The 112,474-nt window shown below is 59.2% G+C and carries 112 protein-coding genes and 7 pseudogenes (1 of these 119 cut by a window edge); 57 read left to right on the plus strand and 62 right to left on the minus strand.

What is annotated here, in order from left to right:
* Window positions 1–466: 466 nt before the first annotated feature.
* From ASD63_RS36585 to ASD63_RS10630, 10 genes are all read right to left on the minus strand, one after another.
* A complete protein-coding gene (locus tag ASD63_RS36585; protein ID WP_256385320.1) occupies window positions 467–598 on the minus strand; it encodes a hypothetical protein in 132 nt (43 codons plus the stop codon).
* Between the two features lie 411 nt (window positions 599–1,009).
* Window positions 1,010–1,594, minus strand: a complete 585-nt coding sequence (locus tag ASD63_RS10595) for a dual specificity protein phosphatase family protein (protein ID WP_034800416.1) — start codon at window positions 1,592–1,594, stop codon at window positions 1,010–1,012.
* On the minus strand, window positions 1,567–1,935 hold the full coding sequence (locus ASD63_RS10600; RefSeq protein WP_060529246.1) for an SIS domain-containing protein: 369 nt from the start codon (window positions 1,933–1,935) through the stop codon (window positions 1,567–1,569). Before ASD63_RS10600 ends, ASD63_RS10595 begins: the two co-directional genes overlap by 28 nt.
* A 210-nt stretch (window positions 1,936–2,145) precedes the next feature.
* The gene (locus tag ASD63_RS36720) at window positions 2,146–2,496 is read right to left on the minus strand and encodes a helix-turn-helix transcriptional regulator (RefSeq protein WP_320410583.1); all 351 of its coding nucleotides are present in this window, start codon (window positions 2,494–2,496) and stop codon (window positions 2,146–2,148) included.
* Window positions 2,497–2,537: 41 nt separating this feature from the next.
* The gene (locus ASD63_RS10605; RefSeq protein WP_060520183.1) at window positions 2,538–3,320 is read right to left on the minus strand and encodes an ABC transporter permease; all 783 of its coding nucleotides are present in this window, start codon (window positions 3,318–3,320) and stop codon (window positions 2,538–2,540) included.
* Between the two features lie 2 nt (window positions 3,321–3,322).
* Complete coding sequence (locus tag ASD63_RS10610) at window positions 3,323–4,501, minus strand: ABC transporter permease (protein ID WP_034800410.1); 1,179 nt, start codon at window positions 4,499–4,501, stop codon at window positions 3,323–3,325.
* The gene (locus ASD63_RS10615; RefSeq protein ID WP_200953475.1) at window positions 4,498–5,565 is read right to left on the minus strand and encodes an ABC transporter ATP-binding protein; all 1,068 of its coding nucleotides are present in this window, start codon (window positions 5,563–5,565) and stop codon (window positions 4,498–4,500) included. Before ASD63_RS10615 ends, ASD63_RS10610 begins: the two co-directional genes overlap by 4 nt.
* A 102-nt stretch (window positions 5,566–5,667) precedes the next feature.
* A complete protein-coding gene (locus ASD63_RS10620; protein ID WP_082566398.1) occupies window positions 5,668–6,720 on the minus strand; it encodes an ABC transporter substrate-binding protein in 1,053 nt (350 codons plus the stop codon).
* A 197-nt stretch (window positions 6,721–6,917) separates the two neighbouring features.
* Window positions 6,918–7,658: an SDR family oxidoreductase gene (locus tag ASD63_RS10625; RefSeq protein ID WP_034800406.1), complete on the minus strand. Its 741-nt coding sequence runs from the start codon at window positions 7,656–7,658 to the stop codon at window positions 6,918–6,920.
* Between the two features lie 76 nt (window positions 7,659–7,734).
* On the minus strand, window positions 7,735–8,415 hold the full coding sequence (locus tag ASD63_RS10630) for a GntR family transcriptional regulator (protein WP_034800404.1): 681 nt from the start codon (window positions 8,413–8,415) through the stop codon (window positions 7,735–7,737).
* 181 nt (window positions 8,416–8,596) lie between these two features.
* Between ASD63_RS10630 and ASD63_RS10635 the strand changes: the two genes are divergently transcribed.
* Both ASD63_RS10635 and ASD63_RS10640 read left to right on the plus strand, forming a co-directional pair.
* Window positions 8,597–9,646, plus strand: coding sequence for a phosphotransferase enzyme family protein (locus tag ASD63_RS10635; protein ID WP_060529248.1), 1,050 nt, complete (start codon window positions 8,597–8,599; stop codon window positions 9,644–9,646).
* A gap of 2 nt (window positions 9,647–9,648) precedes the next feature.
* Window positions 9,649–10,965 (plus strand): aspartate aminotransferase family protein, encoded by a 1,317-nt coding sequence (locus tag ASD63_RS10640; protein WP_034800399.1) that lies wholly within the window; start codon window positions 9,649–9,651, stop codon window positions 10,963–10,965.
* Window positions 10,966–11,777: 812 nt separating this feature from the next.
* On the opposite strand, the gene ASD63_RS10645 is transcribed toward ASD63_RS10640, so the two are convergent.
* From ASD63_RS10645 to ASD63_RS10655, 3 genes are read right to left on the minus strand one after another with little or no spacing between them, the layout of a single operon-like run.
* On the minus strand, window positions 11,778–15,044 hold the full coding sequence (locus ASD63_RS10645) for an error-prone DNA polymerase (protein ID WP_060529249.1): 3,267 nt from the start codon (window positions 15,042–15,044) through the stop codon (window positions 11,778–11,780).
* Window positions 15,041–16,564: a DNA polymerase Y family protein gene (locus ASD63_RS10650; RefSeq protein WP_060529250.1), complete on the minus strand. Its 1,524-nt coding sequence runs from the start codon at window positions 16,562–16,564 to the stop codon at window positions 15,041–15,043. The genes ASD63_RS10645 and ASD63_RS10650 overlap by 4 nt, the downstream gene beginning before the upstream one ends.
* Window positions 16,479–17,240, minus strand: coding sequence for an ImuA family protein (locus ASD63_RS10655; RefSeq protein ID WP_060529251.1), 762 nt, complete (start codon window positions 17,238–17,240; stop codon window positions 16,479–16,481). The genes ASD63_RS10650 and ASD63_RS10655 overlap by 86 nt, the downstream gene beginning before the upstream one ends.
* Window positions 17,241–17,472: 232 nt before the next feature.
* Between ASD63_RS10655 and ASD63_RS10660 the strand changes: the two genes are divergently transcribed.
* The 4 genes from ASD63_RS10660 to ASD63_RS10675 all read left to right on the plus strand — a co-directional run bounded on the left by ASD63_RS10660 (window position 17,473) and on the right by ASD63_RS10675 (window position 20,230).
* Window positions 17,473–18,144 (plus strand): SOS response-associated peptidase, encoded by a 672-nt coding sequence (locus ASD63_RS10660; RefSeq protein ID WP_060520190.1) that lies wholly within the window; start codon window positions 17,473–17,475, stop codon window positions 18,142–18,144.
* Between the two features lie 26 nt (window positions 18,145–18,170).
* On the plus strand, window positions 18,171–19,253 hold the full coding sequence (gene dinB / locus ASD63_RS10665; protein WP_034800385.1) for a DNA polymerase IV: 1,083 nt from the start codon (window positions 18,171–18,173) through the stop codon (window positions 19,251–19,253).
* A 476-nt stretch (window positions 19,254–19,729) separates the two neighbouring features.
* Window positions 19,730–20,008 carry a hypothetical protein gene (locus tag ASD63_RS10670; RefSeq protein WP_034800382.1) on the plus strand — a complete coding sequence of 93 codons (279 nt, stop codon included), beginning with the start codon at window positions 19,730–19,732 and terminating at the stop codon, window positions 20,006–20,008.
* 30 nt (window positions 20,009–20,038) lie between these two features.
* Window positions 20,039–20,230: a hypothetical protein gene (locus tag ASD63_RS10675; protein ID WP_034800379.1), complete on the plus strand. Its 192-nt coding sequence runs from the start codon at window positions 20,039–20,041 to the stop codon at window positions 20,228–20,230.
* 78 nt (window positions 20,231–20,308) lie between these two features.
* On the opposite strand, the gene ASD63_RS10680 is transcribed toward ASD63_RS10675, so the two are convergent.
* The 3 genes from ASD63_RS10680 to ASD63_RS10685 all read right to left on the minus strand — a co-directional run bounded on the left by ASD63_RS10680 (window position 20,309) and on the right by ASD63_RS10685 (window position 21,259).
* Entirely contained in the window at window positions 20,309–20,605 is a 297-nt protein-coding gene (locus tag ASD63_RS10680; RefSeq protein WP_034800376.1) for an antibiotic biosynthesis monooxygenase, read from the minus strand.
* A gap of 202 nt (window positions 20,606–20,807) precedes the next feature.
* Entirely contained in the window at window positions 20,808–20,963 is a 156-nt protein-coding gene (locus ASD63_RS36725) for a hypothetical protein (RefSeq protein WP_348272611.1), read from the minus strand.
* Complete coding sequence (locus ASD63_RS10685) at window positions 20,960–21,259, minus strand: aspartate 1-decarboxylase (RefSeq protein WP_348272612.1); 300 nt, start codon at window positions 21,257–21,259, stop codon at window positions 20,960–20,962. Before ASD63_RS10685 ends, ASD63_RS36725 begins: the two co-directional genes overlap by 4 nt.
* A gap of 881 nt (window positions 21,260–22,140) precedes the next feature.
* Here ASD63_RS10685 and ASD63_RS10690 point away from each other — a divergent pair.
* On the plus strand, window positions 22,141–22,470 hold the full coding sequence (locus ASD63_RS10690) for a hypothetical protein (RefSeq protein ID WP_034800375.1): 330 nt from the start codon (window positions 22,141–22,143) through the stop codon (window positions 22,468–22,470).
* On the opposite strand, the gene ligD is transcribed toward ASD63_RS10690, so the two are convergent.
* Window positions 22,467–23,441 (minus strand): non-homologous end-joining DNA ligase, encoded by a 975-nt coding sequence (gene ligD / locus ASD63_RS10695; RefSeq protein WP_034800373.1) that lies wholly within the window; start codon window positions 23,439–23,441, stop codon window positions 22,467–22,469. The genes ASD63_RS10690 and ligD overlap by 4 nt on opposite strands.
* 1,645 nt (window positions 23,442–25,086) lie before the next feature.
* Here ligD and ASD63_RS10700 point away from each other — a divergent pair.
* From ASD63_RS10700 to ASD63_RS36735, 14 genes are all read left to right on the plus strand, one after another.
* The gene (locus ASD63_RS10700) at window positions 25,087–25,323 is read left to right on the plus strand and encodes a hypothetical protein (RefSeq protein ID WP_034800369.1); all 237 of its coding nucleotides are present in this window, start codon (window positions 25,087–25,089) and stop codon (window positions 25,321–25,323) included.
* A 1,423-nt stretch (window positions 25,324–26,746) separates the two neighbouring features.
* Window positions 26,747–26,980, plus strand: coding sequence for a hypothetical protein (locus ASD63_RS36730; protein ID WP_060529252.1), 234 nt, complete (start codon window positions 26,747–26,749; stop codon window positions 26,978–26,980).
* A gap of 514 nt (window positions 26,981–27,494) precedes the next feature.
* Window positions 27,495–27,872: a hypothetical protein gene (locus ASD63_RS10710; RefSeq protein WP_060529253.1), complete on the plus strand. Its 378-nt coding sequence runs from the start codon at window positions 27,495–27,497 to the stop codon at window positions 27,870–27,872.
* Window positions 27,873–28,478: 606 nt separating this feature from the next.
* Window positions 28,479–28,604 carry a hypothetical protein gene (locus tag ASD63_RS36590; protein WP_256386711.1) on the plus strand — a complete coding sequence of 42 codons (126 nt, stop codon included), beginning with the start codon at window positions 28,479–28,481 and terminating at the stop codon, window positions 28,602–28,604.
* 384 nt (window positions 28,605–28,988) lie between these two features.
* Window positions 28,989–29,174 carry a hypothetical protein gene (locus tag ASD63_RS36055; protein WP_082566399.1) on the plus strand — a complete coding sequence of 62 codons (186 nt, stop codon included), beginning with the start codon at window positions 28,989–28,991 and terminating at the stop codon, window positions 29,172–29,174.
* Window positions 29,175–29,241: 67 nt separating this feature from the next.
* The gene (locus ASD63_RS36595; protein WP_255381441.1) at window positions 29,242–29,373 is read left to right on the plus strand and encodes a hypothetical protein; all 132 of its coding nucleotides are present in this window, start codon (window positions 29,242–29,244) and stop codon (window positions 29,371–29,373) included.
* A gap of 513 nt (window positions 29,374–29,886) precedes the next feature.
* On the plus strand, window positions 29,887–30,012 hold the full coding sequence (locus ASD63_RS36600) for a hypothetical protein (protein WP_255381443.1): 126 nt from the start codon (window positions 29,887–29,889) through the stop codon (window positions 30,010–30,012).
* A gap of 396 nt (window positions 30,013–30,408) precedes the next feature.
* Window positions 30,409–30,594: a DUF3606 domain-containing protein gene (locus ASD63_RS10725; protein WP_034800360.1), complete on the plus strand. Its 186-nt coding sequence runs from the start codon at window positions 30,409–30,411 to the stop codon at window positions 30,592–30,594.
* Window positions 30,595–30,629: 35 nt separating this feature from the next.
* Window positions 30,630–30,890 carry an acyl carrier protein gene (locus ASD63_RS10730; protein ID WP_060529254.1) on the plus strand — a complete coding sequence of 87 codons (261 nt, stop codon included), beginning with the start codon at window positions 30,630–30,632 and terminating at the stop codon, window positions 30,888–30,890.
* A gap of 1,252 nt (window positions 30,891–32,142) precedes the next feature.
* A complete protein-coding gene (locus ASD63_RS10735; protein ID WP_034800356.1) occupies window positions 32,143–32,391 on the plus strand; it encodes a DUF982 domain-containing protein in 249 nt (82 codons plus the stop codon).
* Between the two features lie 86 nt (window positions 32,392–32,477).
* Window positions 32,478–32,669 (plus strand): hypothetical protein, encoded by a 192-nt coding sequence (locus tag ASD63_RS10740; RefSeq protein ID WP_034800353.1) that lies wholly within the window; start codon window positions 32,478–32,480, stop codon window positions 32,667–32,669.
* Window positions 32,670–32,747: 78 nt separating this feature from the next.
* Window positions 32,748–32,981: a DUF982 domain-containing protein gene (locus ASD63_RS10745; RefSeq protein WP_034800350.1), complete on the plus strand. Its 234-nt coding sequence runs from the start codon at window positions 32,748–32,750 to the stop codon at window positions 32,979–32,981.
* Between the two features lie 156 nt (window positions 32,982–33,137).
* A complete protein-coding gene (locus ASD63_RS34985; protein ID WP_156624135.1) occupies window positions 33,138–33,482 on the plus strand; it encodes a hypothetical protein in 345 nt (114 codons plus the stop codon).
* 50 nt (window positions 33,483–33,532) lie between these two features.
* Entirely contained in the window at window positions 33,533–33,760 is a 228-nt protein-coding gene (locus tag ASD63_RS36735; protein WP_320410587.1) for a hypothetical protein, read from the plus strand.
* A gap of 2 nt (window positions 33,761–33,762) precedes the next feature.
* Here the strand turns inward: ASD63_RS36735 and ASD63_RS34995 are convergent, their stop codons facing one another.
* Window positions 33,763–34,653 (minus strand): hypothetical protein, encoded by an 891-nt coding sequence (locus ASD63_RS34995; protein ID WP_034800348.1) that lies wholly within the window; start codon window positions 34,651–34,653, stop codon window positions 33,763–33,765.
* A 178-nt stretch (window positions 34,654–34,831) separates the two neighbouring features.
* The gene (locus ASD63_RS36065) at window positions 34,832–35,269 is read right to left on the minus strand and encodes a PAS domain-containing protein (protein ID WP_348272613.1); all 438 of its coding nucleotides are present in this window, start codon (window positions 35,267–35,269) and stop codon (window positions 34,832–34,834) included.
* Window positions 35,270–35,322: 53 nt separating this feature from the next.
* On the opposite strand from ASD63_RS36065, the gene ASD63_RS35000 reads away from it, so the two are divergent.
* From ASD63_RS35000 to ASD63_RS10780, 4 genes are all read left to right on the plus strand, one after another.
* Complete coding sequence (locus tag ASD63_RS35000; RefSeq protein ID WP_156400723.1) at window positions 35,323–35,493, plus strand: hypothetical protein; 171 nt, start codon at window positions 35,323–35,325, stop codon at window positions 35,491–35,493.
* Between the two features lie 857 nt (window positions 35,494–36,350).
* Complete coding sequence (locus tag ASD63_RS10770) at window positions 36,351–36,839, plus strand: GNAT family N-acetyltransferase (RefSeq protein ID WP_034800331.1); 489 nt, start codon at window positions 36,351–36,353, stop codon at window positions 36,837–36,839.
* An 800-nt stretch (window positions 36,840–37,639) separates the two neighbouring features.
* A complete protein-coding gene (locus tag ASD63_RS10775) occupies window positions 37,640–38,206 on the plus strand; it encodes a TetR/AcrR family transcriptional regulator (protein WP_034800425.1) in 567 nt (188 codons plus the stop codon).
* A gap of 54 nt (window positions 38,207–38,260) precedes the next feature.
* Entirely contained in the window at window positions 38,261–39,238 is a 978-nt protein-coding gene (locus ASD63_RS10780) for a quinone oxidoreductase (protein ID WP_060529256.1), read from the plus strand.
* 798 nt (window positions 39,239–40,036) lie between these two features.
* Here the strand turns inward: ASD63_RS10780 and ASD63_RS10785 are convergent.
* From ASD63_RS10785 to ASD63_RS35005, 9 genes are all read right to left on the minus strand, one after another.
* Complete coding sequence (locus ASD63_RS10785) at window positions 40,037–41,371, minus strand: sorbosone dehydrogenase family protein (protein WP_034800423.1); 1,335 nt, start codon at window positions 41,369–41,371, stop codon at window positions 40,037–40,039.
* 48 nt (window positions 41,372–41,419) lie between these two features.
* Window positions 41,420–42,487, minus strand: coding sequence for a c-type cytochrome (locus ASD63_RS10790; protein WP_244497226.1), 1,068 nt, complete (start codon window positions 42,485–42,487; stop codon window positions 41,420–41,422).
* A complete protein-coding gene (locus tag ASD63_RS10795; protein ID WP_034800324.1) occupies window positions 42,487–43,116 on the minus strand; it encodes a cytochrome c oxidase assembly protein in 630 nt (209 codons plus the stop codon). The genes ASD63_RS10790 and ASD63_RS10795 overlap by 1 nt, the downstream gene beginning before the upstream one ends.
* The gene (locus ASD63_RS10800; RefSeq protein WP_060529257.1) at window positions 43,113–43,493 is read right to left on the minus strand and encodes a hypothetical protein; all 381 of its coding nucleotides are present in this window, start codon (window positions 43,491–43,493) and stop codon (window positions 43,113–43,115) included. The genes ASD63_RS10795 and ASD63_RS10800 overlap by 4 nt, the downstream gene beginning before the upstream one ends.
* A complete protein-coding gene (gene ctaD / locus ASD63_RS10805; RefSeq protein WP_060529258.1) occupies window positions 43,493–46,009 on the minus strand; it encodes a cytochrome c oxidase subunit I in 2,517 nt (838 codons plus the stop codon). Before ctaD ends, ASD63_RS10800 begins: the two co-directional genes overlap by 1 nt.
* Complete coding sequence (coxB, locus tag ASD63_RS10810; RefSeq protein ID WP_234798837.1) at window positions 46,006–46,878, minus strand: cytochrome c oxidase subunit II; 873 nt, start codon at window positions 46,876–46,878, stop codon at window positions 46,006–46,008. The genes ctaD and coxB overlap by 4 nt, the downstream gene beginning before the upstream one ends.
* Before the next feature lie 585 nt (window positions 46,879–47,463).
* The gene (locus tag ASD63_RS10815) at window positions 47,464–48,399 is read right to left on the minus strand and encodes a DUF3618 domain-containing protein (RefSeq protein WP_034800319.1); all 936 of its coding nucleotides are present in this window, start codon (window positions 48,397–48,399) and stop codon (window positions 47,464–47,466) included.
* A complete protein-coding gene (locus ASD63_RS10820; RefSeq protein WP_034800315.1) occupies window positions 48,396–48,815 on the minus strand; it encodes a phage holin family protein in 420 nt (139 codons plus the stop codon). The genes ASD63_RS10815 and ASD63_RS10820 overlap by 4 nt, the downstream gene beginning before the upstream one ends.
* A complete protein-coding gene (locus ASD63_RS35005) occupies window positions 48,808–49,350 on the minus strand; it encodes a nutrient deprivation-induced protein (RefSeq protein ID WP_143106284.1) in 543 nt (180 codons plus the stop codon). The genes ASD63_RS10820 and ASD63_RS35005 overlap by 8 nt, the downstream gene beginning before the upstream one ends.
* Window positions 49,351–50,020: 670 nt before the next feature.
* Between ASD63_RS35005 and ASD63_RS10830 the strand changes: the two genes are divergently transcribed.
* The 5 genes from ASD63_RS10830 to ASD63_RS10850 all read left to right on the plus strand — a co-directional run bounded on the left by ASD63_RS10830 (window position 50,021) and on the right by ASD63_RS10850 (window position 53,661).
* Window positions 50,021–50,398 (plus strand): hypothetical protein, encoded by a 378-nt coding sequence (locus ASD63_RS10830; RefSeq protein WP_034800313.1) that lies wholly within the window; start codon window positions 50,021–50,023, stop codon window positions 50,396–50,398.
* A 368-nt stretch (window positions 50,399–50,766) separates the two neighbouring features.
* Entirely contained in the window at window positions 50,767–51,087 is a 321-nt protein-coding gene (locus ASD63_RS10835) for a PepSY domain-containing protein (protein ID WP_029742951.1), read from the plus strand.
* 22 nt (window positions 51,088–51,109) lie between these two features.
* The gene (locus ASD63_RS10840; protein WP_029742952.1) at window positions 51,110–51,715 is read left to right on the plus strand and encodes a general stress protein; all 606 of its coding nucleotides are present in this window, start codon (window positions 51,110–51,112) and stop codon (window positions 51,713–51,715) included.
* A 225-nt stretch (window positions 51,716–51,940) separates the two neighbouring features.
* Window positions 51,941–52,834, plus strand: a complete 894-nt coding sequence (locus tag ASD63_RS10845) for a Ku protein (protein ID WP_060529259.1) — start codon at window positions 51,941–51,943, stop codon at window positions 52,832–52,834.
* A gap of 14 nt (window positions 52,835–52,848) precedes the next feature.
* The gene (locus ASD63_RS10850) at window positions 52,849–53,661 is read left to right on the plus strand and encodes a Ku protein (RefSeq protein ID WP_034804412.1); all 813 of its coding nucleotides are present in this window, start codon (window positions 52,849–52,851) and stop codon (window positions 53,659–53,661) included.
* Window positions 53,662–53,707: 46 nt separating this feature from the next.
* Here ASD63_RS10850 and ASD63_RS10855 read toward each other — a convergent pair whose 3' ends face one another.
* Both ASD63_RS10855 and ASD63_RS10865 read right to left on the minus strand, forming a co-directional pair.
* Window positions 53,708–54,265, minus strand: coding sequence for a DUF4334 domain-containing protein (locus tag ASD63_RS10855; RefSeq protein WP_060529260.1), 558 nt, complete (start codon window positions 54,263–54,265; stop codon window positions 53,708–53,710).
* Between the two features lie 489 nt (window positions 54,266–54,754).
* Window positions 54,755–55,648: an SDR family oxidoreductase gene (locus ASD63_RS10865; protein WP_034800441.1), complete on the minus strand. Its 894-nt coding sequence runs from the start codon at window positions 55,646–55,648 to the stop codon at window positions 54,755–54,757.
* A 147-nt stretch (window positions 55,649–55,795) separates the two neighbouring features.
* Between ASD63_RS10865 and ASD63_RS10870 the strand changes: the two genes are divergently transcribed.
* Window positions 55,796–56,266, plus strand: coding sequence for an NUDIX hydrolase (locus ASD63_RS10870; protein ID WP_034800443.1), 471 nt, complete (start codon window positions 55,796–55,798; stop codon window positions 56,264–56,266).
* A 594-nt stretch (window positions 56,267–56,860) separates the two neighbouring features.
* Here ASD63_RS10870 and ASD63_RS10880 read toward each other — a convergent pair.
* Window positions 56,861–57,088, minus strand: coding sequence for a hypothetical protein (locus ASD63_RS10880; protein WP_034800447.1), 228 nt, complete (start codon window positions 57,086–57,088; stop codon window positions 56,861–56,863).
* Between the two features lie 232 nt (window positions 57,089–57,320).
* On the opposite strand from ASD63_RS10880, the gene ASD63_RS10885 reads away from it, so the two are divergent.
* The 3 genes from ASD63_RS10885 (at window position 57,321) to ASD63_RS10895 (ending at window position 60,938) form a co-directional block, all read left to right on the plus strand.
* On the plus strand, window positions 57,321–58,628 hold the full coding sequence (locus tag ASD63_RS10885) for a hypothetical protein (RefSeq protein ID WP_060529262.1): 1,308 nt from the start codon (window positions 57,321–57,323) through the stop codon (window positions 58,626–58,628).
* Window positions 58,615–59,394, plus strand: coding sequence for an ATP-dependent Clp protease proteolytic subunit (locus tag ASD63_RS10890; RefSeq protein WP_029742847.1), 780 nt, complete (start codon window positions 58,615–58,617; stop codon window positions 59,392–59,394). The genes ASD63_RS10885 and ASD63_RS10890 overlap by 14 nt, the downstream gene beginning before the upstream one ends.
* A 449-nt stretch (window positions 59,395–59,843) precedes the next feature.
* Complete coding sequence (locus ASD63_RS10895; RefSeq protein ID WP_034800451.1) at window positions 59,844–60,938, plus strand: PHB depolymerase family esterase; 1,095 nt, start codon at window positions 59,844–59,846, stop codon at window positions 60,936–60,938.
* Window positions 60,939–61,185: 247 nt separating this feature from the next.
* Here ASD63_RS10895 and ASD63_RS10900 read toward each other — a convergent pair whose 3' ends face one another.
* Together ASD63_RS10900 and ASD63_RS36740 are read right to left on the minus strand one after the other, a co-directional pair.
* Entirely contained in the window at window positions 61,186–61,953 is a 768-nt protein-coding gene (locus ASD63_RS10900) for a hypothetical protein (protein WP_134888037.1), read from the minus strand.
* Window positions 61,954–62,315: 362 nt separating this feature from the next.
* Window positions 62,316–63,224, minus strand: a complete 909-nt coding sequence (locus ASD63_RS36740; RefSeq protein WP_082572844.1) for a response regulator — start codon at window positions 63,222–63,224, stop codon at window positions 62,316–62,318.
* A gap of 47 nt (window positions 63,225–63,271) precedes the next feature.
* Here ASD63_RS36740 and ASD63_RS10905 point away from each other — a divergent pair, with 47 nt between their 5' ends.
* Both ASD63_RS10905 and ASD63_RS10910 read left to right on the plus strand, forming a co-directional pair.
* Entirely contained in the window at window positions 63,272–63,526 is a 255-nt protein-coding gene (locus tag ASD63_RS10905) for a type II toxin-antitoxin system HicA family toxin (RefSeq protein ID WP_034800515.1), read from the plus strand.
* Window positions 63,523–63,879, plus strand: coding sequence for a type II toxin-antitoxin system HicB family antitoxin (locus ASD63_RS10910; protein WP_034800455.1), 357 nt, complete (start codon window positions 63,523–63,525; stop codon window positions 63,877–63,879). The genes ASD63_RS10905 and ASD63_RS10910 overlap by 4 nt, the downstream gene beginning before the upstream one ends.
* 247 nt (window positions 63,880–64,126) lie before the next feature.
* On the opposite strand, the gene ASD63_RS10915 is transcribed toward ASD63_RS10910, so the two are convergent.
* Window positions 64,127–64,780, minus strand: a complete 654-nt coding sequence (locus ASD63_RS10915; protein ID WP_034800457.1) for a hypothetical protein — start codon at window positions 64,778–64,780, stop codon at window positions 64,127–64,129.
* Window positions 64,781–65,021: 241 nt separating this feature from the next.
* Here ASD63_RS10915 and ASD63_RS36075 point away from each other — a divergent pair.
* A pseudogene (locus tag ASD63_RS36075) lies at window positions 65,022–65,138 on the plus strand (C factor); the annotation flags it as partial.
* A 44-nt stretch (window positions 65,139–65,182) separates the two neighbouring features.
* On the opposite strand, the pseudogene ASD63_RS36745 reads toward ASD63_RS36075, so the two are convergent.
* Window positions 65,183–65,401, minus strand: a pseudogene (locus ASD63_RS36745) (ACT domain-containing protein); the annotation flags it as partial.
* Between the two features lie 826 nt (window positions 65,402–66,227).
* Between ASD63_RS36745 and ASD63_RS10930 the strand changes: the two are divergent.
* The gene (locus ASD63_RS10930; protein WP_051659551.1) at window positions 66,228–66,764 is read left to right on the plus strand and encodes a YidB family protein; all 537 of its coding nucleotides are present in this window, start codon (window positions 66,228–66,230) and stop codon (window positions 66,762–66,764) included.
* A 229-nt stretch (window positions 66,765–66,993) separates the two neighbouring features.
* Here ASD63_RS10930 and ASD63_RS10935 read toward each other — a convergent pair whose 3' ends face one another.
* Window positions 66,994–67,914 carry an adenylate/guanylate cyclase domain-containing protein gene (locus ASD63_RS10935; RefSeq protein ID WP_060529290.1) on the minus strand — a complete coding sequence of 307 codons (921 nt, stop codon included), beginning with the start codon at window positions 67,912–67,914 and terminating at the stop codon, window positions 66,994–66,996.
* A 243-nt stretch (window positions 67,915–68,157) separates the two neighbouring features.
* Window positions 68,158–68,460, minus strand: a complete 303-nt coding sequence (locus ASD63_RS34075) for a DUF982 domain-containing protein (RefSeq protein ID WP_156624136.1) — start codon at window positions 68,458–68,460, stop codon at window positions 68,158–68,160.
* 905 nt (window positions 68,461–69,365) lie between these two features.
* Here ASD63_RS34075 and ASD63_RS10945 point away from each other — a divergent pair.
* On the plus strand, window positions 69,366–69,569 hold the full coding sequence (locus ASD63_RS10945; protein ID WP_029742764.1) for a CsbD family protein: 204 nt from the start codon (window positions 69,366–69,368) through the stop codon (window positions 69,567–69,569).
* A gap of 113 nt (window positions 69,570–69,682) precedes the next feature.
* Here ASD63_RS10945 and ASD63_RS36605 read toward each other — a convergent pair.
* Window positions 69,683–70,155 (minus strand): annotated as a pseudogene (locus ASD63_RS36605) (TOBE-like domain-containing protein); the annotation flags it as partial.
* Between the two features lie 1,181 nt (window positions 70,156–71,336).
* Here ASD63_RS36605 and ASD63_RS10950 point away from each other — a divergent pair.
* From ASD63_RS10950 to ASD63_RS36750, 4 genes are all read left to right on the plus strand, one after another.
* Entirely contained in the window at window positions 71,337–71,519 is a 183-nt protein-coding gene (locus ASD63_RS10950) for a hypothetical protein (RefSeq protein WP_060529264.1), read from the plus strand.
* A 393-nt stretch (window positions 71,520–71,912) separates the two neighbouring features.
* Window positions 71,913–72,155 (plus strand): hypothetical protein, encoded by a 243-nt coding sequence (locus ASD63_RS10960; protein ID WP_034800474.1) that lies wholly within the window; start codon window positions 71,913–71,915, stop codon window positions 72,153–72,155.
* A 791-nt stretch (window positions 72,156–72,946) separates the two neighbouring features.
* Window positions 72,947–73,201, plus strand: a complete 255-nt coding sequence (locus ASD63_RS10965; RefSeq protein WP_034800476.1) for a hypothetical protein — start codon at window positions 72,947–72,949, stop codon at window positions 73,199–73,201.
* A 184-nt stretch (window positions 73,202–73,385) separates the two neighbouring features.
* Window positions 73,386–73,592: a DUF6766 family protein gene (locus tag ASD63_RS36750; RefSeq protein WP_320410589.1), complete on the plus strand. Its 207-nt coding sequence runs from the start codon at window positions 73,386–73,388 to the stop codon at window positions 73,590–73,592.
* Between the two features lie 225 nt (window positions 73,593–73,817).
* Here the strand turns inward: ASD63_RS36750 and ASD63_RS36085 are convergent.
* Window positions 73,818–74,006: pseudogene (locus ASD63_RS36085) on the minus strand (hypothetical protein); the annotation flags it as partial.
* A 386-nt stretch (window positions 74,007–74,392) separates the two neighbouring features.
* On the opposite strand from ASD63_RS36085, the gene ASD63_RS10975 reads away from it, so the two are divergent.
* The 3 genes from ASD63_RS10975 to ASD63_RS10985 all read left to right on the plus strand — a co-directional run bounded on the left by ASD63_RS10975 (window position 74,393) and on the right by ASD63_RS10985 (window position 76,007).
* Entirely contained in the window at window positions 74,393–74,587 is a 195-nt protein-coding gene (locus ASD63_RS10975; protein WP_029742771.1) for a hypothetical protein, read from the plus strand.
* Window positions 74,588–74,954: 367 nt separating this feature from the next.
* Window positions 74,955–75,344: a hypothetical protein gene (locus ASD63_RS10980; protein ID WP_060529266.1), complete on the plus strand. Its 390-nt coding sequence runs from the start codon at window positions 74,955–74,957 to the stop codon at window positions 75,342–75,344.
* Window positions 75,345–75,479: 135 nt separating this feature from the next.
* A complete protein-coding gene (locus ASD63_RS10985) occupies window positions 75,480–76,007 on the plus strand; it encodes a DUF4142 domain-containing protein (RefSeq protein WP_060529267.1) in 528 nt (175 codons plus the stop codon).
* A gap of 935 nt (window positions 76,008–76,942) precedes the next feature.
* On the opposite strand, the gene ASD63_RS10995 is transcribed toward ASD63_RS10985, so the two are convergent.
* From ASD63_RS10995 to ASD63_RS11005, 3 genes are all read right to left on the minus strand, one after another.
* Window positions 76,943–77,560: a flavodoxin family protein gene (locus ASD63_RS10995; RefSeq protein ID WP_060529268.1), complete on the minus strand. Its 618-nt coding sequence runs from the start codon at window positions 77,558–77,560 to the stop codon at window positions 76,943–76,945.
* 75 nt (window positions 77,561–77,635) lie between these two features.
* Window positions 77,636–78,232 (minus strand): cysteine hydrolase, encoded by a 597-nt coding sequence (locus tag ASD63_RS11000; protein WP_034800483.1) that lies wholly within the window; start codon window positions 78,230–78,232, stop codon window positions 77,636–77,638.
* Between the two features lie 493 nt (window positions 78,233–78,725).
* Window positions 78,726–79,628, minus strand: a complete 903-nt coding sequence (locus ASD63_RS11005) for a LysR family transcriptional regulator (RefSeq protein ID WP_060520219.1) — start codon at window positions 79,626–79,628, stop codon at window positions 78,726–78,728.
* A 96-nt stretch (window positions 79,629–79,724) separates the two neighbouring features.
* On the opposite strand from ASD63_RS11005, the gene ASD63_RS11010 reads away from it, so the two are divergent.
* The 4 genes and pseudogenes from ASD63_RS11010 (at window position 79,725) to ASD63_RS11025 (ending at window position 82,648) form a co-directional block, all read left to right on the plus strand.
* Complete coding sequence (locus tag ASD63_RS11010; RefSeq protein ID WP_060520220.1) at window positions 79,725–80,912, plus strand: MFS transporter; 1,188 nt, start codon at window positions 79,725–79,727, stop codon at window positions 80,910–80,912.
* Between the two features lie 30 nt (window positions 80,913–80,942).
* A pseudogene (locus tag ASD63_RS11015) lies at window positions 80,943–81,688 on the plus strand (SDR family oxidoreductase).
* Between the two features lie 13 nt (window positions 81,689–81,701).
* Window positions 81,702–82,172 carry a cyclophilin-like fold protein gene (locus tag ASD63_RS11020; protein ID WP_060520222.1) on the plus strand — a complete coding sequence of 157 codons (471 nt, stop codon included), beginning with the start codon at window positions 81,702–81,704 and terminating at the stop codon, window positions 82,170–82,172.
* A gap of 35 nt (window positions 82,173–82,207) precedes the next feature.
* On the plus strand, window positions 82,208–82,648 hold the full coding sequence (locus ASD63_RS11025; RefSeq protein WP_060520223.1) for a lipocalin-like domain-containing protein: 441 nt from the start codon (window positions 82,208–82,210) through the stop codon (window positions 82,646–82,648).
* A 311-nt stretch (window positions 82,649–82,959) separates the two neighbouring features.
* Here ASD63_RS11025 and ASD63_RS11030 read toward each other — a convergent pair whose 3' ends face one another.
* From ASD63_RS11030 to ASD63_RS11050, 6 genes are all read right to left on the minus strand, one after another.
* Window positions 82,960–84,537, minus strand: coding sequence for an IS66 family transposase (locus tag ASD63_RS11030; RefSeq protein ID WP_060529269.1), 1,578 nt, complete (start codon window positions 84,535–84,537; stop codon window positions 82,960–82,962).
* 69 nt (window positions 84,538–84,606) lie between these two features.
* Window positions 84,607–84,960 (minus strand): IS66 family insertion sequence element accessory protein TnpB, encoded by a 354-nt coding sequence (gene tnpB, locus ASD63_RS11035; RefSeq protein WP_060529270.1) that lies wholly within the window; start codon window positions 84,958–84,960, stop codon window positions 84,607–84,609.
* Complete coding sequence (locus ASD63_RS11040; protein ID WP_244497228.1) at window positions 84,957–85,334, minus strand: transposase; 378 nt, start codon at window positions 85,332–85,334, stop codon at window positions 84,957–84,959. The genes tnpB and ASD63_RS11040 overlap by 4 nt, the downstream gene beginning before the upstream one ends.
* A 463-nt stretch (window positions 85,335–85,797) precedes the next feature.
* Window positions 85,798–86,805: an HWE histidine kinase domain-containing protein gene (locus ASD63_RS34080; RefSeq protein WP_244497231.1), complete on the minus strand. Its 1,008-nt coding sequence runs from the start codon at window positions 86,803–86,805 to the stop codon at window positions 85,798–85,800.
* On the minus strand, window positions 86,693–90,127 hold the full coding sequence (locus ASD63_RS36090) for a chemotaxis protein CheB (RefSeq protein ID WP_060529272.1): 3,435 nt from the start codon (window positions 90,125–90,127) through the stop codon (window positions 86,693–86,695). Before ASD63_RS36090 ends, ASD63_RS34080 begins: the two co-directional genes overlap by 113 nt.
* A gap of 632 nt (window positions 90,128–90,759) precedes the next feature.
* The gene (locus ASD63_RS11050) at window positions 90,760–91,002 is read right to left on the minus strand and encodes a hypothetical protein (RefSeq protein ID WP_060529273.1); all 243 of its coding nucleotides are present in this window, start codon (window positions 91,000–91,002) and stop codon (window positions 90,760–90,762) included.
* A gap of 583 nt (window positions 91,003–91,585) precedes the next feature.
* Between ASD63_RS11050 and ASD63_RS35445 the strand changes: the two are divergent.
* Window positions 91,586–91,984: pseudogene (locus tag ASD63_RS35445) on the plus strand (DUF892 family protein); the annotation flags it as partial.
* Between the two features lie 307 nt (window positions 91,985–92,291).
* Window positions 92,292–92,591 carry a hypothetical protein gene (locus ASD63_RS35450; protein WP_089046020.1) on the plus strand — a complete coding sequence of 100 codons (300 nt, stop codon included), beginning with the start codon at window positions 92,292–92,294 and terminating at the stop codon, window positions 92,589–92,591.
* A 176-nt stretch (window positions 92,592–92,767) separates the two neighbouring features.
* Here ASD63_RS35450 and ASD63_RS11060 read toward each other — a convergent pair whose 3' ends face one another.
* Window positions 92,768–93,874 (minus strand): AI-2E family transporter, encoded by a 1,107-nt coding sequence (locus tag ASD63_RS11060; protein ID WP_060529274.1) that lies wholly within the window; start codon window positions 93,872–93,874, stop codon window positions 92,768–92,770.
* A gap of 904 nt (window positions 93,875–94,778) precedes the next feature.
* Between ASD63_RS11060 and ASD63_RS11065 the strand changes: the two genes are divergently transcribed.
* Complete coding sequence (locus ASD63_RS11065) at window positions 94,779–95,516, plus strand: NYN domain-containing protein (protein ID WP_060529275.1); 738 nt, start codon at window positions 94,779–94,781, stop codon at window positions 95,514–95,516.
* Window positions 95,517–95,750: 234 nt separating this feature from the next.
* Here ASD63_RS11065 and ASD63_RS34095 read toward each other — a convergent pair whose 3' ends face one another.
* Window positions 95,751–96,011 carry a hypothetical protein gene (locus ASD63_RS34095; protein ID WP_060520234.1) on the minus strand — a complete coding sequence of 87 codons (261 nt, stop codon included), beginning with the start codon at window positions 96,009–96,011 and terminating at the stop codon, window positions 95,751–95,753.
* An 831-nt stretch (window positions 96,012–96,842) separates the two neighbouring features.
* Between ASD63_RS34095 and ASD63_RS11070 the strand changes: the two genes are divergently transcribed.
* The 3 genes from ASD63_RS11070 to ASD63_RS11075 all read left to right on the plus strand — a co-directional run bounded on the left by ASD63_RS11070 (window position 96,843) and on the right by ASD63_RS11075 (window position 99,301).
* Window positions 96,843–97,184: a hypothetical protein gene (locus tag ASD63_RS11070; RefSeq protein ID WP_029742644.1), complete on the plus strand. Its 342-nt coding sequence runs from the start codon at window positions 96,843–96,845 to the stop codon at window positions 97,182–97,184.
* Window positions 97,185–97,235: 51 nt separating this feature from the next.
* Entirely contained in the window at window positions 97,236–97,358 is a 123-nt protein-coding gene (locus ASD63_RS36610) for a hypothetical protein (protein WP_029742645.1), read from the plus strand.
* 164 nt (window positions 97,359–97,522) lie between these two features.
* Window positions 97,523–99,301, plus strand: coding sequence for an SLC13 family permease (locus tag ASD63_RS11075; protein WP_060520235.1), 1,779 nt, complete (start codon window positions 97,523–97,525; stop codon window positions 99,299–99,301).
* A 286-nt stretch (window positions 99,302–99,587) separates the two neighbouring features.
* Here ASD63_RS11075 and ASD63_RS36095 read toward each other — a convergent pair.
* The 12 genes and pseudogenes from ASD63_RS36095 to ASD63_RS11125 all read right to left on the minus strand — a co-directional run.
* Window positions 99,588–99,765, minus strand: a pseudogene (locus ASD63_RS36095) (Na+/H+ antiporter NhaA); the annotation flags it as partial.
* 147 nt (window positions 99,766–99,912) lie between these two features.
* Entirely contained in the window at window positions 99,913–100,074 is a 162-nt protein-coding gene (locus tag ASD63_RS36755; protein ID WP_089046019.1) for a Thivi_2564 family membrane protein, read from the minus strand.
* A 406-nt stretch (window positions 100,075–100,480) separates the two neighbouring features.
* Window positions 100,481–102,259: a cation:proton antiporter gene (locus ASD63_RS11080; protein WP_060529276.1), complete on the minus strand. Its 1,779-nt coding sequence runs from the start codon at window positions 102,257–102,259 to the stop codon at window positions 100,481–100,483.
* A gap of 178 nt (window positions 102,260–102,437) precedes the next feature.
* On the minus strand, window positions 102,438–102,947 hold the full coding sequence (locus tag ASD63_RS11085) for a PTS sugar transporter subunit IIA (RefSeq protein WP_060529277.1): 510 nt from the start codon (window positions 102,945–102,947) through the stop codon (window positions 102,438–102,440).
* Window positions 102,948–103,328: 381 nt separating this feature from the next.
* On the minus strand, window positions 103,329–103,937 hold the full coding sequence (locus ASD63_RS11090; RefSeq protein WP_244495192.1) for a ferric reductase-like transmembrane domain-containing protein: 609 nt from the start codon (window positions 103,935–103,937) through the stop codon (window positions 103,329–103,331).
* Between the two features lie 10 nt (window positions 103,938–103,947).
* Window positions 103,948–104,436 carry a hypothetical protein gene (locus ASD63_RS11095; protein WP_060529278.1) on the minus strand — a complete coding sequence of 163 codons (489 nt, stop codon included), beginning with the start codon at window positions 104,434–104,436 and terminating at the stop codon, window positions 103,948–103,950.
* A 123-nt stretch (window positions 104,437–104,559) separates the two neighbouring features.
* Window positions 104,560–105,468, minus strand: a complete 909-nt coding sequence (locus ASD63_RS11100) for a hypothetical protein (protein WP_060529279.1) — start codon at window positions 105,466–105,468, stop codon at window positions 104,560–104,562.
* 132 nt (window positions 105,469–105,600) lie between these two features.
* The gene (locus tag ASD63_RS11105) at window positions 105,601–106,668 is read right to left on the minus strand and encodes a DUF2218 domain-containing protein (RefSeq protein ID WP_060520241.1); all 1,068 of its coding nucleotides are present in this window, start codon (window positions 106,666–106,668) and stop codon (window positions 105,601–105,603) included.
* Window positions 106,665–107,504 carry an ABC transporter ATP-binding protein gene (locus ASD63_RS11110; protein WP_060520242.1) on the minus strand — a complete coding sequence of 280 codons (840 nt, stop codon included), beginning with the start codon at window positions 107,502–107,504 and terminating at the stop codon, window positions 106,665–106,667. The genes ASD63_RS11105 and ASD63_RS11110 overlap by 4 nt, the downstream gene beginning before the upstream one ends.
* On the minus strand, window positions 107,501–108,541 hold the full coding sequence (locus ASD63_RS11115; RefSeq protein ID WP_060520243.1) for an iron ABC transporter permease: 1,041 nt from the start codon (window positions 108,539–108,541) through the stop codon (window positions 107,501–107,503). Before ASD63_RS11115 ends, ASD63_RS11110 begins: the two co-directional genes overlap by 4 nt.
* Window positions 108,538–109,584, minus strand: a complete 1,047-nt coding sequence (locus ASD63_RS11120) for an iron ABC transporter permease (protein ID WP_060520244.1) — start codon at window positions 109,582–109,584, stop codon at window positions 108,538–108,540. The genes ASD63_RS11115 and ASD63_RS11120 overlap by 4 nt, the downstream gene beginning before the upstream one ends.
* Window positions 109,581–110,576 (minus strand): iron-siderophore ABC transporter substrate-binding protein, encoded by a 996-nt coding sequence (locus ASD63_RS11125; RefSeq protein ID WP_060520245.1) that lies wholly within the window; start codon window positions 110,574–110,576, stop codon window positions 109,581–109,583. The genes ASD63_RS11120 and ASD63_RS11125 overlap by 4 nt, the downstream gene beginning before the upstream one ends.
* A 304-nt stretch (window positions 110,577–110,880) precedes the next feature.
* Between ASD63_RS11125 and ASD63_RS11130 the strand changes: the two genes are divergently transcribed.
* On the plus strand, window positions 110,881–112,474 hold the 5' portion of the coding sequence (locus ASD63_RS11130; RefSeq protein WP_060529280.1) for a TonB-dependent siderophore receptor. The gene runs 548 nt beyond the window's last position; 1,594 of the gene's 2,142 nt are visible here — the first part of the coding sequence; it begins with the start codon at window positions 110,881–110,883; its stop codon lies off the right edge, out of view.

The following is a 112,474-nucleotide window of genomic DNA, read 5'->3' on the forward strand; positions in this document are numbered from 1 at the left end:
CCGTCAAACCGTTCCCACAAAGCCCAGAACTCTCGTTCCGAACCCCTCAATCAGCACCAAGCCAATCAGGAAACTCTAGAGCGAAGGTCGTCGTCGCCAGCAGCGCCGCCGCCCTCGTCAGTGATCGGGCTTATAGACCCCACACATCCGACACGTCAACAGAGATTTTCATGGGCCCGACATAAATCTCACAACCAATTGAACTTAAACGGTATTTCTATCCACAGACAGCAGCAGCCACTTTCCGCCCGCTTAAACGGGCGGAAATCGATCGACCCAGGAGGTTCGGCAGGCGCCGGCGATTATTCAGCAACCGGGCCCACGCCCCCGGCAAGCAGCTCCGCTCAAATACGGGGTACTGATCCTGGTGGTGAGCCGCCTCCCATTTGCCTGCCTCTCCAGCAGGCGGCCGATGTGTATGTTGCCGATAGCATGGGTCTCGAGCATCTCTGAGAAAATGGGCTCGCTACAGGCCGAGGTTCTGGCAGGAGAAGGTGATCATCTTCTGCGAGCGACGTTGCTCGATCTCGCCTCGAAGGGCTGATGGCACGGCGGCCGACGTTCCGAAGAAGGTCGATTTCGCTGAGGAGTCGCGCAAAAGAAGCGGTCACCGCGTCAGAGACGATAAACTGCATCAAACGATGCGACCATCCCAACCGCAAGCCGCCCGCTTCACCATGACGTTATACACGCGGGCGAAAGTGTGGGCGGCGCTGACGATGTGGGAGCCGTGCTCCCCCACCCAATGGTGGCTCCCGAAAAGAGCCCCTTCCCTTTCTAAACGCGCCCTCTCGTCAGCGTCGATTGCTCGCCTGATCTGATCGAGAACATGCGACTAGTCGATGCCTGGATATGTGGCGGCGTCAGCGAGACGCCTAGGCCCGCTCGGTGCGCGACGCAGCTGAGGTCGCGGCCGCAGAGGGCGGGGCCGCCTTCAAGCTCGGGGATCGCATGATCATCGAACGGCCACGAAAGATCCTTCAAAAGGTCTACGAGCCAGCGGTCGACGTCAGCCGAGCATGGCCATCTTCAACTCCGCCTCGCGACCGAGGGAGGTCATCCATTCGGTGAACTCGGGGCGGCTTTTGATCTGTCGTCCGTAATGGCGGCGCAGCGCCGTGGTGAGGTCGCTTCCGCGGCCGAGCTGTTCATCGGCAAAGCCGATCATCTGCGAGTTCGGCCAGGCCTGCGGACGAATGGCGACAAGACGGGCAAACAGGCTCTCGCCCGGCTCGTCCGGGTTTGCCTGCGCCATCAGGGCCAGCATCGCGGCGGTCGATCGCGACACGCCCATATGGCAATGCACCAGAACGTGGCTCGACGCCTGCTTATCTGCGCGCTCCAGGAAGTCGTTGCCGAAGCGAAGGATCGCCTCGACATGGTCGGGGCGCGGCATCACCCGGTTAGGTACGGCTGCAATGATGTCGTGGAAGCGCAAGGTCGTGCGGTGATGGGCGCCGTAACCGCCAAACGCCTCAAGTTCCGGCAGCTCCGGATCGACGATCGACAGGACGTGGGTCACCTTCCTGTCGCTCTGGCCCGGTAGTTCGTCGATCCCGCAAACGGTCAGCACTGGCGAAAAGGTCGTTTCCATGTCGATTGTCCTTGCATCCGGTTCATAGCGTGTCTGCCTCGCACTTGCGCGAGCAGGGCAAAAAGCACGTCGAGCATCACATACATCGGGGCGCGGCCGGTCGGCACGATGAGGGGATGGGTCGAGGCGCGGTAGGCGTTGAGATTGATGCTTCCATCGGCGAGGGAGGCGACGATGGAGCCGCCCGGAGAGATGGAAACTATACGTGCGCCGGCCTTCTTGGCAATCTCGATGTTCGAAATAAGATAGCTCGTTCGGCCCGAGAAGGAGAGCACGAAAAGCACGTCTTCTCCCGTCAGGCGCGGTGCGGAAACCATCTGCAAGGTTGGATCGGAATTCATGTCAGTGAAGATGGGTAGGACGGCGAAGCTGTGACAGCATTGCAAACGAGCCGGGGATGAAGCGTATCAGAGCTTTCAGCATAGCGCCGCGCTGTGGGGGAAAGTAGGAATTCGCGTCACGGGAAGCGCGGAAAAAGGGCCGTGGCAGGACCTTCAACATCCGAAAGGGGATGGGACCGGATGCCCCGTACTTAGCGTTCCGCTTGAGCATCAATTTAATCCGGCGAATGTGAAGGTTGTGAACGTGGGTGAGCCCCACTTTGATTTAGACGAGATTTCACTTTTAATCGGACGGAATTCAAACCGTGTATTCCGAGGATAGCAGACTAGGGTCCGGCTCTGGCTTCGCCACGAAGCCAACGACCAAGCCCCCCGGCCGACTTTCTCCAGTGTCTCCAACCTTGGGTTCGCACCGCCAACTTCTATTTCCGCGATCTGCCGACGAGTGAGGCCGACGATCTCGGCAAACTCCTGCTGGCTGAGACCTATGCCTCTGCGGAGGTCACGTACTGCGTCCGGGAAATGCAAGCCGCCGCACCGCAATCCTGCAGAGTTCGACACCGTCTGCGGTGAGATGCTGGGAGCGCTGTGCTTCCCGTCTCCTAGCGCCGCTTCGCAATCAAGGACCGCGACACAACCACAACGAGCCCGATCAAAACCGTCCCCGCGATGAAGAGGAAGGCCGCCGCAGCGATCGCAGGGCTGATGTTTTCACGGATGCTGGAAAACATCTGCCGCGCCAACGTCCGCTGGTTCGGGCCTGCGACGAAGAGCGTGAGGACGACTTCGTCCAACGACGTCGCAAAGGCGAGCACCGCGCCAGAGAGTACGCCCGGCATGGCGAGCGGCAGGGTGACCCGGCGGAACACCGTCGTTGGCGAAGCACCGAGGCTCTGGGCCGCAAGCTCGACGCGCTGGTCGATGCCGGCAAGCGCGCCGGTGACGCTCACGACCACAAAGGGCACCGCAACGACCGTGTGGGCGATGATCACGCCCATGTAACTGTTGGTAAGGCCAAAACCCGCCAGCAGCACTTGCATGCCGACCCCCAGCACGACGGCCGGCACCACCATGGGCAGCAGGAAAAGTGTGCGCATCGAACCGCGAAAGAGAAGAAGGCGGTTGCGCAGGCCGAGCGACGCGGCCGTACCAAGCGCGGTTGCGAGCAAGGTCGTGCCCGTGCCGATGATCAGGCTGTTGACGATTGCCCGCCGCCAGGCGTCCGCGAAGAAGAGTTCCTCAAACCAGCGTAGGGACCACGACGGGATCGGATAGGTGAGGATCACGCTCGAGGTGAAGGCGAGCGGCAGGATGGCAATGAGTGGCGCGACGAGGAAGAGGATCGTCAGCGTGGCGAAGGTGGCCTTGGCGATTTTCATCGGCATGGTCACCGCCCCCCAACTTCGTCGCTGGAGAGCCGTGAGTAGACGCTGTAGAGCAGTAGAGTTGCGACCAGGAGTACGACCCCGAGCGCACCGGCCATGCCCCAATTCGCCGATCCCGTGGCGTAAAAGGCGATGATCGAGGAGATCATCTGGTCGCCCGGTCCGCCAATCAGCGCCGGCGTTATGTAATAGCCAATCGCAGAGATGAACACTAGCAGAGCGCCGGACGCCACACCCCTGAGGCTTAGCGGCAGCAGCACTCGCAGGAAAGCGCGCAGCGGGCGCGCGCCGAGCGAGGCGGCGGCCGGCATCAAGTTCTTCGGGATGGTGATGAGCACGGAATAGATCGGCAGCACCATGAACGGCAACAACACATGGGTCATTGCGATGATGACGCCGGTGCGGTTGAAGATCAGCGTCAGCGGCGCATCTATGAGGCCGATGGCGCGCAGGAGATCATTGATGAGACCCTGCTCCTGCAACAGGATGAACCAGGCCGCGGTGCGCACCAGAAGCGACGTCCACAGCGGCAACAACACGGCGCCAAGCATCAGATCACGCTTCCAACCCTCGAGCGAAGCGGCGATGATTGCGTACGGAAAGCCGATACAGGCGCATGCGAAGGTGACGAGCGCGGCTATCCAGAAGGTGCGCATGAGGATCACGGCGTTGACGGACTGGTCTGGCGGCAGATGCTCGATATCACCAGCCGCATTGCGACCAAGATCGACGGCGGCAAGCAGGTTGCGGTCGGTATAGGGCGAGAGCGCATCTGCGATCGCCAGCCAGAACTCCGGCTTCTCCCAGCGTTTGTCGATGGAAACGAGGTCGGCGGGTGGGTTCGCCGTATCTTTCAATGCACTCGTCGTCTTCCCCATCAGCGTGCGAAAACCGGAGCGGGCGCTGTTGAGACGCCGCACCATGTCACCAAGCGCCTGATCGTCGTCGACGGACTTCAGGTCCTCCATCAGCGCCATCTGCATGGGTGTGGTGGGTGGAGACTTACGGTCCCAATCGGCCAGAACTTCCGCGCTGCGTGGCAGCAGCCGCAACACGGCCGGATCCGACACGGACTGCGCCATCATGCTGAAGAGCGGCCAAAGGAAGAAGCCGATGAGGAAAAAGAGCAGCGGCGCCAGAAGAAGCAGCGATCGTCCAGTGCGGGAGGAGACTCCACTCATGGCGCAATGACCCGACAATCGCCGGCCGAAAACGCCGCAAAGACTTTGGTGCCTGGCGGAAACTCGCGCGACCTTCTGCCGAGTTTGGCGATCAGCGGGTGAGTGGCGTTCTGCAACTGCACGCGCAAATGATCGCCCTGATAAACGGAATCCGTAACTTCCGTTTCCAAGACGTTTCGACCCTCACTGCGCGTCTCGCTGAGATCGACCCGTTCCGGACGGATGGAGAGAAAGACGGATTGGCCGGAAGCGACGCTGCCGGAAACCGCCGACACAATTTGTGCCCCCGAACGAAGACGCACAGTCGCTTCCGCGCCTTGCACGGTTTCCACGACACCTTCGACGAGATTGGTCTCGCCGATGAATTCGGCGACGAAGCGCGTCGCCGGCTCGTCGTAGACCTGGCGGGGTGTCCCGATCTGCTCGATCTTGCCCTTGTTGAAGACGGCGACGCGATCCGACATCGTAAGCGCTTCGGACTGGTCATGTGTAACGAAAACGATTGTTAGGCCGAGGCGGCGGTGCAGATCGCGGATGTCGAGTTGCATCTGCTCGCGCAACTGCTTGTCAAGCGCGCCGAGTGGCTCGTCCATCAGCACGACACGCGGTTCGAAGACAAGCGCCCGGGCCAGCGCCACGCGCTGCTGCTGGCCACCCGAGAGCTGCGAGGGCCGTCGGTCGGAAAGGGTTGAAAGCTGCACCATGTCGAGTGCACGTTTGACGCGCTCATCGATCCCCACCTTGCCAATACCCCGCATCTGGAGCGGAAAAGCGATGTTTTCGCCGACTGACATGTGCGGGAAGAGCGCGTAGCTCTGGAAGACAACACCCATGTCCCGCTTGTAGGTGGGCACCTTATTGATGGCAGTTCCGTCGAGAAGGATCTCGCCCGCGGTCGGCTGCTCGAAGCCAGCGAGCATCATAAGAAGCGTCGTTTTGCCCGAGCCGGACGGGCCGAGCAGGCTGACGAACTCCCCCTTCCCGATGCCGAGATCGAGATGTTCAACCACGCAAAGCGGGCCGTAGAATTTCGTAATGCGGTCAAATCGAATGTATTCGGCCACGGAAGACTCCATCGCTAAAGGCGAAGGATGCGTCCTCAAGAAACGCACCCAGCCATCCAGGAACGGGCGCTCCCGGTGGAGCGCCCTTCACCACGGATGTTCTTACTGGGCGAGCCAGGCGTTGAAGCGCTGCGTCAGCGTCTCGGCATTGTCGATCCAGAAATCGACATTGAGCGAGATGGCATCTGTCATGTTGGCAGGATCGGTTGGCAGGTCCTTGGAGAATTCCGCCGGTACTTTGGACGCAGCCTCCTTGTTCGGCAGACCGTATGCCACGAATTCCGGCAGTTTCGCCTGGTTTTCCGGCAGGCTCGCAAAAGCGATGAAGTCCTGCGCAGCCTCCTTGTTCTCCGCATCCTTCAACACGACCCAGCTATCGACGGCATAAATGCTGCCGGGAAAGACGACCTTGAAGTTCTTGCCTTCCGACCGATTGATGCCGGTGATGCGGCCGTTGTATGCCGAAGTCATAGCGACTTCGCCCGATGCGAGGAACTGCAACGGCTGTGCGCCCGATTCCCACCAGACGATGTTAGGCTTCAATTCGTCGAGTTTCTTGAAGGCGCGGGCGACCCCCTCCTCTGTACCGAGAACGTCATAGATCTGATCCTTGGAGACACCATCGGCGAGCAGCGCGAATTCCAGCGTGTATTTTGGGCCCTTGCGCAGCGAGCGCTTGCCGGGGAACTTTTCGACGTTCCAGAAGTCCGCCCAGGAAGTCGGGCCTTCCTTCAGCTTGTCGCCGTCATAGGCGATGGCCGTCGACCAGACGATGGCGCCGACACCACAGTCATTGACCGCAGATTCGAGGAATTTGTCCTTACCGCCCATCTTGTCCCAGTCGATCTTTTCATAAAGACCGTCGGCACAACCGAGCGCCAGTTCTTCGGCTTCCACCTGCACCGCATCCCAGTTCGGTGCGCCGGCCTTGACCTTCGACTGGATGACGCCGATGCCGCCGTCCCAGGCTTCGTCGAGCACTGGCTTGCCGGACTTTTCGGAGAACGGTTTGAAGTAGATGTTGCGCTGGGCATCCTGATAGTTTCCACCCCATGAAACGACTGTTAGATCTCGCGCGAAAACCGGCACAGCAAGGCCCGCCGACAGAACGACGGCAGCCGCCGCCAGGACACCCGATTGAAAGATTGTCTTCATGGCATTCCCCTTTTCTTCGTTTGTGAAAGAGCCGCTTGCGGCTCCGATGACGATCCCATGCAGACCGTTGTCCCCGTCCCGTTTGCGGCGGTGGCTGCGGCCTCACCGGTCTTTGCGCCCATTCTCCCTTGGACGTTTCAACCGATGGATGCATTCTAGTCATTGCAGGCCAACGGGTTTTCCCGATTTGACCGTTGTCAGACGTGCTGCCCTCCGTTGATGTGGATTTCCGCGCCGTTGATGTAGGACGATGGCTCGGTGCAAAGGAAGTAGATGGTCTCCGCTACTTCGCGCGGTTCGCCCAGTCTTCGCATCGGCACTTCCGCCGCCACCAGTTCATCGGTTCCGGGCGACAGGATAGACGTTTCGATCTCGCCCGGCGCGATGGCGTTCGCCCTGACGCCGCGTTGGCCGAATTCGTGCGCCATTTCGCGGGTCAGTGAGGCCAGCGCCGCTTTGGACGCCGCATAGGCAACGCCTGCAAAAGGGTGGACGCGAGAGCCTGCGATGGACGTAACATTGACAATCGAGCCCTTCGCCGCTTCCAGTTCCGGCATGAGCGCGCGGGCGATCAAAGCGGTCGACACAAGATTTACGTTGAGTACCTGCGTCCAGACATCGGCATCGGTATCCAGCACACCGAGGCGACTCTTGCCCGGTCCCTTCGGCGAAATGCCCGCATTGTTCACGAGGGCATGCAGGCGGCCGTTCGGTAGGCGCTCGCGCACGGTCGCAGCCAGGCGGTCAATCTGCGTGAGATCGGCAAGGTCCGCCTGGATATGGCTCTCGCGTGCGGACGGCCAGGCACATTCCTCGGAAAAAGACTGGCGAGAAACGGTGAGAATGCGCCAGCCCTTCGACTGAAAGAGCTTGACCGTGGCGTGCCCGATCCCGCGGCTCGCCCCCGTCAGCAACATGTACCGGCAATCATCGGTCATCGGAGCGCTTCCTTTTGATGTTTGATGCATCGTAATAGGCTGCCCATGAATTGCAAGTCTCCTATTCCAAGCGACGTTAAGCCCGGCGCGCCTCCGGCTCGCTGCCCCGTTCGATGCGCTCGAGGATCGGCTTGCCGCCGAGCAGGATGTCGTCGACGATTGCCATCGAAGCGGCGGCGGGATCGTGCCGCTTCAGGGCTTCGACGACCGGGTAGTGGTGGTCAATCATAGCCCGTCCGCCCTCTATGTAAGCATCGGAAATGTGTGGCCCCATCCGCAGCCAGAGCCGCCGCAGGATGCTGTTCAGCACCGGCAGTCCGGCGATCTGCGGCAGCAGGAAGTGGAAGGCTTGGTTGAGTTGCGTACCCTTCAGTCGGTCGCCGGCCTCGATTGCTTGTTCGTTTTCGCGCAAGATTCGCTCCAACGCTTCGATATCCGCGCTCGTCGCCACCTGAGCCGCAGTCTCCGCGGCCAGTCCCTCCAGGCGCACCCGTATTGCGCGGATCTCGCGGTAGCGGTTTTCGCTCAAGCCCGGGATGCGGATGTCACGCGGCGAGCGGAAGATAATCGCCTCGTCATTGGCAAGCCGAAGGATCGCGTCGCGGATCGGCGTAACGCTTGTGCCGAATTGCTCTGCCAGATCCCGGATCTTCAGCCGATCGCCGGGTTGGAACCGGCCCTGGATAAGCGCATCGCACAACGCACCATAAACGACGCTGTTGAGGTTCTCATGATCCAGTGACGTGAATTGAGGCATGGAATTCGTCCAAAAAATGGAATAACAAGATACTTGATGCATCTTTTTCGCTGTGTTTCAAGTATGGCGTGTCGCAGACATCATTCACCGAAAGGCTCGGCGCGACAATGTCGTCGTTGTCGTGGTCAGCTGACGGGCAGAGATTGACGGAAATGCGGGCGACCGCGCCAACGGAGCAAGCATGACGGAGCCATCGCCCACCGCCAAGAACGCCGATTCCATGTCGGCAACATGGAGCGCGACATCGCTTTCCGATGCGGAGGCGGCGGTGAGGAAGGTCTATGGCGCGAGCGGCTCGATCAGGCGGCTCTCAAGCGAAAGGGACGAGACTTTTCTTTTTACCCGCTCGGACGGAGAGGACTTCATCCTCAAGATTGCCAATCCCGCCGAAGACCCGGCCTCGCTTGAGTTCCAGGATGGTGCGCTAATGCATCTGGAGGCTGCGGCCCCCAATGTACCGGTGCCAAGGCTCATGCTCACGAAAACCGGAGCGCCGAGCCATACGCTTTCCACCTCCGATGGCCCCCGCGTCATGCGCCTGTTGACCTTCCTCGGCGGCGAACTGCAGTACCGCACCTCGGCCTCAGAGACGCAGAGCCGCAACGTCGGCCGAGCGCTCGCACAACTTGGGCTGGGTCTCGAAGACTACAAAGGCCGCCCGCCCGCCGGAAAGTTGATGTGGGACATTTCTCATACACTAGACCTTGTCGCCCTGCTCGACCATGTCGGCATCGAGCGCCGAGCGCAGGTGGAGGCCATACTCGCCGAGTTCGAACGCTCGATGCCGGCGATCGCCGCGATCAAGCGCCGGCAGATCATCCATAACGATTTCAATCCGCACAACATCCTGCTTGATCCGGCAGAGCCGACCAAAGTTGTTGGTATCATCGACTTCGGCGACATGGTGCATGCGCCCTTGATCAATGACCTTGCCGTCGCCCTCTCCTATCACCTTGCGACCGACAACTGGGCCGCCCGCACCGGCGCCTTCCTCGAAGGCTTCCTGTCGGCGCGCGCGCTGGAGCCGGCCGAAATCGAGCTGCTACCGCTTCTCGCCCGTTCCCGCCTCGCCATGTCCATCATCATCGCGGAGTGGCGTTCCGCACGTTTTCCTGAGAACCGGGCCTATATCATGCGTAACCACGCGACCGCATGCCGCGGCCTGCAGAACATAGTCGATCTCACTCCGGCCGGGCTGAAACGGCTCGCGCCCAACCTTTCCGAGGCTTGATCATGTCGATGGTGAATGCTTTTTCGCGTGCAGATTTCGACCGACTAGACGAGAGCGAGAGGGCGCTTATCGCGCGCCGAGAAAAAGTGCTCGGTCCCGCCTACCGCCTGTTTTACGAAAAACCGCTGCATCTTGTCCGCGGCGAAGGCGTTTTTCTGTACGACACGGCCGGCGAGCGGTATCTCGACGCTTACAACAACGTCGCCTCGCTCGGCCATTGCCATCCGCGCGTGGTGGAGGCAATCACGAAGCAGACGGCCGTGCTCAACACTCACACACGCTACCTGCACGAAGGGATCGTCGCCTATGCCGAGGCACTGACGGCCACCTTCCCCGAGGCGCTCAGCCAGGCCATGTTCACCTGCACCGGCAGTGAAGCGAACGATCTCGCCGTTCGCATCGCCCGCTTCGTCACTGGGGGCACCGGCATCATCGCGACGGACCTCGCCTATCACGGCCTGACGAGCGCGGTTGCCGAATTCTCGCCCTCGCTCGGCGAATCCGTGACGCTCGGCCCGCATGTGCGCACGGTGCCCGCGCCGGACAGCTACCGTCACTCGCCCGAACAGATGGCGGTAAAATTCGGCAACGACGTGCGCGCCGCAATCGCCGATCTCAAGCGTCACGGCATCAAGCCGGCCATGCTGATCACGGATACGATCTTTTCCAGCGACGGCATCTTCGAAGGGCCGAAAGGTTTTCTCAAGCCTGCGGTGGACGCGATCCACGAGGCTGGCGGCCTCTTCATCGCCGACGAGGTGCAGCCCGGCTTCGGTCGAACGGGCGAAACGATGTGGGGTTTCGAACGCCACGGCGTTGCACCCGACATGGTGACGATCGGCAAGCCAATGGGTAACGGCTATCCGATGGCGGGTATAGTGCTGCGCCCCGAGGTTATCGCTGAGTTCGGCCCGAAGGCGCGCTATTTCAACACGTTCGGCGGCAATCCGGTCGCCGCCGCGGCCGGCAAGGCAGTGCTCGACACGATCCGCATTGAGGGGCTGCAGCAAAATGCGCTGGAGGTCGGCTCCTACCTGATGGGTGGCCTCAAGAGCCTTTCGGATCGATACCACGCTCTCGGGGACGTGCGCGGTTCCGGTCTCTTCATCGGCGTCGAGATCGTTGCCGACCCTGCCGTCAAGAGCCCTGATGCCGCGCTAACGACTCGGATCGTAAATGGTCTGCGAGATCGCCGCATCCTCATCAGCGCCTCCGGTCCCAATGCCAATGTTCTGAAAATCCGGCCACCTCTCGTCTTTTCTCGCGAGAATGCGGACATGCTGTTGGATGCATTTGGCGACGTGTTGCGGTCTCTCTAAATAGGAGGCTTCGCGCCGCAGTCGGGTTTTACTACCGATTGACGCTTAGGCGAAGACACAGGTAGAACGATCTCTCGAGTTTGCTCGCTAGCTTTGATTGTTGCGCGATTGGCATCGCGCTCTAACAAACCTTCCTTTCAAAATCGCGGTCAGAACCCATGCCTAGGGCCGGGGCCTTACTTTTGCTTTGGAAGGACCCGTCACGGCCACGGCACCTCTAAGTGCTTCCAACAAAGGCATGGTTTCATCACACCTGACAAGCAGGTGTCGATGGAGCGATCTCGTCGAAGAAAAGCGCCTTACCAACGCCTGCGCGATAAGCGCGGCTAACCATTACGCAGCCAAGGAACCGCAGCACGCGGGTGACCGCAGGTGAGTCCAATGCCGTCCACCAGTGGTCGCCATTGCCGCCTCCATCACAAGATAGATTGAAGGTAAACTATGAAGAGCTTGGACGAAAAACTTCTTATTATTCTGGGCGCCTTCCACAGTGTGCGGTATGGCGTGTCGCCATCCGTCTTACGCGGCGCCGCTGAAAATCATGCCAAGAAACAAGGGCTCGCGGGAAGCGAATACAGCCAGACCCTCGAAGTGGCCATTGGCTCTGGACTTATCGGACTCTCGTCTGACTCATCTCTCTCAATTCGGGCTGCGGGGCGGACGAGGCTAGGCAAACGTTAGCCAGAGCTTGGTGCGGCATGGGGGAACCGCCCCGAGTGGGGCGATACCTCATCCCACGCCTCGCCGAGCGTCGGCACTTCGGGCCGCACGAAGCAGTAAACCGGCTTTCGAGGATTCCAAGAAAACACTTCTCACCGGAAATCGCGCGTCTCCACCTTGATCTGATCGAGATGCAGATAGGGATCGACGATATCGCGCGGACGCGGCCCCTTCGGCAGGCCGCGCGGATCGGGCGCCGGCGCCCCATGATGAAATTCATCCCCCCGCCCATGCGGAAGCGGAAAGCTGGCTTCCCGCTCGCCGACGCTGGCAAGTTCGCCTGACAAATCGGTCAGCCGATGGGCGACCAGATGCACGACCTCGCCTTCTCGCTGAATACGACCATAGACGCCGAGCATGCCGGCCCCGAGGACCACGCGGCGATAGCTTTCGAAGGTCTTAGCCCAGACAACCAGATTGGCAATGCCCGTCTCGTCCTCGATCGTGATGAACATCACGCCTTTGGCGGAGCCCGGCCGCTGGCGGACAAGCACCAGGCCGGCCGCCTCAAGCCACCTGCCGTCACGCGTCTGCATCGCCTCCCGGCAGGTGACGATGCGGCGCTTCGTCAGATCCGCGCGCAGGAACGAGAGCGGATGGTCGCGCAGCGTCAGCCCGACATGCCCATAGTCCTCCACCACTTCGCCGCCCGCAGTCATCGGCCTTAGCGCCACTGATGGCTCATCGAGTTCGGGGACGGTCCGACTTTCACGGGCAGATGCCGCGGCAAAGAGCGGCAGCGGCTCGTCGCGCAATGCCTTGATCGCCCAAAGTGCCTCGCGCCGGGCAAGCCTCAGTGAAGGCTGGAAGGCATCGGCCTCGGCAAGCTGGACGAGCGAGGCTGCCGGAACCCCTGCCCGACGCCAGAGATCGTCGACGGTCTCGAAAGGCCTTTCGTCGCGCGAGGCAACGATTGCCGCGGCGTCAGCGTTCGCCAGCGCCTTGACCATGCGAAGACCAAGGCGAACGGCAAAGCGGCTTTCATCCCCCGTTGCCTCGAGCGTGCAATCCCAGCGGCTGGCGTTCACACACACAGGCCGGACCTCGACGCCATGGTCGCGCGCGTCCCGCACGATCTGGGCCGGGGCGTAAAAACCCATCGGCTGCGCGTTCAAAAGCGCCGCGCAGAAGACGTCCGGATGCCAGCATTTGAGCCACGAGGAGGCGTAGGCGATCAGCGCGAAGGACGCCGCATGGCTTTCGGGAAAGCCGTAGCTGCCGAAACCTTCGAGCTGCTTGAAGGTCTTAATCGCAAAGTCCGGCTCATAGCCGTTTGCGACCATTCCCCGGACAAGCTTCTCGCCAAACTTCGAAACACCGCCGGTATGCTTGAAGGTCGCCATGGCGCGGCGCAATTGATCGGCTTCGCCCGGCGTGAACCCGGCGCATTCGATGGCGACCCGCATCGCCTGTTCCTGGAAGAGCGGCACACCGAGCGTCTTTCCAAGCACCTGCTCCAGTTCCGGCTTCGGGTAAATCACCGCCTCCTTGCCCTCGCGCCGGCGAAGATAGGGATGCACCATGTCGCCCTGGATCGGGCCGGGGCGCACGATCGCCACCTCGATGACGAGGTCATAGAAGGTGCGCGGCTTGATCCTCGGCAGCATCGACATCTGTGCACGGCTCTCGATCTGGAAGGTGCCGAGCGTGTCGGCACGCCGGATCATGGCGTAAGTGCGCGGATCTTCGGCCGGGATGCTCGCGAGATCGAGATTGATGCCCTTGTGTTCGGCGAGCAGGTCAAAGCCGCGCTTCATGCACGAGAGCATGCCGAGCGCCAGGCAATCGACCTTCATGAATTTCAGGATATCGATATCGTCCTTGTCCCATTCGATCACCTGCCGGTCAGCCATGGCTGCGGGCTCGATCGGGACGAGTTCGTCGAGGCGATCGTTCGTCAGGACGAAGCCACCCGGATGCTGCGACAGGTGACGCGGCGCCCCCATCAGCTGCCGGGCCAGATCGAGCGTGAGGCGGAGGCGCCGATCGGACAGGTTGAGATTGAGCTCCTCGGCATGTTTTTCGCCGATGTCCTCGCCCCAGCCCCAGACCTGCGACGACAGCATCTTCGTCATGTCCTCGGGCAGCCCAAGCGCCTTGCCGACATCGCGAATGGCGCCTTTCGAGCGATACCGGATGACGGTCGAGCAGAGCGCTGCATGATCGCGGCCATAGGTGTCGAAGACCCATTGCATGACGATCTCGCGGCGCTCGTGCTCGAAATCGACGTCGATATCCGGCGGCTCGCGCCGCTCCTCGGAGACAAAGCGCTCGAAGAGAAGGTCGTTGATTTCAGGGTCGATCGCGGTGATGCCGAGCACATAACAGACAGACGAATTGGCGGCCGATCCTCTGCCCTGGCATAGAATGTCCCTTGAACGGGCAAAACGCACGATCGAATTCACTGTCAGGAAGTAGGACGCATATTGAAGCTTCTCGATCAGCCGCAGTTCGTGCTCGAGGTTCTTGCGGACTTTTTCCGGCAACCCTTCTGGGTAACGCCAGGCTGCACCTTCCCAGGTCAGTTGCGCCAGTGTCTCTTGGGCTGTCAGTGCAGGATTGGATCGCTCCTCCGGATATTGATAGGCGAGCTCGTCGAGCGAAAACCGGCACCGCTTCAGGATCTCGATGGTGCGGGCAAGCGCTTCAGGGTAGCGCGCAAAGAGCCGCGCCATTTCCTCGGGCGGCTTCAGGTAGCGATCGGCGTGGCGCTCGCGGCGGAAACCGGCCTCGTCGATCGTGATGTTGTGGCGAATGCAGGTGACGACATCCTGCAGGATGCGTCGCTCCGGCACATGAAACAGCACGTCGTTGGTGACGACCGTTGGCACGCCGACTGAAGCTGCCAGGTTGGAGAGCTGATGAAGGCGCAGCTGGTCGTTCGGCCGGCGGCGGAGTGTCAGCGACAGGTAGGCGCGGTCGCCGAATTCTTGCCTTAGACGGCGCAGCTCCCGCGCGCAGTCCTCGTCAGCGGCATCGGGAAGGAGAACCGCGATCAGTCCCTCGCCATAGGCAACGAGATCGGACCAGGCAAGCCGGCATTTCGCCTTGCCGCCGCGCTTCTTGCCGAGCGACAGCAGCCGGCAAAGCCGCGCATAGGCCGGCCGGTCGGTCGGAAAGACGAGGACCGATAGATCGCCTTCAAGATCGAGGCGGCAGCCGACGACCAGCCGCACGCCGACATCCTTGGCCGCCTGGTGCGCTCGCACGATGCCGGCGAGGCTGTTGCGATCGGCAATGGCCAGCGCCTCGAGCCTAAGTTCGGCGGCACGTTGGAATAGCTCTTCGCAGGAGGATGCGCCGCGCAGGAAGGAGAAATGCGAGGTCACCTGCAGCTCGGCATAAAGCGGCGTCGTCATCCGAAAATCCCGTGCAGGAACCATTGGTGGCTGCCGGTCTCGCTGTGTTCGCCGTCGCCGGCGCGATAAATCCAGTAGCGCTCGCCGGCGTCATCCTCGACCTGGAAATAGTCGCGTACGGCGACGAGCTCGGCATCGCGCTTCCACCATTCGCCGAAGACGCGTTCGGGGCCGTCGGCACGTTTCACCCGTCGGCGCACACCACGCCATGTGAAACTGACTGGCGGATGATCGGGCAGAAGCGCCATCGTCTCGATCGCTTCAGGATGGAGAAGCAAGCGCACCGGCCTTGGCCAATGGCCGGGCCAGGCGAGACCTTCGTCCGGCGCCATCGGCGCGATGCGGTTGATGGAGCGTTCGGGCACGTCGCTGGCGACCGGTTGAAAACGATACAGCCGGCGTGCGCCGATGCGGTTTCCCAGGATGTCGATCAGGGCGGAAACATCGGCCTCCGGTTCCTCGACCAGCGAGGAAACGACCTGTCTTGCCACCAGCGGCTCGGCGTGGGTCGCCGTCAGCGACATGATTTCGATCCCGAAGCCCGGATCGATCGTCTCGATCCTATCAGTGATGAGCCGGATCAGGCGCTTGGCGTCGCGAACGGGCGTCGCGGTGCCTGCGCGGATCGCCTGGTAGGTGTTATCAACGCGATGGAAGAGAAGGTCGACGCGCCGCGCGCCGAGGCCTCTTTCTTCCAGTACCAGACAGAGCGCGCCCACAAGCTTCGCGGCATAGCGCGCAATCGTCTCGGCGGCCGCAATCGGTTCACCGAAGGAACGGCGAACTTCGATAAGCTCAGGCGTGCGGACCGGATCGATCGGCTCGGCAACCTCTCCCATGGCCTGGTCGATGCGACGGCCAAGTTCGGGTCCAAATCGAAGGGCAAGCGGCCCCCGCGGCACGCCGGCCACCTCACCGATCGTGTTGAAGCCCAGCACGCGAAGGCCATGGACGATTGCAGGATCGAGGCGAAGCGCTGCGACGGGCAGGTCACGGATGGTTTCCTGCTGCGCCCCCGGAGCGACGACCAGCGTCGGATGAGCGAGAAACCGGGCGCCGGCATGGGCCGCCCCCCAGGTATCGGCAATCGCAGCCCGCGCCTCGATGCCGGATCCGAAGAACCGGTTGACCATGCCTGACAGCATCAAGTCCTCGCCGCCATGCAAGTGATCGGCACCGGTCGTATCGATCACCAGGCCATCGGGCGGATCGGCAGCAACGATCGGCGCATAGCGCTGCAGCGCCCAGAGCGCCAGGCGTTCGAGCGCTTCTTGATCGGCGGCCGGATCGGCGTCCATGACGACAAGACCTGAGACGAGCGCCTGGGCTTTCGTGGCGGCCATGCGGGGTCTCAGGCCTGCGGCAATCGCCGCGGCATTTACCGAGAGCACCACACGCCTTCGCTGTTCGCGACCGACGAGGACGAGAGGCGTTTCAGCCGGCGGAGCTGCGTCGCCGAGCTTGCGCCTCAGGCGATCCGTGGGCCAGCTCGGAAGGAAGAGCGATACGACCCTTGGCATCTGGGGCCTCCACTTCGAAATCTGCACTTTCGCCGGCACGGCAGCGGATGAGTTCGACGAGCCAGCGCGCGCGGCCGACGCCTGGAACCGGCAAGGGGACGGATGGCAGGACAGACACGCGCCAGCGCGTGACCGATGCCGTCGGCTGCCCGAAATCCGAGGCTTCGGCCTGTCGTCGCCAGCGGCGGATCGCAATGCCCAACGTGCCGGAACTCTCGGCTGCAAGCTGCAAGCGGCGCGAGGCGGTCATCGAAAGGCGCGCGAGCTCGCCGACGACGGCACCGAGGCCGCCGTGGCGAAGCCCCTCTTCCATGCAGGAAAGAAGCGCCTTTTCGTCGCCGGCCTCCACATAGATGACGCGGCTCGGCGAAAGACCGACTTGAGCCAGCGCCGGCGCGAAGAGATCGGGCCGCGTCACACACCAGAGCACCTTGCCTTTCGAGCGGGCGGCAATGCCCGCGCAAAAGAGAGCCGCCGCCGCGCCGTCGATCGCACCGTTGCCGCCGCCGGCGACCTCATGCAACGAGCCGAGTACAAGCCCCCCACCCGGCAATCGCCGATCAATCTCGGTGACACCAAACGGCAGCACCTGTCGTCCACGGCCGCTTGCGCCTTCAAGGCGCTGGATGCGCTCGCGAAGTTCTGAGACGACGGTATTGTCGACTGGACGGGGCATTTTGGAAGGAACAACTCCTTAGGGCTATGCATTAGCGCTTCCTGTTGATATGTTCTCTATTTGTTCCTATTTGAGTTGCGAGTCAACGAAGTTCAGAAAAGAGACTGTTGATTGCGATCGAGACGCCAGCACGGACACGCTGCTTGGTGCAATGAACAGATCGAATGCCGGGGAACGGGGCAGAAGCGAGCAGTCGTTGATATGAAGCTAGGTGAGAAAGGGAGACTGAACTTTGTGCAATCTCTACAACATCACGACGACACGTGATGCCGTGATCGCATTCACCAAGGCATTCCGCGACAAGGCAGGCTGGAACCAGCCATCCTATGACGTCTACCCCGGCTATCAGGCGCCCGTAGTCCGCGTCGGCGAAGACGGAGAGCGAGAGATCGCGCGTGTCACCTGGGGCATGCCCTCGCCGCCCGCTTTCGTGAAGAACTACGATCCCGGCGTCACCAACATCCGAAACGTCGCCTCTCCGCACTGGAGACGCTGGCTCGGGGCGACCAGTCGCTGCGTCGTCCCCTTCAACTCCTTCGCCGAGCCGGATCCGGCGGCCAAGGTTCCCGGCGGTAAAATCCCCAATGCCTGGTTTGCCGGAACTAAGGAGCGGCCGCTGATGTTCTTCGCCGGCTTCTGGACGCCATGGAAGGGTGTCAGGCGCGTGCGCGATGGTGAGCGCGAATACGAGCTCTTCGGCTTCCTCACCACATCCCCGAACGAGATCGTCTCGCCAATCCATCAAAAGGCCATGCCGGTGATCCTGACCACACCTGACGAGGTCGATCTGTGGCTCACCGGATCCTGGGACGAGGTGAAGCACCTGCAGCGGCCGCTTCCGGGCAACATGCTTGTTGTCGTCGAGCCTCCTGCTGCCCTGCCCGAAGAAGACCTGCTGCTATGACCAGTCGTTGGGTCGCGTGATCGGTGATGGAACGCTCTGAGCGCACGCGAAAGATCATCCATGTCGACATGGATGCCTTCTACGCCTCGGTGGAGCAGCGGGACAATCCCGTACTTCGCGGGCTTCCGATTGCCGTTGGCTTTGGCGAGGCGCGCGGCGTCGTGGCTGCCGCAAGCTACGAGGCGCGCAAATACGGCGTCCATTCGGCCATGCCGTCGGTCACCGCCAAGCGGAAATGCCCGGAGCTGATTTTTGTGACGCCGCGCTTCGATGCTTACCGCGCAGTCTCACAGCAGATCCACGCGATCTTTGCCGAATACACGCCGCTCATCGAACCGCTCTCGCTCGACGAGGCCTATCTTGATGTCACCGAGAACCTCAAGGGAATGGAACTTGCGACGGAGATCGCCGAGGAGATCCGCGCCAAGATCAAGGCAAGGACAGGCCTGACCGCTTCGGCCGGCGTTTCCTATAACAAGTTCCTCGCCAAGATGGCGTCCGACCAGAGAAAACCGGATGGCCTCTTCGTCATCACGCCAAAGAACGGTCCGGCCTTCGTCGAGGCGCTGCCCGTCAAGAAATTCCATGGCGTCGGTCCGGCAACCGCCGAGCGCATGCACAAGCTCGGGATTGAAACGGGCGCCGATCTGAAGGATCACGATATCGCCTTCTTGCAGCAACACTTCGGAAAATCGGGACCTTACTTCTACTGGATCGCCCGCGGCGTCGACGAACGTCAGGTGAAGGCCGACCGGGTGCGCAAGTCCATCGGCGCGGAAGACACGTTCTCCGTGGACGTCCATGATTTCGAGACCGCCAGGGCTGGCCTCGAACCGCTGATCGAAAAGGTCTGGCGCTACTGCGAAGGGAACGGTATTCGCGCCAAGACCGCGACGCTCAAGGTGAAATGGGCGGATTTCACGCAGATCACTAGGAGCAAGACAACAGCGGCACCGATCGCAAGTACTGCAGAGCTTGCCGCGGTCATGACGATGCTGTTGTCTCCACTCTTCCCTGCCCCAAAAGGCATTCGGTTGCTGGGCGTGACACTGTCGTCACTCGATGAAGCAACGATCGAAAGCAAGCCACAGCTTGCCTTCGCGCTCTAAAACACCTTGCTCGTCCGCCAGGACACCGAACGACCGAATGAGGGTTGGCGATCAACTATCGGAAATCGTGATCACCGAACGGGCGGCCTTTGCAGGGAACCTTATTCAGTAAACTCTTAATTAACCATAACCTTGCAAACTGTGTTCAGTCGCCAATCACATTGCAGCGTACAGCGGCAACTCAGAACCGTAACCCCGCCCACGGGTTACGGTTTTGCCCATAAAGCCAGGCACCTCTCAACCACAAGCGCAAGGTTAAGCGATGAGTTATGACTGGAGCGGCGCGCGGCATCGCCGGATGAAGGTTGCACGTCTTGGCGCCGCGCTCACTGTCGCGGCCACCGTCGTTGCCGTTGTAGTCCAGGTCATGGGAAGTGCGCTCTAGAGCGACGCAATCGCCGTGAACGGATGAGTTCGGCTCATCGATACGATGACCAACTCTGCGTCCTTGTTTCCCGAAGAGGAAAGGTTCGAATATGATCGACTGGAATACGGACGGTCACGGCAACATAAGGGCATCAACGGTCGTCGGCTGGAACACTGCAATCGACGAGACGGGCGAGCTTTTCCTGAGGATCGAATTCAGCGCCGATCCGGATCTCGAAAACGTGTCGGCGCTGCAGTTCAGATTGACCGCGCAGCAAGCAATGCAACTTGCGGAAAGGCTGACGAACACTTATCGGCAGTCCTCGACGGCGCGCGAGTGCCCAGACCAATCTTTGCTACTGACGTCGCAGGGGCGCCCCGCGCCATAATGAATGGACAGACCAGAAAGGGGAAAGGACGTGGCCACCCGCAAAGAAATCGCCGATCGTGTGATTGCCAAGTGGCAAGCAAGGGGCATTGCAATTGACCACACCGCCGAGTTCCAGGCTCTGCTCAGACTCTGGATTGCGGGTGACATTTCCATCGATGACATCCGGCGGAGGCACCTGAAAATGCTGCGCGAACGTGCCCGAACGGCAAAGCGCAATTAAACGACGAGACAGGTCTTGTGGCATCGCCGGCTAATGTTGAGCCCAACGACGCATCGCCACGGCAAACCCGCTTCCGGTTTATTTCACGGATAGGACGACCAGGCCTGCAATTGGGTCGGTTACGCCGAGCCCTCCTCCGAGGTCCTCGAGCGTCTCACGAAAGCTGTCAAGCGTGGCGACCATCTGCGGCCGGCTCGCCACCAATGCTTCCATGCTCTCCCATTCCGCGATAATGCAGTATCGTCCCTCGCCAGCCTCGATGATGTTGGCATGACGCAGACCCGACCAGCTTTGCGCTATGTCCCGGTGAGCGCCGAGAAAAGCCTCAGCCATCCCCGGCTTGACCTTGAAGCGGACGACATTGAATGCGGTCATGAGCGCCTCCCTGAGCCTTGTTCTGCCTTTGATAATCTGCCGTCCAAATTGCGCTTTTGGCTAGAGCCTGCACCCGTGCGGCAAGGTCGTCGGTAACTGGTTCAGCAGCAACGAACGCCGTGTTGCTGGCGAGGCCGCGACCGCTGCGTTTTTGTCCTTGGCGACGACCCAGCCGTCAGGTTTGCCTCTTGGCCAAATCCAATCAGCTGCCGGACACCATAAGCGGTATCGGCAATGCCGTCTCGGCCTCGTCGAGGATTTCGAAAGTGAATTTGCCAGATGCATCGACCTCAACCGAGTAGCGGAGGCGATCCTGCACGCGGTTGTTCTCGTCGAAGGTCAGTACCTTCGGCTTCAAGGAAGTAAGCCGGCTTTCGTCGAGGTAAACGGAGTTGCATATAAGGATCTGGTCGCCGGGCTGGCATGTGCGTGCGGCCGCACCATTGAAATGCAGCACCTAGAACCGCGTTCACCGAGGATGACGTAGGTGGAGATGCGCGCCCCGGAATTCTTGTTCCAGATCTCGACGAACTCCATCGGCAAGATGCCGGCCTCCTCACAGTGGTCCGGGTCAAGAGTGATCGACCCATGATAGTTGAGGTTCGCCTCGGTGACATAAATGCCATGGAGCTTCCCTGCGACCAGGTTTCTCATGCTTTTTCACACCTCGCGGTTGATCAGGTTTCGTCGCGCCCTGGCGCTGCCGACGAGGCAGAAATCTTCGCGCACGGACAATCGCCAAGCGGAGAGAAGGCCCCGCCGGGGAAGGCGGGGCAAGGTTCGCACCCAGATGGCTCTCTGAACGCGGGGAAGAAAAACTCCATCGGCCAAGCCGATGCGCTCAGATACGAACAAAGCCGCCCGCAAGGAAGGTCGCTTTCGACAATTCCGGTACGGCTTTGCTAATATATCAACCGGCTCGAATGACGATCCTAATCGTGTCGGCACCAGCTTTTCCCCTCCCGCGTTGTCGCAATCCGTACGGCGTATGTACTAGCCCGCCCCCCGACACGACTAATTCAGTTTATTTTTCAGCCCGTTAGCTGCCGAAGGAGGATATTTAGCGCTTCTTGAGATACCTTCGACGGTTCCGCTATCGGTTCGCCTGCAGCCAGGAACAAACCGCATTTTCGCATCGTTTTACGACCGCGCCGGATTTTCTCGAACATGAATGGCCGATACGGCACGCAGCTATGAGCGAGCAATCATGACGTGTCGAGGTCCCTAGGAGCGTGGGGCTATCCGGCCCAGCGTAGAGCGTTTGCGCGGTGTCGACACACCGACTTCGGGAACTATTCCGGGATTCCGCGACGCGAGTTTGCATCCGCATCAATGCTAAAGAGTGGATGCTGCGCGCCGCAATTTTCCGAAAATTTGACAGCCAAGAGCGGAAAAACGAGAATTCCGCTCCACATGTCAAAGTTAATTTCCAATGCGCCTCCAACGGCGCATTATGAGACTATCGCTGGACTTTAAGAAGGGCTCCGGCGGCTGGGAGATCATATGCGCTTTCGCCCTAAGGGAGGGATTGCGCTATGCTTTCTCCACGCCAATCTGGATACATTCTTCCTCAAGATTTTACGGTCGTCTCATCGGTCTTTGATAAGGTCGCAATTGCGCGAGCAATAAGCCGCGAGAGCGAGGAGGCTGAACGCTTGGCCCGATATGCGCTGGAACTGTACATGACCGGCACGCGTAATGAGTTGGACCTCGAAGCGCGCTTAAAGGAATTCTGCGACCCGATCGACTATGGGATGGCGGCCGGTGGAGGTGGAACCGTCGGAGATTTGTTGCCCGACTTGTCGGCATGGGCACGAGCACTGACTGCCTCACCAAGCACGGCGACCAAAAGATCAGACGTTTAATCGAGATGGTAAACTTCGACCTTCTCCGCCCGCTCGCCGACGCTCTTAAATGAGGGATGGCGCAGTTTCGCGTCCTGCGTCCACGCCCGATACTCGACCTCGGCGACTAGCAGCGGTTCGGAGAAGATCGCGCCCCTGCGCTTGAGTGCCACCGGTGGCCGCTTAGCCGGGATCGCGTCGAGCAGTTCGCGAAGCTGCACCGACTCGTTGTTGCTCCATCCCGTTCCGCACCCGCCGACGTAGACGAGCTCGTCCCCCTTCCTCGCCGCCAGAAGCAGGCGGCCGATCGCGCCCGGCATCGTCGAGGGCTCATATCCTATGATCACGAACCAATCGCGCCAAGCACATTTAACCTTAAGCCATTCCGGCCGGCGCCCGGATCGATAGGGCGCGTCCCGCCGCTTCGCGATGATGCCCTCAAGGCCGAGTTCGCAAGCTGCGCGGAAGAACTCGGCGCCGTCAGCCTGGACTTCCTCGGAGAAACGTATCGCGCCAGCCCTACCGGCGACGATCGGCTCGAGCAGTTGCCGGCGCTCGCTCAGGGGCATCATCCGAAGGTCCTGGCCGTCTAGATAGAGAAGATCGAAGGCAAAGAAGATGATCTCTCCGGCATCGCGCAGGCTCGGCCTTCTCCCGACCACGCGTTGCACCAACCCGAAATCCGAGCGTCCCCGGTCGTCGAGAACAACCGCCTCGCCGTCTATGATCATGGTCGCATGGCCGAGCTCGCGCGCATCGGCGACGACGGAACCGAACTTCTTAGCCCAGTCATATCCGCCGCGAGTGATCGCCCTCACCTCGCCTGGCTCGACATGGATCGCCAGCCGATACCCGTCCCACTTCACCTCAAAGGTCCACTCCGGACCTTTCGGCGGCTGATCGACGAGGGTAGCGACGCATGGCTCGACGCGCCGCGGCATCGGTTCGGGCAGCGGCGTGGAGGTTGGTTTCTTTCTAAGGGTTCTAGCCATTCAACGTTGACGATTTGCTCGTCTCTGGATCATCGCGGCTAACGCAGCGAGCCGACTTTGGGGCAGCTTTATAATGAAAGTATCGATGTCCCGTCCGAGTGATCATCGCCCCACTCCCTGCTGTCGAAGGTTCATAGTTCCATGAGTAGGTTGCCGCGCTTCGTTGTCCGGTTCCGCGGCCTCTTCCTCCTCTACCAGCTTTTGGTAGCAATCCTCGATATCCTGCGCGACGCATGGCCTGAAATGACCCGTCGATATGGAGCTTCGTGTTCACAGCACCGCCTCCTCAACGCACCGCTTGGCCCTAACGCAATACTCATGGATAGGTTCACTTTACTATCGACAGACAGTTAAACGCCACAATTGATTCGATTCGATTGGCGTACCAAGCGATCTCATTCGCAATCGGTCAGCGCAGAGGAACATTCCGCATCCGCGGCCGTTGTTTGCATTGCTGATGATCCACTGCCCAACGGATCAAGGCGGGCCTTCATCGAAATTTTTAAGAATGGAGACCCCTTTTGTGTAGCACGGTTGGTATAGCACGCGCGCTCTAGGCCCCGTCGAGAATGACGGGGCCATTTTGCTTGCCGAATGGCGACACTAGCGATCTCGCCTGTTTTCCAAGTGCGCTCGCGGGCGGTGTCGCAGTAACCCTGTTTCGACGTGCGGGAAGACTCCGTGCTCACGCAGCGGATCGTAGATCAATTAAGTTCCAAGTCCTTTAAACGTGATGGGCACCCCAACGGTGTCGGCAGACACCTGAAGAGTTCGTCCTAGATGTCTCGTCACGACGGAACCGTTTCCAAAGACAGCAGTTTGTAGTCTGCTCCCAGGTTTTCCCATTGCCCTGCGGAGAGAGGAATTGGCCCCCGATAGCTCCAGGGGGCCAATTCTTGCTGTTCTGCGCAGCCCGCACGTGCATGTGGGGCACCTATGAAGGTGCGCCCCGGCCTCTTTTCTGAAAACCCAGCGCCACCTATTGTGAGTTTCGTGACCATGCCTGTATCAGATCAGGCTTCCCCAGTGCGCAATTTGTAGGATTCGACATGGTGGCGCGGAACAAGTCCCCTGGATTGCGGTTTCGACAACGAGCCCAAGCTATCCACTTCCCCTGCGAGGGCTCATTGGACACTGAACCTCTTGGCCCCGTTGGTTGCACTTTTGGGGCCATTTTTTTTGGCGTCAGGAACGTTCGGCGCCTCCGGGCGTTCCTGTTGCCTATGATCCATTACCCCCGCGGATCTAGGCCGAGCTCCATCGATAGTCCCCGGAATGGAGCCTATTGGCACTACGCCGACCTCAGGCCCCGCTCTCCCGGACGGGGCCTTCTCTTTTTACGAAGGGGAACCCTAAGGACGGCGACCGTATCCACTGAGGCTGCAGATAATCAGCTACGTCGGGTCAATCGGCAGCGACCTGAGGAGCGCCTCCGAGGAGTCGGTGGGTTACTAAACCGTTTCCAGACGCAGCGGTTGGTACCTGGCTCCCAGGTTTTCCTTCCTCTGCTGCGCGAGAGGAATTGGTCCCAATGGCGCACCGGACTTTAGTCTGATACTTTTCCCGCAAAGGTCCTAATCCGTTGTCAGACCCAAGATCCTCCGCCTTTACTGGTTGAGTGGTAAAATGCATGCAACGATCTCAGATGACCTCGAATGAAATCCCGGATTTCGTGAATGAGTTGATCGCGGCTGGGTGCGATATCACGGCCATTGGACATGAGATGTACGTGATCGGCGAGGTGAAGGGTTCTGCAACCGAAGAGGTACGTCGGATAACGGAGAAATACCGGGACCGAGATCCTCTTAGGCTGGAGATCGTCGCCTACCTCTGGTCGATCGGCCGATACATAGAGCTTGCGGCCGAGACGACGCGGCACTAGCGCTCACATTGACGCCAATCATCAGCCCTGTATTGCCGGGCGATTTCTTCTCGCCGGAGCCCTCGCACTGGAACGTCTGCGCTCTATATTAGATAACGCGCATATCGCTCCCCGCCCTCCGGGGATTGAAAGCGCGCCCGTGCTTCATGATTATGAAGCCAACTGGCCTCGTCGCGCCCATACGACGAGGCCTTTTTGTTTACCCAGATCGCAAATGATCACGGACACGATCCGTCTGATAGCCCAGAAGCTCACGCCGGGGGCCATCGCCGCGACAGCGTCGAGTTCGGCGACGACCCAAGGCTTCCCCCCCACCACGCCATCGGGGCCATTTCTCTTAGTCGGATCCCTAAACCGATGAGCCCAATTAGAACCCGCGACGCCGTTTCTTGTTTTCAAATCCGAGCTTACCTACGGCGCGCCTGAGAGGGTGAGCCTCCGCTGGGACACCGAGCGGAGGCTCATGCGCGCATAATTATATATGTTATATCAAGCATCTACACGCCAATATAAACCGCGAACGCAGGTGGATAGCGTCGAAATCGGTAGCGGTTTGTGTAAATGCAGGCGCAGTTTGCCAATCTGAGAAATGCAAGGCAATTCACCCAAACGGGCGTCCTGCGTACTACATTCGAGTTATGTTCCAACGTGGAGGGTCCGGACAGTTCTTCCGCAAGCGCTAAGCCATCTATTGCTGCACACCGAGTAGTGGTGGCTCGGTCATGCACTCAATGTGTCAAGCGGTCCAGGGCCCCTATCCTATCTGTTACGTACCGGGTCTGGATTGGCAATCCCCTCCGGACCCGTCGATGACCTCGAAACTTATGGCCCCGTCAGGCGCGCTTCGAGGCAATCCTTTGGCACCGAACTTGTCGGTCTGATTGGCGCAGTTGCCGGGGGCGTCGGTGGCCTGGTCGGCCTGCCTCCACGGCGCGCATCGAGGCCGCCGCTTCAGCGACCTGCCTAAAAACCGGGATAAGTGTGTATATGCTCGCTATCAACGATTGCATTTGCAGGCATCGGGCCCGAACAATGCTTGCAAGTTTGAGCAACAGTCCACAACAGGCGAGCGCGCCATTTGACGCTCTTTTCCTCACGCTTTGGGCGAGCGGATCTTTGAACCACGACCGTTCTCTTCCAGGCACTGGAGGATCTCCCGCACAAGCCGGATATCGTAACTGAGATTGTTGAGCGTGTTTTCTCAACTGCCCGTCCTGGTTCGCCGCCAGTCGCTCCTGTCATGCCCACACGACCAGACCGACTGGTGCTCGAACGCTGGTTATCTCATCGTTGCCGGTGCTCACTCTTTGCGAACTCGTGCCGGCCGCTCCACCGCTCGGAGACACTTGACGGCTGCCCCTTGCCTACGGTCGGGATTTGTGGCGCCATCAAAATCTAGGCGGCAACAATTCGGGGGAATCCAATGATAGACACGCAGTCCAGAATTTTGGACCAGGACCTATCCGATTTGATCAGGGGCCAAATTGAGCAGCGCCACACGAACGAATTTCGGGCAATACTCTCAACCGGCAATGAGATTACGATGCACGGACCCTTTACTATTGGGCGCGACTTCATCATCTACAAAACTGCGAAGGATAACAGCGGCAAGTGGGCAATGACGCCCTTTGCTCATATCGTGCAGTTGGTAATTTGACGAAGACTTCGGCGCTTATCTAATTGCGACCACACGGCGAGAAGTGTGCTATTCTTCTGGGGTTGCCATGCGGCGACCGGACACAAGCGGACCCCTCCCTAACCGCACGGACCGCGAGGCTCAAGCTTGCGCGTCTCTTTGCCAGAAATGACGAGCTGACAATGGCGACGAATGCATCAGCATTCACAGCGCTCCAACTAGGAGGAAAGCACCATGTCAAGTCGTCTCGTTTTCTCGCTACTCATCGCTTCCGTGGGCATCCTTATGGTTTGGGCCTTCAGACCCGCGCCGACGATCTTCACTGGTTATGAAACACCGCCTAGCGCAGCCAAAACCGACCGCATAGACGCCGTACCTCGTTGAGGGAATCGGACGGCCAATAGACCGCGAAAGAAGGCGGCCACCCTCCCGCATAGGCGGCGGTCATTGCATGGTCGCGCATTCCAGGGGCACAACTTGCATTTGTTGCGCCGTTGAGTGAACGTTATACTTGGGGAAATTTCGAGGGGCAATTGTGAAACCCACGCTGACTGCTACATTGCTAATAGCCGGGGTGCTCTCGTTTTGTAGCGAGAACGCGATCGCCGCGAAGAACGGCATTTTCGTCTACGGTTGCACGTCCGACGGGAAACCGGCGCGTATGCGCGTGGTTGCCCCACTTAAGTACAAGGGCGCCGTAGAGGCAGGATTTTGCAATATGATACGGCAAAAAACGTCAGATTGGTTTCTTGCGCAGAAGAAGACCGTTGATCTGACAGAATTCGAGCAAGCCCTCGAAGTCATGATGCAATCAAGCGGCGGCAAGCTCCCAACGCAAAGCCCTTCCGCCGTTGCGAGATCTGTTGAGATTGGCAAGCGCGCAGCCTCACTGAAACTCTATTGCGGCGGTTAACATAGTGCTGGAAGCGACCACCGGCGTTCTTCGCGGGCTCGCCCGCCTACTTCTGCCCACATTCGAAGCCTGAAGTTGGTTGTGAACAAAGCCGGCGTCGCCTTCCTCGGCTCATCTGCATTCTCCTTGCCCTGGTATTAAGGATCCTAATGTTCGACCCGGGGTCGAGACGGCACAACCAGATCTGCCGGCGATGGTCCTCGCCAATTAGGGCCCTCCGCTTGGTCTGCGACGGAACAACGGGGCGTCCGGGGTGTTGCTGTAGATCGCAACGAACCGGGAGCGCCTCATGAAGATAGTCGTCATCGCAATTGTCGCCTCGATCATGAGCATACTTGTTTTCAAGTATGTCGACGGGACGTTCGGGACTTCCGAGGTCGTCGCGACTGCGGAGCAACTATCTAAAGACTAACAGGCGCCGTCCTCCATAAATCATCTGCTGTCTTGCCTTTGTCGGCGAGTGCCTGCGCGAACTTCTCGTGGCGCGCGTTTTAGGACTGGCATTGATCCAACCTCGGAGAGTGGGGATGGCATGCAAGATGACCGAATTCGCTTGCTATTCCCTCGCCGTTGGCGGCTAGCTCTTTCGTCAAAGGAGACGCGCAAATGGCCAAAGGTCAGGTACGAAGCAATAAGGAAGCCAGAAAGCCCAAGAAGGACAAGGACAAGGCTGCCGCGAAACCCGCTGCGCCGACGTTAGGATCTCAGGTGAAGGACACCAATAAGAAGTAACGCCGACGGTCGCGCGGGCTGCGTTAATCTGGACATCAATGACGCCGCGATTCCAGGATTCGTGCTCAAATCGGGCCGTAGGCGATGATCCAACCTCCTGGCGAACTCGTTGACTTCAGCGGCGCCGAAACCTTGTGTGGCAGGATCACAACCCGTTTTCCAAATGGCCTCCCGGCGAGGACTGGCGCCGAATGGACCTCTGTTTGTGTCCGGTTGACCTAAAGCAGAGCTTGGAGAAAGCGGGGCTGAGCTACAAGCGAGGCGCCGATCCCATGGAATGGTTCATCATTCGGTAAACTGAAGGCCGCTGCGATTTCCCCCGTATCCCGATTTGGCTACCCGCGTCATCCACCTCTCCGGCTGTAGGCAAAGGAATTGGAAGTGTTGGCCTATGTTGATCAGATCATCATGCTTTGCGCCGGCCTCTGGATGACGGCAGCAGGGTTTGGCTACGTTCAGACCAACACTCAGGTACCATGGCTCGCTCAACTCACGAGGCACTTTCGATGGATGGGGCCGCTGCTGATCGCTATCGCGATTGTTCTCTTGCTTGCCGCCCCTACCACATAAACCGCGGTCCTTGGGTCGTCGCGCTTGTCTGCCTCCTTATGCCCACATTCGAGGGCTGAACTGGGGCATGGATAAAGCCGGCGTCGCCTTCCTGGTGCTCATCTGCATTCTCGTTGCCCTGGTATTGAGCATCCTAATGTTCGAACCGGGGGTCGAGACGGCACCACCGGAGCCGCCGGCGATGGTCCCCACCAATTAGGGACCCCCCGATTGCTCTGCGACGGAATAATGGGGCGTCCGGGGTGTTGCTGTAGATCGTGACGAACCGGAAGTGCCTCATGAAGATAGTCGTCATCGCAATCGTCGCCTGGATCATGAGCATACTTTTTTCAAGTATGTCGACGGGACGTTCGGCACTCCGAGGTCGTCGCGACTGCGGAGCAACTAGCTGAAGACTAACAGGCGCCGCGCCACGTTGCCCAATCGGTTACCAGCGGCGGCCGGATTTCTGAAATATTAGCAGTGATAGACGCAGGCGTGAGGCGGTGAAGTCCTCGCTAAGATCCAGCGAGTGTCCCTCTGATCGAGCCGCATATGCGTCATCTGCTGTCTTGCCTTTGGCGAGTGCCTGCGCGAACTTCTCGTACCGCGCGCTTTTCAGGACTGGTATTGATCCAACCTTGGAGAGTGGGAATGCATTCAAGATGACCGAATTCGGTTGCTATCTCCCGCCGTTAGCGGCTAGCTTTTTTCGTCAACAGGAGACGCGCCAATGGCCAAGGGTCAAGTACGAAGCAACAAGGAAGCCAGAAAGCCCAAGAAGGACAAGGACAAGGCTGCCGCGAAACCCGCTGCGCCGACGTTCGGATCTCAGGTGAAGGACACCAATAAGAAGTAACGCCAACGCCGACATTCGAGCGGGCTGCGTTAACGGACACCGCGCCTTACGCACTGGTTCGTCGTCAAGGCCAAAAAAGTAGAACTGACGCGGCGATAAAGACGAGCGACAGTAACGCGAATCCTATTCGGTTTCGCCGCTAGCCAGCCTCCATCGATTTGTTGCCGGATCCCTCAGCTGCCACCACCGCGTCGGCCTGTTGGTAGCTCGGTGGTTGATATCTTTCACGTAGAACATTTGCTTGGTTCGGCCACTAATACGCACCAGAACGATCCGGGAACAACTTATGTGGCAAAGCGGAACAACTAACCCCACTAGATTATGGGATTTCAGTTTGTCGCGGAACATTCCTGCGGCTTCCACGGTTGTGAACAGTCGCAACCCGGGAGGAACCCTATGGCAGACGACAAGAAGAACGTTGGTCGCGATCGCGGACGAGTTGCCGCCGGACAGGCTTACGAACTCAATTACTTCAAGCGGAAGCACGGCCTCACCGATGACCGGGCCCGCAAGATCATCAAAGAAGCAGGAAACTCGCGAGAGAAGGCGAACGCATTAGCCGAGAAACGAAAGAAGGGCTAAACTCGGCGTCGGGAACACAAAAACGGGAGCGACGTATGGCTACCACACGAGCCGGTATCTCCGCCCGCGTCAAGATGATTTTCATCGAAATACTCGGCGTCAAAACCGCGGACCTTGCCGACTCCGCTGCAATCGTGGACGATCTTGGAACTGACCCGCTGAAAATATCCCAGTTATCGATGTTGATCGAAGAGGAGTTTGGGATATTCATCGCCGAGGAGTCAATGGAGCAACTCGTGACAGTTGGGGATGTTATCGATTTCGTTTGGGGATCCAAACGCTTGTATGGCCAATAAGAAAGCCGAGTAAAACGCGACATTATACATTCGCCTCGACGGCCACTGCCAAACTGTAAATTAACTTGTAGTTGGCACTTCCACCTGACATTGGGGCGGTAGGGACGAAACACGGTCCGCGTTCTTGGGTGACCCACGAGGCGAATTCGAGAGCCGCGACAACGTCTTCGAACTGTCGCAATGTCCTCCTCTCGCCGGGGGTCCGTTAAGAGATAGAGGACAGCCTTCGCGAGCAATATGAAGTGCGACGGGCCGAGCATGACCTTTGACAGAATCCGCAGTTCGAGGCTCCGAAGCCGGACATAGTCGGTGGGCGTCAGGTAGGCGAGCGTGCGCAGCTGGTGGACGCGGACGGCGATGACGTGATTGGTTGGTGTCTGGGCGGGGGGATGCTTATGCAGCAGAGGCTTGCGCCTCCGGTAGGACCTGCTTCGCCTTGCAGCCGTTGGCGAACTCGTCGTGCGATTGGCATTCGGCGACGACGACGAAGCCCTGGGCGGCGAACTCGCCTCTTCTCCTGCGTGATGCGCACGTCCTTAAGCCCGTAGCGGGACCTGCACGGGCCACCGAGCGCAGCGTTTTCGCGGCCAGCCTTGATTCCTAGGCGCATCCGCTCTTCGCGGAGGCTTCGGCATTCGAGGTTGGCCATAGCCGGCATTTCTGATGAGATCGGCAGGACGGAACTGTTCTGCAGTTTGTATTCGCCACGCTTCAGGCCGACGAACACGGTGCGCAGACCGTGGATCAGCATGCCCGTGAGAGCGATCCGATATTCCTCGGTCGGATCTTCGGACTGGATCGATGCGGGGTCATCATGCCGGCCTCCATCAGTTGGGCGATGCATTTGCCGGCCTCGTCGACGCCGGATGTCGTCGAGAGGCGGTGCGCTGCGCCTGGTACTTGTTCCCACGCTTCGGCATCGCGATGGCGGCCTGGTACTGTTTCGCGGACAGGTGCTCGGTCACGCCGCCACCTCGCCGGGGCGCCCCGGCCCGAGCTCTTGGAACAAACACCGCTCGGTCGCGGTTGCACCACCAAAGAGGAGGCCTCCATGCCCAAGTCCCCAATCCCGACCGTTCCAGATCCCGAATTCCCGCCGGACCTGCCGCCGGATGCTCCACCAGATCTGCCGGAGCCCCCGATCCAGGAGCCGGAGCCCGACGTCGGTCCCGACGTACCTCCTATTAGCCCTGTGCCCGGCGCAATTATTCCGCCGAAAATGTAGGCGCGACCGCAAGATAAGGAGAGGCCGGTGGAAATCCAGAGTTGGAGCAAATGCGTGATCATCCAGCTTCCGGAGCTCGACGGGGTGCAAATCGTATGGACCCCGGGTCGAGCGGCTAAGCTCCTGAGCGAGAACTGGCCCATAGACTTTGGCGTCGCGTACTCGGACGCGCTTTACAAATGCACCGACGCGGCGATGGGCACGTATCCCTGGGAGCAAGCTCGCGCCGCGTTCATTGAAGCGATCGCCGAGGCAAAGGTCACAAGGCTGCGCTGAATCCATTCGTCTTATGCTGCCGCACCTCCCGGTTCGCGGAACAAAACTTATGCGGCTCCATTAGGCCTGCAAGAAGGGAGACCGATATGACCGACGACCCCAAAGAGCCGAGAAAGCCCGTGGAGGTCCCGCCCGGCGAGACACCCGATCCCATGCCAGACAATCCGGATCGCCCCATTGAGGAGCCCGGACCGGACGACGTCCCGGAAGAGGCGCCAGACGTCACCCCTGTGCCAGGTGAGGAAATACCGGCTAAGATGAGCGGTTATGCTTGCTAAGTTTCCCGGTCGGATGTCTCCGTTGGAACAGAATTCCCTAATATACGTTTCGGAAAGGCCAACCCTACGGAGGCCGCGATGATAAACATCTGGGACGCGAACGTTGAAGTGACGTTTGATAATCATTTTCACGTCATCAGGAATGCCCGAGAGGCGGTCGCATTCCTTATGAAGTCCTGGCCAGAGACGAAGAGCGCGAGTTACGCAGCGGCCCGGAAAGCTTGCCTGGATGCTGCCGAGGGAACGATTCCTGGCGCGGAAGCCAGGGCCGCCTTTGAAGCTGCTGCGAAAGAAGCCGGCATTCTCCGATAACGTTGGTGTCGCCCAGCCTGAGGTGAGAAATTAACTCATGCTGCCGCCGCGGGCTCTTCAAGGGCAGCGAGTGACCGATGGCACCCATCACGAAGACGGGTGATCACTGCGAGTTTATAGTCTGCACGTCGTTGTGGCCCTGTTCATGGATTTTTGATGCGGAAGGTCTGGGCTTCGAGATCTCTTCGCGGAGGTCGCGGCTTTCTCAGCCGCGTTGGCTTCCTTCATCTCCGAGTAGCGAACGACGTCGGTTTCGTTGTTCCACCAAGCTTTGAGACGGCATTCCGTCCATTGCTTCTGGGTCCGCCTTTGGCGGCGTGCATCCGGCCGATCGACGGCTTTTCCATCGGCGATTTCAAAGAGGTGTCAAGCGAACTGAGGAATTGCAGCATAAGCAGTCCAAGAATTCGTCCGCACCTCCAGGGGATGCTCGACTTCTTCGACGACCTGATCGGGGTTGAGCGCGGCAACGCGCACCGAAACGCAGGTAGCGCCGAATGATGGCCGAGAATTCCGCGATCTCCCGTATTACCCACACTTCGAAACCATGGATGAGCTGCACCAAGGTCAGTCCGGCATGCGACGGCTGCTACGCCGAAGCGCTGATGGACAAGGGTTACACAAGGTACAATGGGGCAACCGCGCGCGTCAGCGCACCGGCGCCCATACTTGGAATGACCCGCTGCGCACGAAAACCGCAACACCCCGACGAGCAGGAAAGCGGGGCCCCAAATCAGCGGAACTCCGGCATTGGAGCCGATGCACCACGATCAGCATAGCCTTACGTCGCGCGAACTTTTCCAACTTCGTTTACGTGTCCCTGCTCTTCGCGGTAGGCTTGTTCCAGGCGGTCAATCTTCGTTGATCGCAGGCGGCCGCTGGAACGGAGGAAGGCCAGCATCGCCTCCATGTCATCGCTGCCACCGGGACGCTCGCCGTAGGGCACAGGGCGTCGAGACAGCTTCTGCGCCCAGTAACGGATCTCGCGCTCGGCCGGCGGGTAACACATGCCGAGGCGGTAAAGCCGAGTGTCTGTTCGAACCCATCGTGGGGGCACCATATCGTCCATTTGGACGATGGGAGACGTGTGCCCATGCTCCCCGTCGCGGGTCACAGGCTCGCTGAAGAACCAGCCGTATAGCCACGGGCGCCGGCCGCCTTCGCTGTCCTCCTCGATAAGCCACCCTTCAATGATCGGAGCAGCATCGAACTCCGTAACGGTCGGCCGAGCTGCTATGAACGGATCCACGTCAGGGAAATAGGGATCGAGAGCATTGAGAGGGTCTTCGAATGGTACGCCCTTGCCGAGTTCGCCGTCAGCGTGCTCGCTGCAGACGACCTTACGGAGGTCGCCGAAGGTGTGCAGACGCCCACGGCGTCCGCAGACCTCGCAGATGTGAAAGGATCGCGCGGCGGCTAGGCGGCAGGCATCGTCGATCGCGCGGCGAGCATCAGGTGCGATCTGTGCGATGGCATAATGCATGTGCAGAACGCCCTTCTCCTCCATCACCTCGAGCACCGTGAACGAGCCTCCTACAGCCATCACTTTGTCGGCCTCGGTGAAGAATGCGTGCAGGATGCCCAGCCAACCTTCGCCGCAGGCAATCGCCAAAGGACGACGGTCCAATCCGAGATGCGGATACCGGTCGTTCGGGCGGATGATCAGTCTCACTGTTTGGCTCTCTCGTTTCTTCCGCTTAGAGCAGGAATTCCGCAGACCAGTTGTTGCGCCAGGTTGTACAGCGTCAGGAGCCTTAGATCGGAGCTCGAGGTCCACCGGTCAACCGGCAACGATCCGGCGAAGGTCCGGCCAGGCCCACCAACATCGCCGGGAAAATCCTGCTCCGGCGCTAATGCCGCCGGTTGTCGTTGGTCGATGTTGCGCTTTCCAGGACAACGATGCCGGAATAGAGGACCGGTGTTCCATCGCGATCCTGGAAACACCGACCAAAAGCAACGACCGAGACATACCAGCCAGCCCGCGTCCTGACGCGGTAGAACGACTGCTGGGCTCGTCCGCTCACGATCTTTTCCGTAATTGTCTTTGCCAACCCTGGTCGATCCTCCGCATGGACCCGGTCGAGATAAAGTCTCAGCGGCAGTCCCTGGCTCGTCTCGCTCGCGGCGAGACCGAAGAGCGCAGCCAGGGCCGAATCTCCATAGACAAGGTCGCGAACGATATCCCAGGTGAAGATACCGGAGTCCGTCGCATCCGCATCTGTGAGTTCGACAATAATCGTGCGCTCTCCGCCCTCCTTTATTGCTCCGCCTAACCCCCTGCCATCAATTGCCGTTGGCCACTCGTCGCAAACCCAATTCCCTTCGGGCGCCCACGCGGGGTGTGCCGATCGAACAGCTGGCGCAAGCCATCATGAAGCCGTTTGTTGAAGCCGCCATCACAGTCCTCGAGCAGATCGAGATAGAATGTCGCGATCGTCCCGAATTCGGCTGCGTCGCGCGGCACTCGTCGTTCGATCGATTGAAACAACTGCTTAATCGTCTCTTCGAGTGAGCGGAAGCGCTCATGTCATACCCGTAAACCGTCTCATCCAGTTGGCACTGGGCCGTTTTAAATTGGATCACGAGGTCTGCGACGCTCGTAGCGGTGTTCGTGTCAGATCGTTGAATTCTCATTAGCACGCACTAACAGACACGACTACCCGCACCGCTACCCGCCACGTCAGATTCTTTCGCGCGCGCAGCATTTTTTGTAACGAACGGCGCGCGAGTGTAGCCGATAAGCAGCATTGTTTCGCAATCCAACTGCAGGTGAGGCCCAGCTTGGACCGGCACTCAGATCCAAATGGCCGGTTGTGCGCCAAGGTAAGAGCGCGCGGAACTTGGTGGCCTTATATTCAATCTTGAAAATATACTGGACACCCAAGTTCAATCGCGAGGGACGAGAACGTGGACAAACGTGGCGTAAACGGCATCCGCCCGGGCTCAAACTCAGCGTCGGAGCTGCAGGATATAGCGAGCAAGCTTTCGGCTCTCGCGCAACAAATCAAATCAATCGCGGCTACCCCGCTCGGCGACGCTATCGATCTCGACGAAAGCAGCGAGCGGTCGCGGAAAGCGGCAATAGAATAACTTGGAAACATTGCTGCTATTGCGGATTGACCGGACGCTGTCCCCGCAAACTCTCTACGCTAAACCGCCCAATTCCCCAAGTCCGAAGGCAAGCGGCGCGGCGTGTCTGCGACCGCGCCGTTAAATTTGGCGAACAGAGCCTGGCGGCAAAGATAGAGCGCCTTTTGTTTGCCTCCGAGCCGTTGAGCCACGACGAAGTTCATTTACGATGCAAGGTTCTTCGGCCGGGCATATCGAAGGTGATGGCCGGATAACACCAACGACGGATCATGCCGTAAAATGCTATCAACCATCACGATTAAAGCCGCCCGCGATGAAGATGTGCCTGTACTCGGAAAGTACGGGGCTGACCTGATGGCGCTTCATCATCAATGGGACCCCGAGCGCTTCATCCCGACGGGAACCGGCACGGAGGCATCTTATGCCAGATGGTTGGGAAGTCAGCTTGAAAAGTCCGAGGTCGTGGTCCTCGCCGCTGAGCAAGATGAAATGATCGTCGGTTACGCCTATGCATCTGTTGAGGGCCATGACTACATGGCGCTCCGAGGACCGGCGGGCGTCATTCACGATCTTTTCGTCGAGCCCGAAAAGCGCAGCCAAGGCATCGGCCGGATGCTGCTCGAGGCAGCTGTTGCAGCGCTTAAAGAGCGAGGAGCAAACCTTATCGTGCTTTCCACGGCGCACAGAAACGAAGCTGCTCAACGGCTCTTTGCCGCAGCGGGCTTTCGCCCGACGATGGTCGAGATGACACTCGACGTGAAAGCTTAATTTCTCGGCATCCAGGGCGCCGACACCTCACCTGGCCAGCCACCAGCGACCGGACATGTCGGCGATGCGCGAACATCTCGGCTCGAACTTTTCCGGAGTGTTGAAGCCGACAAGCCGAACGCTCGTACCATGCTGATGCGAACACTGTCGCCGTCGGTGACCGTGAAGGATTGAACTTTAGTCGGCAGAAGACGTTGCCGGCTGATTGGAGCTGGGTCCGCTCGTCGGCAGCCTTTCGGTCGACATCTGGCCGACCGCGACCGGTATCACCATCAGCAGCAACCAAGGATTTTGAAGTCTCTCTGGCTGAAGCGTCGCCGGCGGGCACTACGCCAAAGATGGCGCGCGGCAGTCAACGCTCTCTGGTTTGCGGCAATCGGGTTGATGAACGAATTCGGCGCCGAGCCGCGCGAGGGGACCATAACGGTCGATCTTCTGGCGCATGTCCGTGAGGGCTGGCGCTGCCAGGCGGCAGGCTGCCCTTCACGCAAGATCTGGTCGATGCGACGGCGATAAGAGGTGACCTAGACCTCGCTCAGAAAATTTGCCCCCCAAGCCAAAGGGATCATAGCCAAAGGCGGGGCAAAGGCGAGGTATCTTGGCCGTGGCATTCCGCCGATCGCCAACGAGAAAGGCCCGCCCCTCACCTACTAGGGGCCTCGCCGTCGAGCGATATCGATGACGTTGTCCCGCGACGCGCTCGACTCCTCGAAATCAAGATCGCCTGTGCGTTGCCGCATAGACTACAGATCACAATGTCATTTCTTGACAGATCGTTCCAGAATAGCTATTTCACGGCGATGGCGCGAAAAAAGGAATTCGACAAAGACAAGGCGGTGGGTGCCGCAATCGACGTGTTTCGCGAACACGGCTTCGAGGGCACATCGACTGAGATGCTGGTGCGCGCGATGAAGATCGGACGACAAAGCCTCTACGACACCTTTGGAGACAAATGGGCGCTCTACCGATTAGCAGTGGAACGTTATGCATTCGAAGAAACTGAAGCCCACGTGACGATGTTGCGCAGCCAGCGACGGGCCGTCGACGGGATCGCCGCAATGATAGAACGAGTGGTGGAGCGCGCCGATTGCGCCTGCCTCGGCGTCAATTCGATTTGTGAATTTGGCCAGAGCCGGCCGGAACTTAACGCGCTCCATCATGCTGCCGACAATCGCTTGAGGAAAGCGGCAGTGGAATGCATCAAGCAAGCCCAAACCGAAAACGATGTCGAAAAATCGCTGTCGGCAGAGGCTGTTGCCTCTTTCCTCATTACCAGCATCGCTGGCATTCGTATCGCGGCCCGTGGAGGTAGCCCTCGCTCGGAATTGGAATCCCTCGGAGAACTGGCAATCCGTGCAATCCGGTAGCACCCCAAAAAATTTGCACAATTCTGGAACAATCAGTCAAGAAAGGAACTGACTATGAAAGCTGTGGTCATGAACGGCGTGGGCGATAGCGACGTTATGGAATTCGTCGAGCGCCCAGAGCCTGTGGCAACGCCCGGACACGTTATCGTTGAGGTCCGCGTGGCAGGTGTGAATTTCATGGATATCGGCGTTCGGCAGGGCATGGCGTGGACGGAAACCCCGAACCCGAAAGTGCTTGGCGTCGAGGGCGCCGGCCGCGTGCTCAGTGTTGGCGACGGCGTTACGGATCTTGCCGTGGGCGATCACGTCGCCTGGGTCTATGCCCCCGGAAGCTACTCCGAGCGGCTGTCGATCCCGGCAACGTCGCTCGTCAAGGTCCCCGACTTCATTGATGACCGAACGGCCGCATCAATCATGATGCAGGGCCTGACCGCCAGCCACTTTGCCACCGATTTCTATGCCGTCCAACCTGGGGACATCGCGCTCGTTCATGCTGCAGCGGGCGGCGTAGGACTGCTCCTGACGCAGATCATAAAGCTCCGAGGCGGGCGCGTCATCGGGCGCGTGTCATCGAAAGACAAGGTCGCCATCGCGCAAAATGCCGGCGCCGAGCACGTGATGGTCGATACAGAAGGAGAGTTTGTCAACGAGGTGCTCCACTTCACCGGTGGTCGGGGAGTGGACGTGGTCTATGATGGCTCCGGTCCCAAGACATTCAAAGCGTCTCTCGAAGTACTGCGGCGGTCAGGAACGCTCTGTTGGTATGGCCCGGTGCTGGGTGGGCCGAGCCCGCTCGACATCATGAGCCTGCCGAAAAGCGTCAAGATCGGCTATGGCGTCTTCTTCGACCATATCCACTCACCCGAACTCTTTCGCGAGCGCGCCGGCCGGCTTTTCGATTGGATCGCGGACGGGTCGTTGAAGGTCACTGCAGGGGGAAGCTACCCTCTCAAGGATGCCGCCCAGGCACATAAGGACATGGCCAGCCGCAAGACAACTGGCAAGCTGCTCCTGATTCCAGGAGGGTCGTGAACAACCCACGTTTGGATGAGCAGTCGACAGCCCCGACAACCATTCTTCCGTGTCGCTTGTTTGTAAATTGGCCGCGATATCCTGAGAGTTACATCCAACAGGTCGCGACGGGAACCAGGCGGACTGCGAGCATCGCTCCTCGGGCGGGGTCGCCAGGTTAGGTACCGCCGCCGCGCACAGCTCACATCTTTGACACACCAGTGAACGAGCAATATCGATGATCTCCCCGGAGATGCTGCGAAAACTCCATCCTGTCCCTTAGCGATCGGGAGAGATTCTCACTGAAGATAATGCTCAATGCAATGAAACTTGGCGCGTCGGCTGGCTCACGGGACGCATGGGCGGAGCGTTGCGCGATATAAGTCGCGCAACCAACCGTCCAGATGCCGTGACCACATCTATTATGGCGTCGTAATATTCCTCATCCTTGGTCAGCTCATCTACGACCCGTTGACCGTAAGCGACGGCAGCCCCATCCGATGAATACTTTCGACCGACTTCGTCGCGGCTAACGACGCCTGCTGTATGGATATTAAATAGATAGCGGCGCATGAGATCCCACTCCGTACGTGACGCCGCTGCGCTGATGAAACCGAGCGCGCGGCAGGCGACAATTCGAGGCTTGACATGAGCGCGCAACTTATCGCGCCCTGGCCGCCTTGTCGCGTGACAGGAGCGTGACGGTGACATTTACGGCTATCGTGCCATGGTGCACTGGAAAAGCGGTGACCACCGTGCAACGCCGCATTCCTCCAGCCCAGGGGCAAGGTCAGCCGAACGCTGCGGTGATCCCGACACTCAATTGGCGTGGGGTGCTACGCGCCACACCTTGTTTCCGACATCATCGGCGACCAGCAACGCGCCGTCGCGAGCAATCGCAACGCCCACCGGCCGACCCAAAGCCTTACCTTCGGCGCTTAGGAAACCCGTGAGGATATCGCGCGGCGGGCCGGACGGCCGGCCGGCGGCAAAAGGCACGAAAATGACCTTGTAGCCGCTGCGCGGGATGCGGTTCCATGAGCCGTGTTGACCGACAAAGGCACCGCTTTTCATCTCCGGCCCGAACAGATCGCCGGTGTTGAAAGTCAGGCCGAGTGACGCCGTGTGAGGCCCGAGCGCGTAGTCAGGCTTGATAGCGACGGCCACAAGCTCCTGGTTCTGGGGTTCGACGCGATCATCAACATGTTGGCCATACCAGCTATAGGGCCAGCCGTAGAAGGCACCATCTTGTACGGACGTCATATAGTCGGGCACGAGGTCAGGGCCGATCTCATCGCGCTCATTGACGACGACCCAGAGCTGGCCTGAATCAGGCTGCCAGGACAACCCATTGGGGTTGCGAAGACCGGATGCGAACAGCCGCGTCTGTCGGCTGGCGAGGTCGATCTCGTGGACCGCGGCTCGTCCTTTCTCCTCATCCATGCCATTCTCGGCTACGTTGGAATTGGAGCCCACGGTTGCATAGAGCTTTGTTCCGTCGCGGCTGGCGATGACATCCTTTGTCCAGTGATGGTTGCGACCTGAAGGCAGGTCGACGATCTTGTCAGGCGCCCCGGTGATTTGCGTTGCACCTTCCTGATAGGGAAAGGCCACGATGGCGTCGGCATTGGCGACATAGAGTGTGCTGTCGAGCAATGACATTCCAAAGGGGGAGTAGAGCCCAGTGATGAACGGTGTCTTGGTTTCCGCCACGCCGTCACCATCTGAATCACGCAGAAGCGATATGCGGTTGGCGCTCTTCGTCTCGGCACCGGCTCTAGCCTGGAAGAGGCCCATGAAGAAGGCCCGGATCGAAAAGCCCTCGTCGGGCTTCGGCGGCGCATTGCTTTCGGCCACCAGAACATCGCCATTGGGCAGCACATGGAGCCAGCGTGGATGCTCCAGATCGCCGGCGTATTCCTTGACTTCAAGCCCTTGCGCCGCGACGGGCATTTGCCCATTGGGCCAGGGCGTGGCCTCGGCGACGTTCACGGAGGGCAACCACTCCGCTTTCGGTTCAACGAGAACCGGATCCGGTCCATAGGTCTGCTCGATCGGCACCGTGGCTTCATGCCGGGACAGCGCAACTAAGCCCCCACCCGCGGCAACCACAAGCGCAGCGACAACAAGAACGGTGATCAGCAGCTTTTTCATGACCGGCTCCTCAATGACCGAGCCAAACGATTTCGGCACGAAGGTGTTTCAATCCTCAGGAGGCAAACTCGAAAAATATGCCGAAACATTCTCGATATCTGCGTCAGACAGGTATTCTGCCGCTTTCTCCATCAAATGGCTGAACGGAGTTCCCGATCGCGAGCCTTCGCGAAAGAGCTTCAGTTGTGCCGCGAGAAATGCCTCGGGCTGACCGTCAAGCCTTGGGTAGGACGGGTTACGTTGCGAATTTTGGTGGCAGCCCAAGCATGCCGGAACTTTTTGGGCGGGACGGCCGTGCTGCGCAATCTGCTCGCCCTGCCCCACCCGATCGTCTTTTAGTGGTTGCACCACCGCATTGCGCTTCAAAGCTGCGAAATGGCTGGCAAGAGCGCTAAGATGCCCCGGATCCACCGACTGCACGGGAAGTTGCATCATGCCGCTTGGTCTACGTCCCTCGAGATAGGCGTTGAGGCTTTCGAGCAGATAGGCCTCCTTCTGTCCTGCAAGAACAGGCGTGAGCGGGCTAAAGCCCATCCCATCGGTCCCATGGCAGCGGGTACATTCTGCCAATGCATCTTCAAATCGGAACGCATGCATGGGTGGCTGTGGCCTCTCGCGATAGGCGAGCAAACGATAGGTGGCCGCATCCATAGCCGGAAGCTTTCGCAGGAACGCAACCATGCTCCAGATTTCGTCGTCGCGCGCCTGGGTCGGCCACGCCGGCATGCCGGTGAAGCGAACCCCGTGCTTCACGATGCGAAACAGTTCTGCGTCCTCCCATTGCTCGACTACAGCGGAAAGATCCGGCGGTCGCGGCAACATCGCAAGTGCTGCTGGGGACCGCGGTTCGCCCGGCGCACCGTGGCAGGTAGCACAGCCACGGGCAAAGTGACCGGCTGCCGGTGGGATGCCGTTATCAGGTAGCCTCTCCGGGGCATCAACGGCGAGCGCATAGGTGCGAACGGCCGAACGCATGGCAAAATGCAAAAACCACTCGGTTATTCTCCAATGGCCGGAAGACGCACCGACGTTGAAGAAGCCGATCCAGGTGGCAAAAAGGACGACGATCGGCAGGATGGCGAGCCCGACGGCCAGGTGCTTCCATCGAACATGCATCAGGCGACCCTCCGGTTTGGCTCTGCAAGCAGACCGGAAAGCAAGGCGACCCCACCTGCGAGATAGGCTGCGGCGCCAACCATCAGCATGACAACGGCGCCGAGTTGCTGATCCTGAGCCGCCGTCAAGGTCGTGCCGAAACAGGTGACATCGCCAAATTGATAGAGCGTGCGTGGGCTGAGCGCCAAGAGGGCGCCGAGGAGCGTCATATGAACGCTCGTCAGCAGCAAACCGAAGGTGCCTGCCGCATTGCTTGAAGACCTGTTCGTGCTCCCGGCCGCAAGACACGTGGACCATAGGAACAACCCGGCGGCTAGAAAGCAGGCCTGCTCAAGGGCGGTGCCCCAAAGCGAACTCTCCGCCAACCGACGTGCAGCCGGTGCATGCCAACCCCAGACCACCAGGAGTTCGACGAGCGAGGCGACGATCGGCAACCCGGTGAGCACGGGCCGGCGACAGCTGGCGAGACGGGGAGCAACACCTATAGCGATCAGAGGTGCTGCGACTGCTACGACCCCCATGTGCGCGAGCATGTGGGCGGTAACCGAGCCGCGCCACGCACTCAAAAGCGGGCCAAGCCAGATAACGGCCAAAAGGAGGCAACCATTCGCAAGCCAGAGCACCCTCATCGCAAGCACTCCGAAACAAAGATCGTCGGCAGTGCCGTCATCAGGACGGCGACGAAACTCAAGCCGGCAAGCAGCAAGGTTGCAAATCCCTGAAACAGAAGGCGATCGTGGCGCGTCGGATCGTCATGCGGAGGATCGTGCGCGCCGAAGCCCCACTGGCGCCACGCAAGGAACGCCGAAAACCCAATGGCTGCGAGCGCTAAAACCGTGATGACGGCGATGCCTAGGCGCAAGGATTTGAACTCCATCGCGAACAACGCTGGTTTGGCACAGAAAATCGCCGCGCTGGCGTAGCATATCAGGAAGTGCCCGGCCCAGATGGCCGGCCCCGTGAACAGCGTCCAGAACGTTTCGATTTCCCTTGGCAGCAGACGCATTAAAGTGCCTCCGGGAAAAGACCGATCACGAAGAAGGTGATGAGCGCCGTAATTGCCAGGAAATGCCAGTAGAGGGCCACGTTGCGCAGGTCCATGTCGTGGGTTTTCGTAAGGCGCCCGGCAAGGCTTCGCGCAAGACAATAGGCTAGCATGACAGCGCCGACACAAGCATGAACGACTGTCCAGCAAACCAGCACCCAGACGATGGCCGGGTAAACATGTGCGGTCGGGTTCATGGCGTGCAACCAGGGCCCCGCGATGCCAGCCGCGGATGCGACGACCGTCAGGGCGAGCGCCACGATCAAAGCGGCACGCGCGAACGCCGTACGCGCGAGGGCGTTGAAATGTCTTGCAGCCAAGGTGGCGAGCCACGCAAAGACAAAGAGCGCTGCCGAAACCAGTGGCCACATCATCCCGGGACCAGCTGATCCCGCCGTGAAGTCTTCGTGTATCGTCCAATAGAAAAAATAGCCGAAGATCAGGCTCGCAAAGGCGGTGCTGTCGCCCACCATCGTGATGAACATGGCCCACCAGCCGACTGAAGACGGACCGGATGCGTAAAGCGGCAAGGCGAGCCCAACGCCGACGTCCTTGTGCGGCTTCTCGGGAATTTCCCCGGTCCCCGTCCAAAGCCAATAGAGGATCGCGCAGAAACAGGTGAAGGCGGCGACGGCCCCTGCGACCCACCACTTAAACGTCAAGGCGATGAACACGGCACCGAGCGAGAAGGCCGAGAGGATGGTGACCTTTGAGGTGCCGCCAACGCGCAAGACCTGTTCCGGCCGTGCATCGAGCACGGAGGTGACCAGGCCTTCGCGACGCCCTTCCTTGGCGTCGGGAAGATACCATCGCCCCTCGCTGATCTCGCGGGCAAGCGTCGGTTGATCCCAAAGTGGATAGCGGCTCGAAACGAAGGGAACGGAGCGCACACCCCAGTTTTCCTCAGGCTCGCTGACCCATTCAAGCGTTCCGGCATTCCACGGGTTTTGTTCGGCGCGAGGCTCCCGGTGCTTAGGGCGCAGGACATCCCACACCACGATCAAAACGCCGAAGGCAAACACGATGGCGCCGACAGACGACACAAGGTTCAAGAGGTTCCACCCAAGGTCGCCCGGATAGGTAAAAACCCGACGCGGCATGCCGAAAAGGCCGGTCAGATGCATTGGAAAGAAGGTGACGTTGAAACCGACAAACATCAGCCAGAAGGCAATGCGTCCGAGCGTATTGGACAGGCGTTTTGCATCGATAAGGGGGTAATAGTAGTAGATCCCCGCAACGACCGGGAACAGCATCCCTCCAATCAGGACATAGTGGAGGTGGGCAACCACGAAGTAAGTGTCGTGCGCTTGCCAGTCGAAGGGCGCAATTGCCACCATGACGCCGGTTAGCCCGCCGATGACGAAAATGGCGATGCCGCCTGCCCCGAACAGCATTGGAGTAGAAAGGATGACGCGGCCCGCAAGCATGGTGGCAATGAAGACGAAGACTTGAACCGCCGTTGGGATCGCCACTGCCTCGGAAGCGGCCGAAAAGAAGGCAAGCGATATCTGGGGCAGTCCTGTCGCGAACATGTGGTGTACCCACAAGCCGAATGACAGGAAGCCGGTGCCGACCGCGGCAAGCACGATCCAGGAGTAACCCACGATCGGACGCCCCGAAAAGGTCGGAACGATCATCGCCATCAAGGCAATCGCCGGCAGGAAGATGATGTAGACCTCCGGATGGCCGAAGATCCAGAAAAGGTGCTGCCACAGCAGCGGATCGCCGCCGCGTGCCGGATCGAAGAAGGGCCAGTCGAACATGCGCTGCATTTCAAAGAGGATATCGCCGGCAATCAGCGGCGGAAATGCAAAGAGGATCATGCCGGCGACAATCAGCAGATACCAGGCGAAGAGCGGCATCAGATTGATGCGCATGCCGGGTGCGCGACATTTCATGATCCCGACGATGAGCTCCACCGCCGCTGCAATCGAAGCCACCTCGATGAAAGAGAGGCCTAGCAGCCAGATGTCGGCGCCAATGCCGGAAAGTTTTTCGTCGGTTGCCAACGGCGGATACATAAACCAACCGGAGGAAGGCGCTGCATCAAAGAAAATCGAGCCGCACACAAAGATGCCACCGAGAAAAAAGCTCCAGAACCCGAACGCGCCCAGTCGCGGAAACGGCAACTCTCGAGCCCCGATCATCGGCGGCAACAGAAAAATCGCCACTGCCTCGAAGATTGGCACGGCAAACAGGAACATCATGACGGTCCCGTGCAGCGTGAATAGCTGATTGTAGAAGTCCGCAGAAACCAGATCATTGTCGGGCATGGCCAATTGCGCCCGCATAATCAATGCCAGCGCGCCGGCAAAGAGCAGAAAGATGAAGGCGGTGGACGCATACCACAGCCCGACCTGCGTGTTGTTGACGCTCGTCCAGTAGCGCCAGCCGTGCGGATTCTCCCAGACTTTGCGCAGCCGCTCGCTCTGCGCTGCGCGCTCCTCTTCACTCGCGCGGGCGCCCGGCTCGGTCATCTCAGTCCTTTCAGCCAGGCGGCGATTGCACGGATATCTTGCGGCGCCAGCATGGAGAAAGCGGGCATGGCCGCACCCGGCTTGATCGCACCCGGGTTCGCGATGAAGCCAGCAATGTTGTCCTCGGTGTTGGCGACGATCCCGGCTCCTAGCATCTGCCGAGACCCTAGGTGAGAAAGATCGGGTCCAGCCGCGCCTGCGGCCTCCGTGCCCGCAACGCGATGACAGGAGCCACAGCCATGGCGCAAGAAGAGAGCACGCCCCTCTCCCGCGACGTTTATCGAGGCTTTCGCCTGGCTGGCAAGCCATGCGTCGAACGCGTCGGGTTCCATGGTCACTGCGGTGAGCGCCATGAATGCGTGAGACGTCCCGCAAAATTCGGCGCACGCGCCGCGAAATACCCCCGTTCTTTGCGCCATCAGCGAAAGGCGGTTTTCGCGACCCGGGATCATATCCATCTTGCCCCCGAGAGAGGGTATCCAGAAGGAATGGATCACGTCATCGCTCTTCAGTAAAAATTCTATTCGCCGACCGACCGGCAAGCGGATCTCGTTTGCCGCTGCGATTGTGAGGCCGCGATGGACATAGACCACCTGCCACCAATATTGCCTGCCGGTGACTTCGACCCGAAAATCCGTAGCATCGCGAAAAGTCGGCGAAGGTCTAAGCGTCGGCATTAACCAGAATGCATATGTCAAAAGGGCAAAGAGCGTCACAGTTGGGAACACGCCGCCGCCCCACAGGACGAGCCGGCTTGCGGCAGGCTCTGCGAAAACTCGTCTTTGACTGCGCACGGCAAAGCAGACGAAGGCGACCACCGCGAACCAGATCGCGGCTGCGCCGAAGGACATGACGACAAACAGGGTCAACGTCGCCTCTGCTTCCGAACCCGCAGGGCTCAACGCGGATTGAGTGCCCTGGCAGCCAGGCAGAGCAACCGCGATTGAGGGCAGCCTTTGGAGCAATTTTCGTCTTTGAGATCGGAGGCGTGGCGTTTTACTGTCCTTTCCAGAAGAGTTGATCGCTTAACCCGAGCCTCCCCGCAAAGTTCCAGAAAGCGTTCCCGCGCCGATTTTAACTTCTCGGGATTGAACGGTGAGCTACGCACCGCTCTCGACAGGGAGGTTCCGATGCTCGTTGCCGCTTACGGCCTGATCGGTAAGGATGCAATCTGCGATTGGCGATGGGCACAATCAAGGGCGGACAAATTCGTGCGCGTTATCGAATTTGCCCATCGCATGACGGCGTTCCGCCCGATTGAGCGAGGCGCGCCGCATTGCCGCAGGAACCGAAGAACGGCTGCCGCCACTCCCAAAAGCAGAGAAGACTTCGCGACGCGATCGGCATTCTCCTGAACGCCAAGATCGCAAATCCTCAGCGCGCGCGGGGATCGCCTCTGCCCCTAGCAAACAGCAGGCGTCCGCAAGGTTGCGGTCAGTCATAATTTCCGGCCGTCAGCCAGAAGGGTTTTCGTTTTCAGGCTTGTTGGCCTCTCCCAAGGCGCTCTTGGCACCCTCGATCGCGCCCTCGGCAGCTGCACCAGCCGTTGCTTGAAGCTGGCCGCGAACGCGATCCGAAACCTCGCCAGCGGTCTCATCCTCAAAGTCCGTTGCGGGGAGTGCCGCTCCGATGGCCGCACCGATCGCAAAGGCCAGCGCTCCGCCAACCAGAGGCTGATCTCGAAATGTCTTGAGCATGGCGGCATTCAGCTGCGCCCCGTGATCCTGAGCACTCTCATGGGCGCTCCGAATGCTGTCGGCTGCTGACCGGGCGGCATCTGAAACGGCACCGGAGACACCGCTGGCCGCCCCCTTCACCTCGCGCCATGTCGCTGATGCCCAGCCGGTTGTTTCATCGAACAAACTGCCTGCCTCATCCCGGATTTCCGCAATCGCCTGGCCCGACGTATCGGCGAAACCGCGATAGACGGTTCCACTTGGATCGACGAAGTGACCGGCCCTTCGGCCGGCCGCATCGGTCTTCGCGCGAAAACGACTGCCGTCCTCATCCTCAAAATGGCTGTAGCGCTCGCCAAAATTTGCCTCGATCGGTCCGACCCGTCGCAAGTTGCCCTTTACTCTCGCAAGCGGGTAATCATCCACTCCCTTCTCAACGCCCGACGCTTGAGGCGCTCGCGAGGCGGGATCGGCAAGGAGCCATGCAAGACCGATCCCTGTCAATGCGACCGGGATCGGGTTCGCCTTCATTGCCCCACCCAGATTGTTGAGGAAGTCGGCACCTCCACTCCTTCTGGCATAGGCGATGAATTCATCCATTAATTCGCCAGGCGACATTCGCTCTTGAATGGCATGCAGTTTTTCTTCAATCCTTTGACGGTCCGTCTCGATCTCCCGTTGAAGGTCGGCGGACGAATGCATGTCGACGTTCATTTCACTGTCTCCTTGGCCACGTCCAGGTCGCGCTGGAGCGACGCCGTCGTTTTTTCAAACCGAATGCTGCGGTTTCCGAGCCTGGCAAGGCTGCGCGAAATCATAACCCACGCGAGGACGCCGACGACAAGACCAACCGCGACCGCTGAGAGCGCATGGGCATTTGCCTCTTGCATTCCCTGCTGCATCAAAAAGGCGCCCAGACCCTCGACCACAGCGCTCAGAAGCACGCCGATCGCGGCAATAGCAAAGATAAGGCCAACCATGAGCGTCTCGATGCTGCCGATCGCCCGGTCAATATTCTCGCTTGCCTCGGCCTTGGCGAGGTCGATCTCCTTGCGAAACAGTCCGGCTATATCGGTCACCAGTCCCGTCATCAGGTCGGGTAAAGAGCGGTCGTCACGGGGGTTATGCATCGCGGAAGTCCTTTTCAAATGACCAATCGTCGCCTGCGCGGGGGGATGACGAGGAGTTCGATGTCTTGGTGGCCGTTCGCTTTGCCGAAGCGATCAGAAATCGGCTCGCTGCCAGTCCCGCAATCGCTGCCATGCCAAGAAAGGCAAGGGGCTGCTTCCGCCCATAGTTTTCTGCAATCGACGCGATTTCACCGAGATCCCGGTCTTCGCATTCGCGGGCCAGCCGTCCGATCGAATTTCCAAGGTCCTGGGTGTAGCGGCCAAGCCCCGGTTGATCGGAATCGCGAAGTTCAGATCCCACCTTCTCCATGGCGCCAGCAAGACCACGCAATTGGCGCGCCAATGCCCCCTTTTCGTCATCCACGACTTTGGCTGCTGCCGCTTTTGCCTGGCCCGAAAGATCGTCACTCGCGACGTTCTGGTCGACGCGGGGCCGACCTGCATCGCTCTCGCCCCCCCCAGAATAAGGGCCGCCTTCTTGTGAGGGCGAAATAGGTTGCTGTTGTTGTCTACGGTTCTCCGGGTTTTCGATCATCACAAACCTCCTGGTTATCTGATGCGGGCCCTTCGTTGCGCTCCAACCAGCGGATCGCTATCTTGTTCCCTGCCTCATACGGCCACTCGGCTTGGCGTTTGTTCGATCCGAAGGCGCTGCCCAATGAAGACGCTGGGCGACTGCGATCGATCTCGTGGAACAACCCCGCCCTGCGCAGGGATTCCCTCAGCCCCTGCACAGCACCGCGGCGTCCGCCAACTGCGGTGCTGCGAGCTTAGGACTCTACTGACCGATCATGTTGAGGAAGATGCCGTTCCTCTTGCTTTGCTCAAGAAGGGCCTCAACCCCCTCGATGAGGCCTAGCTCGAAAACGGCTTGGAGAGAATTGGGGCAGTTTGGGCGCTCCCGAACTTCAAGATAAGAAACGCTATCGATTTCTCCTTGCAGGCGTCTGCTACCGGAAGCCCGCTATCCCCTGAAGGTTCTTGTCCAGCATGACGACATCGACTGGCGGCCCACCTCTAAGCTCGGCGTCCCTCCATTCGCTCCTTGAAACCTCGATGAGGTCGTGGTGGCAGGAGATTTTCTTGGACCAGGCGTGGGTTTCTATCGGTTGTCCGCATTTTGCTCATGGATTGGAACTTTTCCCGGTCTTTTCGGGTTCACGCAACAACCTTTTCGTGTGGACCAGGTGCGAATGGAGAGGAAAATGAAATGGCTTCCTGTCACCGCAGTTCTTATCGCTGGCCCAGCCTTTGCCCAAAGTGCCGAACTTGAATCGGCCTGCACGTCGGTCGCAAGGAATTTTTTCATGACCGACACGCTGAATGTCGGGGTCGTGCAATCGTTCCCTGAGCTTAAGCCCCCTGGCGTCCGCTTCAAATATTCTGAGAGATCGGATACGAAGAAGGCCGAAATGTCAGATACGTTCGACTGCGAATTCGATCAGCCAAATCCGATCACAAAACTCCTACGCTTCTGCGTCTCCCGGACTTGCTACTCTTCCGACCAGGAAGATGGCGAACGCCGACGCCGATTTGAAGAAATGCAGCTTCTTATGCAAAGAGGCAAAAGCGCCAGAAAATAAGCATGGCACCTTCTAACCGATGGGTCTCGGCGGACGGCGTTCGAGGGCCAACGCTAAACGAGATTTGCGGCGCCAGACATCGGGCGTGCCAGTGAGGCTCGGCTCACGATGGCACGTCGACTATCCGCAGCAATCACATTTCCTACAAAGCAGAGAACGTCCGGCGTTGACTTCTTGATGCTAAAAGCGGCTCCCACCCGACTTCGGCAAATGCAACTTGCGTAAGCGCAAAGAATTGCGGACTAGCCTCCGCTCATGGTTCGAGTGCTCCGGTCGGGAGTGGAAAAGACCAAATGCTTAGGAACCAAAAGCGTTTCGCCGAGTTTGAACATTGCCGTTAACGGGCTGAGAAAAAGGAACCGAACATCATGAAGAACGTACTGCTCGCCGCGGTCTTCCTCGGCGCATCGAGTTTGGGCGCGCTCGCGCAGACCGCCACACCTCCGGCTACGGCAGATGGTGATACGCCTGCCGTGGCAACACCAGACACCACCAATCCAACAGCGCCCGTCGCCGGCGCCAACAGTTTCACGGAAGAACAGGCCAAGGATCGCCTTACTGACGCCGGCTACACCGATGTGACCGGTCTAAAGCTCGACGACAAGGGCGTCTGGCGTGCAACGGCCTCGAAGGACGGCAAATCCATGCAGGTCGCGCTCGACTATCAGGGCAACATTGTTGCCAACTAACTCCAGCAAAGAGGAAATTCCCATGAAAACCGTTAGTGGACTTTTTGACGACTATTCGGACGCCCAAGCAGCAGTGTCAGCCCTTGAAGATCGCGGCGTTCCGTCGGACGACATCAGCATCGTTTCCAACAATGTTGGCGATTGGTACGGCACTGCAGACGAAAGCAACGCGGCTGAAGGCGCTGGAACGGGCGCCGGTGTCGGCGCTGCGGTCGGTGGCATTGGCGGCCTGTTGACTGGTCTCGGGCTCATGGCCATTCCCGGTGTCGGGCCGGTGGTCGCAGCCGGTTGGCTTGCCGCGACCGCGGCTGGTGCTGCCGCCGGCGCGGTAGCAGGTGGTGCCGCCGGCGGGATTATCGGAGCGATGACGGATTCGGGCGTTCCGGAGGAACATGCCCATGTCTATGCGGAAGGCGTACGGCGCGGTGGCACGGTCGTCACGGCACGGGTCGACGACGCGCTCCAGGCGGATGCCGAAGCGATCCTGCGCCGAGGTACCTGGGTGGATCCTGTCCAACGCCGCGCCGCCTACACGGAACAGGGCTGGACACGCTTTGACGAGACGCTCGATCCCTACACCGCAGACGAAGTCGAGAAGGAACGTCAACGTCTCGAGAGCATGCGCTAGTTTGAACCAAGGCGGCCATGATGCGTTCAGATCACCTGAACCGTAAACTGGCCTTCGCACGTTCCTGATGATTGGCAGGCTCTCTCGTCCCGGCGCCCAACTCAGGCGCAACAACGGCACCTGACAAAAGCGCTTAGACGTTTCGTAGAGTTTGACGAAATTGACCGTGGAACGATTTGCATACCGACAGGTTGCGTCCTCCCGGGTGTCGAAAGGAATGGAGCCATGGTTGCCCCGCGAGCGAACTGGAAAGGCTACATCAAGTTCGGAGAGGTCACCTGTCCAGTGGCACTTTACACCGCCGCGTCCTCGTCCGAACGCATCAGCTTCCATAGGCTCAATCGAAAAACAGGCAACCGGGTAAAGCGCGAGTTCGTTGACAGCGAGTCGGGAGAGCCCGTTCAGGCCGACGATCAGGTAAAAGGCTATGAAATCGAGGGTGGACGATACGTCGTCCTGGAACCTGAAGAAGTCGCAGCGGTGGTTCCGGAAAGCGACAAGACCCTGAAGATCGAGGCCTTCATTCCCTGCTCGCAGATCGACACAACCTATTTCGACAAACCCTACTATCTTGCACCCGACAAGATGGGCGGGGAGGCTTTCGGACTGCTCCGTGATGGGATGGCTAAGGCCAAGGTCGCCGCGATCGCCAAGACCGTGCTTTTTCGCCGGCTACGAACCGTACTTGTCCGCGCACACGGCAAGGGGCTGGTGGCGGCAACCCTCAACTTTGACTATGAAGTGCGATCTTCGAAAGAGGCGTTCCAGGAGCTTCCCGACCTCAAGATAGAGGGCGAGATGCTGGAACTTGCAGAGCACATTATCCGCACAAAGAAAGGCAGTTTTGACCCCGGCGACTTTGACGATCGGTACGAGGCGGCTGTTGCCGAGCTGGTCAAAGCCAAAATCGAGGGGCGTGCACTGCCGAAGAAAAAGTTGCCCGTAGCATCCAAGCCCGGCGATCTGCTCAAGGCGCTCCGCGAGAGCGCAGGCATCAATGCGAGCAAGTCGAAGTCCAAGCGTCAAGCGGCCAACGCAAACAAGGGCGCTCGTCGGCAAAAGGAGTCGAGCTCGTCTCCCAAGTCGAAACAGGCGGCAACGTCGCGTCGCACCGGCTGACGGGAGATTGAGCCATGGCTGTCCGCCCGTACTGGAAAGGCTATTTGAAACTCTCGCTGGTGACGTGCCCGGTTGAGATGATGCCGGCCACGTCCGATAGCGAAAAGGTTCGCTTCCACACGCTTAATCGCGAGACCGAGAACCGTGTCGTCAGTCACTTCGTCGATGCGGTAACCGGGGAAGAGGTCAAGGAAGACGATGAGGTCATGGGTTACCAGCGCGGGGAAAAGGAGTACGTCGTGATCGAGGACGAGGAGCTTGAGACCGTCGCACTCGAAAGCACCAGGACCATTGATATCTCGACGTTCACCCCGCGCGACAGCCTCGAGTGGATATGGCTCGATACGCCTTACTACCTTTCTCCGAGCGAACCGGTCGGCCAGGAGGCCTTTTCTGTTATCCGAGATGCGATGGAAGCCCAGAAAATGGTCGGTATTTCACGACTGGTCATATCGCGTCGGGAACGAGCCGTCATGCTCGAGCCGCGTGGCAAGGGGATCGTGCTCTGGACATTGCGCTACGGCGACGAAGTTCGTGGCGAAGAAACGTACTTCACCACCGCGAGCGACGCCAAGGCGGACCCCGAGATGATGCCGCTTGTGCAGCGATTGATAAAGAAGCTGACGAAGGATTGGAGCCCCAGCATGGTGGAGGACCCCGTGCAGGAACGCCTGGTCGACATCATCGCTGCCAAGAAGAAGGCGATAAAGAAACCGTCCAGGGCCAAGTCCAAATCGTCAACCACACCATCGCCACCCAGCAACGTCGTCAACATCATGGACGCCTTGAAAAAGTCGGTCGCAGCGGAGCGTCGTCCCCGGAAATGAACCATCCGCGACCCTTAGACCTTGACGACGGCACGGCTGGCTCTCGTCAGCCCACGGGCAGGTTCTGCACCAGCGCGGTGGGATCGATGACCCTCTCAAGTTCAAAGACATAAAACCGATCGTCATCTCGCATGGTCATCAGTCCCATCAAGCTGTCGTCATTGATCCGTCGAAAATGGTCGACCATTGGCTGGTCGTCATAGATCATGGCCGCGCTTGCGACGCCTTCAAAGACAACCGTTTTGATCGAGGCGACGGGACCCTTTGCCTGAAGGCACGGTTGAAGACGGGCAAAAAGCACGGCGGCAAGGGCCGTTCTTCCAAACGCATGAAAGCGAAGTGCGAGGGGAAGCGGAACCCACTTCGGATCGATGGCTCGCAGTTTTCGCCCACCGACGTGAAAAAGAAGGGCATCGGCCCGCAGATCCGGATTGAACCGTTTGCCGAACCAGCCGAGGTTCTCCAAGACGCCATCGAAGGGATGACCAGTTGGAACTCCCCGACCTTGCCAGAGGCCGGCAAGCTCGCCCGGTTCCAGCGGCGGAAGCCGCAGAAACTGTTCCAGCGCCCGTTGCTGATCATTTACCGCATTGTCTCTCCTCACCTCTACGCCTCCCGGCTTCTCGTTTCAATCGGCCCCCGCGACGCGCCTGCCGCAAATCTTCCAATGTCGGAAACCATCAGCCCCGCTTGAGTTCAGAGGTCGGCGACGTTTTTTCGGGCCAGGTCCTTACCAGTTCATCGAGTGAACCCGCGGCCAGGTAGCCCAGACAATTCCATCGCACCCATGGAGGGAAATAGAGATTACGGACCGTTCTGATATCCGCTAGTTCGCCGTCAGACCCGGTTACGCGCGCTCGTAGGACGATTTCCCATCGAGGAGTATCGGATAGCGCGCCTGCACTTTTTCCATGCCCTTGGCCTTTCCATCCTGCTCCCCCAGTTTTTCCTCTCGACGTGCCTTCCTTGTCTCCGGTTTGCTTCGCTCGGCTTGCGCTTCTGCCCAGCGCCGACGAAGTTCTAACCGCGAACGTCGCTCGGCGGTTCGGCCCTGATTTTGGTAGGGCAACGGCCGCGCCGAAATCATACGGCATCAATCAACGCCTTTTCCGCCGGTCGCACCGTAAACTTCACCATTGACGAAACTTGCCTCCTGCGAGGCGAGGAAGACGTAAATTGGGGCCAGCTCAACCGGCTGGCCGGGCCGACCGAAATCGCTGTCCTTCCCGAAGTTCTTCACTTTCTCGTCAGGCTGGCCGCCGCTTGGCTGCAAGACCGTCCAGAACGGACCCGGTGCCACGACGTTGGCCCGGACACCCTTCTCGATGAGTTGTTTTGCGAGTGCCTTGGTGTAGGCGACGATCCCAGCTTTGGTCGTGGCGTAGTCGAGGAGAATTGGCGATGGCTGATATGCCTGGATGGACGCGGTTGTGATGACGGACGCGCCTGGGGGCAAGTGCGGCTCGGCGGCCTGAGCAATCCAGTGCAAGGCGTAGAGGTTGGTCTTCAGCGTGGCGTCAAAGTCCTCGGACGTTACAAGCGAGACGTTCTTGCGAAACTGTTGTCGGGCCGCGTTGATCACCAGGATATCTATGCCACCAAGCTCGGACAGTGCCCGCGACACCAACGCGCGGCACCAGTCTTCATCCTTCACATCACCCGGCAAGGCGAGCGCCTTGCGGCCCTCGGCCTCGATCAACTCGATAACCTCTTTCGCGTCCGGTTCTTCCTCCGGCAGGAACGATATGGCGACGTCGGCACCCTCCCGTGCAAACGCAATCGCAGCGGCTCGTCCGATGCCAGAATCGCCTCCGGTGATAAGGGCTTTGCGCCCTTTCAGCCGACCTGCCCCTTTGTAGGTTTTCTCGCCGTGATCGGGCTTTGGATGCATCCTACCAACAATACCGGGCATGGATTGTGGTTGAGGGTCAAACGGCGGCGAGGGGTACTGTGTTCGGGGGTCTTGCATCATCAGACGATCGGTCATTGGTAAATCCTCATGTGGCGATTATCGGTAAACTCGTCGATTGGTTTCGGGTTCCCGTCCAGCAATTCGGAGGAACCAAACGACAGGCTCCACTGTTCATTTGACGTCCTCTTCAACCTCTTTTCGCGCCGAGGGAGAAAACGTTCCATGCAATTGCTGCACAGGGTCCTTGCCGACGTGCAGTTGATGCTTCGTCGTCCGCCGAGGTTGCAGTATGCGGCCTTGTGCTACCGTGTCCGCACAGGGCATCCGCTCGAAATACTTCTCATCACCAGCCGGGATACCGGTCGCTGGGTCATCCCAAAGGGGTGGCCCATGAAAGGAAAACGTGCTCATGAGGTCGCGGCAAGGGAGGCGTTCGAAGAGGCCGGTGTAAAAGGGAGCTGTGAGAGGGCTCCAATTGGCCACTACCTCTACAGGAAGAAGTTAGACAGTGGGCTGAAAGTTTCTTGCACGGTCCGCGTTTTTGCGATGAAAGTTGCTGGCCTGCGCGGGAACTTTCCGGAGAAGGGCGAGCGCAAACTTGTCTGGTTCGAATATCGAGAGGCCGCCCGTCGCGTCGCTGAGAGATCCCTACGCGACCAGATTTTACGCTTCGGCAGTGCGACTTTGCCTTGAAGACGCAAACTGCGACGATTCCATTCTCGTACATTTTTGAAGGTTGTATCGTCGTCTGTCGATATCTTGGCGAGCGCTGGCGGACCGACCGTCGCGGGAGGGGTGGGTAGCGAGCTCGACTGCCATTGCGTGGGCCAAAGGAGAGGGCGGAAAAATCCGGATGTTCTCCATCTCCATAGCGGTCGGCTTGACGCGGCCTGCGACCGCTTATCGCTCGGACCTCAAGTCGACGCCCGAGGCCGCGCGATGGCGCTCGATCTCCCTCTTCGCCAGACCGCCCGGCTTGTCTTTCCAACACCGTGATCAGCGCTCGCAGCGCGTGTTTGTCCAGCTTCTCGATACCGACATACTCGTTTCGCCTTGGAGGTCTGAATGCTCATGAAGTTAGGCCTGCATAGCTATGCTGTCGCGATCTTGAGAGTTCTCCAGGACGAACACCATCAACGTGTCGCTTAAAGCAAAAAGCGTCCGGTAAGCCCAGGCAATAACGAGGACAACAGCGGCGATCACACCGGGTGAAAGGTAAACTGCTGGCCTCATCACTTCTCAGGCAGAACGTGAATCCTGTCGATCGCCGAGAACCGACTGTTCCCCTTACCCTTGCGAAGCCAAGCTCGTTCTGATTCCGGCCTCAGTAAACCGCGTCAGCTGCATTTGAGTTGCGTCTTCAGTATAAAGGACATGAACCGCCAAACCGCTTTCGGTGCGCCTTTGAGCCTCCTCATAGGCCTCTTCGAAGCCAACCGGAACCGCGTCTGTTGGCGCGGAGGGATCGTCCTGGGTCAACACATAGAACGTGGAGTTTCGAATATCTGGGGTCATCGGCGCTCTCCTTCTCGCACACCACCAACTGCCGGAGGACGCGATAGTTCCTAGGCGATTTACGTGCGTGCGCTTCTGCTTGGTGCCGTTGAACTTTATCCGCGACCGGCGCGCCTTGGTTCATCCCAATCAATTGGAACGGCTGTCCGGGACGCGGTGTTAAACCGGCCTTTATTCCGCCCGCTTCTTGATCCTCTTTTAAGGAATACTTTCCTTCTACGGAGACTGGCCCATGGCGACCGGCGCATCCCAGCGATTGTACGACGGGGTCGCTGCCGTCGAAACGATGACGCGGTTTGCCATTGCCGTCCTAGCCCTTGCCTCCGGCGTGTACACTTATCTCGGCGTGCGCAGCATCCTGGACGGTTCGCCAACGGCGATCTTCTTCGCAGCGATTATCTACTCGGCCTCCGTCTCGGTCGGCATCTACGCTTTCTGGTCCTATATGGCGCGCTTCTTTCCGCATATCACGACCCATACGGGCCGCGCCGCCATGCTCGGTGTGATGGCCATCGGCGCGGTCATGATCATGGCCATGTCAAGCTGGCTAAATGCTGCTGCACTAGCAGGTTCTGCGGCACTTGAGCAGCACCTGGCCGAGACGGTCGAAGACTATACCGCCGACCTCGACCAGGCGCACCAGAACGCACTTGCTGCCCAGAGTCTTCTGCCCGATATCCAGCGCGCCTCCGAGCGCTTTGCTCAGCTGGCGCTGTCGGAACGGCAATCGGGCGCTCTGACCGGTACGACCGGTTCAGGAAGCGTCGTTCAGTTGCTGTCGCAGATGTCAGCGCAGATGAAAGATCTAGAGAACGGCATCAACGCCTCGCGCGAACAGGTAACGACGTTGTTCGAACAAGGACAAAAGCGGCTTGAGACCATGCGTACGCTGGTATCGGCGCCCGGCGCCATTGAACCGCGTGCCGATCAGTTCTCCTCCGAAGTCGTCGCGCTCACCGGGGTCATAGCCTCGCTCGGACAGACTTCAATTGCCCCTTCGATCCGTCGCGCGGCCGATGATCTTTCACTCGGCTTTATTGCACCTGTCGCCGACGGTGGCGATGCCGACCTAGTTGACCGCCAGGACAGGGTAATGGCGACAGTGCGCGCTTCAGTAGCGGCCCAGTCGAAGGTTCTGTCCGACGCCGCTGACGAGATCCTTGCGCGCGCACCGGTAAAGGAGCGAAGGTTCGTTCCACTATCGTCCGCCGAAGCAGTTTTGCGCTACGCTTCGGACTTTATTCCAGCATGGGCTGGCGCCATCTCCATCGATCTCCTGCCCGGTGTACTCGTGTTCATTCTTGCAGTCGTGCACGGCGCGATCCGAAAACAGGAAGAGAGGATGCCATTTGCCGAACGCATCACGGCAGCCGAACTCGTGCAGGCACTAGAATTGAAGCGTGCGCTGGCGGAAAGCGGCTCGGATCTGATGGAGGTTGCCGCCGAGCTTGAAGCGCAGAAAACTACGGAAGAGGCAAACAACATCACAAACCTCGACCCGAGAATACGTCCCAAGGATCGCCCACATGAGGATCGATGAACCGATCAAGGCCTTGAAGCGCCTCGACGATGGCACCGCGATGCGAGGCGTGTTCTATCTATTGCTGTCGGTGACGGCGATTTTTCTCATTATCGACGTTCGCAACATGGAAACCAGCCCCAAGCTGTCAACCCCCGACCCAGCCTACCAAATCCCTTTCCTGCCGCCTGCAGGAACCAAGGGGGATCCGAGCGATGCTGCGCAAAGCCCATCGAGCCCGGCCGAAGTGCTGAACAAGCCGATGACATTGGAACTTGGCCCCGGCGGCGTCCTGCTTGTCGAAGGTACCTTCGATCCAGGCGCGTCTTTGCGCTTTGCCAGAGAGATCGAAGTTCGCGGCGAGTATGTAAGAACCGTCGCGCTCAACTCCCCAGGCGGCTCAGTGGACGACGCGCTGGCAATTTCCAAGCTGATACGCGAAAAATCGTTGACGACGAAAGTTGTGTCGAGAGCACTCTGCGCATCCTCGTGTCCAATCGTGCTTGCAGGTGGCGTTGAACGCCTCGCGGAAAAAGACGCGGTGGTTGGAGTGCACCAGCTATTTAACGTCAGCAACGTCATACCTGCCGCAGACGAGGTCATGTCGACCACACAATCCGCCACCGCACGTGTCGCCCGCCATCTCGAGGCGATGGGCATTGCTGCTGAACTCTGGTTCAACGCTTTGGAAACGCCTGCGGATCGCCTTTATTATTTGACGGCGAAGGAAATGGCTGATTTTCGACTGACGACTACGCCCGCTTCGAGTTCCAGGAAGAGAAGTTAGGTCTCTACCGAGGATCAGCTCTACGCTAGGGCATGGACAATGGCGGGCCTCTTTGGTTGGGAATGATGGAGCGCAGGAGGGCGCAGCGATATCCAATCATTCAGGTTACGAAAGAACGGCGGCCAATCGAGGGATTAAACGCGATCGGACACAGGAGGACTTAATACCGATCTTAAAGGCGGGCGTAGAGATCAGCGCGGGGTCGCGCCTCTTGACGCCCATTTCCTGGAAGCCGCCTCATAACGTTTCTGGGATCGTGTGCCGCAGCTTTGGCTGTCGAAGCAACCGCTGGCGCGATTGATGGATTTGCGTTCGCCTGGCGAAATCTCGCGCCTTCCATTGAAACGCTGCGTCGCAGCATTATATTGTGCACTGCAGCAATGATTACCGAGTGCTGCATGAGGCCGCTATGATAGCCATCCTGGCCGTTACGGCCTGGAGGTTTCGTTATGCGCTCCTTGTCTAACACCCTCGCTTTGCTCAAGCAGTTCCGCACCCATCCGGTCGACCCTTCTCGGGAGAGCCACTTGTCGGAATTCGAGGCCTTTGGACCGAACCCTGGCCAGCTTGAGGCAAAAGTTCATGTCCCATCGACAGTTATTCCACGACCGGCGCTCGTCGTCGTCTTGCACGGCTGTACCCAGACGGCGTCGTCATACGACACAGGCTCGGGATGGAGCAGATTGGCCGACGACTATGGCTTTGTCGTCCTCTTCCCGCAGCAGACCCGCAGCAATAACGCCAATCTTTGCTTCAACTGGTTCCAGCCGAACGATATGGCGCGCGGCGATGGTGAAGCGCTTTCAATCCGCCAGATGGTCGAGACCGCCGAAGCACGTTATGACATCGATACCTCGCGAGTTTACATAACCGGGCTTTCGGCAGGTGGAGCGATGGCCAATGTGATGCTGGCGACCTATCCCGAAGTCTTTGCCGGCGGCGCAATCATAGCCGGTCTCCCCTATGGCACGGCACACACGATACCCCAAGCGTTCGACCGCATGCGCGCGCAAGGCATTCCCGACACTAACACGCTTCAAAAGCTGCTTCGGTCCGCTTCCAAAACAACGGGCCCATGGCCGGCGATATCGGTCTGGCAGGGAACGCAGGACATGACCGTCAACTCGGCTAACGCAGATGCGATTGTCGACCAGTGGCTGGGCGTTGTTGAAACCCGAGGATCGCCCCGGGTAGACCAACCGACGTCGCGGCTTGAACGCAGGGTCTGGGTCAATGCCAACGGGGAGGAACGCCTTCAGCTTTACCGCGTCAAGGGTATGGGCCACGGCACACCGATCAATGCGAAAAGTGGGTACGGTCGGGCAGGGCCCTACATGCTTGACGTCGGCATTTCGTCGACCGAGGAAATTGCCAAATCGTTCGGGGTTGCGGCGCCATCCTTGAGACAGGTGAACCGGGGCGTCGCCACTGACGTCGCTATCCCCAAGGCTCGGAGCAACGATAATCCGAGTCCCAAGGGACCGGCGGACGGCATTCGGCGGACGATCGAAGACGCGCTACGTGCAGCGGGTCTGATGAGATAACACCGCGCACACTTCCTTCGTGGCCACCCGCCCTTTTGATCTGACGACTCGCCGCGTGGAGATGCCTCAAACGGCGAGTGACGCCGGCGCAGCGAACATCCAATTTACAAGGTCGCCCACCCTGATGGGCCGTACTCTCAGCCCTCACGCTATGCGGTGGGTCCAGACGATTTCTTGAAAAGCGGCCACATCGAGCGGCGACGGCGCGCACATCTAGACGCGCACATCTAGATATGTCGCGCTGCCGTCACTCCATACCGCATACCCCGCGACTGAGCCGATACGGACGGTTGCACTCCCAGCCGTTTCCGGAACGATCCAGATGTGCGTTTTCAGGAAGATTGATCTGTGAACAGACCGATCCCTTTGCTTCAAATCCGCGGTCACATTTCCATTTCTGGCCATAGGAGTTGTCCGCAAAGGTTGCATTTTCGGGAACCTTTACAGCAACACAGGCCTGATCTTTCATTTCAAATCCACGGTCGCACAACCATTCATTGCCGCTGGTGGTCAGGTAGGCATGGTCAGGAACGATCAGTGCGACGCATTTGCTAGCGATGACCTGATACCCCCGTTCACAGATCCAGCCCTCGCCATAGCTCGAATCCGTCAGATACGCCTTGTCCGGCACCTCGATGAGGTCGCATTCAGTATCGCGCTGACGATATCCGTGCATGCACTTCCAGCGGTCACCAGAATAAGAGTCGAGAAAAGCATTGGCGGGCAGCCGAACCGCAAGGCACTGGCCGTCCTTTTCGGCAAACCCGTAATCGCATTCCCAGCCGTTGCCATAGGAAGCGTATGTCAGGAAAGCATTGTCGGGAGCCGTCACAGCAACGCAGGAATCGGCCTCTTGTCGGAATCCACGATTGCACTCCCATCCCGATCCGTAGCGTTTTGCTTCGGAATTTGCTGGCACCGACCCTTGACCATATGCCCCAGGGATCAAGAGCAGAGTTGCGGATAGAAGAACGCTCGCCTGTATAGCCAACGCTAGGAAGAACGGTTGAAGCATGTCCTTATGTCTCCAAATGGGCGGTTGAGTGGTCACAGAAGTGTGAAGCCATTGCGGCCGGCGCTTACCTGCGCCCATCGGTTCGTCCCAACCAATGCCAGATTGTCGTGGCAGGGAACATACTGCGCATAGCGCTGTGCAGTTCGCAGCCTCAAATGTCTAGGACCGACCGGAATTTGCTGGATCGCAAGGCGAAAATGTCTGTTCGGTGTAGGACATGGCGCCCCCTTGATTGGGGCCAGGGTATCAAACCCTCATACAGCAGCGCCCGTGACATCTGCTACTGGAGACTGGACACTGCGCCTTTGTCATTCGAATAGCAACCGCTCTTTACCCTTATTTGGTTTGCCTGCCGAACGCCCCTAGCAATCATGATTTCCCATGTTTCCATGCTTTGATCGAGCACGAACCGGGTCGTCCCCAGGCGGTCGGTGGTCTTCCGTCGCGAGAAGGGTTGTTACGTCGCGACGGCGGCACGTCAGAGGCCGCACACCTTGCCGGCTAGTCGGCGCTGACTGTCGGCATGAGTTGCGCCGGCGTCTCAATCTTTTGCAAGCATTTCTCGAACTATTCGCGCCAGATATGCCCGGTCCGAGAAAGTCCGCGCGTGAGGATGCTGTTGCTGCATAGCCCGTTAAGAACAGAACACGGAGGCCCGGCCTCCTTGCCAGAGCCACTTCGGCCAACTGCCGCCCGTTGATCCCTGGTAAGCCGACATCGGAAACCACGGCATCGATGCGCTGCGCGCTTTCGATTATCGGCAGCGCATGTTCTCCGTCTTCGGCTTCGAGCGTCCTGTATCTAAGTTCCTTCAGAACGTCGACGATCAGCAGCCTCACGGCGCTGTCGTCTTCCACAACGAGCACGACCTCACCTTCACCCATCAGACTCCCGTGTTGGGACGGAGCCGAGCCGATGCTTGCTTTGTCGGCGCCGGACCCATCCGGGAGAAAGAGCGTGACTGTCGTACCCGTTCCCAGCTGGCTCGTTATTCGTGCGTGGCCGCCCGTCGACCAGTGCGACTTAAGTGCCATTCGGAATTGGCCGGCCCGCTCAAAGCTATTGTCGGCGTTGGGCCGAAAGTTAACCAACGAACCTCTGTCCTTGAAGAGAATCGAACCCGCAGCTGGATCTTTCCGGGCGTGCGACTTGCAAATGGCTATGCCAAAAGTCACGAGCGCACGGATTTTCGCAGCATCACGGGTGCACTGAAATCGGACCCATCGAGCGATTCGCACCCAGGGCTCTAAACACACGGATCGTATTTGCATGAGAAATAATGCTTGCAGAATTAGCAAGCATCGCTATATTTGCTAGCATGAACAGCAAGCAGAAAAAGACTCTCGTGGCGGTTTTCAAAGATCCGATCTCGGGAACCATCGAGTGGGCCACTATAGAAAACCTGCTTGTCGCTGCCGGCGCGAACGTCATCGAAGGAAACGGCTCGCGCGTTAAGTTCGAAAAGGACGGCATAATCGCGAGCTTCCATCGTCCTCATCCCGACAAGGAGGCAAAACGTTATCAAGTTCGCGATGCTCGCGAATTCCTGACGCAAATTGGAGTAGAACCATGAACACCATGACTTACAACGGTTATCACGCTCGCATAGAATTCGACGCGGAGGACGAGCTGTTCTTCGGTAAGATTGCTGGCATTTCTGACGTAGTCGGGTTTCACGGGGACAGCGTTGCTGAACTGAAGAAGGCGTTCCATGAGGCTGTCGATGATTACCTTGAGACCTGCAAGAGCATCGGCAAAGAGCCTCAAAGACCCTATTCCGGCAAGATGATGTTTCGAGTTGCTCCCGAAGTGCATCGCCGAGCTGCTCTGGCTGCCGAACTGTCGGGGAAGAGTCTCAATCAGTGGGCCGAGGAGGCATTAGAAAAAGCCGCGGCGCACTTCGCCAAGGACCGCCTTTCGGCATAGGCCATTCGCTTCCCCGCAAGGTCGGCCCGGCAGGGCTCTCGTCCGGGTCGAGGTCAACGTCCGTCACCAACACTAGAATGAACTTGGGCGTAAGGAACCCTCAATTCATCCGAGGTCGGACGAAACTCGCGACGGGGCGATGATCCGAAGGTGCAGTTCAGTCGCTATACACCATCAGGTGGCACAGAGCCTTTGCAATGATCGCTTGCGGAGAAAGCCTGTCCAAGCAGGCCCATGGCAGTTGTTGCTACCTCAGTAGAAAATCCATGTTCGCAACGGGCCGACTCTGTCTGCGCAAGCCGGCTGCCGGGCTGCGGCGATTGTCGCCAGCTAAAACCTGAACCGCCTGCGTCGGGGTCATGATTACGGCGTTGGCAAATTCGAGTTTCTTCGGAAGGCGCGCAAAGCCTTCGTTGGTGGTCACGAACACATGGCGCCCGCCATTTTCATGTGCCCAGAACGCCTGAGCAGCGCCCAGGCAATTGCGCCAATGCCAAGCAGCGGCGCTGGACAGATCCTTTTTGTCCAAGCCGTAGCTCACCGCGTAGTCCGACCATCGTGCTGGCGTCGTCGGAAAAAGGGTTCTGAAGATAAGTCGCTCGCGCTCAATCGCCGCTTCATCACTCATAATAGAGAAACCATGGAATGAAAGACCGTGTCGCCCGATCGGCCGCAAGAGGCTGATGTGACCAAGTCCGAGCGCGCTCATTCGGCTTTCAAAGTCTGCAAATCGTTTTAGATGTGCGCCACCGGGCTGACGTTCATATGCGCTCGAAGCCAAAATGGCGATATCCGCCTCTCCACGCCTTGCGGCTTCAATCAACGTGCGAATGTCGCCGTGGGCCGATCTCTTCTCATCGATGTTGATGAGACAGTTGTTTTCGAGCGTAAAACTCCGCATCACTTCACCATGTTGCTCTAGTCATTCAATGCTCGCCATTTGCGAACCAATCCCACAATTATAAGTCTGGTTCTTAAAGCGATGCGCGCTTCGTGGACATTCGGCTTGGCAGTAAAGAACAAACGAACAAGCGATCGCTCAAAGGTAACAAGGACACAAATCGCCATGGCGGTCAGTTCCCAACGGAACATTAGGCGACGACAAACGCAAAAATCATGAACTCTCTCCGCTCAGCGGGGAGCTGCTCGCACGGGTCGGCTCGATCGGCGACAATCGCCTGAGAGGCTGGATCTCCTACCAAGCCTCGAAGGCTGCCTTAAACCACATCGTGCGCACCGCTTCAGGCGAGATGAGCCGCAAAGCGGCGGCGGTCAGCCGCGTCATCGATCGGCTGTCGAAGAACTCGAATTCCATGCCAAAACGGTCCGCAATCGGCTTAAACTCATCCTTCAGCAGTTCTAGCGCCCGCCCCCCTTCGGAGCGGAAACTGACACGCATGAAGAAGTGACCGGTATCAGCGTCGTCGAACTGTGCGCTGTCGGTGATGTTGCATTCCTCTTCCGCCAGGAAGGAGGAGATAGCGGCGACGATGCCGCGGGTGGATGCGCAGCGCACGCGCATGGCAAACTCGACATTGGTGTTCCTCTTTGTGGATCAGGATGCGGCTGGTGCCAAGCGGCGCCTGAACGATGCCGGGACAAATCTTGAGACCGACACCGCACACCGGCTTCGCTGCTCCAAGCCCATTTTTGATCACACAGGCAACCCGGCTAATCGGTTGGATAAATGGTCCGCGATAAGTCACCCTCTGCGGGTGGGGAAATTGCTTCGTCCTCATCCAGAAGGCTCAGCCTGGCGATCGCAGTGTCCGATATGCTCGTCAGAAATTCAGCCTGGGTCCAACCCAAAAGGCAAGCTTCCTCGACAAGGACCTGGATTGCATAGTGCACCGTCTGCTCGAGTTCGACCTTGCGCTCAAGCGTCCCAGGGGGCTGATTTGGACGTTCAATCATGGCTTTTCTCTCGTTTGGAGATTAAGGTATTGGCGCGGCAGCAGATCCGGCCCGGCGGGTAAGATCAAAACACCGTGCTCTGACTATCGTTCCCCTCTTTCGACTGAAGACTGGCGTTAACATCATGAGCCTCGATTTTGAGGCCGTCCCCAGTCCACTTTCGCTCGTCAGTAAAGTTTATACGCTGTGCCATCGGGGCATGGAACATCAGCTGAACGGAACAAGAGATGCCGGGTGGAGTTTAAGCGTCTACCGATGCTCCTTCTAACCCAAAGGAAAAGCCATTACCCAGCCTCGGTCCGCGCCATTGGCGATCCATCCGCCACAAATTCGACGATGAGCAGGCCACCGACCTCGCGTTAACAGCGATCGCGACCTCCGTCGTTAATCAGTAGATGCCTGAACGGGCATGTATGACAGAAGAGGAGAAGCACATGGTAAGCACTGCACTTAAAGCCCTGCTAAGTGTCCTTGCGGTGGCAGGATACCAGAACAGGGAGAAGATCGGGGAGCTTCTGAAAGGTCTGACCCAGAACCGACAAGACCAAGGGCCAACCGGTCAGCAGGAGGCCGGAGGAGGTTTGGGTGACCTGCTTGGCGGTCTGACTGGAGGCTCTGGTGGCCTCGGAGGCTTGCTCGGCGGTTCATCGACCGGCGGCGTGTTGAGGGGTGGTCTCGACGATCTCCTCAAACAGTTCGAGCACAACGGACACGGGGAGACCGCAAAATCCTGGGTGCAGACCGGTCCAAACAGCGAGATTGATGATAGGCAGTTATCGGAAGCGCTCGGGCCGGAAGTCCTGGAGGATCTTTCCGCGCGGACGGGTCTTTCTCCTGAGGAGATTTTGAGCCGCCTCAGCCGAGATCTGCCAAAGGCGGTTGACGATCTGACCCCCAACGGCGTCCTGCCTCAAGAGGACGACCCTTTCGAAGGGCAGATCACTCCTCCACCCAAGACCCAAATCATATAGTAGAAGAGGCCGCCGCAAGGCGGCCGCTTCACCGCGCCGGATTTGGAAGGCAAGCCTTTAGCGTTTCTCAGGCGGGCGTTGCACAGGAATCAGACGCGCTACCCTAGCGATACCTCCACAATCACGTTGCATACTTGGCTCGACCCGGAACATCGCACCCGTTCCGGACGCTGTCGGCGCTCTCATCTGCTTTTCAAGCCATTTGGTCGTGACGAGATCGTTGCGTGTTTTATTTGGCGTGAATGTCTGCCAACAAGATCTTGGCGAGTTCGACGAACTGACCCGTTGGATACTTTGATAAATACGCTTCAATCATCTCGGCGTTACGGGTGTCCCGCACCGTTTCCCAGAATGAAACCTCGATTCCTGGCTCGCCCGCCCCAGACCCACCTTGAGCAACGCGCGCGGCTGCGAGTTCGGCGAACTCGCCCGCAGGGTATCGCTTCAGATATAGGAGATATTCGGCCGGATCATCGCTCTCCTGAACCGCCTCCCAAAAAGCCACCTCAACCCGGCGCGCTTCATCTTTGTCTTGGTCTTCCGGCAAGGTCTGATCGACCGAAGAGGATCGCTCCGGGTGTTGGACGGACGTTAGCTCTGCACTGGGGCTTGGTTCGGACTGCGGGTCAAACAGAACACGGAACACCCGGAGCGGGCGCGAAATGTTCTTGACCTGATGCTCACCCAAATCCTCAAAGGTGGTGTCGACGCGATCGCGCAGATGATCTCGTACTCCTCGCGTTACACAGATGCCGCCGGCATCGGCCAGGCCTTCAAGCCGAGCGGCGATGTTGACCCCATCCCCGAAGATATCGCCGTCTTTCACCAGAACATCGCCGACGTTGATCCCGATGCGGAAGTACATCTTGTGTTTGTCGGCAAGCGACCGGTTGGCACGCCACATGGCCTGCTGGATGGCGATCGCACAGTTGAAGGCATGCACAATCGATGGGAATTCCGCCAACACGCTGTCCCCCGCGGTCCCGAAGATCTCTCCATGAGCACTTTCAATAAGGCCGTCGATGATAGTACGATGCGATGTCAAGGTCGCCAGAGTCTGCTCTTCGTCGGAATTCATCAACCGCGAGTAACCTTCGATATCCGCAGCCAGGATCGCTGCAAGCTTTCTTTCAAGTGGTGGCGCCTCCATGTGAACGATCCGATCCAACGCTGATGTGCAGTCGATCATCAACCGATGAGCACGCGGCTTTGTTCCTTTCGTAAAGGTTTGATCTCATCCGCGGGCGTATCACCCAAAGGCCGAATTTTGCTCGACCGAAATCTGCCATGGAGTGCCGCGAGGGTTCGAACACGGTACGTTCCATTCCCCTTCCCCTCGCACCAAGGCATCGGCCAGAGGGTGAAAGGCTTCAAAGTTGACGTCCTACAAGCCTCAGCGCAGGACTCCTGCTTCACGGGCAGCTTCTTCAAAGGCCAATCGGGCCATGTAACCAGGCAAGTGACCATTCATGGCTTCGAGACAGGTGGTCAATGCAGCCTGATATGCCGGACTGGATCTGTATCCAGACCAAGTGTTTCGCAAAACCGCTACCGCTTCACTGGCTGATCCAACCAACACCTCGTGATCCGCATTGGGCAGGCTTATCACAACGCTTTCGTTCCAGGGCGCCGGTTGTTTTGCTTTCTCTAGATCGCGTCCGTAGCGTTCCTCGCGTTCCCACCGATCCTCTGCCATGGCGTTCTCCTTCTCGAACACCGTCAAACCGGAAAAACAGGAATGTGTTCCCAGTTCGAGCAACGAGGTTGGGCACGGATCCGCCCCCCTTTTATCGCCGGTCTGCCTTCTTCCCGTTGTCGATGGGTGCCCCCGCAAGGCCCCTTACGAATGAGTTTCTTGCCATGGGCGCCTGTTCGGAAATTGTTGATGGGGTCGTGAAGCTAGGCCCCCGCACTTTCACGCGGCGTCTTCCAACGCGTCAGGACGTTGTCACCCCCGACCTCGGTAAGGCATTCCAACATCATGAGGGATCCTTGGCGCACAAAACCGAAACCAACATCGCAGACTGTTCGCAGAAGCTCAAGCACCGGGAAGAGGAACAGGTCGGGATCGGCGTCTAGACATGGTGTCGGTACCGGTTTCGCTGGAATCGTCGGCCGGCAGACAATGGAGCGAGGCTCCGCCGGTAACATCACTGACTTACTGCTTCGGAGGGAACCTCCACGTTTCGCGCGATCGACCAGAGATTAGCCCGACGATCTGCAGTCTAATCGGGTCGCGGTCTCTCCCATCTGGTCGAGCTTCGTCGTGTAACCCTGCTCCTCGGCCTCGCCAATCCCATAGCTCAGGTGGCCCACCGCGCTGATGTCGCAGCCTGCTTCTATCCCCCGAGTGACGAATGCCGGGATTTCGCCGGCGTCCAGTTGGCGCCGCGTATCTTTAGCACTGCTTTGCTCTCCGCTGAGGCCATAAAGCTACGGGCGCGGGATCGTCGACGGGCAAACTCTTCCCGTGGCGGGATCGGCTGGATCGCCTGTGGAGTCGTCGCACCGTTGTCCCCGGAACCATCGCCGCAGGCAGATTTGAACAAATGCGTAGCCAAGGCGTTTAGCTGCTATCCACAATTCACAGGAGGAAATGACATGGATTGGGACCGTGTTGAAGGTAACTGGAAGCAATTCAAGGGACAGATCAAGGAACAGTGGGGCAAATTGACCGACGACGACTTGGACCAAATCGCTGGCAAACGCGATCAGCTCGAAGGCAAGATTCAGGAACGGTATGGCCTCGAAAAAGATCGGGCACGACAAGACGTGGATGACTGGTTCGGCCGGCAAACCTGGTAATCTTCAGAGCGCCCCGCCCCAGGCGGAGCATCTGTTGTTCCCTAAGCGGCCCGGCGGCTACGGCGCGTCGGGCCGCTAAACTGACCTCCAACTACCGGTCGGGAAAACTTGCCTCAGATAAATTCGCGCGGTGCGATACGACTCTCGCGGGGAAAGAGTACTCGATCGGGCGGCAGTTCGAGCTCCACAACTGAAGCGGATTTCTCCAACCTCACCTCAAGATGCCGAGTGCCTGCCACGCGCCGGCTTCCGTGATTGACCCCACAAGACCGTGTTCGGAGCCCATGACGAGTTGTATAACGTGGGCCGAAAGTAGAGGGCCGCCTGACCATCGTGCTCAGTTGTCGGTAGGCCCGTAGATCGGCCCTCAAGCCAGATCTCGCGGCCGGAAACGCTGACGCTTAGGCAGTTCGACTGGCCAATGAACCCATAAACGAACTGAGACGGGTGATCGTAGATCTCGTCCGGCGTGCCCCGTCTGCTCGATTGAGCCGTTGTTCAGCACGACAATACGGTCGGCTAGCTCAAGCGCCTCCCCCTGGTCGTGCGTGACAAAAATAGTCGTGTATCCAGTTCGATCGTGGATGTACGCGACGAGGGTGCACTGTTCGAGAGTGCCATGTGGCTGGAGCACGCCGACGCGGTGCGGACGCATAGGGAACTTTTCGGATCGATGGCCGTTTGTGATTTGCCGACGATCCCCGACCGGATCATCGACCGGGCTCCGACGCGAAGGCGTGCGGAGCCTGCCAGGTACACGCTCGCTTGGCCCCGTTATCGACTTTCGGGGCCATTTTTTGTGTTCGCTCCCTGCCGACAGGAACCTGTTCAGCCCCGTGCGTTTTTTCGCTTGTCTTGATGCCAAGTGTCCCCCGAAGTAGCCCCTCGCCTCGTCGCGCCCGACGGGGCCACTTCTTTACGAATTGATCGACAGGGGATTCCCGGACCTGCGATGGCTTTGGCCCACCAGGTGCCCGACGGACGAGCCCCAGGCGCCAGCGCGCCGCCTGGACATTTCTTACGGTGTAATGGAACCGATACGAAGTCTCGACGTTTCTGGCTTCGTGAGACCCTGAGCCCCCGATCAGGTGACACCTTCACAATCCGCCCGGAAGTGAAGTACTCTCTCTATAAGTGCCTCTGGCCTCGTCCCGACGGGGCCATTTCTTTTATGATCCCTAGTCGCCGCGGCCATTTCCACGACGGGGCCCGCGCAGCTGGTTGGAGGTTGCCGATGAGGATTATCGTCGTGGGTGGACGAAGGCGCCCGATTTAGCGGCGAATGCATTGAGCGCGGCGCCGTGGGAGTGGACCCCGTTGCAAACACAGCCTGTTGGCTCTGTCGACGGAAGGGGCCTTTTCCTATTTAGTCGCTTCTGCGTGCGTTCATTGAAAAAGACAGCCCCATCGCTGGGGCCGTGAGGTAAAACATCTGACGCTTCTGTTGAACGGTCCGCAGGCAAACCGCGCTCGATAGGCCCCATCTGCGGAGTTGAGGTTGAAGGTGGGGCCTAGAGGCGCTTTCGATCACCAAGCGGCGGTCGAGCAACACGTTAGAACTTAGGAAAGCGCCAACGGTTCCACCATGGGACTTCAGTCCCATAACCCCGGCGCAATGGTCCTAATCCCGTGGAGAACTGACCCTGATACGCTATTTCTCACCTCAGCCTATGGCGAACTATTCGGCATAGGCCGACAACGACACCAGGGCAGCCTGCCCGTCCCTTCGGTTCGCTCTGGTGTCGTTGCCGACCGGAGGAATGGACTATGTACGAACAATACCGCTACGGCGGGCCACCGAAAAAATTCTCGACAGGGTTTCTTATCGGCGCGATGCTCTTGGCGATGCTCGTCATCGGCGGATACCTCGTCGTGAACAGCGCGCTATCGCACGAACCTCAACAATCCGTCGCCATCGTCCTTCCGACACCTTTGGCATCCCCGAAGTAGTTTTCGACTGAAACAGGAAAACAGCCATGAGACTGATGCACTTAGGGCGAACCCGCCTTGAAATGCTCTGCCACGATATCGCCCTCAGCGACGCCAAGCCAGAGAGCGCTGCCTACTCGATCTCTTCGAGGCTTACGCGATCGTCTCCTCAACGCGAGCTTCTGCGGGAATACCCGGCCCGTAAAGAGCAGATTGCCGAACGCCAACAGATCTAGGCCGACAAGGCAGAGTCGTCGCCTACTCACGCTAACCGATGAGCTACTATTTCCATGAGCATGGCCAAGCGCAAGCGTTATCCCAGTATCCCCGACAACGGCGGAGACAGTTTTGCGCCTGATAGCGAAGTGGGTCGCAGTAGGGCTTCACGGCCTCAATGGAGGAGCGGCTCGACAGATGGACCCCGGTGAAATCCCGGCCTTCGTCGACGACGTCATCGAGGCAGGCTGCGACATCTGCGCCGTGGGGCATGACAGCTACGTGATTAGCGAAATTGAGGAGCAGACTGCAACTAAGGAAAAGCTTGACCGAATAGTAGAGAAGTACGGCAATCGCGACGCCCTGAGGTGGGAGATCGTCGCCTACCTTTGGTCGATTGGCCGGTTCCTTGAGCTTGCGTCCGAAATCACCCGTCACTAGTTTCGCAAACCCCCGCGGGCAGACACAGTGCCGAGGCTACGGGTAGAATAAAAGCCTCTGCCGGGATCGGCAGAGGCCAAAGCACGCTGGTGCAAGCGGCTCGTCTGAACGGATGGAGCACGCTTCAAAAGCTACAGATGGAGGGCGGGGCGACAATTCACCCGAATGGAAGTGCATGCTCCGCCGACATGGAAAGTTTCTTCTTGAGCTACCATTGGGAGAGCGCCATATGGGAACGGTTTAGGCTGCACGCCTCTGGGTCTTGATCGCCTTGGAAGTTGGCTGGTCGCCCTTAGCCCTGGCGCCATAGTCCTCAACTGCCCGCCCTCGACCTCCCTCCAGAATCCCCTTCATCACGTGCCCGAATAGCCCGAATAGCCCGAATAGCCCGAATTGGGTATTTCCCCGGTGGAACCAGGCAAGCCCTGCCGACGTTTTCTGGACGCGAATACCACGAACGCTTCGCCGCCCTTCATGGGAGGTCCCAAATGTACTTTCACTCGGATGATCTCAACTGCGCTCTCGGTCCTAAAGACGTAGAAATGCTGCATCGAGTATTTGAGAGGACCTGCTTTTTAGCGGGATTTCCCAAACTTTCCAAGCGAGGCAATCAACTGGCAAGATTCCTGATTGACGAGTTCCGTGTCGGCCATACCGACGAGGCTTGCCTCCTGGAGTGCGCTCTCTGGTTCACAAAGCGGGATACGCGACAATCGGAGTTCTTGTCTCGTCGTGGGCTGGGTGAAATATCCCGTGTTCGTGGCCCCTCACATGAGTAATCTGGAGGCTACATGGGTTTAGTTCACCTCGGACGGGCGCGCTTGGCAATGGCTCTGCCCGCTCATCGCGAACGATTGCGTTCAGTCAAAGATCATGGTTTGTACGACCTCTTCGAAAAATATGCGTTGGCGGCAAATACACTCGATGCTCTTCAGCGAGAGACGCCCCGACGGGAGGAGCGAATCCATGATTTTCAGCAGCTTTGCCTGGATTTACAGGCTGAGGTCGTCGTCGTGCTTGACCGGCTTCACGAGGAGAGCTGGTAGTCAGACGCAAATTGCATTCCCAAACATGATACGCCTGCTCAGCGAAGCTCACACCGAATGCCATCGCCGCTTGAGGAACGATGTTACGGTCGGAATCAATTTCTCTCGCGCCACTTGAAAGGCGATAGCCCTCCTTAGCGCCATCTGTTTCAGTGACCGATCACCTCGCCAGCTCTCAGTTCTGATTCGCGTCCTTCAGAACTGGCAAAGTGCATTTCTATCGACCGCCGTTCTCGTTACTCTCTCGATCTTCCCTAGGGTCCGTGGTTCCTCTTTCTGCCCCCCGCAATGGGGCATAAGGACACCTTGGAGATGGCTACCAGGGCGTATTCGACAGCGGCGAGCCCGCGCACTTCAACTGGCCCGCGACCGGAGGGCAGGCACCCTATAGCGTGGCCGGAGAGGACATCGACGCTGCTCGCTGAGAGGCGCGGGAGCGGGTTCTGATTTCCGAACTCAACCAACGCGTTAGGAACATTCTCGTGGTTGTTGCGGCAGTTGACGCATGTTCTTGAGCTTCGTTGCTTGATCCGCCGGGATGTTCGTCTTGGAGAATCTCGCGGGTGCGACGGTCGTTTCCGCGACCGCCCCAACCGGCGCCCACTCGCCGAGCGAACTATTCTTTCGATCGGTCCGGTGCGGCCTGATCGAAACCCACGTCCCAGTCTTTCGGAGGTTCCCTACCTCCTGGCGGACTGCGGTGACCCGACATATCCTCAGACCCGGTGATCACGGTCGGCTTGGCACTCGATACTCCCGTGCTCTTGCGGTTGCCTTGGGGCTCCGCAAACTGGCCCTTCGCGTCGTCCCTGGTCTTGGTCGCGTCAGAAGGGCGATTTCTCGCGGGTTCCCGATTGTTTTCGCCGGCCGCATCCCGATCCTTTTCGGGATCATCCGGCCTCGTTTTCTCGGGCCCTTCCCATCGCGGTGGCTGGTCAGCGGTGCCCGGCGCGCCATCGTTCGGTTTGTTACTCGACATGTCTGCCTCCTTTTTGAAAGGCCGAACCGGCGATGCGCGTTGAAGTTCCCATCGGGGTGCATCCGCACAGGCAACGGCGCGCTGCACGTATGCGGGTTCGAAACCCAAGGTCGGGGGTGCGATTTTTTGCTTGGCGGGGAACCATATCGATCCCCCACGCTTCGGTTGGTGCCCGCCGACTCTACGGCGGGCACCAACCGAGGAGAACGACAATGGCAAATCAACGCAGCCAGGGCGGCAGCAGCGAACAGCATCGCAAGGCTGGCGAACAAAGCCATAAGAACGACGACAAGCAGCGACAATCCGGCGGTCGCGAAACCGGGGCTGGCAAGAGTGCCGGTTCGGGCGGGGCTAAGAGTGGCGCTGGCACCACGGGCGGCGGTCGCGGCACCGACCGCAAGAGCTGAGGTTCCATGGAAAGGCGGCCAAGGACGTGCACGACTCAATGACGTCGACCGAACCCAGAGGTTTCGGGAAGTCGGCAGGTTACAGTGCCTCGAACCCTTCCCGGGATCAGATGACCGAAACGCGGAAGTGCGTCTGGAGACTGAGGACGAAATGCGGACTGTCTGCCCGGTTCCAGGCGAGGTCCCGAGTGCCGATTTGTCCACTCGCTAACCGGACGGGCTGGCTCATCCTGGTTTAGCATGATGACCGTCCGCCATACTCGGCGGGCGGTCCTTTTTGCATGAAAGCGTTGACAATCTTCGGAACCACCGGTCGCCGCACCGTGTTTTGCGTTGGCGTGTACCAACGAGACAGGAGACATGAACCATGAACATCATCGCACAACAGGTGCTCACAGATCCCGGAGGCGTGATGACCGTCGAATGGGTTGCAGAAGGCGGAGATGTGATTTCCGTTCGCCTACAAAGCACTGGCGGAGACCTTGGCGTCGATGCGGCCGTGACCAAGGCCAAAGCTATGATGGTGCAAGTAGCCGCGTTCGAAGAGGGGGATGACCGCGAAATAGCCGGTGGCGATGAAACGGGATCGCCGGCGGTGGAGTCTTTGAGAAGCGCGCGCAGCGCAAAGGATACCGGCACTCTGGAAGAACAGCTCGACGAAGGTCTCGAGAGTTCGTTTCCCGCAAGCGACCCGGTTGCCGCGACCACCAGCTCTATTCCGACCGGACGCTCCGATCCCTCGAAGAACGAAAGCTAGACACGCGGCCCGCGCGCACGTCTTGTTTGCTCGATCGCCAGCGCGTTGCCAGCGGGCGCTCGGCTGCACCCCGGTTCCCGCATGCGGCGTAACTCTTTCCACTTGGCAGTTGGACCTGCCGACAGGAGACCTATCATGAAAAAGCTCGTTCTTGCTTCACTCGTGCTCACTCTGGCCGGTTCGGCCCTCGCCCAGTCCGCAATGGAAAAATCCGGCATAAACTCGCTGATCGGCGCTGCACCTAAAACACAGGATTTCGTCCAGGAAGCGGCGACAAGCGATCTGTTCGAAGTTCAGTCCAGCAGGCTTGCTTTGGAAAAGGGCGATGCCGCAACGAAGGTCTTCGCTCAGAAAATGGTCCAAGACCACGAAAAGACGACTGCTGACCTCAGTGGCCTCGTCTCCAGTGGCAAGGTCAAGGCGACCCTGCCGAAGACCATGACGACCGCTCAAAAGGAGATGCTCGCCAAGCTGAACGATCTCAAGGGCGAAGACTTTGGGAAACAGTACCGTTCCGATCAGCAGGAAGCGCATGAAGATGCGGTGGACCTGTTCAAGCGCTACAGCGAAGGCGGAGAAAACGCGGAGTTGAAGGCTTGGGCTGCAAAAACGCTTCCGGCCCTGGAGCACCATCTGGAAATGGCGGAGAACCTTTTCAAATAGCGCAATGGCGTTCGAGGGCACGGCCGGGACTATCCGAGATGACGCTCGATGTGACGAGGATCGCAGTGCGAGCCTCCGGGTCAACTAAATGGCCGGGCACAAGATTGCGCTTTGAACCATCCAAGTTTGGTGCGCGCCCCTGCAGCCGTGGAACCAAATCCCGTCCGCCCGGTTGCCCCCGGGCTCAGACGGATTTCTCGTGTTATGGCGACCTTAAGCATCAACCGCACCGCGCCAGCTACCGATCGCCGATCGGGCGGTTTCGCTTTCGGCGACCATGTCCCTGGCTCGTCGCTCCGCGCGGTCTTAAAGGAGGCAGGGACTGCCGCTGCTGCGGCCCCAAGCACGCAACCCAAATCGTGTTTGGTGAAGCGCCGCCCGACGCGGACCTCGTGCTCGTCGGGGAACAGCCGGGGGATAAGACCTCGCCGGCCACCCTTTTGTCGCTCCGGCCGGTCGGGTCCTCAGCGTCTTGGCCGGTATCCCGCCAAGACTGCTACCTGACCAACGCCGTCAAGGATTTCAAGCATGAACAACGGGGCAAACGAAGGCTACATGCACGACCGAATGCAGGCGAACTCCAACGTTGCTGCTGGTGGTTCGGCGCCGAGCTGCCCTCGTCCGCTCGGATGCGGTCGTCGCACTTGGCGCGACCGCCGCGCAGGCATTGCTCGGGGGGTCGGTCAAGATCATGCGCGATCGCGGGCGCCCGATAGACGTCGCTGCCCCCTTCATGATCCTCGTGACCGTTTACCCAGCCTATCTGTTGCGGATCCGCGCGGTCGCGGGCTCTTACTCCGAGCAGGGTTGGACCCGCTTTAACGCGGCGCGCAATCCCTGTAGCAGGGGAAATTGAGAAGGAGCGCTTAAGTCTCTGCAACCCCGATCCTTCAACCGGTACCGATGGGGCTTGCTTTGGCGGTTGCAGGAGGGCCTTAGTTCTCGTCACCCGGATATGCAGAGTTCTTCAGCAGGGTGGCAACATGGGATGCATTGCGGGCAAGCATTGCAATCATCGTTTTTACCGGCTCAGGGGTCTTTCTCAGATCGACGAAGTTGGTAGAGCCCATCGCTTCGCCAACCCAGTAAGCGACCGCATTTGCCGGAATGGTGAAGCCGACGTCGTTGAGTGCCTGAAAAACTTCGGCGGAAACGTGATGGGCGCCGTCTTCGTTGCCGACGACAGCAACGACGGCAATCTTGCCGTAAGAAACCATGCGCCCTTTTTCGTCGGTTTCATCAAGGAATGCGTCCATCCTCTCCAGGGCACGCTTGCACACACTCGATGGCTGCCCGAGCCAGATGGGCGTGCCGATGAGCAGGATGTTGGCATCGAGGATCTTCTTGCGTATATCGGGCCAATCATCCCCCTCACCTTCATCGGAAGTCACGCCTGGTTTTACGTTGTGATCGGCCAGGCGGATCGTCTCAGTGTCGACGCGATGCTTCTCGAATTCCGCCGCAATAAGACTTAGGAGTTTATCGGTGGACGACGCCTCGGTGGCTGCGGAGGATTTTAAGGTGCAGTTTAAGGCAAGCGCTTTCAGAGGCATCGACGGATCCTTCTCACTCGGGACGGGTAACCGGGTTGTTCAAACGACCAGATGTCGTTGACGCTCCGGACTGCGTTACGCTTCACGGCGAGGCGTCGCCGCTAAGAAATCTTCGGTCTTCACGAGTTCGAGCTGGACTGAATACCGATCGCTGAGCAGATCCATGGCGGCATCGTGCGTTTCGTCGGCGCCGCTATAGACCGCATCGCAAAGCACGGTGACGCCAAACCCGAGATCGATCGCGCCGAGGATGGTCGCCAGGACGCAGATATCCGTCTCGCCGCCAGTAACGACGAGGGTTTCCACGCCTTCTTGTCGAAGGTGCGAAAACAACCGGCCATCAACCCAGGGCGAATAGGTCGTTTTGTCGAAGACGCGGGCTGGCGGCACAAGGTTTTGAAACGAGGGCGGCAGCTCGAGCATTTCTTTAGGCAGGTGCTCGCCGGTCATCATCCACCATTTTTGATAGTAGTCCCTCCAACTTCCCGCCGCGTCGCGTGGATTTAGGGGTGGTATAAATCGGGTGAAGATTGTGTTGCTCGCATGGCGTTCCGATATTTCGACAAGTTGCGGTAGTACGTTTTTCATCCACGGCACGTGCCAGGGCGTCTGCTCCAAAAACATCCGCTGGGCATCGACGCAGATATGCCGCCACTTGCCGACTGCTTTCATGCCCGGTGCCTCCTTCAAGATCAACCGAACCCGCGAACGGCGTGACTGGTTCCCGGATGCCCGGAGTTTTCTGCCACAGGCCAATCACCAAAGGCACACAGAACCTTCTTGCAGGCTGCGCGTTCTCTCCTGACGGAAGAACGGAGCTGCTCGGCCTGTTCGCGGGCAGGCACCGCTTCATCGCGCTCCCCGACTTGGAGAACTGGCCGGACGGCGCATGCTCGGGCTGCTCAATGTTTGCAGACAGCGTCACTCGTCACGAGCTAGTTGCGCGACTGGCTTGTCGCACATGGGTACATGGGCGACGTCGCGCAGCCCACTCCGATTCGGTTGGATTCGGAAGGCGTAAATCGCGAAGAGGTGCAGTAGTACCGTAAGCGATGTGCTGATCCCACATTGGCTGGATAACACCGAACTGTGGTATCAAGCATCAATCGCAGAAGAGCGCTATGGTCGGATAGCGACAATATGAGAACTTGGATTGTGAGGCCTATCACGGTTTCCGCTGTCTATGCCGAAAAGCATCGACGAACGCCGAGAAGGCTGGCGAAGGATTGCGCCGGCTTGGATAATAGAGATGGTAGCCTTGGAAGGTCGGACACCAGTCCGAAAGCACCTGCCGCAGCCGCCCACGCTCGACATGTCGCAAGACAAGGTCCGTGGGCACGTAGGCAAGACCGATGCCGTCCAATGCAGCGTCTATCGCGGGAGCGATGTTGCTCAAGGTGAGCTGGCCCTCCACCCGCACGCTGAACTCGCGGCCGTCCCGCTCGAATTCCCAGGCATAAAGCCCCCCGGACGTTGGAAGGCGAAGGTTGACGCAGTTGTGGCCTGTCAGGTCCTGCGGGATTGACGGCGGCCCGTGCCGCTCCAGATAGTCGGGCGAGGCAACGACGGAATACGACACGTCGGGTCCTATGCGCACCGCCACCATATCTCGGGCAACGGCCTCGCCAAGACGGACGCCAGCGTCGAACTGCCGCTCAACAATGTTGGTGAAGCCATTGTCGACGATAATCTCCACCGTTACGTCTGGGAAGTCCCGCAGGAATGCCGAGAGCCGACGGCGGAACACGAGCTCGACCGCATCGTCGGGGCAGACCACCCGTACGTCGCCGGACGGCTTGTCGCGTAATGCGCTGATCGCGTCGATCCCTGCGGCGATGCTCTCGAAATGCGGCTGGATGCTCTCCATGAGACGTTCGCCGGCCGCCGTGGGGGCCACGTCCCGCGTGGTGCGGGAAAGAAGCCGGATGCCCAGCCGCTCCTCCAGCGCGCTGACTGTGTGACTGAGGGCCGAGCGTGTGAGACCAAGCTTGGCGGCAGCGCGCGTGAAGCTCCGCTCCTTGGCAACTTCCAAGAATGCTCTCATCTCGGTGAACTCGTCCCGCCGCATTGTTGAATCTCCTTCACATCGACATGCAGATTATGCCTTCTAGTCTGTCTAACCCCGTTTGGCTATTTGTTGCGGCGACCCTAAAGGAGAGCCGTAATGGTCGTTGAACTGACAGCGAATGACATAATCTCGACGGAAGCCGCAGATACGCCATGGGCTGCCGTGACCTGCCTGTCGCTCCTGACCTTTCTTCTAGTCGGATTGGAGTTCCTGCCGGTCAGCCTCCTGACACCGATCGCCGGAGAACTATCGGTATCGGAAGGACAGGCCGGGATGGCCATCACGGTCTCGGGCGTCTTCGCTTTAATCACCAGCCTCTTCGGCAACGGCTTTCTGTCGAAATGGGACAGGAAGGCAGTCGTTCTGCTCTACACCGGGGTTCTGGTCCTCTCCAGTCTGACAGTCGCCCTCGCTCCCAACTTCGCCGTCTTTCTCGCGGGTCGGGCTCTTGTCGGTGTCGCGATCGGCGGTTTCTGGTCGCTGTCGACAGCCATCCTCGCACGTCTGGCATCGAAGTCGGACCTGCCGAAGGCCATCGCTTTGCTCCAAGGCGGCACCGCGCTCGCCATCGTTGTCGCGGCTCCTCTCGGCAGCTTTCTCGGCGGGCTGATCGGCTGGCGCGGCACCTTCCTGATCACGGTTCCGATCGGTCTCGTCGCCCTGATCTGGCAGTTTGCGGTTCTGCCGAAGATGCCTGCGACGGAAACCGTGTCGGTCGGCCGGATGTTGCGGCTCTTGCGCAACCGCGCCTTCCTGATCGGCATGGCGGCGACGGGTCTCGTCTTCATGGGGATGAACGCGCTTTCGATCTATCTGCGTCCGTTTCTCGAAGGTGTCACCGGGGTGGAACTCAACACGCTCTCGCTGATGCTTCTGGGTGTCGGACTCGGCGGTTTGGCCGGGACTTCCCTGATTGGCTTCGTTCTGCGCCGACACCTGACCGCCGCGCTTATTGGTCTGCCGGGCACGGTCGCCCTGATCGCTGTCCTGCTGATCGGCTTCGGGTCTTCACTGTGTGCTACCGCGGTCCTTCTCGTGCTCTGGGGATTCTTCTCGACCCCGACCCCGGTGGCCTGGAACACTTGGATGGCGAGGCTAGTCCCCGGTGAACTGGAAGCGGCGGGCGGTATCCAGGTCGCTCTGATCCAGTTGGCCATTGCAGGGGGGGCGTTTGCAGGCGGCGTTCTTTTCGACATCGCAGGCTGGTGGAGCGCTTTCCTTCTGGCCGCCCTCCTTCTTGCAGGCTCGGCCGCGTTCGGAGCGCTCGCCGGCCGCCGCGTTTGACCTCTCAACAATCTCGAACGGGAGAACATCATGACTCAAGGGATCGAAAATAAAGTCGTCGTCATCACCGGCGCGAGCAGTGGACTGGGAGAAGCTACGGCACGCCATCTCGCCGAGCGAGGTGCCACCGTGGTGCTCGGTGCTCGGCGGTGTGACCGCATCGATGCACTGGCCGACGAACTCACCGCAAAGGGCTACAAGGCCAGGGCGGTCCAGACAGATGTCACGGACAGGCAGCAGGTTAGCAACCTGGTGGACACCGCGGTGAGCGAATTCGGCCGCATCGACGTCATGCTGAACAATGCGGGCCTGATGCCGCTTGCCCCGCTCGAACGTCTCAAGGTGGACGAGTGGGACCGCATGATCGACGTCAACATCAAGGGCGTGCTCTACGGCATCGCCGCGGCGCTGCCGCATATGAAGGCGCGGAAGTCCGGACACATCATCAACGTTTCCTCGGTCTACGGGCATGTCGTCGATCCGGGTGCCGCTGTCTACTGCGCCACCAAGTTCGCCGTCCGCGCACTCTCCGAAGGGCTGCGCAAGGAGGTGAAGCCTTACAGCATCCGGACGACCATCATCTCGCCCGAGCCGTCAGCACCGAGCTTCTCGATCATATCAGCGAGAAGGATATCCAGGCAGGCACGAAGGAGTTCGTGAGCAAGATCGCCGTGGGTGCGGACACCTTCGCCCGGACTGTCGCCTTCGCGGTAAGCGAGCCAGACGACGTCGACATCAACGAAATCCTGTTCCGGCCCACCGCGCAACCAGTTTAACAGGACTCGCATCATGGCGACGAACACCTTGGCTATGACCCGGCGGGGGATCGTAGGTGGCGCTCTGGCGGCCGCGACTTTGCCCTTTGCGGTACGTGGGCAGGACGGCCGCGATCCCGCCAGCCAGGAACCGACCGACGTCAAGATCAGAATGACCTTCAACGACCTGTCGCTGACGGCCACGCTTTACGACAATCCATCCGCGCGCGATTTCGCCTCGATGCTTCCTCTGGACCTCAGGATCGAGGATTTTGGGGGGAACGAGAAGATCGTCCGTCTGCCGCGGAAGTTAACCGAGGAAGGCAGCGGCTCGTTCGGAAACGAGCGGCCCGGCGACCTCTGCTACTTCAAGACATGGGGCAATCTCGCCCTGTTCTACGACGACTACCGTTGGGACGGGCTGATCCGTCTCGGCCGCTTCGACGGGGGCTTCGAGCCTCTGCTCGTTCGCGGCGCATACCCCGTGCGGATCGAACGGATTTGAATTATCCACGCCACCATCCGAAGAGGACCAACCGAATGAAAAACTTCATGATCACACTTATGGCGCTGACGCTGGCCGCGTCCTCTCTCGCCTTCGCCGATGACAGCAAGTCTGCGATAACGGGGACGTGGCGCATGACGTCGCTACATGTCACCGACGCGAACGGCAAGCAGACCGAAATCCCCTATTCAGGCCAGGTCATCTTCTCGCAAGGCGGAACGCTCTCCGTCCAGGCGATGAACCCGGACGCCGCCGCGGAACCGACGCCTTATACGGCGAACGGATATGAGGCGTACTACGGCCCGGTGGAAGTCGACGAAGCCAAGAAAAGGTTTGCCATCATGGTGGAATCGTCACTTGTCCGAAATCTCATCGGTCAGCGCATGGAGCGGAGGTTCGAGGTCGATAACGATCAGCTCACAATCACGCCCGCCGATCCCAAGGAAGGCTGGCGCGTGACCTACGAAAGGCTCTGAGGAGAATGGCCCACTGAGAGTAATCTGGAACGGAAGGAGGCGCTCGACCCGAACGGGAAGCGCCTCCTTCGTTAACCCGGATGACGTCGAACGTGCCAGCTATGCAGCTTGCTACAGGATGTCATCGAAACGGGTGATACGCGATAAATGGACATCGGAAAGCTCCTGTTCAAGATGCGCAAAAATCTGACATCCCGACGGTGCGATCCGCCCCAACATATTCAATAGACAGGTTGCTCAATCGGCTGGTTTGCTCTTTGAGCGCGCTAGCGGCCAACCCCGATGGATGACCGCAATGGGGCAAACTGCGGTCAATGGCGGGAACTGCATTGTATGGCGGGATAATTCCACGGCAAAAGGCCATCAATCTGGCTCTGCTTGTGACCATTGACGATAGCGGTTAGCGTATCGGTCAGGTAGGCCTGCGGATCGACGGCATTGAGCTTGCAGGTTTCAATGAGAGAGGCGATGGTCGCCCAATTCTCTGCTCCAGCGTCATGCCCTGCGAAGAGTGCGTTCTTCCGATTGAGGGCGATGGGACGGATGGTTCGCTCGACGCTGTTGTTGTCGATCTCGATGCGGCCGTCGTTGAGGAACAGCTTCAGGCCATCCCAGTATTTGGCGATGTAGGCCAAGGCCTCGCCGAGTGGGGACTTCGTTGCAACACGGGCACGGTGATGGACGAGCCAGGCCCGCATATCGGCGATCAGCGGCGCTGAACGTTCCTGCCGTCCGGCAAGGCGAGCCCCCGGATCAAGGCCACGCAGTTCGGTCTCGATCCGATAGAGTTCACCGATCCGTTTAACGCCGTCTTCGGCAATCGGTGCTGTTCCATTGCGGGTGATCTCTACCAGCTTGCGCCGAGCATGGGCCCAACAATAGGCAAGCCTGATGTTCGCACCGACACGGTCTGGCGCGATCATCCTGTTGTATCCGGCATAGCCATCGACTTGCAGGATGCCGGAGAAGCCCTGCAATATCCTTTCGGCGTGAATGCCCCCGCGACCTGGCGCATAGGTGAAGGCCACACCTGGTGGAGCACCGCCACCCCAAGAACGATCATCTCGTGCCAGCGCCCAGAAGCATCCGGTCTTGGTTTTGCGCGAGCCGGGATCGAGCACCGGGGCACGGGTCTCGTCCATGAACAGCTTGGTCGAGCGCTTCAGGTCAGCAATCAGCGCATCGAAGACCGGGCGAAGCTCGTAGGCCGCCCGACCGACCCAGTCGGCGAGCGTTGAGCGATCCAAATCGATGCCTTGGCGGCTCATGATCTGGGCCTGCCGATATAGCGGAAGGTGATCGGCATATTTGGAAACCAGCACATGGGCGACGGTCACTTCCGTCGGCAGTCCTGCCTGGATCAGCCGCGCTGGAGCCGGGGCCTGAACGACGCCGTCGGTGCAGGCACGGCACGCATATTTGGGGCGGCGGGTGACAATGACGCGGAACTGCGCCGGGACTACATCCAGTCGCTCTGAGACATCCTCGCCAATGCAATGCAGGCAACCACCGCAGGCACAGATCAGGCTTTCCGGTTCGATCACCTCCTCGACACGGGGAAGATGTTTTGGAAAGAAGCCGCGATTGGTCGCGCGTGGCTTGGCAGCAATCCTGTTTCCAGCAGGAACGTCCGCCTCATCCTCGGCACGGATGGCAGCCCTGGCCGTTTCCAGGTCTTCCAGCGCCAGATCGAACTGGTCGGGATCGGTCTTCTCGGACTTGCGCCCGAAGGCTGCCTGCTTGAAAGCGGCGACCAGTCTCTCAAGCCGTTCGATCCGCTCATCCTTGCGAGCAATCTGGGCATCCTTGCCTGCCTCGCGGGCCTGCGCCGCAATCAGCATCGCCTTCAGGGCAGCGACATCATCGGGAAGATGGGCGGTATCCAGCATGGCCAAAACCTACCAAATCCCGGCTCGTTTTGCCTTCGGAATCTATGATGCTGAGTCATCGTGCCGCAGCTATTCGACAGTCTCCGGCGTTCTCGTCTTGACAGCATGAACCCGCCGCCAATCGAGGCCTGCAAACAGGGCTTCGAATTGGGCGTGGGTCAACGTCATCAGTCCATCCTTGATGCCGGGCCAGGTGAAGGTGTGCTCTTCCAGCCTCTTGTAGGCCAGGACGATACCTGAGCCGTCCCAGTAGATCAGCTTCAGCCGGTCTGCCTTGCGCGACCGGAACACAAAGACTGTTCCGGTGAACGGGTCCTTGTGCAGCTCGTTCTTCACAAGCGCCGCCAATCCGTTATGACCCTTCCGGAAGTCGACCGGTTTGGTAGCCACCATGATCCGCACACGGCTCAATGGAAAGATCATATCGTGGCTGCCAAAGCACGCGCGATGGCAGCGATCCGGGCAGCAGACGCCCCTTCCTCAAGACGGATCGTGACCGGACCGACGACAATCTCTGCGCGGGAGACTGCTTTGGCAGTCGGCGGCTCCGGCGCGGGCGTCTCGATAACCATCGTCGCGAATTCGACTGTATCCTCCGGCGCAGGCAAAACCAGCTTGCCCTGCCGCGCCAGCGTGCGCCAGGACGACAGGTGGTTGGCCTTCAGACCGTGGCGTTCTGCGATTTCGTTCACCGTCACGCCCGGGCGCAAGCTCTCCGAGACGATCCGTGCCTTCATCTCGTCAGGCCATTGGCGATGAGCTTCACGTCTGCTCCGCCGCGTCGTGAGAACCTCCAACGTAGTCTCCATGGAGAAACTCCTTTGTCATCCATGGAACGTCGATCACAGATCAGGCGACGGCAGACAATGTGGGGCGAAAACAGCGGTTACGTAGTACCCCGGTTTTATGAAATAACATTCCTCACCTGCATGCGGCCTATTGCCGGCTAAGGCCGGGAAGATATGGACATTTCGGCGAAGCAACCCGGTCGTTGCTCCTGCACGTGCATGAGCGGATTTCAGCCAAGTCGCCGTGTCACGCTAAAAAGCCCGTTATTCCGGACGCGGCAGCGAAGCCGAATATCTTGCGGGCAAGATGGCGGCCGCCGGAAACGACGTATCTCTACCTAAGTTTATGTGGAGAAGGGCAAAATCGAGTTCCTTTGAGCTGCTAGATGCGTCGCGGCATTAAGCTGCGGCAAGCCACGACCTCATGTCCCATTTCAGTGAGAAGGTCCTCAAGGTTTAGAGAATGAGAACTTCATCCTCGACGATCAGAATCCGCCGCCCCTCCGCTTTGGCCACTTCGCCCTCCCAGGAAATCTTCACCGGCGGGAATTGGTGCGACCATCGTGCACTCAAGGCCGGTGATCTCGTAGCCAACACGAACCTCTCCTCGCAGTTCCGAAGCCAGTGCCCGTTCAATCAGGAGTGAGCCAAAACCCTTGCGTGTCGGCCGAGCGACCGGAGGTCCGCCGCTCTCCCGCCAGCTTAGGAAGAGCTGCCGTCCGGCGCCCTCGCCTTGGATTTTCCATGCGATCAGGACGCGGCCTTTTTCCGACGTAAGTGCACCATATTTTGCGGCATTCGTACTAAGTTCATGGAGCGCCATGGCAACCGCCAATGCCGCACTCGGCGAAAGCCGAATGCTCGGGCCTTCAATCTGGAAGCGGTTTTCTCCCCCGGCATGAGGCCTCACCGTATCGGCCACGATTTCACGCAGATCTGCGCTCTGCCAGCTCTCTCGCGTCAGAAGGTCGTGCGCTTTGGACAGATTGATCAGCCGCGACCCGAAAGCCTCCCGCGCTTCCTCCAGCGTCGATGCGTGCCCCAGTGTCTGCGCCGCGATAGATTGAATGACAGCCATCGTGTTCTTGACGCGATGGTTGAGCTCCCCCATCAGGGTTATGCGATGCTGATCGGCGCGCCGCCGTTCAGTCATGTCTCGTGCGATGGTCGAAGCGCCGATGACAACGCCCACGGCATTCCTGAGCGGTGAGATCGTCAATGAAACCCACATCTCGCTTCCGTCCTTGCGCTGGCGCAGCGTCTCGTAGTGCTGAATGTGCTCGCCCCTTCGGACACGCTCCAGGATATCCCGCTCCTCATCGTGGCGGTCCGGCGGAACCAGGGTCATTATCGATTGGCCGACAATCTCATCGGCCTCGTAGCCGAACAGCCGCTCTGCGCCGATGTTCCAGCTTTTGACGACGCCCTCCAGCGACTTGCTGATGATCGCGTCGTCTGACGAGGCGACGATGGCGGCCAGGCGTTGCGCCACCGCCTCGGCCTGCTTGCGTTCGGAGATGTCCACCAGCATGTTCACCGCCCCGGTGACCTCGCCGGAGGCGTCTCGCAAAGGGGTCGGATAGGCCAAAGAAGGGCACGCGCACGCCGTCGGGTCGCTCAGCCGCGGCTTCGGCAGCGTGTATCGATCTTTTCTCCCTCAGGGCAATTGCCATGGGGCATTGGTCGTGCGGCAGGACCGTACCATCCGGTCGATACAAACGCCAGGATCCGCACCACGCCGTGCCTAGATCCGGACTGCGTCCCCACAATTCAGCGGCAGCCGGATTGTAGGACGTGATCCGGCCTTCCGCGTCAGTGGTGTAAACTGCGCCCGGCAGCGACCCGACAAGATCCCTCAGGCGCTGTTCACTGGTGCGAACAATGCTATCGGCCTCTCTGCGTTCGGTGACATCCTCGATGGCGAGCAGGATCAGTCCGTCTCGGCCGTCGCCTTCGGAGAGCTTGCGGGCATTGAGTATCATGCTGCGCCGGCCGATCTCGCGAAATTCGTGTTCGACCTCGTAGTCGGAAAGTTCCTGGTCCTTCGACAGCACCTCTTCAAGCAACATCCGAAGGGCGGGAACGTCCCACTGCCCGTTGCCAAGCGCGTAGAGCAGCCTGCCCTCGGTGTCTTTCCGCAAAACCTTGAACAGATCGTAGAAGGCGGGATTGGCCGAGACCACCCGCAGCTCGGCGTCGAGAACGATCAGGGGCTGCCGCACCGTCCTGACGATCGCCTCGGCGTAGAGGCGCGCGTCGTCAACGGCCTCGGCGGCCGCCCTTCGTTCAGTGATATCGCTGAAAGTGATCACGATGCCGGCGATGCGGTTGTCTCGCGTGCGGTAAGGCAGGATACGACGGAGGTACCAGCGCCCGGTGTCCGCGCGAATTTCGGCCTCGATGGTCGTGAGTTTGCTGAGCACTGTCTGCGTATCATCGAGCAGGTTCTCGTCGGAGAACTTGCGCGCAAAGTGGGCGATTGGTCGACCGATGTCGGAAGTCACGAGGTTGAAAAGCTCCTTCATCGCCGGTGCGAACCAAGTGATTGCTAACTTCTCATCGAGAAACAGCGTTGCCGTTTCCGAGCCGGCCAGAAGGTTGTTCAGATCATTGGTGGAGCGCTCCAACTCGGAGATCTTGTGCTGAAGCTGGCTGTTGACGGTGTTCAGCTCCTCGTTGAAGGACTGTAGCTCTTCCTTGGAGGTTTCGAGCTCTTCGTTGGTGGACTGAAGTTCCTCGTTCATCGAGATCGCTTCCTCATTTGAAGCCTTCAGCTCCTCGTTGGCGGTCTCGAGGTGCTCGATGGTGTTGCGCAACTCGGCGCGCATCGAGATCAGTTCTTCCTGAAGTGCCCGCTCGCCGGACGTCGTTTCGAGCACGTCGTGGCCGGCTGGATCGCCGGACGCGGCAGGCGCTTCATCCGCCGTAAAGCTCACCAGAATCAGTTTGCCGCCCTGTGGCGAAGCCGGCAGCGGCATCACGGTCATGGCGACCCGCCGCGACGCTCCGTTCTGTCGCACCCGCGCATGAACCGTGGCGGTCCTGTCGCCCTTCGTGGCTTCTCGCAGCGCACCGCGTAGCTTGAGGCCCAATCCCTCCCGCGTCATGGCGAGCAGATCTCTGGTGGGCTCTCCCGAAGGCTGCTCCAGATAGTCGCCGGTCGACCCATGGAAATATAGAGCACGACCTTTCTGATCGATCAACACCGACGCAGGCGCGTAGCGCTCCAGCAGGGCCCGGCGCGCAGTCTCAGCCAGCCTCGCCGATTCCGCTGGCGTGGCGAGCGGCCCGCCCGCAGTTCCCGCGCCAACCGATCCGCGCAGAGGCCGATAGTCGATGAGATCGTGGCGCGTTGGTCCGGTGCGGGCATAAATGCGCCACTTCTTCGAGATGGTGTCGAAGAGCTCATCATGCCGTCCGATCGTCTCGGCATTGCCGAGGAACAGATGTCCGCCCGGACGAAGCGCGAAATGGTATTGCGCGATGACGCGCTGCTGCGCCTCCGGCTCCAGATAGATCAGGAAATTACGACAGGAAATGAGGTCGAGCCGAGAGAACGGCGGATCGCGAAGCACGTTGTGTGCTGCGAACACGACCGAGTCGCGGAGCTCCTTTCTGACCTGGAAGCAACCATCAAGCTTTTCGAAGAAACGGCAGATACGTTCTGGCGGAAAATCTGCGAGCGCGGATGCGGGATAAATGCCGTCACGCGCCTTGTGCAGATTCCCCTCCAGCGCGTCGGTGGCAAAGACTTTCAGATCGAACCGCTTTCCGGCGGCCTCCGCCTGCTCGGTTATTAGCATGGCGTTGGTATAGGCCTCTTCTCCCGTGGCACAGGCAGGAACCCAGATGCGGATCTCACTGCCGCTGTCGCGTTCTGCAACGAGTGGCGCGATTGCGAGGCTGGCGAGCGCCCTCCATGCTTCCGGATCTCGGAAGAACCCGGTCACGCTGATCATCAGGTCGGCCGCCAAGGCGGCCGCCTCGCCGGCGTCGGTCCGGAGATCTTTGACATAGTCCAAGGGTGTGTTGATGTTTCTCAGCCCCATGCGACGATGAATGCGCCGCCTCAGGGTGTTGCGCTTGTAGCTGCCGAAATCGTGCCCGTTTCGAGCGCGCACGACGTCCAGGATCTGTTCTATCGCCGCTTCGCCCGCCACGTGACCGGGCTCGACCCCGGCGGGATCGGAAACATAGCCATGCTTGAGATACGCAACCAGGATTGCTGGCATCGCCTCGGCAGCCAGCACATGGTCGGCAAGCCCAGCAGCGATCGCACTTCGCGGCATAGCATCGAATCTGGCAGTCTCGGGCGATTGCACCAGGCTCATCCCGCCTTCCGCCCGGATCTGCTTCAGGCCTTCCGTGCCGTCGCTTCCGGTCCCCGAAAGCACGATTGCAACTGAGCGCTCATGGCGTTCCGCCGCGATCGACGCAAACAGCACGTCGATCGGATGCCGCTTCCCGCGAGGCTCCGCTGGCCTTGATACTCTCAGCCGCTGGGATTCCAGCTTGAGATCCGTATCGGGGGCAATGACGTAGACGCTGTCGGGCGCGAGCGATAGTGCGCCTTCGACCTGCACGACTGGCATTCTAGTGTGAGAGCCAAGAATGCGCGCCATCTCGCTTTTGCGCTTCGGATCGAGATGCAGCACTACGACGAAGGCACAGCCGCTGTTAACCGGCATGGCGTCAAAAAAGCTGCTCAGTGCCTCGATGCCGCCAGCTGACGCGCCGATGCCGACGACCGGAATGTCGGCGGCAGCAACAGAAGAGGCCGTCTTTCTTGCAAGCGTCCGCACCGCCGCAGGTTCTTTAGGACCGCTCTTTACAAATGATTGTCTTGGCACGGGACACCCTTTCAATGATGCGCCATTGCGCGTGAAGAGCTGAGAACGTGCGCCAAGTGGCGCCGCTTCATGAATATATCCCTCTGGGCAACCGCCGAGGCCATCAACTGATGGACGGCAAAAACGTCTTGGCCGCAAGATTTACGTGATCATTGACCTTCCTTGCGGCGAATATGTTGCGCGCAACATGCGGGCGCGTAAAGTCGGCTGCACGCGCTCGATCGGCTCGTGTCGCAAAGTCGAAATCGCCGAAACGGATAACGTTTACAGAAGGGCGGCAGCTCGTTGTTGTCGTCCTGCGTCGTTGAAGACGACATATCAACTCACCCTCCGCTGTTTAATCCAGATGGCGCGTTCTCCCGCCTGACGTAGGCTGGTAGCACAGCGGCCAAGAGAGAGCTTTCGTTCGAAATGGATACTCGGAACTCGGACACCAGAAGCCGTGCGAGATGTTCAGCACGAGAACCGTTGTATCTGATACCTTGCGCAAACTGCGTCGACACACGCCTCAGCAGGTCGATTTCCGCGACGTTCATCAAGTCGTTCCCATTCTCGCTGAATTCGGGCACCCGTTTCGCCTCCTCCTAGATCTGGAGAGGCCGATTGAGGATGTGAAGCACATCGGAGGCCAACTGTTGATCGAGACCGGTCATCGTCCAGGAGTCGATATGGGCCGGCACTCCCGTAAACACGTGGTAAATCGTCCAGGACTCGTCACCTTCCACACGCCTGCCGTATTGATAGAGTTTGCCCAAGTTACCGGGTGCCCCACCGTCTCGCTGCCAGCGCGCGATGACAATCTCATTTTTTCGATGGGTAGATTCCATTTGCGTCTATCTCCTGTCTTGGCGCATCTGATATTACGGCGCCACCAAGCGCGATCAGACGCGCCATCTCGTCGGGTTCAATTGGAATCATTCGCTTGCCGGAGCGGTTCTCGACTGTCACGGGCCATTTGATGGCGGTGGCAACATCACGGCAGGCTAGGCAGTTATGCCATTCGATCGGCACCTATATCGTAGTCGCCCGCAACTATTGTCTCATCAACGCCCGGCAATCTGAACGGCCGGTCGAAATGGATTGTCCGGTTGATCGTTCAGTCGAACATGACATCTCCTCTCCATACCGGCATTTGTAGCCGGCACGCGATCTCGTTTGTGATGATGGTTGTGGGCCGATACCGCTGCAGGGCGCAGCGCTACGACGCGACGATCTAAGGGGGAAATGGCGAGAGTTTCTGACGCGCGAGAAGCCAAGCAGGCTTAAATCGATTTAATGAGCATGCGCGTCAATTGAGGTCAATTCAAGGTCAGCGTAGGCCAACCGGGATGTGTGGAACATTCGCGAAGGTTCGTGTGCTGGAATCCCTGAAGAAAGGGGAGAACGTCATGAAGGCTGGCGAACTATTGAATTGGCCCGGGCGCTAAACCGGCGCACCGTCAGGTAACATGTGCGCTCCAACACGTGATGCGCGATGCCGCCGAGAGCAAGCACCTCAAAGACGCGTCTATCAAGCATCTCGCAGAGACAAAGGTCCATGTCGAGCGGCTGGACGAAGTGTTCAGGATCACCGGCAAAAAGCCTGAAAAGACGTGTGACGCGATCATGGGAAGGCGCCTCGATCATGGAAGAGTATCCAGGTTCGCCCGCGCTCGACGCCGGACTGCTTGCAGCCGCACAGGCTGTCGAACACAAATGTCACGCTAACGGCGCGCTGAGGACCTGGGCGCTGGAGCTGGGCATGAAAGACGCCGCCAAGCTGCTTCTGACGACGCTTGACGAAGAGCAGGCGCGGAGATTGCCCTGACCGCGACCGCCACCAAGGTCGTCAATCAGACCGCCGAAAAGCGGCCTGACGCAAACACCAGCCCGGCCTTATCCTTTTATCGAGCCGGGCAAAGGCTACGGTCTCAAGCTTCGCGTCGGGACCGGGACTCTAGCAAAGCTTCTCGGCTAAAGCCGGGGGTCCAGTCTGTCGTCTCCACTCATGATATCAGACTGCGATCACGAAAGTGCTTCCCATATCTTTGCAGCGGGATCACAGTGATGGCAGGCAAACTCTTAAGCAGGCCTCAAGTTCGGTCTGCGGATATGCCTCCAACCAAAGGAGGACAAGATGTCTTCCAACGTAGCCTCCCATGTCCCCGTTCCCCTCGATATGCTCAAACGGGTGCTCGACACCGTCGGGATATTCGATGTCGGGAGTGCGTGGCACCGCGCGAAAAGACGAGCCGCAGCTCGATTGCTGATCTCGGCTTTTCAACGCGGCACTTGCTCCGAAGCAGCGCTCGTCACCATTCTGATGAGCCAGATCGAAATGCTCTCGCCACCTTTCCCGTGTGAAGATGTCGACCGCTGGGAAAACGAAGGTGGCGGCGTACAGCCTGATCTCGCAACGCCGGAGACAGTCCATTGATCGGATGGGGCACCAATTGCCGTTTTCTTCTGCATTGCTCACTTTGGTGCCGGTAGCCGCTATCTCCTCGACAGGCAAAGCATGAGGTCACTGCCAGGCCATTGCTATCGCCGGGCCGCCGGTGAGAAGCGCCCGGCCAGACAGGAACTTCAGTAAGGCCCGATTTACAACGTTGCTCAGTTCTCTGAGCTGGTTGCCAAATCCACGGGCAAGCCGGAGGCTGCTTGGACCCGTCCCTCGATCTCGGCTGCCACCCACTCGAGAAACAGATTGTACGCGACCGCCAACAATGTGGGCCCAAGAAAGAGCCCAATCAACCCAAAGGCGAGCACCCCGCCAACCAGTCCAAACAAACTGAGCAACACCGGCAGATTGGTGTTTTGGTTGAGCAGGTACGGCCGCAGGAAATTGTCGATGCTGCTGACAAGAAGAAAACCCCACAAGCCAACGAAAATCGCCCAGCCCATGGAACCTTGGAGCAGAAGCCAAAGCCCCACCGGCACCCAAAGAAACGGTGGACCACCCGGCACGAATGACAGCGCAAAAGTTAGGCAACCCAACAATACGGGCTGGGGCACACCGGCGATCCAGAAGCCGGTACCGGCAAGCAAGCCCTGCGCAAGCGCGGTTCCGATCATCCCATAGACGACCCCCTTTACGGTCGCACCGATGACCGTCAGCAGCCTCTTGGACCGCGGGCCAGCAACGCGCTCGCTGATCTGGCGCATGAAGCCGATCATGCGACGACCATGCAGAAACAGAAAGAAGGTGATGAATATGCTGAGGGCAAGTTCAATCAGGACGCCGCCGAGGGCCGCTCCGCCTGAAAGCGCGATGTCCGTGATTGGGCCTGTTAATTTCTTGAGCTCAGCTATGAACGCTGGAGCATCGTGAGCGAGGTTCTCCCAGTAGGCCGCGACGCCTTCGCCGAGGATGGGTAGACCGTTGACCCAGTTGGGTGGCGCCGAAGGCCCTTCCTCCAGGACCTGCGTAATCGCTTCTGCCAGGTTCTCAATGTCGTCCACGAGCGCGGTCACAAAGAACGCAAGCGGTGCTGCCAAAGCAAAGACCACCACCATCGTCATTATCGCCGCGGCAGCGGCACGGTATCCTCCGACGGCACGTTCGCATTGGCGGTAGAGAGGCCACGTCGAAAAACAGATAACCGCAGCCCATAGCAAAGCCGAGAGGAAGGGCCAAAGCACCAGCGCGCAGCCGACAAATAGAAGTGTAAGCGCACCGAGAGCGAGTACAGAGCCTATCCAGCTGCGAAGATCTAACATTACCGATCCGCCTCCTCTGGACCGATCGCCGTTTTGCCAGAAAGCGGGGCGACGCCTCGCATGGCAAGTCATTGGACGGCCACTGCGGAAACGCTGAAACCTGGCAGCGGTCAGAGGTTCAGAACGAGTAGCTCCGACGGGCGTTGCTGAAACACTCTCGGAGCTAGGGATGCGCGGAACTCACTGACCCATAATGCTGCGATCCGGTCACGATGGGCCTCAAAGGGATCGCTTCGAGAAATCCGATCAGTCCAGGATAGGGGAGTGCCCGCCCGTGACGAACGGCTCAATACCAGCGACCGCGACCGTACCAGCCGCCGCCCAGCAAGAGAACAACGAGAACGATGATGAGTAGTGTGGTGATATCCATCGGGGCCTCTTGGGAGTACCTGGTTATCGTCGATCAGGATGATTGACGATGCTATTTCCTGCCGTACTCCAACGTAGGATGTAACGCGCCAAATGCGCGTTCGTTCCGGCGCCAGCGGTGGGCGACGGTAAACCCGCTCGCCATTGTTCAGAGCTGTTATTTGGCGCGACGCCAGACGCCGTTGACCATCGCCCATGACGTTTCCCGTCTTCTCTTAGCGGCTTGCCGCCATGGGCCCTCTGTCAAGCCGCACAATCATCTTCAGATGACCTTTCGCATCTCCAAAGGACCAGCAATCTCCAATTGCCGGACTACGCCTCCATAAATGTAAGCGTGATCACCCTTGGGGCGGGGTATATCAGTTTCGCCAGGCGGCTATCTCAGGGATCTGATCGGCAAAAGGCCGGGGGAATTCTCCCTCGGCCCGATGCTGATGGCGTTGATGCGGGTGAAAAAGAGTGCTGGCTGGAAAGCCGGATAGTGCTATGGCGAACCGGCTGCTAAGCTTTGATGATTGGACGAGAGGAGCAAAGCATGCCGTTCGAGCCTCGATCACCACGCCTGGCGGTCCTTATCGACGCTGACAATACCTCGGCAAAGATCGCCGACGGGTTGTTCGAAGAGGTGGCAAAGATCGGGGAAGCGAGTGTCCGCCGCATTTACGGCGATTTCTCGGGCACGCGTTCCAAGGCCTGGGCGGATGTGCTCGCGAAACACGCGATCATTCCCCAGCAGCAGTTCGCCTACACCACCGGCAAGAACGCTTCAGATATCACGCTCGTGATCGACGCCATGGACCTGCTGCATAGTGGTCGTTTTGATGGCTTCTGCCTCGTTTCGTCCGATAGCGATTTCACGCGTTTGGCCGCCCGTATTCGCGAGCAGGGCATCGACGTTTTTGGCTTTGGCGAACAAAAGACTCCGGAGAGCTTCCGGCAGGCCTGCCGCCGATTCATCTACACTGAGAACCTGCTCGCAGACGCAGGGAAAGACGAACAGGATACCGCATCAGCCGCAAAGTCCTTGCAACCGGTGAGCGCCGCCGTGCCGTTGATAAAAAAAGTTCTTGCCCAAGAAGAAACCGAGGAAGGTTGGGTAAACCTCGGTACTGTTGGCAAGCAACTGCTCAACTTGGCACCAGACTTTGATCCGCGTACCTTCGGGTTTCGAAAGCGCAGCGACCTCATCCGAAAGACAAACAAGTTCGAGGTCCAGCATGCGGAGGGCCGGCCCGTCAGCATTCGCCTGAAGCAAGGTACCAAGGCACAGTAAAGATTGCAGGCATACGCCCTCCAACATACTCGCATCGGACGACATAGTCAGCCGTTGACGTCGCCGGGTTCAGAGCTCCGGTAACGCCTGGGAGTGCAACCGGCGGTATCGGCTCCGCAGCGGGCTCTGAGCATGGAATAGCGATCTCCGAACGTAGTAGGGCTTCGGCCGATGGAATGCTGGGCAGACGCCGGGCCGCAGCGCCTCCTATCAACACACGCTGCGAATGTTTCTTCACGGGCGGAGGCGACTGCCGGCCAGCTTGGGGCTATTGAGAATACGCAGCGCTCGCGCTGCATTTTTAGGGCTGAGCCCTTCCATCTTCCAGGTGCCTATTTCTGCGGTCTTTCCCGTGAAGAGGTGATAAATCGAATAGGTTCCGTCTCCGTCGAAACGGCGACCATACTGACCGAGCTGTTCAGACCTGTTCGGCGCCCCCCCTTCGGATTCCCATTCGCTGATGACGAACGCGTGTTCTTCGTGTTTGCTTTTCATTGCGGCAGCCGATGTACCACGACTGGCGACACTGCTCTGCTATCGGCCGCCATGCCCTGTTCATCGGCTGCGGATTGTCTTTCGTTGCTCTCTTGCTCGTGGCCGAGTTCATCATTGCGGATGCGATACCGAGGCGAGATGTACCTGAAGCGGATTTGGCGATGTGGATCGTTTCCGCCGCACGGGGTGAAATATTTGCGCGATCTCTATGGCCCACTGACAGACCGGTCGGGATCGATGGTGACACTTTAACGTTGCCGATACGGTTAGGGTGACGGCAAGATTGCGGCTATTCGCCAGGTGCCACTATCTCGCCGAGGTCTAGCATCCAAAATGGTCGGTCGAAATGGACTTTCGATGTTTCGTCCGGGCAACACGCTGCCCTCCTTTTCTGCGGCATACGTGGGCGAGATTCAGCCGGGATCGGGCCGTTTGGCGTCAATCACTGCGCAGCGCGCCGCAGGTGAATATGCGAAATCGAGATCGATAAGTTTGGTAAAGCAAAAAGCCAATCTTGCGCCAAAAGCAATCAAAACTCTCTATGCCTTGAATACGTCTTTACTTTGTTTGCTAATTGCTAATCTGTTTTATCGAAAAATACGTCCAGACTCTATAAATATACGAGCACTGATAAATCGAGATGCGGTCGTTTTCGGCTCAAATTTATGCACGATAATTATTTGAAACGTACTTTTTAATGAACAATTGAATTGGTTGTTTACATTAAATCTTTTAAAGCGCACTGTAGTAAATCTGGATTGCCATTGGCTCCTGGTCGGAGCGCGGGCCCGCAACGATCCCGATAATCACCTGATTAAAGGGAATTAATCCATGACCTTCGGACAAATCCTTGAACATGCAAAACCCTACGCCATTGGTTTGGTGGTCGGGCTTTTCTTCAGCCCAATCATCGGCTTCAATGCGGGATGGCTCACCACTACGACTGCCAGCAATCTGGCGGCAGAAACGGCCAGAGTGGACGCCTTTGCCGGCATCTGTTCAGACACCGCTGGACGAATGGCTACTGCCACCAGCACGGATCTCGCAACGCTTCAGGGCTACGCCAATCGTGCGAAGCGTGACGAACTCGTAGCGAGCATTATGGCCAACATCCAAGTTCCAGCTGACGTCGTCAGCAAGGTCAGCACGAGTTGCAGTCGCGCACTATCGTGAAGCGCGGTAACGCGGCTCGTTGGGAATCTCGACGAAACATAGGAGATCGTTATGAAAAACCTCATTCCCGCCCGCTTCTCTACGTACGACTTCACGCGCCTGTTGGTATCGCTTGCGTTTACGCTGGCGATTGCAGTGATTGTCTATTCGGTCCTCTTCGGAAGCATCCTGTAGTCGCCTGATCATGCGTGCATCCGGGCTACGAGGCTGGAAAACGTCCTGGATGGACGTTCGGGGTGCCGCGCCTTTGAAAAAAGCTGGTAAGCAATCCAGACATTAGCTCTTTCAGGCGAGTAAAATGGGCCCGGCATTGGGAAGAGTTGGTCGGGACTTTATCCATGACACAGGCTCAGGCTTTCGCCTTCGCCATTCTGATCGGCCTGATGGTCGCTTTCATTTGGGGACGGCTCCGCTACGACCTCATTGCGGTTCTCGCGTTGCTTGCCGCAGTTTTCACCGGGATAGTGCCCCACAAGGCAGCGTTTTCCGGCTTCGGCGACGACATTGTCATCATTGTAGCCAGCGCGCTGGTCGTCAGCGCCGCGATTGAGCGAAGTGGCGTGATAGAGGCACTCCTCCATCGGGCGGCGCCAAGCGTGACCTCTGTCCAGGGTCAGGTTGTCATTCTCGTGACGACTGTCTCGGTACTCTCCATCTTCATCAAGAACATCGGCGCTTTGGCGATGATGATCCCAGTCGCATTCCAGATGGCGCGCCGGTCGAAAGCCTCCCCGTCGTCTTTTCTCATGCCTATGGCGTTCGCTTCCTTGCTTGGCGGTCTCACGACTCTCATCGGAACATCGCCAAACATCGTCGTCTCCCGGATGCGCGAGGAACTGACGGGCCGCCCTTTCAACATGTTCGATTTCACCCCCGTCGGCATAGGGCTTGCCGCAGCGGGCGTGATCTTTCTGGCGTTTGGTTACCGGCTGCTTCCAAAGGAGCGCAAGGCGGCCGCGACAATGGAGAAGGCGCTGAACATTAACGACTACATGACAGAGGCCCGCATCACTGCGACTTCGTCCGTCATCGGCAAGTCGATCCGTCACCTGTCGATCTTGTTGGACGAGGAGGTTCTGGTCACTGGCCTCATTCGCAATCGGGTCGAACCGCTGATGCCCCTGCCGGAGGTCATTCTCCATCAAGGCGATATCGTTCTGTTGGAAGGAGACCCTCAGGCGCTCGAACGGGGCATCAGTCGTGCGCGTTTGGAACTTGAGGGGCACGACCGCCCGACGGAAGCAAAGGGAGCCGATGAGGAGATTGCCGGAATTGAAGCAGTGATCGGCCCGAAATCAGTCTTGATCGGGCAAACCGCCAAACGTTTGGCGCTGCATGATCGCTTCAATATCAATCTACTCGCGGTAAGCCGAAGCAGCGAACGATTCACTGATCGATTGCGCGACATCGTGTTAAGACCAGGCGACGTTCTCGTTTTGAAGGGCGATCTCGTGCTTCTCCCGACCAGGTTGATGGAACTCGGACTTCTTCCGTTGGTCGGACGCGAAATCCGCTTGGGGAACCCCCGAAAAGGCCTGATGCCGGTGGTGGTCCTGGCTGGTGCCATGATGCTAACGGCATTCGGCCTGCTGCCCGTCTCCACGGCCTTCTTTACGGCTGCCGTGCTGACGGTAATGCTCGGTTCACTTTCGCTTCGGGAAGCTTACGAGGCTGTCGATTGGCCCATACTGATAATGTTGGGCGCTCTCATTCCGGTCAGCGAGTCGATCCGTGTGACCGGTGGTGCCGACCTAATCGCCGGCGGCCTCGCTCAACTTGCTGCCACGTTGCCTCCCTATGGGGCCCTTGCAATGATCATGGTGGTCGCAATGGCCGCAACACCGTTCCTGAACAATGCAGCCACCGTTCTCGTCGTCGCGCCGATCGCTGTCACCCTTGCTCAGCGCCTTGGCTACAATCCGGACGCCTTTTTGATGGCAGTCGCGGTGGGGGCGGCTTGTGATTTTCTTACGCCTGTTGGGCACCAGTGCAACACCTTGGTGTTGGGACCCGGCGGTTATCGTTTCAGCGACTATTGGAAGTTGGGGCTGCCGCTCTCGTTCATTGTGGTCGTGCTGGGCGTGCCTCTGATCCTGTGGTTTTGGCCGCCCCTTTAGCGCAAGCGTTGTTTCAATTCCATTTTCAGATTCACCGTGGTGGCATCTAAGGTCTGCCGGTGGCACGGGAGACGAGCACCTCAGACGCGGAATTATTATTCCGCTTTTCAAGTTAAGCCGAATGTATGCGGTCTTACTCCCGCACTCGAGGGGTGGCTGTTCGAACATCGCGTAGACGGGGTGCTACTATGCCCGGCCGCGTCTCTCGCGAGTTGAGGGCAGGCAATCGCCGACCCAGACAATAGAACGCGGAGCGGCGCCGATGGAGCGAGCTACGACAACTGCCAGGAGATATCAGCCAGTTCAGCGCCAGGATACCCAGGGCTGCAGAGATGACGGAAGCGCTGAGAATGCCGAGCTTGACGGAATCAGAAGCTCGGCAGGAACGGAGCCATGGTGAAGCCGAACCCGGCGAGGAGGCTTCCGGCAGCCAACAGTGTCCATAATAGCTCGTCTGGACAGGCCCCAAAAACGCAGTTTCACGGCGCGGGCGGCAACCTTCACAATAGAGTCTCGATAACACCGGCTTCAATTTCGTTGCAAAGGCGGGCAGTGAGCAACTCCTGGCCGAACCGTCGTCTGGATCGAGTAATGGCAAGCTAGTGCAATGATCAGAATACGTCCAGAGAGCTGAGCAATAGAATTATGCCGACGACTACAACAACGATCTGGGCCATCTGCTTCATCGTCGAGTCAATCGGAAGTTTTTGCACAAGATACAGCACCAAGGGGATGATAAGGGCCGTGACCAGGACGCTAATTATGATGGACATGCCCAGGTTTCCTTCGAAGGAACCGCCTGCCGGCAGCGCCACACCGATCATGCGCCGATAAAAAGAGAACGTCAGCGATGCTCTTAGTATCTAGGCCCACAGTCTAAATAGTCTTACGTAGATTGATATCGGCATAGGAAGCACATGGTTTCAACGCACTCGAAACTTTCGAGCGGCAGAAACCCGAACCTTAACCTTATTGATGCCACGTAAGCTACAATCGCGAAGGTTTGTTTTCGCTAGCAGCTTAATATAGATCGATGATCGAAAAGGGGTCAAGTAATACCAAATTGATACACGCCGCCTGACGATAAGCCGACTTCGACAATTCTTATCCCTACGTGTGAGATACCGCTCTTCCATGGCAGCCCCGGAACATTTCCCCGTGCTTTGGAGTGATTTCGTATCACGTCAATTTTCGCGGTCGGATCGCATGCCGTTCCCTGCCAGAACTGTCCTCTGGCTGTAGCATCCTGCGAAACTCATCCCGACGTTCATGAATGGAGGCTATCACTGGCCCCATGGGAATGCCGATGCCAACGAGCACCGCCTGCGACAACTGGAGGCTGGCTTCGATGGTTTCTGGCACCGCATCTGTCACTTTGAGCTCGTATAATTCAGTTGCGTGCACCGCATCTCGTGCGCGCGCGACAATAGTGAGATCCGCCCGCTCGGATCTTGCAGAAGAGACGATAGACGCCACTGCCTCGGCATCGTCCAAGGTCACAACAAGCGCGCGAGCACTCTGGATTCCGCAGCGTCGAAGCAACTCGGTTCGGGTGGCGTCGCCATAATAGATCGTGGTGCCGCGCCCTCGCTCCTTGCCGACAAGCACGGGATCGGCGTCGACCGCCAGGAACTTCAACCCATGTCGCGTGAGCATCTCAGCGACCAGTTGCCCGACACGTCCATATCCAACCACGATCACACGCTCCAAGCCGTCGTCATGCTCAGGCGTTAATCCTGCAAACGAAGGATCGACCGCACCGGCAGGTGCCCGGTCGCGGTCTAGCAGTCGCACCAGCAAGGGAACGCCGATCATCGTTAAGGTTGCCGCAACCGTGGCAGTGGCGGCAACGGCACCAGGGACCACATTGCCGGCCACAGCAGCACCGATAAGGATCAATGCGAACTCGCCACCAGGTCCCAATACAAGCGCGACCTCGCCGGCATTGCGGGTCGTTAGTCCTGATAGGCGCGCGATGGGAAAAAGGGTGAGAGCCTTTGTGGCAAAAAGGCCGATGGCGACGCCAAGGGTGACGACAGGGTTGGCAATGATCTCGGATAGATCCAGGCGAGCTCCCACGGAGACGAAGAAAAGCCCAAGCAAAAGCCCCTGGAACGGTTGGATGGTAACCTCGACCTGACGACGATACTCGGTTTCAGCGAGCAAGAGACCCGCAACGAAAGCACCCAGCGCCATCGACTGACCACTGAGGGCTGTGATTAGACCGGAGCCAACTACGACCAACAGGCATGCAGCGACGAACAATTCGTTACTTTTTGTCGTTGCGACCAGCTTGAACAAAGGGCGCAGAATGAGGCGACCGAGGCCCGCCATCGCGAAAAGCGCTACAACGGCTGGCGCCAGAGCATACAACAGGCCGGCACCGAGCCCCGTCCCCCCACGTGTGCCCAAAATCGTCACCATGAACAAAAGAGGCGCCACCGCGAGATCCTGGAAGAGCAGTACGGCGAAACTGGCCCGTCCAACCGTCGTGTTCAGCAGTCTGCGCTCAACAAGCGACGGTATGATGATCGCCGTCGACGACATGGCGAGCGCACTGCCCAGCACCACCGCTGAAGCCGGTGTCTGGCCCAGCAAGCCCGCAATCGCCGCGAGGATGCCTGTCGCGGTGAGAACCTGCAAGCCACCCAATCCGAAGACGAGTTTGCGCATGAGCAGAAGACGGCTCCACGACAGCTCGAGCGCGATCATAAAAAGCAGGAACGCCACGCCGAACTCCGCAAGATGCGCGATCTGCCCAGCGTCAGTGATAGAGATTGCCGAGAGCCACGGCCAATCTCCAACGAGCGCTCCAAGACCGAAGGGACCAAGCAGGATGCCGGCTGCGAGAAAACCAAAAACCGGGCTCACTTTCAATCGCCCAAACAGTGGTACAATGACGCCGGCCGTCGTCAGAAAAAGCAGAAGCTCTTTGTAATTTTCTGGTCCTGGTGTCATCGATAGCTCACACCCCTTGGCTCAGAGTGACGGGCTCATACAAGCCGACTTGCATCTCTTTCCTCCACTGAAGGATCCTACTCTCATTTTCAGAGGGATGTCCCCAGTGTGGTATCCAAGACTGGCGCTGCGACAGCTCCGTGCCCAGACGAATGGTTTCGTGACGTTAGCAGGTCATCTACCGCACGAGCGGGCCGTATGAGGCCGTAACAGAGCTTTGTGCATTTAGAGCAGCTTTAGAAGCGCTCGCCGAAATCACGATTAAGGCCTCTGCTTCAGATCGTACCCCTCGTAGGGCGGCCAACAGCTTCCTTGAGCGAAAGACACGACAAAGCTTGGAGAGGAATTGCAAGAAGCCGTCATGTTGGCCGTGGGGCCATATCACCGCGAGCAATATATCGACTGGTTCGTCGTCAGGTGCGTTGAACTCGATCGGTTCGCGCAGGGTAACAAGAACTTTGGTCGGAGCTACCAAACCCGGAATAAACGCGTGCGGCAAGGCAAAGCCTTGCCCGAAACCCGTGGAACCAAGAGCTTCCCGTTCAAGCAGGCCATCTAAAATGACATCGGGTGGGACGCGCGTGCGCTGCGCCAGGTGAGATGAAATAGCTTGGAGAGCCGCCCGCCCGCCCCTCGCCGGCACGCCGAGCATCAAGTCATCTTCAAAGCGGAGGTCTTTACCATTCATCTTTTCTTCACCGCTTCTCTCTTGCCGGGCAAAGATCGGGCTGGTTTCATTCCCTATGGCCCAAAATTGAACTGGTGCCTCGTCCCTCCGATTTCAAGCTATGGCGCTGCATTCGATCGGGAACCAGCAAACCAGAACACACTAGCACACCGCGGCCGACACTTCGGTTGGTCGGTCGGCATCAGGTGTTTATTCGTCCCCCAGCGCTCAACGCCATTGCAATGGCCGCCATTTCAACCCGCAGCTTGTCCATGCGCCGCGGCAAGCCTTCCAACACAAAGTCGCACTCGCTTGCCACGACAGCAATCGTCCGCGATAAGCGCGCTTCCCAAGTCCGACGACACGAGCATTCGATCCTACGACGTCCCGGGTTCCAGACGCTCATTTCTTGCCGAGAGCATGCCGTTTTGCGCGCCGCCCGGAGGCTGCCACCGCGGCCAAGGTTGCGGCAATCGCCAGAGCGCAAAGCACGGCCTTCGATGTCGTCTCCATCGTGCCCTCGACCAAGAGAGCGTGGACGGCGCCGCCAAAAACGACGACGCTGACGAGGCTCTTATGACCCACCCGCCAGACATGCGCCGAGAAGCGACGCCGGAGCGCAGCGAGCAATGCGGCGGCGAAAAGTGCCCACATGGCGCCGACACCGAAGACAGAAAACGGTGTCGGCGAGCGCAACAGCAGCGCGTCAACTATATCGGGTGGACTAGTGATCCACAGGCCCACGACGTGAACGACAACCGCCGCGATCAGGATGACGCCCACCGCGCGGTGGGCCCGCTGTCCGCGCAGCAAGTGGAGGCCGGGAAGCCAGCCGCCCGCGAGCAGCGGCTGCACCAGCGCGAGGCAGAGCGCCACCACGCCGGCAAAGCTGGCCGCGATATAGACCGGGTCGCGCGAGGCCAGATATTCGCTCGTCGCGGCAAAAGTCATCGGCATGATGATCGCAAACGCCAGGCCGGTCCAGATCAGCAGAGCGCGGGCCAAGTGCAACAAAGCGAGCTCAGGCCGGCTGCAAGACGAAATGTGCCTCGAGGCTGGTGTCCTTCGGACTAGATAGCAAAGGCCGAAGAAAAACGGTCTCGTACTCGCCGCTGTCATAGGTGAGGTGCGCATGTGCCTGGCCGAGCGCCGGCACGATCTGCGGCATTTCAAGCCGGAACGCGCCGTTGGCGTCGGTCAGCGTCGCGCCGTGACTGTGCCAGTCGCGTTCGCTGCCTTCGGTGGTATGCGCCCAAATTTGGATGCGCTGGCCCGCCAGAGGGGCGCCGTCGCCGGCCCGGCGCACCGTGCCCGACATCCAGAAGCCGCCGCCCCCGATGCGCTCGACGATCGGAGCACCGGGCATGTAGTTGTTGGCTCCCCCGCGCATCGAGGGGGTCGCGGCAAGCCCCGCGGCACGGGCAGGCAACTTGAGGCTTGCAAGCCCTGCCACAGCAAAGGCAGCGCCAGCGGCAAGCAAGGTTCGGCGCTCGAAACGGATGCCAGACATTCCGATCTCCTTCCCGAATTCGATGATGAACGGAGTGGAAACTTAGCGCCTTTTCGGTCGCCGACCAATCGAGGCGGCGAACAAATGAGGGCACGGTTTCGTGATGGCGAGAGCGTCAGCCAACTAGCGGGCGATCTGTGTTGAAAACAGGCTCGCAGGGATTTCGGGGTTGTCAGCATCCGTCACAAGAAGAAGTTCCACAGCCCCGTCGCCCTCGGTGGCATGTATGCCCTCTATCTTGTGCGGGTATTCGAGTAGATCAAAGGCAACAAGGATGCCTCGTTCGTCGACAATTCCAATGCCCGCACCAAGGCACGGACCGTCAAGATAGGCATTCTCCGTATTCTCAGCCACGGCACTGAAGACCATGTCTCCATTGGACAAGGCTGCCGCATCCGTAAAACCGAAGGGCGTTCCCTGGATGGCGCCCAGATCGAAGCGATCGACCGCTGAGGGCCCCAGCGGATCAACTTGATCGTTCGAAAGCGCGTTGAGCACCGCACGCAGCGGGTAGCGAGCGATGGCATTGTCATTGCGGCGCTTGTTGCCGCGCTGAAGCAAGAGAAGTTCTTCACCGACAACCACTGCGCCTTCGATGTTGAGCTCGCCAAATTCCCCCGCGAGCGGATCGAGAATGAATGAGAGATCAACGTTTTTGGGAGGTGTGGAGATGGCGCCCTGCGCATCGAGACCGAGCAGAACGCCTTTTTTACGATTGGGCCGCGATCCAGAACCGATCGCAAAGAGCGCCCCATACGAAAGGTCGCAGAAAGGTGGGAGAAAGGTCAGCGCTTCCAAATCAGGCTTGCGTTTCTTGCGGTCGCCCTTCGTCTCGGGCAGTTCGCCGTCAAACAGACGGATCAAGCGACCTGAGCCAGCAACCGGAAACACTCCAAGGTGAAGTTCGTCGTCCGCGATCACATAAAGCGCCGTACCCAGGCATTGCAGCCCGCTTGCAGCACTTAGGTGCAAGGAACGGGAAGCCGAGCCCACATCGATGTCGAGATCGCGCACCTTCTCAAGCTTGATCACGGCCGATAGCTCCTTCGAAACGACCTTGCGTGTCTGTTCTCAAGCTGCAGGCGGCGCCTAGTGGAGTGGTTCCGTTACCAGTCGCGCCGGAGATCCTTCGCCCGCGGAAAGAACAGGGTCCCCATCAGTACGTCATGCGTTGTTCACATCGCGTTCCCAGTACCAGGCAACATACATCATCCTGCGATCATGTTTCCGCGCTTTGAGAAATGTCTTGATCGTTCGTACATCCGTCTTTTCGCAGGCAACCCAGACAAACGTCTCGTCGTTGGCCCCCTCAATTGCTGCTTTCGCCTCGGACACGAGAACATCGGCGGCGCCGTTCGGGTAGCTCGCCCGGTGCAACCATTGCACATTGAGCACGCCATCGGTTTGAAGCGGCTGCTCTTCCGCCTTGTCCTCAACCTCGATGATAGCACGCAAGTTGGTTCCAGGAGGAGCCTCCGCCGCAATCCTCGCTATAGCTGGCAGCGCGCTCTCGTCCCCGATCAGCAAATTCGACCGCGCCTCCGGCAGTCCGCCTGCGCCCGGGCCAAGCAGGGCGGCGACATCACCAGGTCTTGCGTCGCGGGCAAAATCCGCACCTGGTGTCGATACGCCGGGAGCTGGGTGTTGCAGGAAATCGATCCACAACTCGCCCCGATCGCAATCGACGGCGCGGATGGTATAGACCCGGACAAGCAGCGCGTTCTCACCCTCCGGCCAAGCGATACGGCCGTCTTCCCGGAAGCCGGGCCAGACCGGCGGTTTGCCCTTCGGCGGCACCAACAGGCGGACGTGCATGTCGCCATGCACGAAAGGCGTCACATTGGTGCAGGAAAAAATCACGCGACGCATATGCGGCGTGACATCGTGTGCGGAAACGACGGTCACCTCGTGGAGGTTCGGAAGCGCCGACAGAGAAGTTGGCTCCGACCAGGTCAATTCGAACGGCTGGTCTTCGGCAAAATAGAAAAGATGTTCCGCCAGGATCGTGCGGCTCATGTGCAGCGTTTCGCGCGTCGGGCAGTCGAGCTCGATCTGCAGCTGTGCGTTTTCAATCCTGATGCGGGCGACGCCGAGCTTGCTTCGCAATACCACAAGGTCGTCTTTCCGTTCGACCTCGGCATGCTCGACAAAATGCTCACAGATCTCCTCGAGCATGTCGGCCGGACTGACGGGGACGGCTATACCGGACAGCTTGAAATTAGCCGCGTTCATGCGCTCTCCTTTTGTGATGCATCACCCATGCCGCCGATGGCGGACATCCGGTGTCGCCCGATCGGTAGCATGATCGGCCGCCCTGAAGTCGGGTCACTGATGACGCGGTTTTCGAGCCCGAAAACCTGCCGTACGGTCTCTTCTGTGAGCACATCTTCCGGCGTGCCCGAAACATGCACACGCCCACCAGCGATCGCCACGAGATGGTCGGCATAGCGGGCAGCAAGGTTGAGATCGTGCAGCACCATGACGACCGTCGTCCCACGTGTACCGTTGAGATCGGTCAGAAGATCGAGCACTTCGATCTGATGGTTGATGTCGAGAAAGGTCGTCGGTTCATCGAGTAGCAGGATGTCGGTCTGCTGTGCGAGGGCCATCGCAATCCAGACGCGCTGCCTCTGGCCGCCTGAGAGCTCGTCGATCGGCCGTTCGGCAAGATCAATTGTCTTTGTTACCGCAAGTGCACTGTCGACCGCCTCGTCGTCCCGTCGCGTCCATCGAGAAAACAGGCTTTGATGCGGATGCCGTCCCCTGCTGACGAGGTCGGCCACGGTGATACCCTCCGGGGCGATCGGCGATTGCGGCAGAAGTCCCAGCGTGCGGGCGAGCTCGCGCGACGGCGTCCGGTGGATGGACTTGCCGTCAAGCAGAACCTGGCCTTCGCTGGGCGCGATCAATCGCGAGAGCGTGCGAAGAAATGTGGACTTGCCACAGGCATTGGCGCCAACGATCACCGTGATCTTACCCGGGGGAATGGCGAGGTCGAGCTCGCGCAGGATTTCGGTGTTGTCGTAGCCGGCCGTCAATCCGCTGGCGACGAGCAGATGATCGGTCATAATGACCCTCCGATCCGATTGATGCGAACGATGAGGTAAAGGAGGTAAGGCGCTCCAAGTGCTCCGGTTACGACCCCAACTGGGTAGCGGCCCGGCAGAAGGTGCTGACCGACATAGTCGGCCATAAGCACCAGAACGGCGCCCGTCAGCGCAGACGGTATCAGCAGCGAGCCGTCGTTTCGTACGATCCGGCCGGCGATCGGTCCCGACAGGAACGCGACGAAAGCAATGGGCCCCGTCGCGGCGGTCGCCGACGCGATCAGGCCGACCGCAGCTACAATCACCAGCATCCGCGTCCGAGACACCCTCGTTCCAAGGGCGGCCGCTATTTCGTCGCCAAGGCGCAGCGTCTCAAGATCGCGACCGCTAACGAGCAGTAGCCCGCCGAAGAAGAGGAGGGCGAGCAGGAGCGGCAGCGCCTGGCCGAGCTGAGCCCCGTTGACGCTGCCGGTCAGCCAACGCATCGCTTCCTGCAAGTTCCAGGCCGGTGCTGACTGCAAAATGTAGGCGATGACACTTTGAAGCATGGCGGAGACGCCAATACCGACGAGGATCAGCCGGGTACCGGCGACGCCGTGCTTGAAGGAAAGGCCGTAGACGAGCAGAGCAACCCCGAGGCCCGCGACAACGGCGATGACCGAGACCATCGGTCCGTTCACCGACAGGACGACAATGGCGAAAACGGCAGCCGCCCCCGCCCCGGAACTGATCCCAATGATATCCGGGCTAGCGAGCGGATTGCGTAACATGACCTGAAACGCAACGCCGCCCAGTCCGAAGCACAAGCCTGCAAGAACCGACATCACCGCGCGCGGCAACCTCAGTTGTCCCACCGTGAAGGATACGCCAGGAACCGCTTCCCCCATCAACACCCGCAAGACATCGCCCGGCGGTGTGATGGATTGCCCAACCGACAAGGTGACGGTGAAGATCGCTACGACCAGGGCCAGCAACACGGCAAGAATGAACGCATGCCTGCGCACGCGCTTGCGACGGTGTGCGATGACGACATCGGGGGTGGACGAGGAAGTTGTCACAGTTCCCTCACGCGCTGGCGCCGGACGATCCAGATGAAGAAAGGCGCACCGATCAGCGCGGTGACGATGCCGACGTCGATCTCCGAGGGGCGCGCGACGGTGCGCCCGACAACATCCGCAGCAAGCAAGAGGCACGCGCCTGCAAGCGCCGAAAAAGGCAGCAGCCATCGATGGTCGACGCCGATCAGCATGCGGCAGGCATGCGGCACGACCAGGCCGAGAAAGCCGATCGGCCCGCACACGGCGGTCGTGGCGCCACACAGAAGGATGGCGCCGATGGAGGCGACGGCGCGTGCGGTTGCAACGCTTTCACCAAGGCCGGTTGCAAGCTCGTCGCCGAGCGCAAGAGAGTTGAGTTTTCTGGCCGACAACAGGCTGATCAGGAAACCTGTGAACAGAAACGGCAAGACGGGAAGGATGCGCTCGTAAGTCGCACCACCGACACCACCAATCTGCCAGGAATGAACACCGCCCGCGATATCGCCACGGGGCAAAACGATGGCGATAAGCAAGGACGAGAACGCGATCGACGTTGCCGCACCCGCGAGCGCCATCTTGAGAGGTGTTGCGCCGCCCCTGCCGAGCGAACCTATGGTGTAGACGAAGATCGCGGCGGACCCGGCACCCAGGATCGCCACCCAGATATACGCATAGAGCGACGACATCCCGAACCACGCGACGCCGACGACGACAGCAAGAGACGCGCCCATGTTGACCCCGAGGATGCCAGGGTCGGCAAGCGGATTGCGGGTCACGCCTTGCATGATCGCTCCGGCCAGGCCGAGGGCACCGCCGGCCAACAGTGCCAGCAAGGTCCGAGGGATGCGCAAGGCGACTGATGCACGACCGATATTGTCTTGCGCTCCGGCCAGCGCCGCGAGGATATCTCCCCACCCGACATAGCGCGTACCGACCGTGACAGAGGCGACAAGCAAGAGGATGAGGAGCGCGAAAAGCGCTGCCAGCCAAAGACTTCGCATGCGGTTGGAACGGGAAACCGGCGACCAACGCCGGTCCGATATCTTGACGATCCCTGCCTTCATTTCGCCTTCTTGGCTGCCTCGCTCAGCAGCTTCACGTAGTCCTTCAGGACCCAACTGATCGACAGAGGCGTGGGATTGGCGGCATTGCCGACCGCGTTGTTGCCGAGCATCACGATCGAATCTCGTGCAACGGCAGGCATGTGCAGCATCAGCGCGTTGGCTTTCAAAGCATCGAATAGCATTCCGTCGCCGTAGGTCACGAGAATATCGACATCGTCGAAGGCATCGATCTCTTCGGCGCTCACCGAACCTGAGAACTTACCAGGCTGCGACGCCTGCACCACGCTTTTCGGCGACGCGAGCCCAAGATCTGCGAAGAACCGGACGCGCGTATCGTTGGTCGTGTAAAAATTGACGGTGCTGAGGTCCCAGGAGCTCAGATGCGTGATGAACATCGCCGTTTTGCCCTTGAGTTCCGGATGACCGCCAAGCGTTTGGGCAATGTCTGCTTCAATGCTGGCGATCAGCGCTTGCCCTTCAGCAGCCATGCCGAGCCCCGCGCTGTTTAACCGGATCGTCTCGCGCCAGTCGGTTGACCAGGGAGCCTCCGGATAAGCGATGACAGGTGCAATCTGGCTCAAGGTGTCATAGTCCGCCTGGCTAAGACCGGAATAGGCCGCCAAGATCACGTCCGGTCGCGTGGCGGCGACCGCCTCGAAATCGATGCCATCGCCCTCATCGAAAAGCACCGGTTTTTCAGCCTTGAGCTCGTCCAGCCGTGCGGCCACCCATGGCAGAATGCCATCACCGTCATCGTCACCGAAGTTGGCCCGCGCCATGCCGACCGGAACGATGCCAAGAGCCAGCGGTACTTCGTGGTTCGCCCAGGCAACGGTTGCGACCCGCTCCGGCTTCTTTTCCAGGACGGTCGTGCCGAAGGCGTGCTTAATCGTGATGGGATAAGTCGCGCTCTCGGCAGCGAACGCAAGGTCGTGCCTGCCGGGCCAGCAAAGGGCGATCATCGCCAACACGGCGAAACGAACTAGCTTCATCGCCCCACTCCATCCGATATTAAAAGTTGACCCCAAGTCTCAGCTTAATTACCCGACGTCAACGTCAAAGCAGCCGATCTTCTGAAAGTGCGCGGAGATTCCCGGAGGATCGTACAAAACCAGGGAAATATACAATACTGGACAAAAGCGCTCCAGTTAATAGCGGCAATGTGGGACAACGACTTCAAGACGGGGACGTCCGGCGCGGCTTCGATGCGCAGCGGACGGGAAGACGCGATGCAGTTCGGCGACCTCCAACGGCATTCATGGGGCCAATCGCTTCCGCGTTTACGTAAATTGGAAAATGGACATGGATATTCAGATAAGCCGCAGCCCGAAGCAGGCGCCGATCCGCTACCGCAACGCGCTTCTCCTTGGTTGCACGACACTCTTTGCCTTGGCGCCTGCCCTGTCGTTTGCACAGGAGGCAGACACGCAAGGCGGTGCAACGACGCTGGAGAAGATTGTCGCCGAAGTAACGAGGGGCGGCAGCGTGCTGAACACCGATGGCGATTCGAAATCGATCGTCGCCACGGAAACCACCGGCGTCGGCAAGATGCCGACCGATATCCTTGTCGCGCCCGCCTCGGTTTCCGTCATTACCTCAAAGGAAATTGAAGAGCGCGGCGCGGACACGGTCGAGCAGGTCGTGCAGTATACGGCCGGCGTGGTGACCGACTTTTATGGTTCTGACGACCGCTTCGACTATTTCGACATTCGCGGTTTCACGCCGTACACTTATCGCGACGGCCTGGCCATCGGCAGAACTTTTGCCGGGGTTCGGGAAGAACCCTACGCGTTCGAACGCATCGAGGTGTTGAAAGGCGCGAGTTCCTCGAGCTTCGGAGCGGCGGAGCCGGGCGGATCGGTCAACTATGTCACGAAGACACCGAAGAGCGATCGTTTCGGTGAGGTCTACGGCACGGGCGGCTCGTTCGCGCATAAGGAACTGGGTTTCGATTTCGGTGACAACCTCACCGCGGACGACACACTGTCCTATCGCCTGACCGGCAAGTTCCAGCGCTCGGATGCTGAGTACGACTATTCGCAGGATGACGAGAACTTCATCATGGGTGGCCTGACCTGGCGCCCCACCGACGCCACGAGCCTGACATTTGTCTTCGATCATCTCGACAAGGATGGCGTGCCCGGCAGCGGCGGCCATCCGCTCGGTACCGATTTCGACAGGGACATGTTTTTCGGCGAGCCGGACTATTATTTCACCGAAACGAACCGCAACACCTATAGTGTCCTCTTCGACCACGATTTCGGCAATGGCCTCAGTTTCAGCTCGAATGCGCGCTACAGCAACCTGAACGACGGGTTCGGCAGCGCCTATATCGGCAGCACACCGACGAACGGGTCGACCGTGGCCGGCCGCTATTTCTTCGGAAACGACAAATCGACCGAACAATTCGTCATCGACGCACACCTCATGTACGAGGCAGGTTTCGACAATGTCGAGAGCCGCACTCTATTCGGCGCCGACTACAACAAGTACTCTGCGGACAGCGCCAATTTCTATACGCCCGCACCGTCGATCGATTGGGAAAACCCTGTTTATTCAGGTGGACCTGGCGCGATGTCCCCCTATGCCAAGACCAACAACGACCAGCAGACCAACGCCATCTATCTTCAGCAGGACTTGACCTTCTTCGACAAGCTGACGGTCAGCGTCGGCTTGCGCAACGATTGGCTAGATCTCAGCGAGACAAACCTGCTTGCAGGAACCACACGGAGTGGCAACCATAGCGAATTCACAACGCGCGTTGGTGCGAGCTACAAGATCACCGAGGAGCTAGCCCCCTATATCAGCTACGCCGAGTCGGCGGCACCGCCCGCTGTGGGCAGCGATCCGACAACGGGAAAACAGTATGAGGTTGGCATCAAGTATCGCC

The organism is Ensifer sp. Root558, assembly GCF_001427045.1.
Taxonomy (GTDB): Bacteria; Pseudomonadota; Alphaproteobacteria; order Rhizobiales; family Rhizobiaceae; genus Ensifer; species Ensifer adhaerens.

Excerpts from the sequence above, each read along its gene's own strand:
- ASD63_RS10630 (WP_034800404.1), bottom strand. The coding sequence starts at position 8,415 with ATGCCTCAATTCACGTCACTGGATCATGAGAACCTCAACAGCGTCGTT.
- ASD63_RS10840 (WP_029742952.1), top strand. The coding sequence starts at position 51,110 with ATGAAAACCGTTAGTGGACTTTTTGACGACTATTCGGACGCCCAAGCA.
- ASD63_RS11110 (WP_060520242.1), bottom strand. The coding sequence starts at position 107,504 with ATGACCGATCATCTGCTCGTCGCCAGCGGATTGACGGCCGGCTACGAC.
- ASD63_RS36610 (WP_029742645.1), top strand. The coding sequence starts at position 97,236 with ATGAAAAACCTCATTCCCGCCCGCTTCTCTACGTACGACTTCACGCGC.
- ASD63_RS11095 (WP_060529278.1), bottom strand. The coding sequence starts at position 104,436 with ATGTCTGGCATCCGTTTCGAGCGCCGAACCTTGCTTGCCGCTGGCGCT.
- ASD63_RS10595 (WP_034800416.1), bottom strand. The coding sequence starts at position 1,594 with ATGGAAACGACCTTTTCGCCAGTGCTGACCGTTTGCGGGATCGACGAA.
- ASD63_RS11030 (WP_060529269.1), bottom strand. The coding sequence starts at position 84,537 with ATGCTGGATACCGCCCATCTTCCCGATGATGTCGCTGCCCTGAAGGCG.
- ASD63_RS10870 (WP_034800443.1), top strand. The coding sequence starts at position 55,796 with ATGCAATTGCTGCACAGGGTCCTTGCCGACGTGCAGTTGATGCTTCGT.
- ASD63_RS10880 (WP_034800447.1), bottom strand. The coding sequence starts at position 57,088 with ATGACCCCAGATATTCGAAACTCCACGTTCTATGTGTTGACCCAGGAC.
- ASD63_RS10905 (WP_034800515.1), top strand. The coding sequence starts at position 63,272 with ATGAACAGCAAGCAGAAAAAGACTCTCGTGGCGGTTTTCAAAGATCCG.
- dinB (WP_034800385.1), top strand. The coding sequence starts at position 18,171 with ATGGAACGCTCTGAGCGCACGCGAAAGATCATCCATGTCGACATGGAT.
- ASD63_RS34985 (WP_156624135.1), top strand. The coding sequence starts at position 33,138 with ATGCGGAAGGTCTGGGCTTCGAGATCTCTTCGCGGAGGTCGCGGCTTT.
- ASD63_RS10780 (WP_060529256.1), top strand. The coding sequence starts at position 38,261 with ATGAAAGCTGTGGTCATGAACGGCGTGGGCGATAGCGACGTTATGGAA.
- ASD63_RS35005 (WP_143106284.1), bottom strand. The coding sequence starts at position 49,350 with ATGATCGAAAACCCGGAGAACCGTAGACAACAACAGCAACCTATTTCG.
- ASD63_RS10770 (WP_034800331.1), top strand. The coding sequence starts at position 36,351 with ATGCTATCAACCATCACGATTAAAGCCGCCCGCGATGAAGATGTGCCT.
- ASD63_RS10815 (WP_034800319.1), bottom strand. The coding sequence starts at position 48,399 with ATGAACGTCGACATGCATTCGTCCGCCGACCTTCAACGGGAGATCGAG.
- ASD63_RS11025 (WP_060520223.1), top strand. The coding sequence starts at position 82,208 with ATGAAAAACTTCATGATCACACTTATGGCGCTGACGCTGGCCGCGTCC.
- ligD (WP_034800373.1), bottom strand. The coding sequence starts at position 23,441 with ATGGCTAGAACCCTTAGAAAGAAACCAACCTCCACGCCGCTGCCCGAA.
- ASD63_RS36740 (WP_082572844.1), bottom strand. The coding sequence starts at position 63,224 with ATGCAAATACGATCCGTGTGTTTAGAGCCCTGGGTGCGAATCGCTCGA.
- ASD63_RS10640 (WP_034800399.1), top strand. The coding sequence starts at position 9,649 with ATGTCGATGGTGAATGCTTTTTCGCGTGCAGATTTCGACCGACTAGAC.
- ASD63_RS10915 (WP_034800457.1), bottom strand. The coding sequence starts at position 64,780 with ATGCGGAGTTTTACGCTCGAAAACAACTGTCTCATCAACATCGATGAG.
- ASD63_RS11005 (WP_060520219.1), bottom strand. The coding sequence starts at position 79,628 with ATGCGGCGGGACGAGTTCACCGAGATGAGAGCATTCTTGGAAGTTGCC.
- ASD63_RS11010 (WP_060520220.1), top strand. The coding sequence starts at position 79,725 with ATGGTCGTTGAACTGACAGCGAATGACATAATCTCGACGGAAGCCGCA.
- ASD63_RS10600 (WP_060529246.1), bottom strand. The coding sequence starts at position 1,935 with ATGAATTCCGATCCAACCTTGCAGATGGTTTCCGCACCGCGCCTGACG.
- ASD63_RS10625 (WP_034800406.1), bottom strand. The coding sequence starts at position 7,658 with ATGACCGATGATTGCCGGTACATGTTGCTGACGGGGGCGAGCCGCGGG.
- ASD63_RS10890 (WP_029742847.1), top strand. The coding sequence starts at position 58,615 with ATGAGGATCGATGAACCGATCAAGGCCTTGAAGCGCCTCGACGATGGC.
- ASD63_RS10605 (WP_060520183.1), bottom strand. The coding sequence starts at position 3,320 with ATGCCGATGAAAATCGCCAAGGCCACCTTCGCCACGCTGACGATCCTC.
- ASD63_RS11050 (WP_060529273.1), bottom strand. The coding sequence starts at position 91,002 with ATGGAATCTACCCATCGAAAAAATGAGATTGTCATCGCGCGCTGGCAG.
- ASD63_RS10935 (WP_060529290.1), bottom strand. The coding sequence starts at position 67,914 with ATGGAGGCGCCACCACTTGAAAGAAAGCTTGCAGCGATCCTGGCTGCG.
- ASD63_RS10865 (WP_034800441.1), bottom strand. The coding sequence starts at position 55,648 with ATGACCGATCGTCTGATGATGCAAGACCCCCGAACACAGTACCCCTCG.
- ASD63_RS10830 (WP_034800313.1), top strand. The coding sequence starts at position 50,021 with ATGAAATGGCTTCCTGTCACCGCAGTTCTTATCGCTGGCCCAGCCTTT.
- ASD63_RS11075 (WP_060520235.1), top strand. The coding sequence starts at position 97,523 with ATGACACAGGCTCAGGCTTTCGCCTTCGCCATTCTGATCGGCCTGATG.
- ASD63_RS36755 (WP_089046019.1), bottom strand. The coding sequence starts at position 100,074 with ATGTCCATCATAATTAGCGTCCTGGTCACGGCCCTTATCATCCCCTTG.
- ASD63_RS11000 (WP_034800483.1), bottom strand. The coding sequence starts at position 78,232 with ATGAAAGCAGTCGGCAAGTGGCGGCATATCTGCGTCGATGCCCAGCGG.
- ASD63_RS10690 (WP_034800375.1), top strand. The coding sequence starts at position 22,141 with ATGCTTTCTCCACGCCAATCTGGATACATTCTTCCTCAAGATTTTACG.
- ASD63_RS34075 (WP_156624136.1), bottom strand. The coding sequence starts at position 68,460 with ATGGCAGAGGATCGGTGGGAACGCGAGGAACGCTACGGACGCGATCTA.
- ASD63_RS10910 (WP_034800455.1), top strand. The coding sequence starts at position 63,523 with ATGAACACCATGACTTACAACGGTTATCACGCTCGCATAGAATTCGAC.
- ASD63_RS10740 (WP_034800353.1), top strand. The coding sequence starts at position 32,478 with ATGACCGACGACCCCAAAGAGCCGAGAAAGCCCGTGGAGGTCCCGCCC.
- ASD63_RS10800 (WP_060529257.1), bottom strand. The coding sequence starts at position 43,493 with ATGCGTCTGCTGCCAAGGGAAATCGAAACGTTCTGGACGCTGTTCACG.
- ASD63_RS11080 (WP_060529276.1), bottom strand. The coding sequence starts at position 102,259 with ATGACACCAGGACCAGAAAATTACAAAGAGCTTCTGCTTTTTCTGACG.
- ASD63_RS10950 (WP_060529264.1), top strand. The coding sequence starts at position 71,337 with ATGTACGAACAATACCGCTACGGCGGGCCACCGAAAAAATTCTCGACA.
- ASD63_RS10635 (WP_060529248.1), top strand. The coding sequence starts at position 8,597 with ATGACGGAGCCATCGCCCACCGCCAAGAACGCCGATTCCATGTCGGCA.
- ASD63_RS10645 (WP_060529249.1), bottom strand. The coding sequence starts at position 15,044 with ATGACGACGCCGCTTTATGCCGAGCTGCAGGTGACCTCGCATTTCTCC.
- ASD63_RS36595 (WP_255381441.1), top strand. The coding sequence starts at position 29,242 with ATGGATAAAGCCGGCGTCGCCTTCCTGGTGCTCATCTGCATTCTCGTT.
- ASD63_RS10620 (WP_082566398.1), bottom strand. The coding sequence starts at position 6,720 with ATGAAGACAATCTTTCAATCGGGTGTCCTGGCGGCGGCTGCCGTCGTT.
- ASD63_RS34095 (WP_060520234.1), bottom strand. The coding sequence starts at position 96,011 with ATGAAAAGCAAACACGAAGAACACGCGTTCGTCATCAGCGAATGGGAA.
- ASD63_RS11085 (WP_060529277.1), bottom strand. The coding sequence starts at position 102,947 with ATGAATGGTAAAGACCTCCGCTTTGAAGATGACTTGATGCTCGGCGTG.
- ASD63_RS36600 (WP_255381443.1), top strand. The coding sequence starts at position 29,887 with ATGGCCAAGGGTCAAGTACGAAGCAACAAGGAAGCCAGAAAGCCCAAG.
- ASD63_RS10965 (WP_034800476.1), top strand. The coding sequence starts at position 72,947 with ATGGGTTTAGTTCACCTCGGACGGGCGCGCTTGGCAATGGCTCTGCCC.
- ASD63_RS10775 (WP_034800425.1), top strand. The coding sequence starts at position 37,640 with ATGGCGCGAAAAAAGGAATTCGACAAAGACAAGGCGGTGGGTGCCGCA.
- ASD63_RS11060 (WP_060529274.1), bottom strand. The coding sequence starts at position 93,874 with ATGTTAGATCTTCGCAGCTGGATAGGCTCTGTACTCGCTCTCGGTGCG.
- ASD63_RS36735 (WP_320410587.1), top strand. The coding sequence starts at position 33,533 with ATGAGCTGCACCAAGGTCAGTCCGGCATGCGACGGCTGCTACGCCGAA.
- ASD63_RS10850 (WP_034804412.1), top strand. The coding sequence starts at position 52,849 with ATGGCTGTCCGCCCGTACTGGAAAGGCTATTTGAAACTCTCGCTGGTG.
- ASD63_RS10980 (WP_060529266.1), top strand. The coding sequence starts at position 74,955 with ATGAACATCATCGCACAACAGGTGCTCACAGATCCCGGAGGCGTGATG.
- ASD63_RS10960 (WP_034800474.1), top strand. The coding sequence starts at position 71,913 with ATGGACCCCGGTGAAATCCCGGCCTTCGTCGACGACGTCATCGAGGCA.
- ASD63_RS10685 (WP_348272612.1), bottom strand. The coding sequence starts at position 21,259 with ATGAGAAACCTGGTCGCAGGGAAGCTCCATGGCATTTATGTCACCGAG.
- ASD63_RS10785 (WP_034800423.1), bottom strand. The coding sequence starts at position 41,371 with ATGAAAAAGCTGCTGATCACCGTTCTTGTTGTCGCTGCGCTTGTGGTT.
- ASD63_RS10835 (WP_029742951.1), top strand. The coding sequence starts at position 50,767 with ATGAAGAACGTACTGCTCGCCGCGGTCTTCCTCGGCGCATCGAGTTTG.
- ASD63_RS10930 (WP_051659551.1), top strand. The coding sequence starts at position 66,228 with ATGGTAAGCACTGCACTTAAAGCCCTGCTAAGTGTCCTTGCGGTGGCA.
- ASD63_RS10945 (WP_029742764.1), top strand. The coding sequence starts at position 69,366 with ATGGATTGGGACCGTGTTGAAGGTAACTGGAAGCAATTCAAGGGACAG.
- ASD63_RS10700 (WP_034800369.1), top strand. The coding sequence starts at position 25,087 with ATGACCTCGAATGAAATCCCGGATTTCGTGAATGAGTTGATCGCGGCT.
- ASD63_RS10610 (WP_034800410.1), bottom strand. The coding sequence starts at position 4,501 with ATGAGTGGAGTCTCCTCCCGCACTGGACGATCGCTGCTTCTTCTGGCG.
- ASD63_RS36590 (WP_256386711.1), top strand. The coding sequence starts at position 28,479 with ATGGCCAAAGGTCAGGTACGAAGCAATAAGGAAGCCAGAAAGCCCAAG.
- ASD63_RS10845 (WP_060529259.1), top strand. The coding sequence starts at position 51,941 with ATGGTTGCCCCGCGAGCGAACTGGAAAGGCTACATCAAGTTCGGAGAG.
- ASD63_RS10795 (WP_034800324.1), bottom strand. The coding sequence starts at position 43,116 with ATGAGGGTGCTCTGGCTTGCGAATGGTTGCCTCCTTTTGGCCGTTATC.
- ASD63_RS11125 (WP_060520245.1), bottom strand. The coding sequence starts at position 110,576 with ATGAAGCTAGTTCGTTTCGCCGTGTTGGCGATGATCGCCCTTTGCTGG.
- ASD63_RS10655 (WP_060529251.1), bottom strand. The coding sequence starts at position 17,240 with ATGCCCCGTCCAGTCGACAATACCGTCGTCTCAGAACTTCGCGAGCGC.
- ASD63_RS11065 (WP_060529275.1), top strand. The coding sequence starts at position 94,779 with ATGCCGTTCGAGCCTCGATCACCACGCCTGGCGGTCCTTATCGACGCT.
- ASD63_RS11105 (WP_060520241.1), bottom strand. The coding sequence starts at position 106,668 with ATGAACGCGGCTAATTTCAAGCTGTCCGGTATAGCCGTCCCCGTCAGT.
- ASD63_RS11020 (WP_060520222.1), top strand. The coding sequence starts at position 81,702 with ATGGCGACGAACACCTTGGCTATGACCCGGCGGGGGATCGTAGGTGGC.
- ASD63_RS10900 (WP_134888037.1), bottom strand. The coding sequence starts at position 61,953 with ATGCTTCAACCGTTCTTCCTAGCGTTGGCTATACAGGCGAGCGTTCTT.
- ASD63_RS10650 (WP_060529250.1), bottom strand. The coding sequence starts at position 16,564 with ATGCCAAGGGTCGTATCGCTCTTCCTTCCGAGCTGGCCCACGGATCGC.
- ASD63_RS11070 (WP_029742644.1), top strand. The coding sequence starts at position 96,843 with ATGACCTTCGGACAAATCCTTGAACATGCAAAACCCTACGCCATTGGT.
- ASD63_RS10670 (WP_034800382.1), top strand. The coding sequence starts at position 19,730 with ATGATCGACTGGAATACGGACGGTCACGGCAACATAAGGGCATCAACG.
- tnpB (WP_060529270.1), bottom strand. The coding sequence starts at position 84,960 with ATGATCTTTCCATTGAGCCGTGTGCGGATCATGGTGGCTACCAAACCG.
- ASD63_RS10820 (WP_034800315.1), bottom strand. The coding sequence starts at position 48,815 with ATGCATAACCCCCGTGACGACCGCTCTTTACCCGACCTGATGACGGGA.
- ASD63_RS10730 (WP_060529254.1), top strand. The coding sequence starts at position 30,630 with ATGGCTACCACACGAGCCGGTATCTCCGCCCGCGTCAAGATGATTTTC.
- ASD63_RS10790 (WP_244497226.1), bottom strand. The coding sequence starts at position 42,487 with ATGCATGTTCGATGGAAGCACCTGGCCGTCGGGCTCGCCATCCTGCCG.
- ASD63_RS36730 (WP_060529252.1), top strand. The coding sequence starts at position 26,747 with ATGATAGACACGCAGTCCAGAATTTTGGACCAGGACCTATCCGATTTG.
- ASD63_RS10745 (WP_034800350.1), top strand. The coding sequence starts at position 32,748 with ATGATAAACATCTGGGACGCGAACGTTGAAGTGACGTTTGATAATCAT.
- ASD63_RS10995 (WP_060529268.1), bottom strand. The coding sequence starts at position 77,560 with ATGCCTCTGAAAGCGCTTGCCTTAAACTGCACCTTAAAATCCTCCGCA.
- ASD63_RS10975 (WP_029742771.1), top strand. The coding sequence starts at position 74,393 with ATGGCAAATCAACGCAGCCAGGGCGGCAGCAGCGAACAGCATCGCAAG.
- ASD63_RS10725 (WP_034800360.1), top strand. The coding sequence starts at position 30,409 with ATGGCAGACGACAAGAAGAACGTTGGTCGCGATCGCGGACGAGTTGCC.
- ASD63_RS10895 (WP_034800451.1), top strand. The coding sequence starts at position 59,844 with ATGCGCTCCTTGTCTAACACCCTCGCTTTGCTCAAGCAGTTCCGCACC.
- ctaD (WP_060529258.1), bottom strand. The coding sequence starts at position 46,009 with ATGACCGAGCCGGGCGCCCGCGCGAGTGAAGAGGAGCGCGCAGCGCAG.
- ASD63_RS35450 (WP_089046020.1), top strand. The coding sequence starts at position 92,292 with ATGTCTTCCAACGTAGCCTCCCATGTCCCCGTTCCCCTCGATATGCTC.
- ASD63_RS11120 (WP_060520244.1), bottom strand. The coding sequence starts at position 109,584 with ATGAAGGCAGGGATCGTCAAGATATCGGACCGGCGTTGGTCGCCGGTT.
- ASD63_RS10885 (WP_060529262.1), top strand. The coding sequence starts at position 57,321 with ATGGCGACCGGCGCATCCCAGCGATTGTACGACGGGGTCGCTGCCGTC.
- ASD63_RS10680 (WP_034800376.1), bottom strand. The coding sequence starts at position 20,605 with ATGACCGCATTCAATGTCGTCCGCTTCAAGGTCAAGCCGGGGATGGCT.
- ASD63_RS10985 (WP_060529267.1), top strand. The coding sequence starts at position 75,480 with ATGAAAAAGCTCGTTCTTGCTTCACTCGTGCTCACTCTGGCCGGTTCG.